This is a genomic window from Streptomyces sp. NPDC050418 (assembly GCF_044458745.1).
Classification (GTDB): Bacteria; Actinomycetota; Actinomycetes; order Streptomycetales; family Streptomycetaceae; genus Streptomyces.
In genome coordinates, this window is record NZ_JBITIG010000003.1 from 112,780 (window position 1) to 224,151 (window position 111,372).

Consider the following 111,372-nt stretch of genomic DNA (forward strand, 5'->3'; position numbering starts at 1 on the left):
CCGAGCGGACCCTCGAATCGCATCTGCGCTTCTCGGTGTTCACGTTCCGCGACATCGTGCACAAGCGGCTCGGCGGCCGTAACCCCTTCACCAACACCGGGGTCCGCTACGAGGGTTCACACGACGACAAGGCGCTCAACGCCGGGGTCGAGCGCTTCACCGCCGATCCGACGGCCGAGCGCGACCTCTCGTACGACAGCGATCTGACCGGCAAGGTCGAGATCCCGGTCCTGACGATGCACGCGATCGACGACCCGACGGCGTTCGTGGAGCACGAGTCGGCGTACCGGATGACGCTGGAGGAGGCCGACCGCGACCACCACCTCGTGCAGACGTTCACCCGCGAGAGCGAGCACAGCGGGCTGAGCACCTCGGAGTACGCCAACTCCATCGCCCAGCTGGCGAAGTGGGCCGGGACCGGCAAGCGGCCCTCGCCCCGGTCCATCGCCGCGACCTGCGAGGACTTCGACCGCACGTACGGCACGGGCTGCTTCTACGACCCGGGCTTCAGGCCCTCCTCGTACGCCTCCCGCGTCGAGGCGCGCCCCGGCGGCCGTGACTGGCCCGCGATGACGGCCGGGCAGGAGCGGCGCTGGAGCCGGATCGACGGCGTCGGCATCGCGCCGTAGGCCCCCGGGACCTCACCGCATGGGGCGATGCGGTGAGACGCAAAGAGGCCCCATCCCGCGAGTGCGCGGGATGGGGCCGTTTGCGACCGGGCAAGGGCGCAGCTCACTGCACGCAGAACTCGTTCCCCTCCGGATCCGCCATCGTCACCCATTCGCCCACGGGTTCCTTGATCCGGTAGAGGACGGTCGCGCCGAGCTTCTCCAGGCGCGCGACCTCGTCCTCGCGCCCGCCGTCGCCGCTGTGCACGTCGAGGTGCAGCCGGTTCTTGCAGGTCTTGCCCTCCGGTACGCGCTGGAACAGCAGCCGCCGTCCCAGGCCGGTGCCGCTGCGCTCCTCGTACGGGTCGTCGGGATGCCGTACGGCCGCGTAGTCGCGGAAGGCCGGGCGGCCGTTCCACTCCGGAGCCTCCTCGGGCCTGACGGCGCCCGCGGCGAGCAGCTGTCCGATCAGGGCGCTGTGGTCCTCCAGCTCGTAACCGAGCGCGGCGGCCCAGAAGTCGGCCTGCGCGCGGGGTTCCTCGGCGTCGATGACGAGCTTCCAGTGCAGTGGCTTTGTCATGGCACCAGGTGTACCCGCGATGTAGGACGGATCACGTCCTAGACGGCGGGTTCGGGTGAGGCCGCGGACGGTGCCCCCTGGGCCGGCGCCTTGGCCTGCGCGGCCGCGAGCCGTACCGCCTCCGCCCGGTTGCGCCGTGCGGTCCGCAGCGCGTCCCAGGTCAGCGTGACGAGGGCCAGCCAGACGAGCGCGAAGCCGGCCCAGCGCTCGGGCGGCATGGCCTCGTGGAAGTACCAGATGCCGAGCAGGAACTGGAAGACGGGCGCGAGGTACTGCAGCAGTCCGAGCGTGGACAGCGGCACGCGGATCGCGGCCGCCCCGAAGCAGACAAGGGGCAGCGCGGTGACGATGCCGGTCGCCGCGAGCAGCGCGGCATGCCCGCCGCCGTGCGCCCCGAACGCCGCCTCGCCGCGCGAGCCGAGCCACAGCAGATAGGCGAGCGCGGGCAGGAACTGCACGGCGGTCTCGGCGGCCAGCGATTCGAGCCCGCCGAGGTTGAGCTTCTTCTTGACCAGGCCGTACGTGGCGAAGGAGAAGGCCAGCGTCAGGGAGATCCAGGGCGGCTGCCCGTAGCCGACGGCGAGCACGAGGACGGCGGCGAAGCCGATGCCGACAGCGGTCCACTGGGCGGGCCGCAGTCGCTCCTTGAGCAGCAGCACGCCCATCGCGATGGTGACGAGCGGGTTGATGAAGTACCCGAGGGACGCCTCGACGACCTGGCCGGAATTCACCGCCCAGATATAGACGCCCCAGTTCACGGTGATCACGGCCGCGGCGACGGTGATCAGGGCGAGCTTGCGGGGGCTGCGGATCAGCTCGCCGGCCCAGGCCCAGCGGCGTACGAAGAGCAGTGCGATCAGCACGATCCCCAGGGACCACACCATCCGGTGCGCGAGGATCTCGACCGATCCGGCGGGCTTCAGAAGCGGCCAGAACAGCGGGACGAGCCCCCACATCCCGTACGCGGCAAAGCCGTATATCAGCCCGGCGCGTCCTTCACCCGACGGCTTCAAGGCCCCTCCTCGTATCGCACTGTGACCCTCCACGAAGGTAGCGGCACGAAGGCCCGGCTGTCATGTCCGTATCGCAATACGGTCATGACAGCCGGGCCGGGTGGAGAAGCGCAGGTCAGAGGGGGAGTGCCGCGGTGATCGCGTGCGTCATCGGGGTGGTCGGGCGGCCGATCAGACGGCTGAGGTCATCGCCGTGCCGGTCGAGCCGGCCGCGGCCCACGGCGGCGTCCACGTCGACGAGGATCTCGGCGAACTGCTGCGGCACCCCGGCGCCGGACAGGATCGCGAGGTGCTGCTCGGCCGGGACCTCGGCGTGCGCGATCTCCTTGCCGCTGAGCCGCGCGACCTCGGCCGCGTACTCGGCGTAGGTCCACGCGGTGTCGCCGTTCAGCTCGTACGCCTGGTTCTCGTGGCCCTCGCCGGTCAGGACGGCGACGGCGGCGGCGGCGAAGTCGGCGCGCGACGCGGAGGCGATCCGGCCGTCACCCGCGCTCGCGACGACGGCGCCGTGCTCCAGGACCGGGGCCAGGTTCCCGGTGAGGTTCTCGTGGTACCAGCCGTTGCGCAGGAACGTGTACGGCAGGCCCGAGTCGAGGATCGCCTGCTCGGTGACGAGGTGCTCGCCCGCAAGAAGGAAATCGGCCTTCGGTCCGCCGAGAATCGACGTGTACGCGAGGAGGCCCACGCCCGCGCTCTTCGCCGCGTCGATCACGGCCTGGTGCTGTGCCACGCGCTGCCCGACCTCGCTGCCGGAGATCAGCAGGACACGGTCGCCCGCTCCGAAGGCCCCGGCGAGGGTCTCGGGCCGCGAGTAGTCCGCGACCCGCAGCTCCACGCCGCGCTCGGCCAGGTCGGCGGCCTTGTCCTTGTCGCGTACGACGGCGGCGACCGACGAGGCCGGGATGCCCGCGTCGAGCAGCCCCGCGATGACGAGACGGCCGAGGTTGCCGGTGGCTCCGGTGATGACGAGGGTCATGGCGTGGTTCTCCGTTTTGTGTGCGGTGTCCGTGTTCGTGTGTTACTCGCTCACTTTAGGTGGGGTACTTACTTTCCGAAAGTACCCACTTTGAAGTAAGGTACTGGTATGAGCGAAACCGCCCTGCGACACCTGCCGCCCGAGCTGATGACGCCCGACGTCAATGCCGCGCAGTGCCCGTCGCGCCTGATCCTGGAGCACCTCACCAGCCGCTGGGGCGTGCTCGTCCTGGCCGCGCTGCTCGACCGCTCGTACCGGTTCAGCGAGCTGCGCCGGCTCATCAACGGCGTCAGCGAGAAGATGCTCGCCCAGACGCTGCAGACCCTGGAGCGCGACGGCTTCGTGCTGCGCGACGCCCAGCCCGTGATCCCGCCCCGCGTCGACTACTCGCTCACCGACTTCGGGCGCGAGGCCGCGCGCCAGGTGTGGGAGCTGGCGCGGTGGTCGGAGCGGAGCGTCGACAAGGTGCTGGCCGCGCGGGCCGCGTACGACGACGCGAAGAGCACCTGAACGCCGGAAACAGGCTCTGAGGCACGGGCGGGACGGCCCATCCGGACGTAAGATCTCCGCAACACTGGGGGAACGCACGTGCGTTGGGGGTCTGGTGGGGCATCGAATACGGGGTCGTACGGTCGCGTGGTGCGCGGCCGGACTGCTGCTCGCCGCCTGCAGCTCCGGCGGCGAACGGTCGGAGAGACCCCCCACGCCCATCCCGCCGTCCGTGACCCCGACGGACGCCGCACCCGCGCCCGAGCCGAGCGCCGGCTCCACCTTCACCCCCGACCCCGACCGGGTCCCGCGCAGCCGTGCCGCCGGTCTGCGCCTGGCGCGCACGGTCGCAGCGGCCCCGGAGATGTACGGTCCGGGCTTCGTCAAGCGCTCCCCGTACGAGAGTGATCCGGCGCAGTGGGCCGTGCTCGACCAGGAGTGCGTCTGGCAGCGCGAGCGGCTGCCGGAGGACGTCCTGGCCAGCATCACCACGTACGCCGAACTGCCCGCACGGAAGGGCAAGGGCCCTGTCCGCGTCAGCTCGGTCGTCACGGTGCACCGCGAGGCCGGCGGCGCCGACTGGGAGATGGCCCGCACCCTGGAGGAGGCGCTGCGCTGCCCCGAGCAGCAGCTGCGCGCCGGCGAGTGGATCACCGGGCTGTTCTCCGAGGGCATGGCGTACGGGCAGGGCACCAACTCGTACGCCGACGACGTGGTCACCGAGAACGGCAAGTACCGCACAGGCCGGACCGGCGGCCCGTACCCGTACAACTGGTCCCAGGCGCGCGTCGGTCCCGTGACCGTCGCCTCCGTGGTCAAGGGCGGCCGCGGCCACAGCGAGCAGGAGCTGGACCAGGCGGCCGAACTGGGCTTCAGCGCCATGGTCGTCCGCGCGCACAACGAGCTCGGAGGCGACAAGTGACCCGGCCGCAGAGCGACAGGGGGGACGCGCGGTGACCCGGGCCGTGGAGCCGCTGCTCCCCTCCGACCCGTCCACCCTGGCCGGCCACCGCCTCCTCGGCCGGCTCGGCGCGGGCGGCATGGGCGTGGTGTATCTCGGGCGTACGGAGGCGGGGGCGCTCGCGGCCGTCAAGGTGATCCAGACCGAGTACGCGCGCGAGGAGCAGTACCGGGCGCGCTTCCGGCGCGAGGCCGAGGCCGCGCGCCGGGTCGTCAGCCGCTGGTCGGTGCCGCTGACCGGCGCGGACGCGGAGGCCGAACAGCCGTGGCTGGCCACGGCGTTCGTGGCCGGCCCCTCGCTCGCCGAGGCCGTCACGGCCTGCGGGCCGCTGCCCGAGCGCAGTGTGCGGGCGCTCGGCGGCATGCTCGCCTCGGCACTCACCGCGGTGCACACGGCCGGACTCGTCCACCGGGACGTCAAGCCCGGCAACGTCCTGCTCACCGTGGACGGGCCGCGCCTGATCGACTTCGGGATCGCGCGCGCCACCGACGACACCGCTCTGACCGCGGCCGACGTGGTCGTCGGTACTCCCGGGTTCCTCGCGCCCGAGCAGGCGCAGGGCGGTGAACTCGGGCCGCCCGCGGATGTGTTCGCGCTCGGCTGTCTGCTCGCGTACGCGGCGACGGGCCGACCGCCGTTCGGTACGGGCACGCCTGATGCGCTGCTGTACCGCACCGTCCATGACGCGCCCGATCTCGACGGCGTGGACGAGGGGCTGCGCGCGCTCCTGTCCCGGCTGCTCGCGAAGGAACCCGCCGCGCGGCCGCGTCTCGACGCGCTCGTCGAGGACACCCCCGAGGACTGGCTGCCCGACGCCGTGGTGCGCCTGGTCGCCGAGCGGGCGGCGGAGCTGCTCGCGCTGCCCGGGGTGGAGAACACCGTGGTCGATGCGTCGGAACTGCCGACGCAGGACGCGCCCGACGGGATGAGCGCGCCCGACGGGACGGGTGCGTCCGACGGGACGGGTGCGTCCGGCGGGCCTGATGCGCCCGACGCACCCACAGCACCCCAGGAACCGGAGAAGCTCTTCAACCGGCGCAAGTTCCTCCTCCTCACGGGCGGCGGGGTGCTCGCGGCCGGCGGTGGCGTGGGCGCCTGGGCCGCCTTCGCGCGCGGCAGCGGCCCGCACGACCCTGTACCCGAGCACGACCGGTGGCACATCGGGCTGCAGGCGGCGCTCACCGGTGAGCACGGGGCGGTGGGCCGGGCCCAGGAGCAGGGCGCGCGGCTCGCGGTCGAGCAGTTCAACTCCCGTACGCCCGGCAGGAAAGCGCCCTTCAAGGTGGGCCTCGTCGTCCGCGACGACGGCGGCGTCCCGGGGCGCGCGGCGCAGGTGGCCAAGGACTTGGGCCGTGCCGCCGACGTCCTGGCCGTCATCGGTCCGACCACGGATGACGCGGCTCGGGCGGCCCTGAAGGTCTACAGCGAGAGCTATCTGGCCCAAGTGGCCGTGTCCCCGGGCGCCATGGACCTCGTCACCCCTTCCCTCGCCTCGCGCTCGCTGCTGCAGGCCCGGCCGCTCGACGCGCATGTGGCCAGTCCGTTCGCGTCGACAGCGGTGGCGGCGGGCGTCAGGACGCTCGGGCTGCTGCAGGACCGCACGGTCGGCGTGCTCGGCTGGGAGACCTCGGCGATCACGACGAGCTCGTTGCGCGGCACGAAGACCGCCGTGTACCCGCGCGTGGTCCCTGCCGGCACCCGGGAGTTCAAGCCGGTCGTCGCCGACATGCTGGACGCCGGCTGCGACGGGTTCGTCTTCGCGGGCGGTCCCGACGCGGCCGGAGCCTTCTCCCGCGAGCTGGCGGCCGCGGGCTTCGACGGGCTGCGCCTGGCGCCCCAGATCGTGCTCGATCCGCGGTTCCTGGTGCAGGCGGAGGACTCCGCCGAGGGCTGGCAGCTCATGGCGACCTTCCTGGATCCGGCGGCCGTCCCCGCGCTGAAGCCGTTCAGCGAGGCGTACAGCGAGCGCTACGGCCAGGAGCCGCCCTATCAGGCCGCCGAGGCGTACGACGCCGCGAACCTGATCATCGAGGGCTTCCTCGCGACCGGACGCAGGCGGCCCACCCGCGAGGCCCTCGCCCGCCGGCTGCGGAAGTCCACGTACAAGGGACTGACGAAGACCTACGGCTTCGACGCGAAGGTCGGCAGCTTCACGCAGTGGGGTGTGCACCGGTACGAGGTGAAGGGCGGGCGTTTCCGGTACGTGGAGGCGGTCGCGCGGCCAGGGGCGGCGTCGGAGTAATGGGTGTGCGGGAGGCGCGACGTGCGGGGGCGTGTCACCAGGCGCCGTGCCGCGAGCTGCCCGGCCACGGCGAGCCGGATCGCGATCCGGCCCACTACTGGGAGCCACTTTGGACCCCCTGAAACCGGGTGACCCCGCCGAGATCGGTGGCCATCGGCTGATCGCGAGGCTCGGCGCCGGTGGCATGGGTGTCGTCTACCTCGCGCGGTCCGCGCAGGGTTCGCCGGTCGCGCTCAAGGTGATCCGGGCCGAGTACGCGGCGGACCCCGGCTTCCGGGCCCGTTTCCGGCGCGAGGCCGAGGCCGCGACCCGTATCACCGGCCGCTGGACCGTGCCCGCGACCGCCGCCGACGCCGAGGCCCGCGCGCCCTGGCTGGCCACCGCGTTCATCCCCGCGCCCTCGCTCGCCGAGGCGGTCGCCGGCCACGGACCCCTGCCGCCGCGCACAGTCCGCATCCTGGGCGAGCGTCTCGCGGAAGCCCTCGCCGAGGTGCACGCCACGGGCCTGGTGCACCGCGACGTGAAACCCGCGAACGTCCTGCTCGCCGCCGACGGCCCCCGCCTCATCGACTTCGGTATCGCCCGCACCGCCGAGGCCACCGCCCTCACGGCCGCCGACTCGGTGATCGGCTCACCCGGCTATCTCTCGCCCGAGCAAGCACAGGCCCGCGCGGGTGCGATCGGCCCGCCCAGCGATGTCTTCGCCCTCGGCTGCGTCCTCGCGTACGCGGCGACCGGCCGGCGCCCGTTCGGCACCGGAACGGTCGCGGCCATCCTGTTCCGTACGGTGCACGAGGAGCCCGAACTCGACGCCGTACCCGCGCAGTTGACCGCTCTCGTACGGGACTGCCTGTCCAAGGACCCGGCCGCACGCCCCACCGCGGACGAGGTACGGACGCGCCTCGCGGGCGCCGCCGCGACCGGCGCCGACTGGCTGCCGCCCGCGCTGCCCCGGCTGATCGCCGAACGCTCGGCACGCGTCCTGGACCTCCCGGTCCCGGAGCCGACGGAGGCGGACACACCGGCAGTCACGCCCGCCACCACCCCGGGTCCCGCCACCCCGGCGGACCTGCGCCGCCGCCTCACCCGCCGCCGCCTCCTCACCCTCGGCTCGGCGGGTGCGGGCGTCGTGGCGGCCGGCGGGGGAGCGGCCTGGTGGGCGGTGGGACGCGGCGACGGCGGTACGGGCGGCGGCGGGGACGGGGCGCTGCCGCGGTTCGCGCTCGGGCTGCAGGTGGACCGCAGGAGCGCGGCGGGGCGGGGGATCGCGCGGGGCGTGGCGCTCGCGATCGACCGGCACAACGCCCGTACGGACCGCCCCTTCGGCCTCGCTCTGCGCACCGCGGCCGGTGAGCCGGACCGCGCGGGAGCCGAGGCCCGCCGACTCGTCGCCGAGGAGGACGTGGTGGCGGTGATCGGCCCGACCTCGGATCCGGCCGTGCGTGCCGTTGCGCCCACGTACAACAAGGCGGCCATGCCGCTGCTCCTGACGACACCGGTCGGCGGCGACCTGGACGCGTCCCTGATGCGCGGCCTCCTGAAGCTCAGCCCCGACCTCAACTCCCAGACCAGCGCGATGATCCGCTTCCTGTCCGCCGTCGAGCCCGTCACCCGGACCGCGGTGGTCGAGGACCGGGCGGGCGGCGAGGTGAGCTGGCGCCTCGCGGGCTCGCTGAAGGAGTTCCCGCCGTCCGGAGGGCGGACAACTGTCCACCAAGTGGCCGCCGACCGCAGCGACTTCGCGGCCGCGGTCCGCGCGGCGCTCGCCGCGGACGCCCAGGCCGTCGTCTACGCGGGAGTCTCGCCCGGCCGCGCCGCGCGGCTGGCGCGGGCCCTCGTGGAGGCGCGGTTCAAGGGCCCGCGCGTGGCGCCCGAGGCGGTCCTGACGGGTTTCGTGGCGGCTGCGGGCGAGGCGGCGGACGGCTGGACGTTCACCACGACCTTCGTCGACCCGGCCCGGCTCCCGCGCGCCGCGGACTTCGTGACCGCCTACCGCGAGCGCTACGCCACGGACCGCGTGGACCGCCATGCCGTGGAGGCGTACGACGCCGTGTGCTGCGTGGCCGCCGCGATGACCGCACTCGGGGCGGACCGCGTCGAACGCGGTGCGATAGCGGGCCTCGTGCGCTCCACCTCGTACAAGGGCCTGGCCAAGACCCTCGCGATCAGCGACGGCAGCCATGGCCTGGAGATCGCCAACGGGCTGTTCCTGTGGCGGATCGAGAAGGGCCGGGAGACGTTCCTCGGGCTGGCCGAGGACCTTTGAGACCGCCGGGGTCAGACCGGCTTGTACCCATGCGTAAGGGGCGCCCGCCGAAGCGAACGCCCCTTGCGTGACCGGCCGGCCGGGCTAGCCGACGACCGTCCAGGTGTCCTTGCCGGCGAGCAGCGCGCCGAGGTCGCCCTTGCCGTTCTGCTCGATGGCGTCGTCGAGCTGGTCGGACATCAACGTGTCGTAGACCGGGCGGTCCGTGGAGCGGAAGACGCCGATCGGGGTGTGGTGCAGGGTGTCCGGATCGGCAAGGCGCGAGAGTGCGAAGGCCGTGGTGGCGGACGCGGAGTGCGCGTCGTGCACCAGGATCTGCGACTGGTTCTCCTCGGTGACCTCGACGACCCTCAGGTCACCGGTCAGCGAGTCCCGTACGACACCCTTGGCGCTGTCGACACCGAAGCGGATCGGCTGTCCGTGCTCCAGGCGGATCACGGCTTCCTCGGCCTGCTGCTTGTCCTTCAGGACCTCGAAGGCGCCGTCGTTGAAGATATTGCAGTTCTGGTAGATCTCCACCAGCGCCGTGCCCGGGTGGGCGGCCGCCTGGCGCAGCACCTCGGTGAGGTGCTTGCGGTCCGAGTCGACGGTCCGCGCCACGAACGAGGCCTCGGCGCCGATCGCAAGGGACACCGGGTTGAAGGGCGCGTCCAGCGAACCCATCGGCGTCGACTTGGTGATCTTGCCGACCTCGGAGGTGGGGCTGTACTGGCCCTTGGTGAGCCCGTAGATCCGGTTGTTGAAGAGCAGGATCTTCAGGTTCACATTGCGGCGCAGCGCGTGCATGAGGTGGTTGCCGCCGATGGACAGCGCATCGCCGTCACCGGTGACCACCCACACGCTCAGGTCGCGGCGCGAGGTGGCGAGGCCGGTGGCGATGGCCGGGGCACGGCCGTGGATGGAGTGCATCCCGTACGTGTCCATGTAGTACGGGAAGCGCGAGCTGCAGCCGATACCGGAGACGAAGACGATGTTCTCCTTGGCCAGACCGAGCTCGGGCATGAAGCCCTGCACGGCGGCCAGGACCGCGTAGTCGCCGCAGCCGGGGCACCAGCGCACTTCCTGATCGGACTTGAAGTCCTTCATGGACTGCTTGGCCTCGGCCTTGGGCACGAGGGAAAGCGCCTCGATCGTGCCCGTGCCTTCCGTGATCGTCTCAGCCATCGATGGCCTCCTTGAGAGCCGTGGCGAGCTGCTCGGCCTTGAACGGCATGCCGTTGACCTGGTTGTAGCTCTGTGCGTCCACGAGGTACTTCGCACGCAGCAGGGTGGCGAGCTGGCCGAGGTTCATCTCGGGCACCACTACCTTGTCGTAACGCTTCAGGACCTCGCCGAGATTCCGCGGGAACGGGTTGAGGTGCCGCAGATGGGCCTGCGCCACGCTCTGTCCCGCGGTACGGAGCCGGCGGACGGCTGCCGTGATCGGGCCGTAGGTGGAACCCCAGCCGAGGACCAGGAGCCGCGCCTCACCGGTGGGGTCGTCGACTTCGAGGTCGGGGACCTTGATGCCGTCGATCTTGGCCTGGCGGGTGCGGACCATGAAGTCGTGGTTGGCCGGGTCGTAGGAGATGTTGCCCGTGCCGTCCTGCTTCTCGATGCCGCCGATGCGGTGCTCGAGTCCCGGCGTGCCCGGGATCGCCCACGGCCGGGCGAGAGTCTCGGGGTCGCGCTTGTAGGGCCAGAAGACCTCGGTGCCGTCGTCCAGGGTGTGGTTCGGGCCCTGGGCGAACTGGGTGCGCAGATCCGGGAGTTCGTCGACCTCGGGGATCCGCCACGGCTCGGAGCCGTTGGCGAGGTAGCCGTCGGACAGCAGGAACACCGGGGTGCGGTACTCCAGCGCGATCCGGGCCGCCTCGATCGCCGCGTCGAAGCAGTCGGCCGGGGTCTGCGGCGCGACGATCGGCACCGGCGCCTCACCGTTGCGGCCGTACATCGCCTGCAGCAGGTCGGCCTGCTCCGTCTTCGTCGGCAGACCCGTCGAGGGGCCGCCGCGCTGGATGTCCACGATCAGCAGCGGCAGTTCGAGCGACACCGCGAGACCGATGGTCTCCGACTTCAGCGCCACACCCGGGCCGGACGTGGTCGTCACCGCGAGGCTGCCGCCGAACGCCGCACCGAGCGCGGCACCGATCCCGGCGATCTCGTCCTCGGCCTGGAACGTGCGCACACCGAAGTTCTTGTGCTTGCTGAGTTCGTGCAGGATGTCGGAGGCGGGGGTGATCGGGTAGGAGCCCAGGTAGAGCGGCAGGTCCGCCTGCTTCGAGGCCGCCACCAGGCCGTACGACAGCGCGAGGTTGCCGGAGATGTTGCGGTACGTGCCCGTCGGGAACGCCTTCGCCGCCGGAAGCACCTCGTAGGAGACCGCGAAGTCCTCGGTGGTCTCACCGAAGTTCCAGCCCGCGCGGAACGCCGCCAGGTTCGCCTTCATGATCTCTGGCTTCTTGGCGAACTTCTGCTGCAGGAAGCTCTCCGTGCCCTCGGTGGGGCGGTGGTACATCCAGGAGAGCAGGCCCAGCGCGAACATGTTCTTCGACCGGCCCGCGTCCTTGCGCGAGAGGTCGAACTCCTTGAGCGCCTCGACCGTCAGCGTCGTCAGCGGCACCGGGTGGACGCTGTAGCCGTCCAGCGAGCCGTCCTCCAGCGGGGAGACGTCGTAGCCCACCTTCTGCATCGCCCGCTTGGTGAATTCATCCGTGTTCACGATGATCTCGGCGCCGCGCGGCACATCGGAGATGTTGGCCTTGAGCGCGGCCGGGTTCATCGCCACCAGAACGTTCGGCGCGTCGCCCGGCGTGAGGATGTCGTGGTCGGCGAAGTGCAGCTGGAAGCTGGAGACACCCGGGAGCGTGCCGGCAGGGGCGCGGATCTCGGCGGGGAAGTTCGGCAGCGTGGAGAGGTCGTTGCCGAACGATGCCGTCTCCGAGGTGAACCGGTCACCCGTCAGCTGCATACCGTCGCCCGAGTCGCCCGCGAACCGGATGATCACCCGGTCCAGACGGCGGACCTCTTTCTCCGCGGACGGTTTGCGCTGCTCACCGACAACGTCACCGACCACGGCAGTGTCGGTCTGCTGGGCTGGGCTACTGACCTGGCTGGTCACTGAACTGGACCTCCCTCGAGGCTGTGGCACGGGAAGCGACCGGCCGACCGGTCCTCCCAGGGCCACCCTACGTCGGTAAGGGTCGCCTTCCTCGGGGTGCTCAGATGGTGGACGGCAAAATGAGACGATCGGCTGCCCGGATTTGCCCCCATTTTGATCACCCCCCGGCCCTTTGCTGCCCTTTCCTGGGGACGCGCTGTGCTCGTCCTTTGGTTCTAGGTCCTCAGGTGCCGCGCGGGTTTTCGCCCCCGCGGCCCCCTCGGCTCGGCTCCCATATCTGACAGAGTGTCAGGTCGCTATGAATTGAGGTAGGTGAGGACCGCCAGAACGCGACGGTGATCCCCGTCACTAGGTGACAGACCGAGCTTCAGGAAGATGTTGCTGACGTGCTTCTCGACGGCACCGTCGGACACCACGAGCTGGCGCGCGATCGCCGAGTTCGTCCGGCCCTCGGCCATCAGACCGAGCACCTCGCGCTCGCGCGGCGTCAGCCCGGCCAGCACATCCTGCTTACGGCTGCGCCCCAGGAGCTGCGCGACCACCTCGGGGTCGAGCGCCGTACCGCCCTGTGCGACCCGCACCACCGCGTCCACGAACTCCCGGACCTCGGCGACCCGGTCCTTGAGCAGATAGCCGACCCCGCGGCTGGACCCCGCGATCAGCTCGGTCGCGTACTGCTCCTCCACATACTGCGAAAGGACCAGGACCCCGAGCTCCGGGTGCTTGCCCCGCAGCTTCACCGCCGCGCGCACCCCTTCGTCCGTGTGGGTCGGGGGCATCCGCACATCGGCGACGACCACATCCGGCAGGCTGCCCTGCGCGGCCAGCTCGTCGACGGTCTTCACCAGCGCTTCCCCGTCCCCCACACCGGCCACCACGTCATGCCCGCGGTCGGTCAGCAACCGGGTCAGGCCCTCCCGGAGCAGCACTGAATCCTCGGCGATAACCACCCGCACCCTGTCCTCCACGACCTGTCCGTCCCCCCGGGCTTACTGGTTTGGCTTCCAGCATCCCAGGGTTCCGCGCAACGTGAGGCCCCGTTGCGGGGGTCCGGGGCCGGAACGCAGCCGCGCGCCCCGGCCCACCCGGGGCCGGGGCGCCAGCGGCGTGACGGGTCATTCCCGCCAGGGCAGCTCCGCCGTCACCGACGTGGGCCCGCCCGCCGGCGAGTCCACCGCGAGCACCCCGTCGACCGCGCCGAGCCGCTCGGCGAGCCCGGAGAGGCCCGAGCCCCGGCCGAGCCCCGCACCGCCGACTCCGTCGTCCATGACCTGCAGCATCAGCCGGTTCTCCGAGCGCCACACATCGACCGTCGCGCGGTTGGCCCGCGCGTGCTTGCTGACGTTCTGCAGCAGCTCGGAGACCGTGTAGTACGCGATCCCTTCGATCGCCGCGGCCGGCCGGTACGGCAGATCCACCTCGACCTGCACCGGCACCGTGCACCGCGCGGCCAGCGAGGACAGCGCCGCGTCCAGGCCGCGGTCCGTGAGCACCGCCGGGTGGATCCCGCGGGCCAGATCCCGCAGCTCCTGCAGGGCCGTCTTCACCTCGCCGTGCGCCGAGTCCACCATCCGGGCCGCGGCCTCGGGGTCCTCGCGCAGCTTCTCCTTGGCCAGACCCAGGTCCATCGCCAGGTTCACCAGGCGGGCCTGCGCCCCGTCATGCAGATCGCGCTCGATCCGGCGCAGATCCGCCGCCGCGGTGTCCACGACCACGCCGCGGTCCGACTCCAGCTCCACGACCCGCGTGACCAGCGTCGACGGGCCGAGCAGCCCGAGCACCATCAGCCGGTCCACGCTGGTCAGCGCCCGCATCAGCCAGGGCGTCACCAGGACCACGAGCAGACCGATCAGACAGGTCACGCCGATCTCGAAGGGGCTGTCCAGATAGACCCGGTGCGTCTCGTCCCCGTACACCTGGATGCCGTCCTGCCCGGCGTACATCGGGAAGACCCACTGCCACAGCGGATACGTGAACAGCGACCACCCCGTCGTCCAGAACGTGACCGCCACGACGAACCCGAACGTCGCCCACGGGAAGTGCAGCAGCGCGTACAGCACATGCCGCCACGACGCCCCGCTCTTGAGCACCGCGCCCATCCACGAGAGGGCGCCCTGCTTCTTCTGCCGCAGCGGCTCCGGGCTCTCGACTTCGAGGCCGAGGAGCCCGCGGGCCCGCGCCCGCTCCACGGCGCCGAGCCCGCGCAGGCCGACGAGGCCGAGGGCGAGCACGGGGATGCCGATGAACGTGATGAGGAGGCCCGCGCCGAGCGACACCATCGTGACGGTGTACGTGAACGTCAGGATGGCCATGGGCAGGCTGGTCAGCAGATAGCCGAACTCGCGCCACGTCCGCGCCTCGACCGGCGCCCGCAGCACGGGGGGAAGCAGATGCCGGCGCCCGTGCTCCCGACGGTACGAGCCGCTGCCGTACGCACCGCTCCCGTAGCCCTCGCCGCGGGACGGGCTGTTCCCGTACCCCTCACGCTCGTCCGCGAACTGGGACCAGGTCCGCTGTCCGTATTCGGTAGCCATCGGTGTCGTCCGTTCTCCTCGTTGCGGCCCTCTGCGACGCTTCCCAGCCTCCCGCCGGGACCACCCTGGCCACCATGCGGCCCTTCTCCCTCTTCACCCGGGGGTTTTCCCCACCCCGCACGGGGGGTTGGGGATCCCCGGGGCGCCCGGGCCGGTGCAGCACGGTGCGCCCCGCCGCCATGCGGGGGCGCAGCCCAGTCCTCGTCCTTGCCCGCGTTTCCGCAGCTCAGGTGCGGTCGCGCCAGGGGATCTCGGCCGTGACCGTGGTCGGACCGCCCTCGGGGGACTCGACCACGAACAGTCCGTCCACCGCCCCCAGCCGCTCGGAGAGCCCCGCCATCCCCGTACCGCCGTCGAGCCGTGCGCCCCCGACGCCGTCGTCCGTGACCTGCAGCATCAGCCGGGTCTCGGAGCGCCAGACATCGACCGCCGCCGATCTTGCGGAGCTGTGCTTGCTGACGTTCTGCAGCAGCTCCGAGACCGTGAAGTACGCGATCCCCTCGATCGCCGGCGCCGGACGCTCGGCCAGATCCACGGCCACCTTCACGGGCACCGTGCACCGCGTGGCCACCGAGGACAGCGCCGCATCGAGACCGCGGTCCGTGAGCACCGCCGGGTGGATCCCGCGGGCCAGATCCCGCAGCTCCTGCAGCGCGAGCTTCACCTCGCCATGTGCCTCGTCGACCATCGACGCCGCCGCGTCCGGGTCCTCGAGCAGCTTCTCCTTGGCCAGACCGAGCCCCATCGCGAGGTTCACCAGGCGGGCCTGCGCCCCGTCGTGCAGATCGCGCTCGATCCGCCGCAGATCGGCCGCGGCCGTGTCGACCACGACCCCGCGGTCCGACTCCAGCTCGGCTATCCGGCGCTCCAACTCATCGGACGGGGACAGCAGTCCGCGCACCATCGCCCGGTCCGCGTTGGTCAGGAGACGCGCGATGAACGGCAGCACCGGCCACAGCACGAACAGCGAGACGAGGGTCACCGTGAAGGTGAACACACCCCACGGCAGACGTATGAAGTCGTAAAGGACCGTGCGCCAGCCGACCGGGTCCTTCAGCGCATTCCACACCCGCTCGATCATCCCGTCGCCCTGACGCGGCAGGGGGCTGGGCTCGTCGATCCGCAGGCCGAGGAGCCCGCGGGCCCGCGCCCGCTCCGCCCTGCCGAGCAGCCGGGCACCGGCCAGACCCAGCGCGAGCACCGGCAGACCGATCACGGTCAGGGAGAGCATGCCGCCGGTGAACAGCACCGTGACCACGTACACGAAACCGATCAGCGAGACCGGGAAGTTGATCAGGAGATGCGCGATCTCCTTCCAGGTGCGGCTGTCATAGGCGAAACGCGCAGGCGGCAGGCGCTCACCGCGCTGGGCTTCCTCGGCATGTGTGGTCATGTCGCCAAGCGTGCCGTCTCGGGCACGCCCACGCCATGAGGTCCGCCGCAAGGATCAACTGGGGAAAACCCCACCTCGCGGCCGACGGCCTGCTCACGCCCGCAGAGGCAACCCCTAGACTCCCGTGCGTACAGATCGTCGAACGGGGCGCAGACAGCCGCAGCGGGATGAGGGAGCGAGGTCCGGACGTGCCGGAACCAACAGGCAGTTCACCGCTTCGGTCACAGCTTCTCGCCGCGGACTATTTCGACAGCTACTCGGTGGTCGGGCTGCTCGCCGTCGTGGGCGTCCTTTTCGTGGCGGTCGCGTTCGGCGCGGGCAAGCTGCTGCGGCCCGTCGTACCGACGCAGGAGAAGTTCCTGACGTACGAGTGCGGTGTCGACCCCGTCGGAGAAGGCTGGGCCCACACGCAGGTCCGCTACTACGTCTACTCCTTCCTGTACGTGATCTTCGCCGTGGACTCGATCTTCCTGTTCCCCTGGGCCACGGTCTTCGCCGCAAGCGGATACGGCTGGGCGACGCTCGTGGAGATGTTCATCTTCCTGGGCTTCCTCACCATCGGCCTGCTGTACGCATGGAAGAAGGGCGTCCTCACATGGACGTGACACCCAGCCCGCAGCCGGTGGACCTCCCGGCACCGAAGCTCGGCCCGCTGGCCCGGCTCGCGCCGCAGCCCATGAAGGTGGTCCTCAACTGGGGCCGCCGCTACAGCCTGTGGGTCTTCAACTTCGGGCTCGCCTGCTGCGCGATCGAGTTCATCGCCGCGTCCATGGCGCGCCACGACTTCATCCGGCTCGGCGTGATCCCCTTCGCGCCGGGCCCGCGCCAGGCGGACCTGATGATCGTCTCCGGCACGGTGACGGACAAGATGGCACCCGCGGTCAAGCGGCTCTACGAGCAGATGCCCGAGCCCAAGTACGTGATCTCCTTCGGCGCCTGCTCCAACTGCGGCGGTCCGTACTGGGATTCGTACTCCGTGACCAAGGGCGTCGACCAGATCATCCCCGTCGACGTGTACGTGCCGGGCTGCCCGCCGCGTCCGGAGGCGCTGCTCCAGGGGATCCTGAAGCTGCAGGAGAAGATCGCGCGGGAGTCGCTGGGGGAGCGGTACGCACCGGCTTCCACGGCGGCGCTGCAGAGCGGTCTGGTGAAGCCGCCGGGTGCGGGTGCGGGCTCGGCTTCGGCTTCGGGGGAGGGCGAGCGGTGACCGGGTGGCTCCCTGGTGAGGTGTCCGACCTCTTCGGACCGGACGCGACGGCCGAGGAGGCGTACGACCTCCTGACGGTCGACGTCCCCGCCGCCTCCTGGACCGACGCCCTGACGGTCGCGCGCGACCGCCTCGGCTGCACGTACTTCGACTGGCTGAGCGCCGTGGACGAACCGGGCACGGGCTTCCGCGTCTGCGCCCATGTCGCGGCCCTGCACCCGTTGCGCCGCCTCCTCGTCCGTACGACGATCCCGCACGCCGCCGCACAGCTGGCCTCGGCCATCACGGTGTACGCGGGGGCGGGGTGGCACGAGCGCGAGACGCACGAGATGTTCGGCGTCGACTTCACCGGCCATCCCGGGCTCGACCCGCTGCTCCTGCCGGACGGCTTCGAGGGCCACCCGCTCCGCAAGGACTTCGTCCTCGCGGCACGCGTGGTGAAGGCGTGGCCGGGCGCGAAGGAGCCGGGGGAGTCGGAGCACGGCGGCCCGAAGCGCCGCCAGATGCTCCCGCCCGGCGTCCCGGATCCCAACGAATGGGGCCCGCTGAAGGGCCAGCTCCCGCCTGCGCCGGCCCGCCCGGCACGGGGGGCGGGGCGCGCGGCGGGCGCGCGGGCTGCGGGTGCCGGCGCGGCCGGTGCCGCGGGCGAGCGTCCCGCGCGGCGGGCACGCACCGCGAGCGAAGGCTCGGCGAGCCAGGCGGCTGCCCCGGAGGCCGCCGCCCCGGAGGCCGCCGCCCCGGCCACGGCACCCGGGACCCCGTCGGAGGGCGCGGCCCCGCGTCCCCGCCGCAACCGGACCGCCGGCGAAGGCTCGGCGAGCCAGGCCGCCGGTACGGCCACGCCTCGCCGCAACCGGACCGCGAGCGAAGGCTCGGCAAGCCAGGCGGAGAGCACCACGGCGGCACCTGCTCCGGCGGCGCCTGCCCCGGCGGCGCCTGCTCCGGCGGCACCTGCTCCGGAGGCTCCGACTCCGGCCGGCCAACCCGCGGACGCGGCCCGCCCCAGCACCTCCGACGCCCCGTGGCACCACGCCCGCCCGGCGTTCGCGGAGGGTGAGGCGACCGACGCCGAGACAAGCGGGTCGTCCGGGTCAGCCGGGACCGCTGGGTCAAGCGGGACCGCTGGGTCAGCCGGAACCGCTGGGTCAGCCGGAACCGCTGGGTCAGCCGGAACCGCTGGGTCAGCCGGAGCCGAGACAGCCGGGACAGCCGCCCCCGAGACCCCCGAGACGACAGGCGCCGAAACACCCGACGCCGAGTCAACGGACAGCGGCTCCACCGACGGCAGCCCCACGGACCGCGGCCCCACCGGCCCCAATCCCACGGACCCCGACCCCACCCCCACACGCCCTGACCCCACCCCCGAACCCCCAGCCGGAGGCGACCCCGCATGAACGACGTACTCGACGTCGCCCTGCGACTGCTCGTCGTCTTCGTCGTGTTCCTGACCTTCCCGCTGATCGTCGGCCAGACCGAGCACAAGGTCATGGCCCACATGCAGGGCCGGCTCGGACCGATGTACGCGGGCGGGTTCCACGGCTGGGCGCAGCTCATCGCCGACGGGGTCAAGTTCGCGCAGAAGGAGGACGTGGTCCCGGCCGAGGCCGACCGCCGTGTCTTCCAGCTCGCCCCCGCCGTCGCCCTCCTGCCCTACCTCCTCGTCCTGGTGGCGATCCCGGTCGGACCGGGCGAGGGAGCGGTCGGTCAGGTCGTCGACGCGGGCATCTTCTTCGTGCTCGCCGTGATGGGCGTCGGCGTCCTCGGCTCGCTGATGGCCGGCTGGGCCTCGGCCAACAAGTTCTCCCTCCTCGGCGGCCTGCGCACGGCGGCCCAGCTCCTCGCGTACGAGCTCCCGATGCTGCTCGCCGCCGCCTCCGTCGCCATGGCGGCCGGTACGGTCTCGCTGCCCGGGATCCTGAACGCCTTCGAGTGGTGGTGGCTGCCCTGGCAGATCGTCGGCGCCCTCGTCTTCTTCATCGCGGGCCTCGCCGAACTGCAGCGCCCGCCCTTCGACATGCCGGTCGCCGACTCGGAGATCATCTTCGGCGCGTACACCGAGTACACGGGCCTGCGCTTCGCTCTCTTCCTCCTCGCCGAGTACGCGGGCATCGTCGTCCTGTGCGCCCTGACCACCGTCCTCTTCCTCGGCGGCTGGCACGGCCCGTTCGGTGACGACGGCCTCGGCTGGCTGTGGACCCTCCTCAAGACCGCGATCCTCGCCTTCCTCGTGATCTGGCTCCGCGTGAGCTATCCGAGGCTGCGCGAGGACCAGCTGCAGAAGCTCGCCTGGACCCTCCTCGTCCCGCTCGCGCTCGCGCAGATCGCGCTCACCGGCATCGTGAAGGTGGCGATCAACCAGTGACAGCTTCTCTCCCGCCCTCCCGGCCCCGCATTCCCGGTTCCGGTCTGGCCAAGGGCCTCGCCGTCACCCTGCGCACGATGACGAAGAAGACCGTCACCGCGCAGTACCCCGAGGTGCAGCCCGAACTCCCGCCCCGTACGCGCGGCGTGATCGGCCTGTTCGAGGAGAACTGCACGGTCTGCATGCTGTGCGCCCGTGAGTGCCCCGACTGGTGCATCTACATCGACTCCCACAAGGAGACGGTCCCGCCCGCCGTCGAGGGCGGCCGCGAACGCAGCCGCAACGTCCTCGACCGCTTCGCCATCGACTTCTCGCTCTGCATGTACTGCGGTATCTGCATCGAGGTTTGTCCTTTCGACGCGCTCTTCTGGTCACCGGAGTTCGAGTACGCGGAGACGGACATCCACGAACTCACCCACGAACGCGACAAGCTCCGCGAGTGGATGTGGACCGTGCCCGCACCGCCCGCCCTCGACGAAGCCGCCGAGGAGCCCAAGGAGCTCGCCGCCGCCCGCAAGGCCGCCGAGAAGCTCGCCGCCGAACAGGCCGCGGCGGCTCAGCAGGCCACCGCGCAGCCGGGGGAGGACCAGGCATGACCTTCGCCGCCACCGCCCCCCAGGGCTTCCTCTCACCCACCGGCGTGGAGATCGCCTTCGTGCTCGTCGGCATCGCGACGCTCGGCGCGGCGATCATCACGGTCACCACCAAGCAACTGGTGCACGCCGCGCTGTGGCTGGTCGTCGCGCTCGGCGGGCTCGCCGTCGAGTACCTCCTGCTCACCGCCGAGTTCATCGCCTGGGTGCAGGTACTGATCTACGTCGGCTCCGTGGTCGTCCTCCTCCTGTTCGGGCTGATGCTCACGCGGGCCCCCATCGGCCGCTCACCGGACGCCGATTCGGGCAACCGCTGGGCCGCCCTCGCCGTCGCGCTCGCCTCCGCGGGCGCCCTGGTCTGGGTCGTCGTCGACGCCTTCCGTACGCAGTGGATCGACCTGGACGGCGCCGTCCAGGGCTCCACCGCGGTCACCGGCTCGATCCTGTTCCGCCACTGGGTGCTGCCGTTCGAGGCCCTGTCGGTCCTGCTGCTCGCGGCGCTGGTCGGCGCGATCGTCCTGTCCCGCAAGAACGGCGCGACCGAGGACGCGACAGCCGGGACCACCCCGGATCCGAAGCCCACCGCGACCCCGGACAAGGAGCAGAGCTGATGCACCTCGCCTACCCGGCCGTGCTCGCCGCCCTCCTCTTCTGTGTCGGCATCTACGGCGTCCTCGCCCGCCGCAACGCGATCCTGGTCCTGATGTCCGTCGAGCTGATGCTCAACGCCGTCAACCTCAACCTCGTCGCGTTCGACGTCTGGCTCCGCGACGAACTGCACGCGGGCCAGGCGCTCACCCTCTTCACGATCGCCATCGCCGCCGCCGAGATCGGCATCGGCCTCGCGATCGTCCTGATGGTGTACCGCAACCGCGGCACCTCCGACGTCGACCGCCTGCGCGACACCGCGGAGGGCCACGGCCCCGACGACACCCCCGCAGCAGCCGAAACGACAGCACCGGCACACAGGACAGAGGCCGCCGCGTGACGACCACGACCCTCGCCGTTCTCGTACCCCTTCTGCCGTTCCTCGGCGCCGTCGCCGGACTGCTCCTGGGCCGCAAGGCCCCCGGCTTCGTCCGCCCGCTCGCGGTCCTGCCCACGCTCACCGCGCTCGGCCTCGCCGTCGTCCTGGCCGTGCGCCACGGCGGCGACAGCCCGGTCGACGCGGCCACGCAGCTCACCCCGACCGGCTCGGTCCCGATCGAACTCGCCCTGCACCTGGACGGCTTCGCGGCCCTGACCGCGGTCCTCGTGGGCGTGGTCGCCTCGTGCGTGCAGATCTACTCGACGGCGTATCTGCGCGACGACCCGCGCTACCCCTCGTATGCCGCCCTTGTCTCGCTCTTCACCTCCGCGATGCTGCTCGTCGTCTACTCCGGCGACCTGATGGTGCTCCTGGTCGGCTGGGAGATCATGGGAATCTGCTCGTACTTCCTGGTCGGCCACTACTGGGAGACCCCCGAGGCGCGCGCCGCCTCCCTGAAGGCCTTCCTGGTCACCAAGCTCGGCGACGTCCCCTTCCTGATCGGTCTGTTCGCGCTCGCCGCGGACACCGGCTCGTTCCGGATCACGACGATCCTGCGCGAGGTCGCGAGCAACGGCCTCGACCACCCCACGCTGATCGCCCTGCTCCTGCTCGCCGGTGTGGCGGGCAAGTCCGCACAGTTCCCGCTGCACACGTGGCTGCCCGACGCGATGGCCGGCCCCACGCCGGTCTCCGCGCTGATCCACGCCGCGACGATGGTCGCCGCCGGTGTCTACTTCGTGGCCCGCCTCCTCCCGGTGTTCGCCGCCTCCGCGGCGGCGCTGATCGTGCTCGCCGTCATGGCCGCCGTGACCATGGCCGGCTCGGCCCTCGCCGCCCTCGCCCAGGACGACATCAAGCGCGTCCTCGCGTACTCGACGATCGGCCAGCTCGGCTACATGACCGGCGCGCTCGCCGTCGGCGACAGCGGTGCCGGCGCCTTCCACCTCCTGTCGCACGGCGCCTTCAAGGCGCTCCTGTTCCTCGCCGCGGGCGTGATCATCCACGCCGCGGGCACCAACTCCCTCGCCGCCATGTCCCGGATGGGCGGCCTGAAGGACCGCGTCCCCGACGCCTACTGGACGATGACCGTGGCGCTGCTCGCGCTCGCCGCGATCCCGCCCTTCAGCGGCTTCTTCTCCAAGGAGGCCGTCCTCGGCGCCGCCGAGCACACGGCCACAGGGCACAGCGAGTTCGCCCCCGCCACCGCGGGCTGGATCGTCCTCGTCGCCGGTCTTGTCACCGCCGTGCTCACCGCCGCCTACGCCACGCGTCTGTGGCTCCTCGCGTTCCGCGGCAGCGGCCCGGCGGCCCCCGACCACGGCAGGCAGCCGCTCGCCATGACCTCCGTCCTGTGGGTCCTCGCCATCCCCTCCCTCACCGCGGGCCTGACCTACGGCGTGCTCCCCGACTGGTTCGACTCCGCCGACCTCACCCCGACCCTCACCACCTCGGTCCTCGCCACGGGCCTGGCGCTGGTCGGCGGAGTGATCACCTACGGAGCCTGGCGCCACAGCACCGCGATGGCAGCGGCCCGCACCCCGCACACCGGGACCACCCCGCCCACAGAGACCGCCCCACCCCCGGCGCTCCCCTCCGCCGACCCCGGCCGTCTCCTCCTGGGCCCGCTGCACCACGCCGCGGCCACCGGCTTCCACCTGGACGCCGTCTACGCAGCCTTGTTCGTCCGCCCCGTCCGAGCCGCCGCCCGCCTCGTCCGCTTCCTCGACCGCGAGGTCGTCGACACGTACGTACGCGGCGCCGGGAGCTCGGCGAACCTGCTCGGCCTCCTGGTCCGCAAGGCCCAGACCGGCAACGTGCAGACCTACTTGAGCGCCCTGCTCGCCGGCTCGGTCGTCCTCGCCGTCGCCGCCGTCCTCGTCGCAGCGGGAGCCTGAGCCGTGATCGATATCAGCGAGTCCGTGATGCAGATCCTTCTGGCGGTGATCGTGGCCGGCCCGCTCCTCGGCGCCGCCGCGGCCCTGCTCCCCGCCCCGCCCGGCCTCAAGGGCACATCCCCCGACCAGGCCGTCCTCCGGCACGGTGTGACCGTGACCGGCGTCGTCCTGATCGCCGCCGTGGCCCTCGCCCTGGGCTTCGACCACGGCAACCCGGCCAGGATGCAGGCCACGACCGACATCAGCTGGATCCCGGCACTGGACGTGCGGATCCACCTCGGTGTCGACGGCATCTCGCTCCCCCTCGTCGTACTGACCGCGCTGCTGACCTTCCTCTGCGCGCTCTACAGCTACTTCAAGATGCCGACGGGCCCGTCCCCGAAGGCATTCGTCGCCCTCCTCCTGGTCCTGGAGTCGGGCACGCTCGCGACCTTCGCCGTCCTCGATCTGCTCCTGTTCTTCCTGGCGTTCGAGATGGTCCTCATCCCGATGTACTTCCTGATCGCGCGCTGGGGCGGCGCCCAACGCACGCAGGCCGCCTGGAAGTTCATCCTCTACACGCTGCTCGGCTCCGTCGTGATGCTGCTCGGGCTCCTGCTGATCGGGCTGAAGTCCGGCACCTTCGACATGCTCGCACTCGCCACTGACAACGGCCGCGAACTCACCACGTCCGTGCAGGTCACCGCCGCTCTGGCGATCGGGATCGGCCTCGCCGTGAAGACCCCGATGTGGCCCCTGCACAGCTGGCTCCCCGACGCCCACACGGCCGCACCGACCGTCGGCTCGGTCCTCCTGGCGGGCGTCCTGCTCAAGATGGGCACGTACGGGTTCGTCAGGATCCTGCTGCCCATCACCCCCGACGGCACCCGCGAACTCGCTCCCTATCTGGCCGCGTTCGCCGTCGTCGGCATCATCTACGGATCACTGGCCTGCCTCGCGCTCGCCAGGAAGGGCGCGAAGGGCGACCTCAAGCGCCTCATCGCGTATTCCTCCGTCGGCCACATGGGCTTCGTGCTCCTCGGTATCGCGAGCATGACCCCGACCGGTGTGAACGGCGCGCTGTTCGCCAACATCGCCCACGGCCTCATCACAGGCCTGCTGTTCTTCCTGGTCGGTGCCCTCAAGGACCGCACAGGAAGCACCGATCTGGACGCCCTCGCGGGCCGCACCGGCCAGGCCCTCTACGGCAAGGCCCCCCGCTTCGGCGCCCTGCTCGCCTTCGGCGCCGTCGCCTCCCTCGGACTCCCCGGACTCGCGGGATTCTGGGGCGAGATGCTGGCCCTGTTCGGCGCGTTCGACCCCGCCGAGGGCCTCAGCCGCCCCGCGTTCCTCACGTTCATGGCGATCGCCGCGTTCGGCACGCTCCTGACGGCCGCGTACATGCTCATCGTCGTACGCCGTATCTGCATGGGTGATCCGCAGGAGAAGCCGCAGCAGCTCGCGGACGTCCAGGGCTACGAGTTCGCCGCCTGGACCCCGCTCGTCGCCCTCACCGTTCTCGCCGGACTCTGGCCTGCGCTGCTCCTGAGCCTGAGCGACCCGGCCGTGCACAAGCTCCTCTCGGGAGGGAAGGCATGACCGTCGCCGCAAGCCTGGTCCAGACCGTCGACTGGACGGCCATCGCCCCGCCCACCATCGCCGCGGTCGTCGGCCTCGGTGTGCTGGTCGCGGACCTGTTCGTGTCCGAGCGGCGCAAGGCCGTCCTGGGCTGGATCTCCCTGGCCGGTCTGACCGCCGCCCTGCTCGCGCTCCTGCCGCTGCTCGGCGCCGACCGCGACACCTTCTGCCTCACCACCGACGCCGGCGCCTGCAGTTACACCGCGGACCGCTTCACCGTCGTCATCCAGTTCATGGTCCTGGCCGGGGCGCTGCTCACCGCACTGCTCTCGATCTCGCCGCTCAAGGACCGCGAACTCCCCGCGGGCGAGTACTGGTTCCTGCTGCTCTCCTCCGCGGCGGGCGCCGCCCTGCTCCCCGCCTCGCGCGACCTCGCCACGCTCGTCGTGGCCCTTGAGGTCGCCTCGCTCCCGGCGTTCGCGCTGGTGGGCCTGCGGCGCGGCGACCGCCGCTCGTCCGAGGCGGCGCTCAAGTTCTTCCTCTCCTCGGTCACCGCCACCGCCGTCACCCTCCTCGGCGTCAGCTTCGTGTACGCGGCGACCGGCACCCTGCACCTCACCGAGATCGCCACCGGACTCACGAGCGTCGACGGCGACCTGCAGACCCTGGCCCGTACCGGCGTCGCCCTCACCCTCGTCGGCTTCGCCTTCAAGACCGCCGCGGTCCCCTTCCACTTCTGGGTGCCGGACACCTACATCGGCGCGCCGCTTCCCGTCGCCGCGTATCTCTCGGTGGTCGGCAAGGCGGTCGGTTTCACCGGCCTCATCCTGGTCACGGTCGTCGCCTTCCCGTCGTACGCGGACGTCTGGGCGCCTGTCCTCGCGGTGCTCGCCGCGCTCACGATGACCGCGGGCAACGTCGCGGCCCTGCGCCAGCAGGCCGACCGCGCGTTCAGCGCCGTCCGGCTGCTCGCCTGGTCCTCGGTCGGCCAGGCGGGGTATCTCCTCGTCCCCATCGCCGCCGCCGGTTACGTGGACGACCCGGCCGACGCGATCGGCGCCACGGTCGCGTACGCCCTGATGTACGCCGCGGTGAACCTCGGCGCCTTCGCGGTGGCTGCCCTCGTCGCCCGCAGCGCGCCCGGGAACCGGCTCACCGACTACCGCGGCTTGTACGCCCGCCACCCGCTCGCGGCGCTGGCCCTCGGCTTCTTCCTGCTCTGCCTGGCGGGTCTGCCGCCGGGCATCATCGGCCTCTTCGCGAAGGTCACCGTGTTCCAGGTGGCGGTCGACGCGGGCCTCGGCTGGCTCGCCGTGATCATGGCCGTGAACGTCGTCATCGCGCTCTACTACTACCTGCGCTGGACCGCGGTCCTCTTCCGCGCCCCCGAGGGCGAGACCCCCGCACGCGCCGTCCCCCTGCCGCTGACGCTCGCCATCTCCGCGACCGCCCTCGTGGGCGTCGCCCTGTCCGGCGCCCCGCAGATGGTGCTCCGCTTCACGGAGACCGTGCTGTTCTGAGCGGGCGGACCGACGCCCGCGACGGGACCTGTCCCGGCCCGCCACACCGCCTGCCACAGCACCCGCCTTCACCCGTCCGGCCCAGCCCTCCCGGCCATGGCGCCGGGGAACTCAGCCCTCCCGCCTGGCGTTGACCAGGCAGGGAGGGTCCACTGGAAGTGGAAGCCAGTCAGCAGAGGGTTCCCTGCCGCACCACCAGGAGGGCGCAGCCGTGCACCGCCGTTTCAACGGTCTGAAGACCGCAGCCTTGCTCGGGGGCCTGTCCGCGCTCATCCTCGTCATCGGCAGCTTCTTCGGGCGTACGGGGCTGATCGTCGCGCTCTTCGTCGCCCTCGGCACGAATGCGTATGCCTACTGGAACAGCGACAAGCTCGCCCTGAAGGCGATGCGCGCCCGCCCGGTCAGCGAGTTCGAGGCGCCCCAGCTCTACCGGATGGTCCGCGAGCTCTCCACGCAGGCCCGCCAGCCGATGCCGCGCCTGTACATCTCGCCCACGGAGGCACCGAACGCGTTCGCGACGGGCCGCAATCCCCGTAACGCCGCGGTGTGTTGCACCGAGGGCATCCTGCGGATCCTCGACGAGCGCGAGCTGCGCGGCGTCATCGGCCATGAGCTCAGCCACGTCTACAACCGCGACATCCTGATCTCCTCGGTGGCCGGCGCCCTCGCCTCCGTGATCATGTTCCTGGTCAACTTCGCCTGGCTGATCCCCTCCGGCGGCTCCAACAACCGCGAGGGCCCGGGCATCTTCGGCATGCTCCTGATCATGCTGCTCGGCCCGATCGCCGCGTCCGTGATCCGCCTGGCCATCAGCCGCTCGCGCGAGTACGAGGCGGATGCGTCGGGCGCGCAGCTCACCGGTGACCCGCTCGCGCTCGCCGACGCGCTGCGCAAGCTGGAGGCCGGTACGAAGCAGCTGCCGCTGCCGCCCGAGCCCAAGATCGAGGCGGCCAGCCACATGATGATTGCGAACCCCTTCCGGCCGGGCCAGGGCATGTCCAAACTGTTCTCGACGCACCCGCCCATGGCCGAGCGCATCGCGCGCCTTGAGCAGATGGCCGGCCGGCAGCGGTGACGTCCGCGATCCGGGCCGCTTCATCAGGGTCGATTCAGGGTTGTCCCCTGGATCCAGCAGATGCCCGGTCGCGTCTTAGCACTCGACAATGACGCGTTGGACGCCGAGAACGAGGCAGGTTCGCCCGAAGTGAAGACAATCCTGAACATCATCTGGCTCGTCCTGGCCGGTTTCTGGCTGTTCCTGGGCTACTTGCTCGCGGGCGTGCTCCTCTGCATCACGATCATCGGGATCCCGTTCGGCGTGGCCGCGTTCCGGATCGGCGTCTATGCGCTGTGGCCCTTCGGCTACACCACGGTGGAGAAGCCCGGCGCGGGCGCCCCGTCCTGTGTGGGCAATGTGCTGTGGCTGGTCCTCGCCGGCTGGTGGCTGGCCATCGGCCACATCGTGACCGGTGTCCTGCAGTGCATCACGATCATCGGCATCCCGCTGGGCCTCGCCAACTTCAAGATGATCCCCGTCTCGCTGATGCCGTTCGGCCGCGACATCGTCCGCACGGACCAGGCGTTCGCTCAGGGCGGCCGCTGGTAGCGACTCGTTGCGCCGAGGGGTGCAACTTCGCGGTACGGCGGGGGTGTCACCCATTCCGTACGGGGCCGAATGACCGCCGTACGGCATACACCCCCGCACCCACCGCGATCACCACCGCACCCCACACCACCGACGCCCGCGGCAGCGTGCCCGCGAGCACGAGGCAGCCGGTGAGGCCCAGGGCGGGCAACGCGCGGGCCGCGGGACGGGAACTCAGAGTCCACGCCGAGGCGTTGGCGATGGCGTAGTAGAGCAGCACGCCGAAGGACGAGAACCCGATGGCGGCCCGCAGATCGGCCGTCGCGGCCAGCACGGCGACCACCGCACCCACCGCGGTCTCGGCCCGCTGCGGCACCTGGAACCGCGGGTGCACGGCGGCGAGCGCACCGGGCAGATGCCGGTCCCGCGCCATCGCGAGCGTCGTCCGCGACACCCCGAGGATCAGCGCGAGCAGCGCACCGAGCGCGGCGACGGCCGCCCCGGCCCGAACGACCGGGGCGAGCCAGGAGGACCCGGCGGCCCGCACCGCGTCCACGAGCGGCGCCGCCGACTCGGCGAGCGCCCCCGTGCCGAGCACGGACACGACGGCGAGCGCCACGGCCGCGTACACGACGAGCGTGATCCCGAGCGCCACGAGGATCGCGCGCGGAATGACCCGCTCCGGGTCCCGTACCTCCTCGCCGAGCGTCGCGATCCGCGCGTACCCGGCGAAGGCGAAGAACAGCAGCCCGGCCGCCTGCAGCACCCCCGTGAAGCCGTCCTCGCCGAACCCGCCGCCGAGCCGCCCGCCCTCCGCGCCATCCGATCCGGCGCACACCACGACCACAGCAGCCAGTACGGCGAGCGCGACCGCGACGATCACCCGGGCCGCCCACGCGGCCTTCTGCACGCCCAGGCAGTTGAGCACGGTCAGCCCGACCACGGCCGCCACCGCCACGGCATGCGCCTGCCCGGGCCACACATAGGCCCCCACGGTCATCGCCATCGCCGCGCAGGACGCGGTCTTGCCGACGACGAACGCCCAGCCGGCCAGATACCCCCAGAACTCCCCGAGCCGCTCCCGCCCGTACACGTACGTCCCGCCGGAGGCCGGGTACCGGGCGGCGAGCCGCGCGGAGGCGAGCGCGTTGCAGTACGCGATGACGGCGGCGATCCCGAGCCCGTACAGCAGACCCGGCCCGGCCGCACCGGCCGCGGGCCCGAGCGCGGCGAAGATCCCCGCCCCGATCATGGCCCCGAGCCCGATGGTGACCGCGTCGAACAGCCCGAGTGTCCGCCGCAGTTCCTGTGTCATACGCCGCACCCTAGCCACGCCCGCAACCGGGCCCCGACCCCGAATCGTCCCCCAGATAGGACCCCTGCGACCTGGCCGTCAGGCAAACGGCATCCGGCCGCATGGTGAACGACGCTCCAGGCACCCCACCGCCGTGGGCGCCGAGGGCGGCCCACGAAGGAAGGTCACTCCATGAGCATCATCAGCTGGCTCGTCCTCGGACTCCTCGCCGGGATCATCGCCAAGGTCCTGCTGCCCGGCCGCGACCCGGGCGGCCTGATCGGCACGACCGTCATCGGCATCGCGGGCGCCTTCATCGGAGGCTGGGCCTCGGCGCGCTACCTGGACCGCCCGATCGCCACGGACTTCTACGACACGGCCACCTGGATCTCGGCCATCGCCGGCTCCCTGGCGCTCCTCAGCGCGTACCGCATCCTGTTCGGCCACTCCCGCTCGCGGCGCTGACGGCCTGCTGAACGCGGCGGCAGTAGTCGCCCTGATCGGCAAGAATTGCTTTGGCCCTCGGCTTTCAGCACCGCAGCCTGCGGTACCCGTGAGGCGCCGTGCGGACACGAGCCGCCACACACAGTGGATGATGAATCCACTAACTGTTGGGCTCCCTGGGGGGAACTTGTGTCAAGCATCACCAGCATGCCGGACCGGCGTGCCCGAAGATCGACGACGGTCACCGTGGCCGCTGCTGTCGCACTCATCGCACTGGTCGGATGCGGTTCCAGCGCCGACGACGTGAAGGGCGGCAAGGCAGGCTCCCCGAAGCGGTCGGGAGCCGGCACGCCATCAGGTAGCGACGGGGCGCGGGGCGCCCGAGCCGCCAGACTCATCGACAAGGCTCTCGACGTGACGTTCGACCAGGATTACCTGAGCTCGACTCGGCGGATGAAGACCGAAGGGACCACAGTTCTGCGCAGTGCTGTGCGTGGGGACACAACTGAATGCGAGACACACGCCCGAAAAGGCACCGGATCCTTGGACTTCATTGTCACCGCGTCCGCGCTCTACACGCGAGGCAGCAAGGAGGCACTCATGCTGTCGGCAGAAGCCAAGGAAGATCCGGTACGCGTGGAGGTGATGGCGGATCGGTGGGTGAAACGCAACGCCTCCGTCTACGAGATCACGCGGGAGATGTGTGCGTCGAAGACCCGGCGGACTTGGCTGGAGAAGCGCATGCCCTCTCTGGACGAACTCGCCGAGGCAACCCCAACGCGGCAGCCGGGGGTGATGCAGGGGCAACCCACCACCAAGATCACATATAAGCGTGATGGGGGACCGCTGGAGTTCCACATCGCTGCCGAGGGCACTCCGTTTCTCCTGAGGGTCACGTACCCGGCCAAGGACCTCGATGAGTCGTTCAGTGGCTTCGGTAAGCCCTTCCGCGTGACAGCCCCCAGCGGGGCGGTCACGGATTACCAGATCGCGGAAGAGGTCCTTGCGGCCCAGTGACCCCGAGTCGCACGGAGACCAAACACATGTAGACGGAGCAGCGCCTAGGGTGGTCGCCGATTCTGCTCCGGGGTCGTGTGCGCCTCGACTGGCTCGGCATCGCTCATGGGCTCGTCGCAGTCGTCGAATCGCTGCGCTGCTCGCCACCCGGTACGGCGCCGGGGCGGCCGTCTACGGCCTTGTGACGGCGGCTGTGGGGGTCGGGGCGCTATTGGGCAACCCGCACGCCAGTAGTCGCCGTTCGGACAGTTGGCTGGCCGTGTACTGCGGGGCATGGGCGATGCAGGGCGTTGCGACGGTGTGCCTCTGGCCTGATGAGAAGGACACAACGAGGGCTGCCGTCGAGTCAGTCCTCGGCGACGTGCCCCCGTTGCGCCCTACTACGTCTGCTTGGCAACGTCCGTGCAGGTCAGGCCGGTTGGTTACCGGTAGTTCACGAACTGCAGGGCGAAGTCGAAGTCCTGCCCCTTGAGCAGCGCCTGAACGGCCTGCAGGTCATCACGGCTCTTCGAGCTGACCCGCAGCTCGTCCCCCTGGACCTGGGCCTTCACGCCCTTGGGGCCCTCGTCGCGGATGATCTTCGCGACCTTCTTGGCGTTGTCCTGCGTGATCCCCTCCTGGATGGAGGCGAAGATCTTGTACTCCTTGCCGGACAGCTGCGGCTCACCGGCGTCCAGCGCCTTCAGCGAGATACCGCGCTTGACCAGCTTGGACTGGAAGACGTCGAGGATGGCGGTGACGCGGTCCTCGGAGTTCGCCTGCATCAGGATCTTCTCGCCGGACCAGTCGATGGAGGCACCGACGTTCTTGAAGTCGTAGCGCTGCGAGATCTCCTTGGCGGCCTGGTTGAGGGCGTTGTCGACCTCCTGCCGCTCGACCTTCGAGACGATGTCGAAACTGGAGTCGGCCATGTCCTGTGGCTCCTTGCGTCGGATGCGTACGTCTGGCGGATACGCGGCTTACGAATATGCGCAAAGCCTAGCCACCCGGCCCGCTCCCGGGCACAGATCAATCAGGTGGCGGACCACCCCCGGTCATCAGGTATCGTTTACGTCGTTGCCCCGGAGCACCGCGCAAGCGGCCCGCCCCGAGTCAGCATCCCCGGCGGTGTGCCCGAGCGGCCAAAGGGAGCAGACTGTAAATCTGCCGGCTTCGCCTTCCCAGGTTCGAATCCTGGCGCCGCCACATGAAGGTAAACCCCCTCCGAACTGCGGAAACGCAGGGCGGAGGGGGTTTCTTCGTATTCGGGGGATCCGGGGCTTTCGTGCTGAGGATGTCCTCCACCGCCTCGGGGGCGGAGCCGTCGGCTGGCGTGGACCCCATCAGGACTAGGGCGGCGCGCTCCTGCGGTGACAGGAGCGCGCTCATCTCGGCGAGCGCGTCGCGCACTTCGGTCGGATCGGCGACGGGCGGTGCCACGGGCTCGGACGGTTCGACGAGCAGCGGGGCCGGGCGGCGAGCCTGGTCGAGATACGCGTTCGTCGCGATCCGGACGAGCCAGGCCAGCGGCCGTTCGATCGGCTGATGCGATCAGGAACTCGCGACGCGCGGCCTGGGCCGCAGCCAGGACGGGCTGGGGCAGCGATACGGGCGCGGAAGGGGGCGGGGTGAGCCCGGTCACGCGCCCTCGGCATCCGAGAAGGGCTGGACGCCGACGAAGATCAACGGCAGCGTGGGGGACGTCCGTTACGTCGAGCAAATCTCCGTGGAGGAGCCGATGTCCTATCCCGAGCCCCGCTACCTAGGTGAGAAGGGCGAGGTCAACGCCGTTTTCCGGGGGGCCGATGCGGAACCCGAGCTGGTCGGCGCGGGCGGCAACCGTACGCACTACCTCGCCACGCATGCCTCGACCGGCGGCGAATTCGGTCTGTACAAGGTCGACTTGGGGCCCAAGGCGCCAGGACCGAAGACGCACTTCCACCGCTCCATCTCGGAATCGTTCTTCGTGCTGTCCGGTGAGGTGGGCCTGTACGACGGCGACCGCTGGGTCACCGCGAAGGCGGGCGATTTCCTGTACGTGCCCGTCGGCGGACTGCATGCGTTCCGCAACGACTCGGACGACGTGTCCACGATGCTGATGCTCTTCTCGCCGGGCGCGCCCCGCGAGGCGTACTTCGAGCAGGTGGCCGAGATGGCGCAGCGCGGCGGTGAGGAGTTCCAGCGGTTCCTCGTCGACCACGACAGCTTCTTCGTGCCGGAGGCCGATCAGGCCGGGTGAGCCAAGCCGGGTGAGCCAAGAGGTGGGGCCGGTCCAACGCACCGGCCCCACCCGCCCGTCGGCTCGTTCCGCTAGTTCCCCGCCACGTCCTTCACCGCCACCGCCACCGGCGTGGACCCCCCGATCAGCTCCAGTGTCAGCCCGGCAGTCGCCGAGGAGTCGACGAGTTCCGCGAGGACCGCCGCCACGTCCTCCCGCGTGATGTCGCCCCGTCCGGTGGACACTTCGAGGCGGACCAGGCCCGTGCCGGGGTCGTCGGTCAGGCGGCCGGGGCGCAGGATCGTCCAGTCCAGGCCGTCGCGGTTGCGGACGTAGTCGTCCGCCTCGCCCTTCGCCCGCAGATACGCGTCGAAGACCCCGTCGCCCTCGTGCGCGGGATCCGCGTTCATCGCGGAGACGACGATGTGCCGCCGTACTCCGGCCCGCTCGGCCGCCGACGCGAACAGGACGGCCGCGGCCCTGTCCACCGTGTCCTTGCGCCCCGCACCCGAGCCCGGGCCCGCACCGGCGGCGAAGACCGCCACGTCCGCACCCTGCAGATGCGCCGCGACCTCCTCGACGCCGGCCGACTCCAGATCGCACAGGACGGGTTCGGCGCCGACGGCGCGCAGGTCGTCGCCCTGCGCGGGATTGCGGATGATCCCGGCGACCTCGTACCCGCCCTGCGTATCGAGCAGCTTCGAGAGCTTGAGCGCGATCTGACCGTGTCCCCCAGCGATGACAATGCGCATGCTTCGACCGTACGCCGAGCGGCCCGGACATGCCGCTCAGACGAGCCCGCCCGGCGGGCCGGCCGCGGAATGTTCACCGTAAGGGCGGCGGAATGTTCCCGGCCGCCACCCCGGCTCCGTAAGGCACCTTCATGAGGTAAGACCAACTCGGAGTTCAGACGGCGGAGTTCAGGCGGCGGAGTTCAGGCGGCGGAGTTCAAGATACGGAGTTCAGGACTTCTCGCCGCCCGTGACGCGCCCCTGCCGCGGCAGATCGAGCGCGACAGCGACCGCCGAGTCGCAGTACTCGCGCACGGCGCTCGTCCGTGCCACGACCCGCCCCCGGTGCACCACGATCCGGCTGTACGCGAGGGAGAGCGCGCCCGCGAGCTGCTCGCCGCGGACCGCGAGCAGTTCGGCGGGGAAACCGGCCTCCACGCGTACCTCGGGCAGCGCCATCGCCGCCCGCGCCTCCCCGCAGACCATGTCGTACGCCTGCGCCGGGTCGAGCCCGTGCTGGGAGGCCAGCAGATACGCGGCCTCCAGCGGGTCGCCGCGGCCCACCGGGTTCGCGGGGTCCCGCAGCGCGCCGCTGCCCGCCGCGACCCGGACGCCCGCGGCCCGCAGCAGCCGCACCGGAGCCGTCGTACTGCCACGGCGCCCGAGCCCGCCGCAGTCGCCCTGGGGCAGGCACACGACGCGGACGCCGGCCGCCGCGAGCGCCTCGGCGCAGCGCACGGCCACCTCGCGCGGCACCCGCCCGAGCCCGCCGAGCGGCCCGATGCCGACCCCGGGCCGCAGCCCGCCCGCCATCGCCGCGAGGCGGGCGAGACGGGCCGGGTCGAGGCCGTCGGTGTGCAGGTCGACGGGGCAGCCGTGCTCGGCGGCGACCTCAAGGACCGCCTCCACATAGCCCGTTGGATCGGGATCCAGGTCCGGGCAGCCGCCCACCACCGAGGCGCCCATCTTCACCGCGTCGCGCAGCATCGCGAGCCCGTCCGCGCCGGCGACGCCGGTGAGCAGCCGCGGCACCGCGACCGTCGACAGCTCGGTGAGCCCGCGCAGCGAGCGGCGCGCCTGCAGCACCGCCTCCAGCGGCCCGAGCCCCTGCACGTCACCGATCCGTACGTGCGAGCGCAGCGCCGTCGCTCCGTGCCCGAGCTGCAGCAACGCGGCCTCGGTGGCGCGTCGTTGGACGTCCGCCGGGTCGTACGAGACGGGCCCGTCGCCGTCGGCGGCGAGCGCCGTGTCGCCGTGGGCGTGCGGCTCGGCCGGTGCCGGGAGCAGTAGATAGCCGCTGAGGTCCACGCGCGCGGCGTGCGCGATCAGGGAACCGGCGGTGCCGACCGCCTCGATCCGCCCGCGCCCCAGGCGTACGTCCACGGTCCGACCGTCGGTGAGGCGCGCCCCGCTGAGCAGCAGTGAGGCCGTCTCCTCGGCTGCGCCGTCACGGTGCGGCGGGTGGCGCTGGCTGTCCGGCATCACGCTCCAGATCGATCAAGATCACGCAGAGAGTTCCGAGCCTAGGGCGCACGGAGGCCCGCTTCGAGGAGGAGCGCAATAGTCGTACCGGTGTGGTGCGCGGGGCTGCTGAGGGCCCGGGGGAGTGCTCCGGGCCAGGCCCGCCATAAGGATTTGGGCGATCGGCGACCGAGCGTGTAATGTCTTCATCGCTCGCCCCAATAGCTCAGTCGGTAGAGCGTCTCCATGGTAAGGAGAAGGTCTGCGGTTCGATTCCGCATTGGGGCTCTGGTGCAACACCATGCAAGTGGTGCATGCATCACAGCGGTGTAGCTCAGTCGGTAGAGCAAGCGGCTCATAATCGCTGTGTCACCGGTTCAAGTCCGGTCACCGCTACTGACAGTAGCCGATTGTGGGGTCGGTCCTCCGGTCGGCTACTCTTCTATGCGTTAATGCTTTAAATCCATCCGTTCATCAAGGAGCACTCACGTGGCTGCCACCGATGTCCGCCCGAAGATCACGCTGGCCTGCGTGGAGTGCAAGGAGCGGAACTACATCACCAAGAAGAACCGGCGTAACAACCCGGACCGTCTTGAGATGAAGAAGCACTGCCCGCGTTGCAACGCGCACACCGCGCACCGCGAGACGCGATAACAAGGCTCGTTCGCGAGGCCGTCCCCATTCACTTGGGGGCGGCCTCGCGTCGTTTCCGCCGGAAGTACCCGGCAGTACGCCCCGTCTTTCGACGTCCCATCTTTTGCAGGAGGTGCCGAGCCATGGCGCTCGACCAGTCCTTCGTCGGGCGGACCTACCCGGCCACCGACCCGTACGAGGTCGGCCGGGAGAAGATCCGCGAGTTCGCCGAGGCGGTGGGTGATGCCAACCCCGTCTACCGCGACCCCGAGGCCGCCAAGGCGTACGGGCACAGCGATGTGATCGCGCCGCCGACCTTCGTGTTCGCCATCACGTTCAAGGCGGCGGGCCAGGTCGTCGAGGACCCGCAGCTCGGTCTGGACTACAGCCGCGTCGTGCACGGCGACCAGAAGTTCGCGTACACGCGTCCCGTGCGCGCGGGCGACCGCCTCAGCGTCACCTCGACGATCGAGGCGATCAAGTCGATGGCGGGCAACGACATCCTGGACATCCGCGGCGAGGTGCACGACGAGGCCGGCGAGCACGTCGTGACCGCGTGGACCAAGCTCGTCGCACGCGCGGCGGCGGACGGAGAGTGACGATGAGCGCGAAGATCTCCTATGCGGACGTCGAGGTCGGTACCGAACTGCCGGCGCAGACCTTCCCCGTGACGCGCGCCACGCTCGTGCAGTACGCGGGCGCCTCCGGCGACTTCAACCCGATCCACTGGAACGAGAAGTTCGCGGTCGAGGTCGGGCTTCCCGATGTCATCGCGCACGGCATGTTCACGATGGCCGAGGCGATCCGGGTCGTCACCGACTGGACCGGTGACCCGGCCGCTGTCGTCGAGTACGGCGTGCGCTTCACCAAGCCCGTCGTCGTGCCGAACGACGGCAAGGGCGCCGAGATCGAGGTCAGCGGCAAGGTCGCGGCCCTGCTCGACGACAACCGGGTGCGGGTGGACCTTGTCGCGATGAGCGCCGGGCAGAAGGTGCTCGGGATGTCGCGGGCCGTTGTTCAGCTCGGCTGACCTGCGGATACGTAGAGGGCGCTCCTAGTTTTGGGGGCGCCCTTTGCTGTACGCGCCCACGTACGGCTTGACGAAGTTAGTAATTGGCCACTAACTTAAATCACATGGTCAGGATGAGTGCGGAAGAGCGGCGCGAGAGCGTCATCCGGGCGGCGGTCACGGAGTTCTCGCGGGGTGGCTACCACGGCACCTCGACCGAGGCGATCGCCAAGCGGGTCGGTGTCTCGCAGCCGTATCTCTTCCGGCTCTTCCCGGGCAAGCAGGCGATCTTCCTCGAGGCCGCCCGCCGCTGCTGCCGGGACGTCACCGAGGTCTTCCGGCGTGCGTCCGAGGGGCTGCGGGGCGAGGAGGCGACGAGGGCGATGGGGGAGGCGTACCAGGCGCTCATCGCGGACGACCCCGAGAAGCTGTTCATGCAGATGCAGATGTACGTGGCTGTCGCGGCCGCCGAGGCGGCGGGCGACCGCGAGTTCGGTGAGGCCCTGCGGGCCGAGTGGATGGAGATGTACGACGTCGCGCATCTGGCGATGGGGGCGGATGTCGGTGAGACGACCCAGTTCCTCGCGTTCGGGATGCTCATCAACGTCCTTGTCTCGATGGGTTTTCAGCCCGAGCACCGGGTGTGGGCCGGGTTCTACGAAGAGGCCCAGCCGAAGTAGGGCGCAAGTGACGGAAGGGTGCGCACCTTTGTACCCGCAGAAGTTAGTCAGCAATAACTAATCTACGGATCCCAGGGGAAGCAATGTCACGGGAAACAGACACCAAGACAGCCACCACAGGGCGCGCAGGCATGATCTGGGCCCTCGTCATCACCAGCGTCGCCGGCTTCATGGCGGCCCTCGACAACCTCGTCGTCACGACCGCACTGCCCGCGATCCGCGAGGACTTCGGCGGTGCACTGCACGACCTGGAGTGGACGGTCAGCGCGTACACCCTGACCTTCGCGGTCCTCCTGATGTTCGGCTCCGCACTGGGCGACCGATTCGGCCGGCGCAAGCTGTTCATCGTCGGGCTGAGCATCTTCACCGTCGCCTCCGCCGGGGCCGCGCTCGCTCCCGGCATCGACTCCCTGATCGCGGCCCGCGCGGTCCAGGGCGTGGGCGCCGCGATCATGATGCCGCTCACCCTGACCCTGCTCACTGCCGCCGTCCCCGCCGCCAAGCGCGGCATGGTCTACGGCATCTGGGGCGCGGTCAACGGACTCGCCGTCGCCAGCGGCCCGCTCATCGGCGGCACCCTGACCGAGCACATCTCCTGGCAGTGGATCTTCTGGCTGAACGTTCCGCTGGGCCTCGCCGTCCTGCCGCTCGCCCGCCTGCGCCTCAAGGAGTCGTACGGCACCGGCGCCCCGCTCGACATCCGCGGCACCGTCCTCGCCAGCGCCGGTCTCTTCGGCATCGTCTACGCCCTGATCCGCGGCAACATCGACGGCTGGACCAGCGCCCAGGTGCTCGCCGGCCTCATCGGCGGCGGACTGCTGCTCGCCGCCTTCGTACGCCACGGCATCCGCGCCGAGAACCCGATGCTCCCCATGCGCCTGTTCCGCAACCGCGCCTTCGCCGGGATCAACGCGGCCAGCCTGCTGATGTTCCTCGGGATGTTCGGCTCGATCTTCCTGCTCAGCCAGTTCCTGCAGAACGTGCTCGGCTACACGCCCACCGAGGCCGGCCTGCGGATGCTGCCGTGGACCGGTATGCCGATGATCGTCGCGCCCATCGCCGGCGTCCTGTCCGACCGGATCGGCGGCCGCCCGGTCGTCGCCGCCGGTCTCGGACTGCAGGCCGTCGGCCTCGCCTGGTTCGCCATGATCCTCAGCCCCGACGTCTCGTACGCGGCCCAGCTCCCGGCTCTGATGATCAGCGGTGTCGGCATGGCGCTGTTCTTCGCGCCCGCCGCGAACCTGGTGATGTCCAGCGTCCGCCCCGCCGAACAGGGCATCGCCTCCGGCGCCAACAACGCGCTGCGCGAGGTGGGCGGCGCGCTCGGTATCGCGATCCTCGCGGCCGTCTTCTCGGCACAGGGCGGTTACGACACCGGCCCGACCTTCGTGGACGGACTGCAGCCCGCGCTGTGGGCGGGCGCCGCAGCCGTGGCCCTCGCAGCCCTCGCGGCGCTGGCGATTCCGCGCCGGAGCAAGTCGGCCGAGCATGTGTCCTCGGTCGGCGGGGAGACCCGCGAACTTGTCGACGCGTGACACAGCACTCATGAAGTACGCGGGTACGGTCCGGGAGCTGTCCGCCCCGGACCGTACCCTTGAGCGCGTGCAGGAACTCCATGAAGCCCCGCTCGCCCCGCTGACCACCTTCCGCCTCGGCGGCCCGGCCGCCCGGCTGATCACCGCGACCACCGACGCCGAGGTGGTCGAAGCCGTGCGCGAAGCCGATGCCTCAGGCACGCCGCTTCTCGTCATCGGCGGCGGCTCGAACCTGATCATCGGCGACAAGGGCTTTTCCGGTACGGCCTTGCGGATCGCCACGACCGGATTCGAACTCGACGGTACGAAGCTGGAGTTGGCCGCCGGCGAGGTCTGGACCGACGCCGTGGCCCGCACGGTCGAGGCCGGACTCGCGGGCGTCGAATGCCTGGCCGGCATCCCCGGCTCGGCGGGCGCCACCCCGATCCAGAATGTGGGGGCGTACGGGCAGGAGGTCTCCAGCACGATCACCGAAGTCGTCGCGTACGACCGCGTGGCCGGCGAGACGGTGACGCTCAGCAACGCCGAGTGCGCCTTCTCGTACCGCCACAGCCGCTTCAAGTCCGACCCGGACCGCTATGTCGTGCTGCGCGTCCGCTTCGAGCTGGAGGACGCGGACGGCCTGAGCGCGCCCATCAAGTACCCGGAGACCGCACGCTCGCTCGGCGTCGAGGCCGGTGACCGTGTCCCGCTGGAGCAGGCCCGCGAGACGGTGCTCAAGCTGCGCGCCGGCAAGGGCATGGTGCTCGACCCGGAGGACCACGACACGTGGTCGGCGGGCTCGTTCTTCACCAACCCGATCCTGACGGCCGGGGAGTACGAGGCCTTCGTCAAGCGCGTCCATGAGCGCCTCGGCGCGGACGTGGCCCCGCCCGCCTTCCCCGCGGGGGAGGGCCGTACGAAGACCTCCGCCGCCTGGCTGATCGACAAGGCGGGCTTCACGAAGGGGTACGGCACGGGCCCGGCGCGTATCTCCACCAAGCACACCCTGGCGCTGACGAACCGGGGTGCGGCCACCACGGAGGATCTGCTCGCCCTGGCGCGCGAGGTCGTGGCGGGCGTGCGCGAGGCCTTCGGGGTCACGCTGGTCAATGAGCCGGTGATGGTCGGTACCGGCCTCTGAGCTGGGAAATCATGATTGACCACGGGGGCTGCCGCCCCTGATAGTGAGCCGTCGAACGGCTACATCAGGGGTGGGGACCACAGATGCAGGACAACGACGGGCAGTCCGTGCTGCCCGCATTCGAGCGTGCGCAGATGCTGCTGCGGGCCGGGGAGCTGGGGGCCGCCCGCCGCGAGGCGCAGGCCGCACTCGACGCGTACGGGCCGGATGCCGGGCTCTACCTGGTGCTCGGCCGGGCGCACGCCGCCGAGGACGAGGACGATCACGACCGGCACGCCGAGCGCGCCTACCGCACCGGCCTCGACGCCTTCCCCGACCACCTCGACCTGCTCGCCGCCTACGCCGAGTTCGGCCGGGCCGGCGATGCCATGGAGGAGCCGGGGCGGGTCGCCCGCGGCAAGGCGGCCGCGGACCGCGTGCGGGAGCTGGCCCCCGGCTCACCCCAGGCACGCGAGCTCGACGGGCCCGCGCGCACCGGCACCGCGCGGCGGCCCGGGGCCGCGGCCGTCCAGCGCCACGACGCCCGGATGGCCCTGGCCGAAGGCGTGGACGCCCGCACCGCCGCCGGCCAGGCCGCGCAGGCGGCCGACGCCTGGCCGTACGACCGCCGCCTCGCCGTACGCGCCGAGACGCTGGCCGCGCTGGCCCGGCCGGGCGCGGTGCTCGCGCGGGCCCGGGTGCGGGCGCCGTACCTGTATGCGGCGGCCGTGGCGGTCCTCGGCAGCGCGCTCGCCCTCGGCGTACCGGCCCTGGACCTGCCCACGCCCACGACCTTCGCCGCCGCGGCGGCCCTGCTGCCCGGCCTGCAGGAACGGCGGCTGCTGCGCCGAGCCCGCGCCCGGGCCGCGGCCCGCCTGCCCGTCGACTACCGCGAACCGGCACCGGGCGCGCCCGAGATCCCGCCGGCCACGGGGCGGGAGATGGTGGTCGCGGTCCTCTCCGCGGTGGTGGCGCTCGGGGCGCTGGCCGGGTCGCTCGGGTGGAGTGCGGCGAAGGCGGCGGAGTATCCGCGTTACGAGGCTTCGGTGCCGGAGTCGTACAGGGGGATGCCCTTGCGTGACGACGGTACGGCGGCCGCCATCCTGGACTTCCAGCTGGACGAAGCGTCCCTGCCGTCGGGAGTCCGACCCTTCTCCGGGATCTACGAGGACCAGGAGACCGGCAGCAGACTTGTCCTCATCGGGGTGACCGGGGATCTGCACGACGAAGATCCGGACAGGTTCTTCGAGGGGATGTTCGAGGGTTTCGACCGCCCCGGCTCCGAGCGGACGGACCAGTGGAGTGCCGACCCCGGTGAGCTCGGGGGCCGTATGGAGTGCGTGACGGCCGAGATGGCGGCCGGCGGCTCCACGACGTGCATGTGGCTCGACAAGGGCAGCATGGGCACGGTCATGACCGGTGCGTATCCCGACGGCGACCACAGCACCCTGCCCCGCATCGCGCGCGACCTCCGCGAAGCAACCCTCCGCCCCACCGACCCGGGCGCCGCCTGACGACCGCTCCCTTGCGATCAGGCGCGCGATGCGTCCAGCACGACGCGTCCCGCACGATGAGTTCCGCGCGCCGATACGGTCAGCCCTGCATGACGACCCCCTTGCGCACCCTCCTCCAGCGCCACGTCGACGAAGGCACCCTGCCCGGTGCCGTGGCGCTGATCGCCCGCGGGGACCGGATCCAGGTCGAGGCGGTCGGGGCCGCGACCCTCGGTTCCGGTCCGGCGATGGCCCGCGACACGCTCTTCCGTATCGCCTCGATCACCAAGCCCGTCATGGCCGCGGCCGTCCTCATGCTGATCGAGGACGGCCGGATCGGACTGGACGACCCCGTCGCGCGCTGGCTCCCCGAGCTGGAGAAACCGCAGGTCGTCCGCACCCCGGACGCACCGCTCGCCGACACCGTGCCGGCGGTGCGGCCCATCACGGTGCGCATGCTGCTCGACTTCACGGCCGGCTACGGCTTCTCCTCGGACTTCACCCACCCCGCGACCGGCCCGCTCTTCGGCGCACTGCGCCAGGGCCCGCCGCGGCCGCAGGAAGTTGCCGCCCTCGATGCGTGGATGGCGGCCCTCGCGCGGATTCCGCTGCTGCACCAGCCGGGGGAGACCTGGCTCTACAACACCTGCTCGGAGCTGCAGGGCGTCCTCGTCGAACGGGTCACAGGAGGCCCGCTCGACGCCTTCCTGGCCGAGCGGATCTTCGAGCCCCTCGGCATGAAGGACACCGGATTCTGCGTGCCCGCAGCGGACTTGGGCCGCTTCGCCTCGTACTACCGCACCGGCACCGAAGGCTTCGAGCTGGTGGACGCGCCGGACGGACAGTGGAGCACGCGGCCCGCCTTCCTCTCCGGCGCGGGCGGCCTCGTCTCGACCGTCGACGACTGGCACGCCTTCGCCCGTCTGCTGCTCGCGGACGGCGTCACCGACGACGGCCGGCGGCTCCTGAGCGGCGCGTCGGTGCGCGCGATGCGCACCGACCAGCTCACCGCGGCCCAGCGCGTGGGCAGCGACCTGTTCCTGGAGGGCCAGAGCTGGGGCTACGGCGGGGCGATCGACCTGGACGCGTCCCGGCAGGGGAGCCTCCCCGGGCGGTACGGCTGGGTCGGCGGCACGGGGACCTGTGCCCACCTCACCCCGGCCACGGGCCGGGTCGGCATTCTGCTGACCCAGGTCGAAGTGGGCGGGCCGACGCCGGCGACCCTCCTGCACGAGTTCTGGGAGCTGACGAACGAGACCTTCGCGACGGACGAGGGCTGAGGGCTGAACCAGCACCCTGCCCCGCGGGCCTAGTACGCGACCCCGACCCCCTGCTTCACCGTCGCCGGATCATCCACCATCGCGAGCATCGCGTGGGCGACGTCCGCCCGGCCGATGAAGCGCGCGCTGCGCGGATTGCCGCCGATCTCGCGGCGGTACGTGCCCGTCACCGGCTTGTCCTGCAGCCGCGGCGGCCGGACCGAGGTCCAGTCGGTCGCGCTGCGTGCCAGCTCGTCCTCCATCACGCGCAGATCGTCGTAGACCGCCTTGAGCACCCGGCCGACGATCCCGAGCATCAGCCGGTCCGCCACCGGTTCGCGCCGTGCGGGCTCGGGGGCCAGCGGTGCGGCGCTGACCACGAGCAGCCGTCGTACGCCCTCGGCCTCCATCGCGCGCAATACGGGGCGGGTCAGCCGTGCCGCGATGCCCGACTTCGCGTCCTGCATGCCGCGCGCGCCGAGCCCGGAGAGCACCGCGTCCCGTCCGGCGACCGCGGCCCGCAGCGCCTCCGGGTCGGACAGATCCGCGCGGAACACCTCCAGCCGCTCGCCCTGTACGGACAGCCGCGCGGGATCGCGTACGACAGCGGTGACCTGGTGTCCCGCGGCCAGCGCCTGGCGGACGATCTCCTGCCCGATCCCGCCGGTCGCGCCGAAAACAGTGATCTTCATGGCCTACCCCTCCTCGGGTGGGTGAGTATTCACTCACCCCTAGAGTGGGTAAGTACTCACTCACCCGTCAAGTCCGACGTCACGTCCGAACGGAGCCCCTGTGCAGAAACCGGCCAGAGCCCGCATCCTCGACGCCGCCCACGCGCTGATGCTCAGCGTCGGCCTGGCCCGCGCCACGACGAAGGCGATCGCGAAGGAGGCAGGCTGCTCGGAGGCCGCGCTCTACAAGCACTTCACGAGCAAGGAGGACCTGTTCGTCACCGTCCTCAAGGAGCGCCTGCCCCGCCTCACCCCGCTCCTGCAGGAGCTCTCCGCGGACCCCACGGAGCGCACGCTCGAGGAGAACCTCGTCCGGATCGCGTACGAAGCGGCCCTGTTCTACGAGCAGAGCTTCCCGATCGCGGCCTCGCTCTATGCCGAGACCCAGCTCAAGAACCGCCACGAGGCGACCATGCGCGAGATGGGCACGGGCCCGCACATGCCGATCGTCGGTGTCGACGGCTATCTGCGCGCGGAACAGGCCGCCGGCCGGATCCGCCCCGACGCGGACACCCACGCGGCCGCGTCCCTGCTGCTCGGCGCCTGCGCCCAGCGCGCGTTCGCGTACGACGCGGCGGGCCCGTTCCCGCCCCCGCCGGCCGAGGACTTCGCCCGCGCGCTCGTGCGCACGCTGCTGGCCGGAATCAGCTAGCCAGCCACGCGTCCACGTCGGCGAGCATCTTCTGCCGTACGTCCTCGGGCGCGGCCGAGGCCCGCACCGACTGCCGTGCCAGCTCGGCCAGTTCGGCATCGGTGAAGCCGTGGAACTCGCGCGCCAGCTCGTACTGCGCCGCGAGCCGCGAGCCGAAGAGCAACGGGTCGTCGGCGCCGAGCGCCATCGGCACCCCCGCCTCGAACAGCGTCCTGAGCGGCACGTCCTCGGGCTTCTCGTACACCCCGAGCGCGACATTCGACGACGGGCAGACCTCGCAGGTCACACCCCGGTCCGCGAGCCGCTTCAGAAGCCGCGGGTCCTCGGCGGCCCGCACCCCGTGCCCGATCCGCGCGGCATGCAGATCGTCCAGGCAGTCCCGTACGGACGCGGGCCCGGTCAGCTCACCACCGTGCGGCGCGGCGAGCAGCCCGCCCTCGCGCGCGATCGCGAAGGCCCGGTCGAAGTCCCGCGCCATGCCCCGGCGTTCGTCGTTGGAGAGCCCGAACCCGACGATGCCACGGTCCGCGTACCGCACCGCGAGCCGCGCCAGCGTGCGGGCATCGAGCGGGTGCTTCATCCGGTTCGCGGCGACGAGCACGCGCATCCCGAGCCCGGTCTCGCGCGAGGCGGTCTCCACCGCGTCGAGGATGACCTCAAGGGCGGGGATCAGACCACCGAGCCGAGGGGCGTACGAGGTCGGATCGACCTGGATCTCCAGCCACCCCGACCCGTCCGCGAGATCCTCCTGCGCGGCCTCGCGCACCAGCCGCTGGATGTCCTCGGGGTCCCGCAGACACGACCGCGCCATGTCGTACAGGCGCTGGAAGCGGAACCAGCCGCGCTCGTCGGTGGCCCGCAGTTTCGGTGGCTCGCCGCCGGTCAGCGCCTCGGGGAGATGCACCCCGTGCTTGTCGGCCAGTTCGAGCAGCGTCGTGGGCCGCATCGACCCGGTGAAGTGCAGATGCAGATGGGCCTTCGGCAACAGTCGTACGTCCCGTACACGCTCCATCCCAAGATCCTGCCGTACGTACCCCGCGTCCCGGTAGCCGCTTTCTCCCAACGAGTAATTGCCCGAACGCACGAACGGGCCCCCGGCCGAAGCCGGAGGCCCGCTCGAACCGGAAGAAGTCAGCGCGCCTCGGCGAGCAGCTTCTGGATCCGCGAGACACCCTCGACCAGGTCCTCGTCACCCAGGGCGTACGACAACCGCAGGTAGCCCGGCGTGCCGAAGGCCTCGCCCGGGACCACGGCGACCTCGACCTCGTCGAGGATCAGCGCGGCGAGCTCGACGGAGGTCTCCGGGCGCTTGCCGCGGATCTCCTTGCCGAGCAGGCCCTTCACCGAGGGGTACGCGTAGAAGGCGCCCTCGGGCGTCGGGCACAGGACACCGTCGATCTCGTTGAGCATCCGGACGATGGTCTGGCGGCGGCGGTCGAACGCGGTGCGCATCTCGTGCACGGCCGACAGATCACCGGACACGGCGGCGATGGCGGCGGCCTGCGAGACGTTCGCGACGTTGGACGTGGCGTGCGACTGCAGGTTGGACGCGGCCTTGATGACGTCCTTGGGGCCGATGACCCAGCCCACGCGCCAGCCCGTCATCGCATACGTCTTGGCGACACCGTTGACGATGATGCACTTGTCGCGCAGCTCGGGCACGACCACCGGCAGGGACACGAACTCGGCGTCCCCGTACACGAGGTGCTCGTAGATCTCGTCGGTCAGGACCCACAGGCCCTTCGACGCGGCCCAGCGGCCGATCTCCTCGACCTGCTCGCGCGTGTAGACGGCGCCGGTCGGGTTGGAGGGGGAGACGAAGAGCAGCACCTTGGTGTTCTCGGTGACGGCCGCTTCGAGCTGCTCGACCGAGACCCGGTAGCCGGTCGTCTCGTCCGCGGTCACGAACACCGGGACACCGCCCGCGAGCTGGATCGACTCGGGGTACGTCGTCCAGTACGGGGTGGGCACGATGACCTCGTCGCCCGGGTCGAGGATCGTGGCGAAGGCCTCGTAGATGGCCTGCTTGCCACCGTTGGTGACGAGGACGTTGGCCGCCTCGACCTCGTAGCCCGAGTCGCGCAGCGTCTTCGCGGCGATGGCGGCCTTGAGCTCCGGCAGACCCCCCGCCGGCGTGTACCGGTGGAACTTCGGGTTCTTGCAGGCCTCGGCGGCGGCCTCGACGATGTAGTCCGGGGTCGGGAAGTCCGGCTCGCCCGCGCCGAAGCCGATCACCGGCCGGCCGGCGGCCTTGAGGGCCTTGGCCTTGGCGTCGACGGCGAGGGTCGCGGACTCGGAGATCGCTCCGATCCGGCGGGAGATACGGCGTTCGGTGGGAGAGGTTGCAGCGCTCATGCGCCCCATCGTTCCAGACCCGCGGAGCCCCGAGCACATGAGTTCCGAAGAGCGGACAGCGGCCTGGACACCGTGCCCGCGCAGCCGTCCGACTGCCTGCGAACAGGTATCTGTTCGACGGCAGGGCCCGGACCACGTACACTCATCCCTCGTTGGCCTTCACCGGCCGCTCCCACATCACGCACCGCGTGTTCCCGTTGGGATGCGGTACGTTGGGGGAAATCAAAGGGTCGTAGCTCAATTGGTAGAGCACCGGTCTCCAAAACCGGCGGTTGGGGGTTCAAGTCCCTCCGGCCCTGCTACACACTCCATCGCCAGGATGTGTGCGCATGTACGTACTGCAAAGCACCGCCGTGCGGCTCTCCCGGGCGCGGCACGGCCACGACCCGGAATCAGGTGAAAACGAGTGACGGACGCCGTGGGCTCCATCGACACGCCTGATGCCCCGGACGAGGCGGCCGAGTCCAAGAAGAAGGCCCGCAAGGGCGGCAAGCGCGGCAAGAAGGGCCCTCTGGGCCGGCTCGCGCTCTTCTACCGCCAGATCGTCGCGGAACTCCGCAAGGTGGTCTGGCCGACTCGCAGCCAGCTGACGACATACACCACAGTGGTGATTGTCTTCGTTGTCATCATGATCGGCTTGGTGACCGTGATTGACTATGGCTTCTCCGAAGCCGTCAAGTACATCTTCGGTTAGAAGCCCAGCGACAAGGACGCCGTTATCCCCGGCGTCCCTTTCGCGCGTTCCACCCCCATATGTAGCCAGGAAGAAGCAGCCACAGTGTCTGACCCGAACCTGAACGACGCCAGCGAGTCGATCGAGTCCGTAGAGGACCAGCTCGACATCGTCGAGGCGGCGGACTCCGTGGACCCGGACCAGGCCGAGGCTGCCGACGCCGCCGCGGGCGAGGCTGCCGAAGAGGCCGCCGTGCACATCGAGGACGAGGCCGCCGAGGACGAGCTCGACGAGGCCGTCGCCGAGACGGAGGCCGACGAGGCCGCCGCCGAGGAGGACGAGGCCGAGGCCGAGGAGTCCGAGCCGGTCGACCCGATCGCCGCCCTGCGCGACGAGCTCCGCACCCTCCCCGGCGAGTGGTACGTCATCCACACGTACGCCGGTTACGAGAACCGCGTGAAGACCAACCTCGAGCAGCGCGCCGTCTCGCTGAACGTCGAGGACTTCATCTTCCAGGCCGAGGTGCCGCAGGAAGAGGTCGCGCAGATCAAGAACGGCGAGCGCAAGACGATCAAGCAGAACAAGCTGCCTGGTTACGTGCTCGTCCGCATGGACCTCACGAACGAGTCCTGGGGCGTCGTCCGCAACACCCCGGGTGTCACCGGCTTCGTGGGCAACGCCTACGACCCGTACCCGCTGACCCTGGACGAGATCGTCAAGATGCTCGCCCCGGAGGCCGAGGAGAAGGCCGCCCGCGAGGCCGCCGAGGCCGAGGGCAAGCCGGCTCCCGCCCGCAAGGTCGAGGTCCAGGTCCTCGACTTCGAGGTCGGCGACTCGGTCACCGTCACCGACGGCCCGTTCGCGACGCTGCAGGCGACCATCAACGAGATCAACGCCGACTCGAAGAAGGTCAAGGGCCTCGTCGAGATCTTCGGCCGCGAGACCCCGGTCGAGCTCAGCTTCGACCAGATCCAGAAGAACTAGCCGGAAACGGCAGCTACTGGGCACACCGCTTCCGAACAGGTCAGATGGGCTCGCAAAAGCCCGTCTGACCTGCTCGGTTTTTAGCCGCGCATGGATACCCGTTATCGTTGTGCGGTATGCCTCCATCCGGATGATCGGATGCGGGCAGTTCACTCTCACTAGGACCCGGAGAGAGCAATGCCTCCCAAGAAGAAGAAGGTCACGGGGCTGATCAAGCTCCAGATCCAGGCCGGTGCCGCCAACCCGGCTCCGCCGGTCGGCCCCGCGCTGGGTCAGCACGGCGTCAACATCATGGAGTTCTGCAAGGCCTACAACGCTGCGACCGAGTCGCAGCGTGGCTGGGTGATCCCGGTGGAGATCACGGTCTACGAGGACCGTTCCTTCACCTTCATCACCAAGACTCCGCCGGCCGCCAAGATGATCCTCAAGGCCGCGGGCATCGAGAAGGGCTCCGGCGAGCCGCACAAGACCAAGGTCGCCAAGATCACCCTGGCGCAGGTCCGCGAGATCGCCGAGACCAAGATGGCCGACCTCAACGCGAACGACCTGGACGCCGCGTCCAAGATCATCGCGGGTACCGCCCGTTCCATGGGCGTCACGGTCGAGGGCTGATCACACCCCCCGTAAGACCTTTCAAGTGGTAGGGCCGCGCTGGCCCGCACCACGACTCCAAACCTGAACCTCAGGAGCAGATGTGAAGCGCAGCAAGACTCTCCGCGCTGCGGACGCCAAGATCGACCGGGACAAGCTCTACGCCCCGCTCGAGGCCGTCCGTCTCGCCAAGGAGACCTCCGCGACGAAGTTCGACGGCACCGTCGAGGTCGCCTTCCGCCTGGGTGTCGACCCGCGCAAGGCCGACCAGATGGTCCGCGGCACCGTTAACCTCCCGCACGGCACCGGCAAGACCGCCCGGGTCCTGGTCTTCGCGACCGGTGACCGTGCTGCGGCTGCGGAAGCCGCCGGCGCCGACATCGTCGGCTCCGACGAGCTCATCGACGAGATCTCGAAGGGCAACCGCCTCAACGAGTTCGACGCCGTCGTCGCCACCCCGGACCTCATGGGCAAGGTCGGCCGCCTCGGCCGCGTCCTCGGCCCGCGTGGTCTCATGCCCAACCCGAAGACCGGCACCGTGACGCCCGACGTCGCCAAGGCGGTCAACGAGATCAAGGGCGGCAAGATCGAGTTCCGCGTCGACAAGCACTCGAACCTGCACTTCATCATCGGCAAGGTGTCCTTCGACGACACCAAGCTGGTGGAGAACTACGCGGCGGCCCTGGAGGAGATCCTCCGTCTGAAGCCGTCCGCCGCCAAGGGCCGCTACATCAAGAAGGCCGGCATCACCACCACAATGGGCCCCGGTATCCCGGTCGACCCGAACCGCACCCGCAACCTCCTCGTCGAGGAGGACCCGGCCGCGGTCTGAGCCTCGCGCTCATAGCTGGTCATTGCCCGGCACCGGCAGCTCTTCGGAGCTGTCGGTGCCGGGTTTTTGCGTTTCTGGCTGTCACACGTCTCGGATACGTTGACGGTCAACACACAGGCATCAGTGGGGGGTTCCACCGTGAGCACGTACAAGCGCATCGGGCTGGCCGTCGTCTCGGCTGCCGCGCTGGTCGCCGTGGCCGGCTGTCAGGGCTCCGAGACGGGCGGCAAGGCCGCCGACAAGGCGGCGCCCAGGGTCAAGTCGCGGGCGAGCGCGATCGAGGCCCTGACGGTCGCGTACGAGAAGACGGCCGAGGCGAAGTCCGCCAAGGTCGAGATGACCATGTCGATGCCGGCCGGCCTGGACGGCGGCGGTGACATGAAGATGTCCGGCGTCATGGGCTGGGACCCGGCCGTGATGGACATGACGATGACGGGCTCCGCGCTCACCGCGGGCGACCCGGACGCCCCGGACCAGATCCGCATGGTCATGCAGGACGACGTCATGTACATGGACATGGGCGAGAAGGCGCCGGCCGAGATGGACGGCAAGCGCTGGATGAAGATGGACTTCGGCGCCATCGCCGACAAGATGGCCGAGGAGGGTGCCGACCCGCAGATGCAGAAGGCGCTCACGGGCGGCATGGACAACATGAACCAGGACCCGGCCCAGCAGATGGCCCTGCTCCTGGAGTCGCCCAGCCTCAAGCACCTCGGCAGCGAGACCGTGGCCGGCCAGAAGACGGACCACTACAAGGGCAAGCTCACGGTCAAGGAGATGCTCGAGGCCAACAAGTCCTTCGACTTCCTCGAGGGCGAGGACCGCGACGAGCTCCTGAAGAACGTCGAGAAGTCCGGCATCGAGGGCTACGACACCGAGGTCTGGGTCAACAAGGACGGCTACCCGGTCAAGATGGACGTCGGCATGGAGACCCCGCAGGGCACCGTCGAGATCAACCAGACGTTCTCGGACTACGGCGCGAAGGCCGCCGTCGAGGTCCCGTCCGACTCCGAGACCTTCGACATGCTGAAGATGCTCGAGGAGCTGGAGCAGGCCGGCGGCATGGAGGGCTGACAGCCCCCTGAATCCGCGGTCGGGCCGGGCGCATCGTAGGTGCTCCCGGCCCGATTTGCTCGACAAGCATCCGTTCGCGTACTCTTCCGGAGAAGCCAAAGACCGCTGGTCGTTGTCGTGTGCCCCTCGTGGGAACACGACGGCCGAAGGATCCGCCAACTGCGGACGACCTGCGCAGGTGACTGTGGAAGTGTTCCCGGCTCGTTCGAAAGAACGGTATCCGGTAGAGCCCATGCCCCGTGCGCCTGCGCCGGGGCGTTTTTCATTGTGCAGCCTTCTCCACGTGCCTGATTCAGGCGGTCCGGCGACGTGCGGCTGATCGAGAGGTCAGTCGAAGTTTCATCACCCCGGAAGGAGGCCGAGGCACATGGCGACGACCGAGAAGGTCACAGCTGTCGAGGAGATCACGCGCGATCTGCGCAACTCCAACGCCGCTGTTGTCACCTCGTACACCGGACTCAGCGTGGCGCAGCTCAAGCAGCTGCGCCGTTCTCTCGGCGAGAACGCTCAGTACCGAGTGGTGAAGAACACGCTGACCAAGATCGCGGCCCAGGAGGCCGGGATCTCTGCGCTGGACGAGCACCTCAAGGGCTCGACGGCCGTTGCCTTCGTTACCGGTGATCCGGTCGAGGCGGCGAAGGGTCTTCGTGACTTCGCCAAGGACAACCCCGCTCTCGTCATCAAGGGCGGTGTCCTTGATGGCAAGGCGCTGTCCGCCGACGAGATCAAGAAGCTTGCGGACCTCGAGTCCCGCGAGGTTCTGCTCGCCAAGCTGGCGGGCGCCATGAAGGGCAAGCAGACCCAGGCTGCTCAGGTCTTCCAGGCGCTCCCGTCGAAGTTCGTCCGCACCGCGGAGGCGCTTCGTGCCAAGCAGGCCGAGCAGGGCGGTGCCGAGTAATTCGGCTCGCGTCATGACCGTCGCCCCGTAGGGGCACCGGTCGCAGCGGGCCCGAAAGTACGCCCGCCACTCATGTAACTCCGGCACCAGCCGAATTAGTGGAAGGACGCCATCATGGCGAAGCTGTCCCAGGACGACCTGCTCGCGCAGTTCGAAGAGATGACCCTCATCGAGCTCTCCGAGTTCGTGAAGGCCTTCGAGGAGAAGTTCGACGTCACCGCCGCCGCGGCCGTCGCCGTTGCCGGCCCCGCCGCCGGTGCCCCGGCCGCCGAGGCCGCTGCCGAGCAGGACGAGTTCGACGTCATCCTCACCGGCGCCGGCGACAAGAAGATCCAGGTCATCAAGGTCGTGCGTGAGCTGACCTCGCTGGGTCTGAAGGAGGCCAAGGACCTCGTCGACGGCACCCCGAAGCCGGTCGTCGAGAAGGTCGCCAAGGACGTCGCGGAGAAGGCTGCCGAGTCCCTCAAGGCCGCCGGCGCCTCCGTCGAGGTCAAGTGACTCGACTGAGTCGGCAGACTCTTTCGCGTAGTTGAGCCCTCTGGGCTGTAACGCGCACACACTGAAGGGCGATCACCCATATGGGTGGTCGCCCTTCGGCGTTCCTGTGACGGCTGCCTTGCGCCGACGGTGCGGCCGAGTATGGTGATCTTCGTTGTGCTCTCCCAGGCCCCCCAAGGCTCCCGGGTGACGATCTCCACGGGACAGGGGGCCTTGACGAACCGCACGCAGCGCGCAATTCTCAGGACGCGTCGTCACATCGATCCGGATCCGAGGCATGGATCGAAGACGAACTGGGCAGTGTGGATATGCGTCCACCGGCGAGGGGTCTGCCGGGGACGTCACAACAGCAGCATGACGAGGTGTTCGTGGGTCGGTCGAAAACCCGCACTGGACATCAGTGGGCCTAGTGGCTACACTGACCCTTTGCGCTGCCTGTTAGCTGCCTCCTGCCCGTCACCAGGGGCATACCCACGCTTGAGCATCGTCGGCCGACCTTCCCTGACCTGGGGTTTTCTGTCGACGCGTTCAGTTTGGGACCGGTACGCGCGTAGTGAGTCCGAGCCCTCGGAAGGACCCCCTCTTGGCCGCCTCGCGCACTGCCTCGACCGCGATTACGAACAACGGCGCAAGCACCGCCCCGCTGCGCATCTCCTTTGCAAAGATCAAGGAGCCCCTCGAGGTTCCGAACCTGCTCGCGCTGCAAACCGAGAGCTTTGACTGGCTGCTCGGCAACACCGCTTGGCAGAGTCGGGTCGAGGCCGCTCTGGAATCAGGTCAGGACGTCCCCACCAAGTCCGGTCTGGAGGAGATCTTCGAGGAGATCTCCCCGATCGAGGACTTCTCCGGGTCGATGTCGCTGACCTTCCGCGACCACCGCTTCGAGCCTCCGAAGAACTCGATCGACGAGTGCAAGGAGCGCGACTTCACGTACGCGGCCCCGCTCTTCGTCACCGCCGAGTTCACCAACAACGAGACCGGCGAGATCAAGTCCCAGACGGTCTTCATGGGCGACTTCCCGCTCATGACGAACAAGGGCACCTTCGTGATCAACGGCACCGAGCGTGTCGTTGTCTCGCAGCTGGTCCGCTCGCCCGGTGTCTACTTCGACTCGTCGATCGACAAGACGTCCGACAAGGACATCTTCTCGGCCAAGATCATCCCGTCCCGGGGTGCCTGGCTCGAGATGGAGATCGACAAGCGCGACATGGTCGGTGTCCGCATCGACCGCAAGCGCAAGCAGTCCGTCACCGTTCTGCTCAAGGCTCTCGGTTGGACGACCGAGCAGATCCTCGAGGAGTTCGGCCAGTACGAGTCCATGCGCGCCACCCTGGAGAAGGACCACACCCAGGGTCAGGACGACGCGCTGCTCGACATCTACCGCAAGCTGCGCCCGGGCGAGCCCCCGACGCGTGAGGCCGCGCAGACGCTGCTCGAGAACCTCTACTTCAACCCGAAGCGCTACGACCTCGCGAAGGTCGGCCGCTACAAGGTGAACAAGAAGCTCGGTGCCGAGGAGCCCCTCGACGCCGGCGTTCTCACCACCGACGACGTCATCGCGACCATCAAGTACCTGGTCAAGCTGCACGCCGGTGAGACCGAGACCGTCGGTGCCTCGGGCCGCGAGATCGTCGTCGAGACCGACGACATCGACCACTTCGGCAACCGTCGTATCCGTAACGTCGGCGAGCTCATCCAGAACCAGGTCCGTACGGGCCTGGCGCGTATGGAGCGCGTCGTGCGTGAGCGCATGACGACCCAGGACGTCGAGGCGATCACCCCGCAGACCCTGATCAACATCCGCCCTGTGGTGGCGTCGATCAAGGAGTTCTTCGGTACGTCGCAGCTGTCGCAGTTCATGGACCAGAACAACCCGCTGTCGGGGCTGACGCACAAGCGTCGTCTGAACGCCCTCGGCCCGGGTGGTCTGTCCCGTGAGCGGGCCGGCTTCGAGGTCCGTGACGTGCACCCCTCGCACTACGGCCGCATGTGCCCGATCGAGACGCCCGAAGGCCCGAACATCGGTCTGATCGGTTCGCTCGCCTCGTACGGCCGGATCAACCCCTTCGGTTTCATCGAGACGCCTTACCGCAAGGTCGTCGACGGTGTCGTCACCGACGAGGTCGACTACCTGACCGCCGATGAGGAAGACCGTTTCGTCATCGCGCAGGCCAACGCGCCGCTGAACGACGACTTCCAGTTCGTCGAGAACCGCGTCCTGGTCCGCCGTCGTGGCGGCGAGGTCGACTACGTCCCCGGTGACGACGTCGACTACATGGACGTCTCGCCGCGCCAGATGGTGTCGGTCGCGACCGCGATGATCCCGTTCCTCGAGCACGACGACGCCAACCGCGCGCTCATGGGCGCGAACATGATGCGTCAGGCCGTGCCGCTCATCAAGGCCGAGGCGCCGCTGGTCGGTACGGGCATGGAGTACCGCTGTGCCGTCGACGCCGGTGACGTCATCAAGGCCGAGAAGGACGGTGTCGTCCAGGAGGTTTCCGCCGACTACGTGACGGTGACCAACGACGACGGCACCTACACCACGTACCGCGTCGCCAAGTTCTCGCGCTCCAACCAGGGCACCTCGGTCAACCAGAAGGTTGTCGTGGACGAGGGCGCCCGCGTGATCGAGGGCCAGGTCCTGGCCGACGGTCCCGCGACCGAGAACGGCGAGATGGCGCTCGGCAAGAACCTGCTGGTCGCGTTCATGCCGTGGGAGGGTCACAACTACGAGGACGCGATCATCCTGTCGCAGCGCCTCGTGCAGGACGACGTCCTCTCCTCGATCCACATCGAGGAGCACGAGGTCGACGCCCGTGACACCAAGCTCGGCCCGGAGGAGATCACCCGGGACATCCCGAACGTCTCCGAGGAGGTCCTCTCGGACCTCGACGAGCGCGGCATCATCCGGATCGGTGCCGAGGTCGTCGCCGGCGACATCCTCGTCGGCAAGGTCACGCCCAAGGGTGAGACCGAGCTGACCCCGGAGGAGCGTCTGCTCCGCGCGATCTTCGGTGAGAAGGCGCGCGAGGTCCGTGACACCTCCCTGAAGGTGCCGCACGGCGAGACCGGCAAGGTCATCGGCGTCCGCGTCTTCGACCGTGAGGAGGGCGACGAGCTGCCGCCGGGCGTGAACCAGCTGGTTCGTGTCTACGTGGCGCAGAAGCGCAAGATCACGGACGGTGACAAGCTCGCCGGCCGTCACGGCAACAAGGGTGTCATCTCCAAGATCAACCCGATCGAGGACATGCCGTTCCTCGAGGACGGCACCCCGGTCGACATCATCCTCAACCCGCTGGGTGTCCCGTCCCGAATGAACCCGGGTCAGGTCCTGGAGATCCACCTCGGCTGGCTCGCCAGCCGCGGCTGGGACGTCTCCGGCCTCGCGGACGAGTGGGCGCAGCGCCTGCAGGCCATCGAGGCCGACCAGGTGACCCCCGGCACCAACGTCGCCACCCCGGTGTTCGACGGTGCGCGTGAGGACGAGCTCGCCGGCCTCTTCGAGCACACCCTGCCCAACCGCGACGGTGACCGTCTGGTCCTGCCGTCCGGCAAGGCGCGGCTGTTCGACGGCCGCTCGGGCGAGCCGTTCCCCGACCCGATCTCGGTCGGCTACATGTACATCCTGAAGCTGCACCACCTGGTCGACGACAAGCTCCACGCCCGTTCGACCGGTCCGTACTCGATGATCACCCAGCAGCCGCTCGGTGGTAAGGCGCAGTTCGGTGGTCAGCGCTTCGGTGAGATGGAGGTGTGGGCGCTTGAGGCTTATGGCGCCGCGTACGCGCTCCAGGAGCTCCTGACGATCAAGTCCGATGACGTCACCGGCCGTGTGAAGGTCTACGAGGCCATCGTCAAGGGCGAGAACATCCCCGAGCCGGGCATTCCCGAGTCCTTCAAGGTGCTCATCAAGGAAATGCAGTCGCTCTGCCTCAACGTGGAGGTGCTGTCCTCGGACGGTATGTCCATCGAGATGCGCGACACGGACGAGGACGTCTTCCGCGCTGCGGAAGAGCTCGGTATCGACCTGTCCCGGCGCGAGCCGAGCAGCGTCGAAGAGGTCTGACGGGTTCCCCGCCACCCGGCCCACCCGGCCGGGTGGCGGGACCCCGGACCCCGTACAGACCATTGAATCGCGCCTATATCTCGCTATCGCGAGGTGGCACAACCCTGAGAGGGATTGACGCATAGTGCTCGACGTCAACTTCTTCGACGAGCTCCGGATCGGCCTGGCCACCGCTGACGACATCCGTCAGTGGAGCCACGGTGAGGTCAAGAAGCCCGAGACCATCAACTACCGCACGCTCAAGCCCGAAAAGGACGGACTCTTCTGCGAGAAGATCTTCGGTCCGACCCGGGACTGGGAGTGCTACTGCGGCAAGTACAAGCGCGTCCGCTTCAAGGGCATCATCTGTGAGCGCTGTGGCGTCGAGGTCACGCGCGCCAAGGTGCGCCGTGAGCGGATGGGCCACATCGAGCTTGCCGCTCCCGTCACGCACATCTGGTACTTCAAGGGCGTCCCGTCGCGCCTGGGTTACCTGCTCGACCTCGCGCCGAAGGACCTGGAAAAGGTCATCTACTTCGCCGCGTACATGATCACGTTCGTGGACGAGGAGCGTCGTACCCGCGACCTGCCGTCCCTGGAGGCCCACGTCTCCGTCGAGCGTCAGCAGATCGAGCAGCGCCGTGACGCGGACCTCGAGGCCCGCGCCAAGAAGCTCGAGACCGACCTGGCCGAGCTCGAGGCCGAGGGTGCCAAGGCCGACGTGCGCCGCAAGGTGCGCGAAGGTGCCGAGCGCGAGATGAAGCAGCTGCGTGACCGTGCGCAGCGCGAGATCGACCGTCTCGACGAGGTGTGGAACCGCTTCAAGAACCTCAAGGTCCAGGACCTCGAGGGCGACGAGCTGCTCTACCGCGAGCTGCGTGACCGCTTCGGCACGTACTTCGACGGCTCGATGGGTGCCGCTGCTCTGCAGAAGCGCCTGGAGACCTTCGACCTCGATGAGGAGGCCGAGCGCCTCCGCGAGATCATCCGTACCGGCAAGGGCCAGAAGAAGACCCGTGCGCTCAAGCGCCTCAAGGTCGTCTCCGCGTTCCTCACCACGAACAACAGCCCCAAGGGCATGGTCCTGGACTGCGTCCCGGTCATCCCGCCGGACCTGCGTCCGATGGTGCAGCTGGACGGTGGCCGCTTCGCGACCTCCGACCTGAACGACCTGTACCGCCGTGTGATCAACCGCAACAACCGTCTGAAGCGACTCCTCGACCTCGGTGCGCCCGAGATCATCGTGAACAACGAGAAGCGCATGCTTCAGGAGGCCGTGGACGCGCTGTTCGACAACGGCCGTCGTGGCCGTCCGGTCACCGGTCCGGGTAACCGCCCGCTCAAGTCCCTCAGCGACATGCTGAAGGGCAAGCAGGGTCGTTTCCGTCAGAACCTTCTCGGTAAGCGTGTGGACTACTCCGCGCGTTCCGTGATCGTCGTCGGTCCGCAGCTGAAGCTGCACCAGTGCGGTCTGCCCAAGGCCATGGCGCTGGAGCTCTTCAAGCCGTTCGTGATGAAGCGTCTGGTCGACCTGAACCACGCGCAGAACATCAAGAGCGCCAAGCGCATGGTGGAGCGCGGCCGCACGGTCGTGTACGACGTCCTCGAAGAGGTCATCGCCGAGCACCCGGTTCTCCTGAACCGTGCTCCCACCCTGCACCGCCTCGGCATCCAGGCCTTCGAGCCGCAGCTGGTCGAGGGCAAGGCCATCCAGATCCACCCGCTCGTCTGCACCGCGTTCAACGCGGACTTCGACGGTGACCAGATGGCCGTGCACCTGCCGCTCTCCGCGGAGGCGCAGGCCGAGGCCCGCATCCTGATGCTGTCCTCGAACAACATCCTCAAGCCCGCCGACGGCCGTCCGGTGACGATGCCGACGCAGGACATGGTCCTGGGTCTGTTCTTCCTCACCACCAGCGGCGAGATGCGCGACACCAAGGGCGAGGGCCGTTCCTTCACCTCCGTCGCCGAGGCCACCATGGCCTTCGACGCCGGCGAGCTCGCGCTGCAGTCGAGCGTCGACATCCGCTTCCCGGTGGGCACCATCCCGCCGCGTGGCTGGGTGCCGCCGGTCGCCGAGGAAGGCGAGCCGGAGTACCAGCCCGGTGACAGCTTCCGTCTGAAGACCACGCTCGGCCGTGCGCTCTTCAACGAGCTGCTGCCCGAGGACTACCCCTTCGTCGACTACGAGGTCGGCAAGAAGCAGCTCGGCGAGATCGTCAACGACCTCGCGGAGCGCTACCCCAAGGTCATCGTGGCGGCGACGCTCGACAACCTGAAGGCGGCGGGCTTCTACTGGGGTACCCGTTCGGGTGTCACCGTGGCCATCTCCGACGTCGTCGTGCCCGAGGCCAAGAAGGCCATCGTCGCGGGTTACGAGGCGCAGGACGAGAAGGTCCAGAAGCAGTACGAGCGCGGTCTGATCACCAAGCAGGAGCGCACGCAGGAGCTCATCACCATCTGGACCAAGGCGACCAACGAGGTTGCCGAGGCGATGAATGAGAACTTCCCCAAGACGAACCCCATCTTCATGATGGTTGACTCGGGTGCCCGAGGAAACATGATGCAGATGCGTCAGATCGCCGGTATGCGTGGTCTGGTGTCGAACGCCAAGAACGAGACGATTCCGCGTCCCATCAAGGCGTCCTTCCGTGAGGGCCTCTCCGTACTCGAGTACTTCATCTCGACGCACGGTGCCCGTAAGGGTCTGGCGGACACCGCCCTGCGTACCGCCGACTCGGGTTACCTGACCCGTCGTCTGGTGGACGTCTCGCAGGACGTGATCATCCGCGAGGAGGACTGTGGCACCGACCGCGGTCTGAAGCTGCGGATCGCCGAAAAGGGCGCCGACGGCGTGCTGCGCAAGACCGAGGACGTCGAGACCTCCGTCTACGCCCGCATGCTCGCCGAGGACGTCGTCATCGACGGCAAGGTCATCGCGCCGGCCAACGTCGACCTCGGTGACGTGCTCATCGACGCCCTGGTCGCCCACGGTGTCGAGGAGGTCAAGACCCGCTCGGTCCTGACCTGTGAGTCCGCGGTCGGCACCTGTGCCTTCTGCTACGGCCGTTCGCTCGCCACCGGCAAGCTGGTCGACATCGGTGAGGCGGTCGGCATCATCGCCGCCCAGTCCATCGGTGAGCCCGGTACCCAGCTGACGATGCGTACCTTCCACACCGGTGGTGTGGCCGGTGACGACATCACCCAGGGTCTGCCCCGTGTCGTCGAGCTCTTCGAGGCTCGTACGCCGAAGGGTGTCGCCCCGATCTCCGAGGCCGCGGGCCGTGTCCGCATCGAGGAGACCGAGAAGACCAAGAAGCTCGTCGTCACCCCGGACGACGGCAGCGACGAGACGGCGTTCCCGATCTCGAAGCGTGCCCGTCTGCTCGTGGGCGAGGGCGACCACGTCGAGGTCGGCCAGAAGCTGACCGTGGGTGCCACCAACCCGCACGACGTGCTGCGCATCCTCGGCCAGCGTGCGGTGCAGGTGCACCTGGTCGGCGAGGTCCAGAAGGTCTACAACTCGCAGGGTGTGTCGATCCACGACAAGCACATCGAGATCATCATCCGGCAGATGCTGCGCCGTGTGACGATCATCGAGTCCGGCGACGCGGAGCTGCTGCCGGGCGAGCTCGTCGAGCGCTCGAAGTTCGAGACCGAGAACCGTCGTGTGGTCACCGAGGGCGGTCACCCCGCCTCCGGCCGTCCGCAGCTGATGGGTATCACCAAGGCCTCGCTGGCGACGGAATCCTGGCTGTCGGCCGCCTCCTTCCAGGAGACGACCCGAGTCCTGACGGACGCGGCGATCAACGCCAAGTCCGACAGCCTCGTCGGCCTCAAGGAGAACGTCATCATCGGTAAGCTCATCCCGGCCGGTACGGGCCTCGCCCGCTACCGCAACATCCGGGTGGAGCCGACCGAGGAGGCCAAGGCCGCGATGTACTCGGCCGTCGGCTACGACGACATCGACTACTCGCCGTTCGGCACCGGGTCCGGCCAGGCTGTTCCGCTGGAGGACTACGACTACGGGCCGTACAACCAGTAGGACGTCGGTCCACGTCTGAACTGAAGGGCGCCCACTCCGCTTCGGCGGGGTGGGCGCCCTTTGGCGTTGAGGTACGTCGGTGCGTGAATGTGGTGTCCGACACACCCCTTTGCTGCTGCTACTTCTTGATCGCTTCCCTGGGGGCGGTCAGGGGCCACAAAGAGGGCTTTTACGGATGCCTTGGATGTCCATTTGCCGCCAACCCGGCATTTCAGATCCGGGCATTCGGTGAATACCAGGAGAGTTGTGCAGCCCAACATTAAAATTTCGCGCGAAACGTCGATTTGCTTGCGGGACAGGATATCGGCCGTTAACATTCCGCCTTTCGCTTTGGCTGCGTGAGTTGTGGGCCTAATGTGAACGCCGCTGACGGGCGAGTCCGGCGGGGGGTGTGAGAACACGGCGCCGGGTCTCGGGACCCGAGCTCCTGTTTTCATCACCAGCTGGGGGGACTAGCTGTGTCCACACTCTCCATCGTCATTCCCGCGTTGAACGAGGCCGAGAATCTGCCGCATGTGTTCGCGACGATTCCCGTCGACGAACTCACCGTGCTGGGCTGGGGGGTTGAGATCGTCATCGCCGACAACGGCTCGACCGACGGCACCGCGGCCATCGCCGAGTCCTACGGCGCGCGCGTCGTGCACCAGCCGCTGCGCGGCTACGGCAACGCGTACAAGGCCGGCATCTCCGCGGCCCGCGGCGATGTCATCGCCACCGGCGATGCCGACTGCACCTATCCCTTCGACGATCTGCCGAGGCTGCTCGGCATCGTCGAGGAGCACCGGATCGAGTTCCTCAACACGAACCGGCTCGGCCGCGAGAACCGTACGGCCATGAAGCCCTCGCACACGGTCGCCAACCACGCGCTCAGCCTGCTCAGCCGCAAGCTCTTCAAGAGCGAGATGCGGGACTCGCAGAGCGGGATGTGGGTCTTCCGCCGCTACATCTGGGAGAGCCTCAAGGTCACCTCCGACGGCATGGGCTTCTCGCAGGAGATCAAGAACGCCGCCGTACGCGAGGGCTTCCGCTGCCTCGAAGTGCCCATCGAGTACCGGCCGCGCGGAGGCGAGGTCAAGCTGAACGCGTTCTCCGACGGTGTGTCCAATCTCGCCCAGCTCTTCCGTCACCGGCTCAAGGACAATGCACTGCGGACGCAGACCCGTGCGCAGTGGCGCGAGCGCTCCACCAGACCCGTTCCGCCCCCGCTGATGCCCCGACAGCGGACGGCGGGATCGCAGGCGATGCACGAGAGCCCGCAACCGGCCACGGAGACGGGAAGTCTCTAGAGAGCAGGGCGGGTTGCCCTGGAACGAAGGACACGATGCGCACCGACACAGCACGCACACGGCGACGCGGCAGAGGCGGCCGGACCGGCCGCCGGGGTCGTCCGGCGGTCTGGCCTGTCGTGTTCGCGCTCGTGCTGGCGGCCGGCGGTTTTGCCGCGTGGTCGAGTCCGACGGTCCGTGAGGAGCTCGCCAACTCCTTCACGCGTCAGGACAAGCCGCTCGTGGAGCTCTACTTCATCGAACTCCCGTCGAGCAGCGGCGGGAAGCTGCGGGCGCAGGTCGCCGTCACCCCGCACGGCGACGTGCCCCCGGCCGGCCCGTCCTCGCGCGAGCGGGCAGCGGGTGCGCCCAAGGCGGCACCCGGCACCTTCGTCCTGAAGACGGAGGCCGGCCGCGGCGGCAAGACCCTGGCCACCGGATGGGTCACGGTGCGCGCCGCCGACGGGCGGCCGGGCGTCGTCGACGTCGCCGTGCCGGAGGCGAAGAACGCCGACACGCTGCGCGTCACCGTGACGGGCAGGTCCGAGTACATAGTCGGCCGACTGGAGTCCGACGGGTGAGCGTGCAGAAGGAGCCGGCGCACATGGGCCGCAGAGTCATCCAGGTCACCCCCTACTATCCGCCGGCGCTCGGCGGTCTGGAGCGGGTGGTCTCGCATCTGTCGCGTGAACTCGCACAGCGGCACGAGGTGCACGTGGTGACCACCGGTCTGCGGACCTCGGGTCTGCCCCGGCACAGCACCGAGGACGGCGTCCAGGTGCACCGGCTGCCCGCGCTCGAGGTGGCCAACACCGCGATATCGGCGGCGCTTCCGGTGCAGCTGGCCAAGGCCCGGCCCGGCGATCTCGTCCATCTGCACATCGCGCACGCCCTCGTCCCCGAACTCGTCTCCGCCGTCGCCGCCCTGCGGAAGGTGCCGTACATCGCGCACTTCCATCTCGACGTGGACGCCAGTGGCCCGCTCGGCCGGCTGCTGCCCTGGTACAAGCAGCACTTCCTCGGCCGGGTGCTGCGCCGCGCTGCGGCGGTGATCGCGCTGACGCCGGAGATGGCGGACTTCCTGGCAGAGCGGTACGAAGTGCCGCGCGAGCGGCTGCACATCGTGCCCAACGGGGTGTCCGACACCTACTTCATGCCGCCCCGACCCGCGCCGGAACATCCCCTGCGCCTGCTTTTCGTGGGACGGCTCTCCGTCCAGAAGAACGTGGCACGGCTTCTCGACTCCATGCCTCTGGTGCAGCGGGACGTGCGGCTGCGTCTTGTCGGTGATGGGGATCTGCGGGGCGAGCTCGAGGCCCAGGCGAACCGGCTCGGGCTGCGGAACGTGGAGTTCGCAGGGTCGCTGCACGGGGACGATCTGGTGAAGGCCTACGCGGACAGCGACGCCTTCGTGCTGCCGTCCGACAAGGAAGGCATGCCGCTCGTGCTCCTTGAGGCGATGGCGGCGGGCCTTCCGGTGATCGCCACCGATGTGCCGGGGAACCGCGAGCTCGTGACCGGCACCGGTCTGCTCGCCGCGCCCGAACCGGCCGCGCTGGCACGGCAGATCGATGTGCTCGCGGGCGACGGGGAGCTGTGGCGCGACCTGGCCGCGCGCAGCGCGCGGGTGGCAGCCGAGCTGAGCTGGGGCCGGGTCGCGGAGCGCGTCGAGCGCGTCTACGACGAGGTCCTGCCGTGACGTATCCGCAGAGTCGGGGCGGCCCTCCGGGGCCACCGCCCCATCAGGGCGCGCCGCCCGGGTACGGCCGTCGTCCCGGGGCGTATGACGGCGGGCAGCACGCCGGTCCCGGCCACGCGTACAGCGGCGGTCCGTACGACGGGGATCCTGGTCCGTACGGCGGTGGCCCGGGTCCGTACGGCGGTGGTCCGCGCTCCGGCCCGAATGGCGACGCATACCGCGACGACTATCGCGACGACCTGTACCGGGGCGACCCGTATCGCGAGGACTCGTACCGCGAGGACGCGTACCGAGACGACGCGTACCGCAGCGACCCGCATGACGACGGCCGGCGCCACGGCGACCGACACGACCCCGATGCCCCCGGCCCGCGCTCCCGTCCCTCCCGCCGTCGCGACGAGCACCGCGGCCCGGGCGGGCGTGGCCTGCCCGGGCTCGGGGTGCTGCTGGCCGCCGGGTGCTGCGCCGCGGCGGTCCTGCTTCCCGGCGTACCGTCCCTGGCCCGGCTGCTCGCGGGGCTGTACGTGCTCTTCGGCGCACCGCTCCAGCTGTGGCGGCCGCTCGCCCGTCGGATCGTTCCGACCGGCAGCGCGGGCACGCTGGTCGCGGTGGGCCTCGTCGTGCTGCAGGACATGCTGGTGGCGCTCGCCGTGAACACGGTGCTGCCCCTGGCGGGCAACGACAGGCCGCTGACCACAGGCCCGCTCACGGCGGCGAGCCTCGTCGCTCTCGCCGCGCTGTGGTTCTTCCGGTGGAAGTACGCCCCCGGGCACAGCGCGGGCGTGTTCGCCAGGGCGTCGGACCTGTGGCGGCTCGCCCGTGCGACGCCGGGCCTCGGTGTCGTGACGGTCGCGGGCGGTGTCACCGTCATCTGCTCGATCGCCGGGGCGATCCGGCTCAACAACGGGTATGGCGGCGCGGTCAGTGTCGTGGCCAGCGTCCTCGGCGGCGCCCTGCTGTTGCTGCTGTCGATGAAGCGGCGCAAGTACCATCTGAGCGCGCTCGAGACCGGGCTCTACCTGGCGACGCTCGGCCTGCTGCTGCTCGCGTCGCTGCGCGGCTGGTTCATCACCGGGCACGACGTCCAGACCGAGTACCTCTTCTTCCGGATCGCGCTGGGCGGCGAGTACTGGGACGTCTCCACGTACAGCCACGCGTACAACGCCTGTCTGAGCATCACGCTGCTTCCTGTCAGCATCCGCCAGCTCACCGGCATCGACGACATCTACATCTTCAAGGCGATCATCCCGGCGCTGTTCGCCCTGACGCCCGTCATGCTGTTCCGCTCGGTGCGCAACGTGTCACGGCGTTCGGTCGCCCTGCTCGCGGCCGTCTTCTTCGTGGCCTTCCCGACCTTCCTGACCGACATGGTCTACCTGGGCCGGCAGGCCATCGCCTTCGTGCTGCTCGGCGGCGCGATCGTGGCACTCACCGACAGCCGCGGCCCGCGCCGGGCCCGCAGGGTGCTCTTCACGGTGCTCCTGATCGGTGTGATCCTGGCGCACTACTCGACGGGTTACGTGGTCATCGGGACCCTGGCCCTCGCGGTCTTCTACGACAAGGTGTGGCGTCTGCTGTCGCGCCGCAGCCGGCTGCGGCAGCGCAAGCGGCGGCGCGAGGACCGGATGCTGTCCTTCATCCAGTGGTGGATGGTGCTCGTGCCCGCGGTGGCCGCCCTGGTGTGGGCGGGGCCGGTCACGCACACCGGCGGCCAGCTGCATCTGACCGTGGGCCAGGCGGTCTCGGACCTCCTCGCGCCCTCGGAGAAGAAGTCCGGCTCCTCCGACACCGGTTACAGCCTGTTCGGCGGCAAGCAGCTCTCGGCACAGGAGCGGCTCGAGGAGTACGTGAAGCAGGCGGAGGCCGACTCCACGAAGCAGCGGGGGCATCTGCTGCTCACGGAGAAGGAGCTCGACGGCATCGACTGGACCGCCGTGTCCACCGCGGACATGCCGCTCACGGCACCCGGCCAGATCCTCGATGTGTTCGGTGTGCCGGTGCACTCCGTCAATGCGGCGGTGCGCGCCGCCAGCGCGTACTTCTTCCAGCTGATGACCGTGCTCGGGGTCTGGGTGGTGCTCAAGGCGCGCCGCTCGGCCTTCCGTGCCGTGCGCGACCAGACGACGATGGCGCTGGCCGCGCTGAGCGCCGTCGCGCTGTTCACCGTCGTGCCACAGCTCTCGGTCGACTACGGCGTGCTGCGCGCCTTCCAGCAAGGTCTGTTCTTCTGCGCGCCGTTCCTGGCCGCGGGCACGCTCTGGACCCTGCGCCGGGCCGGACCCCGCAAGGAGGGGCTCAGCGCGGTGCTCACGTTCTGCCTGCTCCTGAACCTCATCGGCGTGATGCCGAAGGCACTCGGCGGCTACCCGGCCCAGATCCAGCTGTCCAACGCCGGTGACTACTACGACATCTACTACACGCAGGCCCCCGAGGTGCAGGCCGCGCTGTGGCTCGACGCCTGGAAGCGGGCGAGCAAGGACACGACGCCGGTGCAGATGGACGAGTTCTCGTACACGCGCCTCAAGCCGCACATGGAATCCGGTGCGTCGTTCGTCAGTACGCCGGTGTGGCTGGAGAAGGACGCCTATCTGGTGCTCGGTACGACCCCGACCCGCACCGGACGGATGACGATCTTCTACCGGGGCGACCGCATCACGTACGAGTTCCCGCGGGAGCTGATCGAGAAGAAGAAGGACCTGGTGTACAACAACGGCGGTTCGGTGGTGCTGAGATGACCGGTTCGGTGCGGCGTGTGCTCTTCGTCAGCCACTTCTATCCGCCCCACATGGGCGGCATCGAGCGCGTGGTGCAGGCCGAGGCCGTACGGCTGGCCCGGCTCGGCCTGGACGTCACCGTGGTGACCTCCGGCGAGCGCAGCTCCGAGACCGTCGAGGACGGGGTACGGGTCGTCCGTGTGCGGGCATGGAACGGGTTCGAGTCCCGCCTCGGCGTGCCGTTCCCGCTGTTCGGCCCGGGCCTGATGCGCACGATGAAGGTCTGGGCACGCCGGTCGGACGTCGTGCACCTCCACGACACCTTCTACCTGACCTCGTGGGCCGGTGCCTTCGCCGCCCGCCGGGCCCGTCGCCCCTGGCTCGTCACCCAGCATGTCGAGCTGGTCGACCACCCGTCGAAGCTCGTCACGGCGGTCCAGCGGGCCGTGTACCGGCTGGCGGGCGCGCGCATCTGGCGCGGTGCCCGCACCGTGTTCACCCTCAACGACCGTGTCGCCGGCTTCGTGCGCGGCCATGGCGTCGCGGCGGAGCGGATGCGGCATCTGCCGAACGGGGTCGACACGGAGCTGTACCGGCCGCGCCAGGACGATCTCGAACAGCGCGGGATACGCGCCGAGTTCGGGCTCCCGGCCGACCGTCCGCTCGCGCTGTTCGCCGGCCGGCTCGTACCGAAGAAGGGGTACGACATCGCGCTCGCGGCGCGTGCGCTGACCGACGGCTTCGACCTGGTCCTCGCCGGTGGCGGCGACGCCTCGGCCGCGACGGGGGGCGAAGGGGTGCACTACGTCGGCGCCCTGCCGCCCGAGCGGCTCGCCCGCCTCTACCGTGCCTGCGACATGTTCGTCCTGCCGTCCGTGGCGGAGGGCTTCCCGCTGTCGGTGCAGGAGGCGATGGCCTCCGGTCTGCCGGTGGTGACGACACCCGACCCCGGCTACGCGCCGTACGGCCTCGACACGGAACGGTTCGTGTTCGCCGAGCGCACCCCGCAGCAGGTCGCGGCCGCGCTCTCCCGGCTGGCGGCCGATCCGACGCTGCGCACGGAGATGGCGAAGTACTCGGCGCAGTACGCGCAGTCCGCGTTCTCGTGGGACACGCATGCGCAGAGCCTGATCGAGCAGTACGAGGAAGCGGCGGAGCCCGTACGAAGGTGAGTGAGGGGAGGGGCAGCGCGCGCCGCCCCTCCCCTCAGGTCACAGCGAGCGGAACAGCTCGTTGTAGCGCTCCGTCAGCAGCTCCCAGTCGTACTTCTCGACCACGCGGCGGCGCGCGGCCACCGCCATCCGGTCCGCGCGCTCGTCCTCCGTGAGCAGGCTGCGCAGCGCCGCGGCGAGCGCCTCCGGGTCCCGGGGCGGCACGATGAGCCCCGTCTCGCCGTCGGCCACCGTGTGCGGCAGTCCGCCGACGGCGGTGCCCACGGCCGGGGTGCCGCAGGCCTGCGCCTCCGCGAGGGCCGTGCCGAAGCACTCCGAGTCGCTCACGGACGACAGCACGCCCGCACGGGCCTGGCGTACGGCGTCCACGAGCTCCTCGCCGCGCAGGGGGCCCGTGGAGACGACCCGGTCGGCGACGCCGAGCTCGGCGGCGAGCTTCAGGAGCCGGTCCACGTCGTCACCGCCGCCGATCAGCTTGAGCCGCGCCTCGGGCAGGTCCCCGAGCAGCGCGAACGCGCGGATCAGCTGGTCGACGCCCTTCCAGCGTGAGGTGCTGTCCATCCGGCCCACATAGACGACGACTTGGGGCCGCTCGGAAGGCGGGGGACCGGGGGTCCAGCGCCGGATGTCGACGCCGGGCGGGATCTCCACGGCCCTCGGACGGCCGTAGGCCAGGGACCCGGGCGCCACGGGCACCGGCACAGTGGTCCGGTTCATCAGCCGCGGCAGGACGAAGCGCTCGTAGAAGCCGATGATGCGGTTCGCCAGACCGTTGCCCGCGTCCTGCTTGTGCATGGTGCCCGCGTGGTACGTGAGGACCGTCGGCCGCCCTTTCGCCGAGAACACCGCGATGTCCGCGAGGCCGGGCACCGGCGTGTGGGCGTTGACCACGTCGACGCGCTCGCGGCGCAGCCACCGGCGGACCTGGAGGACCCAGAGCGGGTTGAGCGGGGTGTTGGACAGCTTCAGCCAGGCGCCGAGGCGTACGACCGTCACCCCGTTCTCCTGCGACACGGTGGTGCCGCGGCCGTCGGGGTTGGTGGTCAGGACGACGGCCCGCAGGTCCGGTGCGGCCGCGACGGCCTCGGCGATCCGGGCCGCGTAGTTCTCCACGCCGCCGATCTTCGGCGGGTAGTACGAGGAGACCACGGCGACCGTGCGCCGTGTCCGCGGCGGGACGGTGGTGTCGTCGGCGTTCACCGGCTGATGACCTCTCTGTGGGTGTGATGCGGGACGTCGGGGGTCTGCCGCCGGCGTCGGCCCAGGAGCAGGGCGCAGAGGCCGACCAGGCCGGACGCGAGGTTGCCCAGGCCCCAGGCCCAGCCGATCCAGACCAGTCCGTCGGAGGCCCAGAGCAGGGCCAGGGTGACGGTGACGGTGGCGAAGATGGCGTTGTTGACGATGAGCTGGCGCAGCTGGCGCGTCACCTTCAGGGCGTAGTTGGCCCACGCGTTGAGTGCCACGGCGAGCGAACTGACAGCGAAGGCGGTCAGGAGCGACGCGGCGGCGTCGGCGTAACCGCCGCCGAACAGCCGCAGCACGAACCCGCTGCCCAGCGCGACCACCGTGGCCGCCGCCGTCTGGGCGGCAGCGATGATCACCGCGGTGCGGCGCAGCAACATGGGCAGTTGGGCCGGGTCGTGCGAGCCCTCGGCGAAGAGCGCCTCGCCCACGGAGAAGGCGATGGCGTGCAGGAGTGCGGCGATCTGGAACGCCACGTAGAAGTAGCCGGTCGACTCGGCGCCGAGGTGGTGCAGCACGATCAGCGGCAGCACCAGCTGCGGCAGCAGATCGAGCAGTCCGGAGGCGTAGCTGCCGAGGGAGTAGTGGAACTGCTCGCGCAGCCGCGTACCCCCGAAGCGCAGCTCGAAGCGGAAGCCGAGCCTGCGCCGCAGCAGGATGAGCGCGCACAGCACGGCGGCGGCGAATCCCGCTCCGGTCGAGCCGACGATCCCGAAGACCCCGAGTCCGGTCAGGGCGGCGGGCATGGCCAGCTTCGCCACCCCCTGGGCCAACCCGTCGGACAGCACGTTGAGTTCAGGGGTACGGGCGCCGGTGAAGACCGACTTCGCCAGCTGGTTGAGGGCGGCGAGCGAGCACAGCGCGGCGAAGACCGCGACGGCCATCGGGTTCTCGCGGATGAACAGCAGCTTCTCGCCGTACCAGGGCAGTCCCGCCACATACCCGAGCCCGAGCAGTGCCCCTGCCGCCGCGACCGCGCCCAGCGCCATCGTCAGCTGGGCGTTGCGGTCGTCCGCGGCCGCGGGGAAGCGGATGAGGGTGTTGTTCAGCCCGAACTGGCTCAGATACGAGATCAGGCTCAGCGCGGAGATCAGTGTGGTCGCGATACCGACCTGGGTCGGGCTGTAGAAGCGGGCGACGACCACCCAGAAGAGAAACCCGAGAAGGGCGGTGCTGGCCGTCGAGGCCAGCACGAAAAACGAATTGCGGTACACGGCGGGCCGCGGGCGCCTATGTCTGGCCACGCCCGGCCTGTCCGTGGCGGAGCACGAAGCTCACGTTCCCCCCACATGTGTCCGGCGTCGCGGCACCGGCCGGGCCGGTGCCGCGATGGTGTTGTTGATCCGCGGGCCGGACTGTCTCCCCACAGTCCGGCCGGCGGTCGTCAGTGCTCGGCGCGGTAGTCCGCCACGGCGTCACGATAGGCGTCGAACGCGGGCTTGCGCTTTCCGCCGTACTCGATGAGCCCGTAGTAGTGGTGCCGCCCTGCGTTCTTCTCCTCGGGCTCTGTGTCGCGGTGCGAGTACCAGAACACCTTGGTGACCGCGGTCAGTTCGTCCGCCGCCTTGACCACGTCGGCCGCGATACGCGCCTGATGGGCGTACGTGGCGTGGCTGGTGTCCTTGCCGGGGTTCTCGTTGTCCGCCGCGGCGCCGTTGCCGTGCGTGGGCGCCCCGGTCTCCGTGAGCCAGATCTCCAGATCGCTCAGATCGTGCCGGGCGAGCACCGAAGTCAGGCTCTGCCGCGCGCCCTTGATCTTCTCGTACGTGCTGCGGCCGGTCTTCGTGCTCGGCAGCTGCACGCGGGCGAACGGATGGAAGCTGATGCCGTCCACGTATTTCCCGGCACCCTCCTCCAGGACGTGGTCGAGGAACTCGACGGGCGCCTCACGGCCTTCGCTCGTACCGGAGTTGGCGAGACCGCACATCAGGACGAAGGCTTCCGGGTCGGCGGCGCGGATGGCCGCGGATGCCTTGGCCAGCAGATCGGTGTACCTTTTCGGGTCCGCACCGGTCTGCCAGAAGTTCTTGATGTTCGCCTCGTTCCAGACCTGCCAGGCGTGCACGCCCATCGCCGCGTAGCGGGTGACGGCCTCGGAGGCGAACTGCGCGAAGCGCTCGTTGTCCGCCGGCGGGCAGGTGGCGTTCTTGACACCGCACGAGGGGTCCCCGGCCCACTGCGGGCTGTAACCGAGCGTGGCGAGCACCTTCAGGTCGCGCTCCTGCGCACCCTTGGCGATGCGGTCGAAGCGCTCCCAGAGGTACTGGTCAGGGCCGTCCGGCTGGATGTTCGTCCAGGAAAGATCCGCACGAATCCAGCCGACCCCCAGATCGGCGGCGTCGTCGAGGGCCTGGGCGAGATCGACGTCGGACATCCACGGCAGGGTGTCGCTGTAGGCAAGGCCGAAATCGAGCGGCTTCTTGCGTTTCCCGTCGGCCAGTGCGGCCGATGACGGCAATTCGTACGGCTTGTCCGACGAGGCGGGGGACCCTTTGCTGGAATCCGTGGCGCATCCGCTGCCCAAGGCGACAAATACGGGAACGGTCCACAGGGCCTTCAACAGCGGACGGCGGGATATGACGGGCGGTTCCATACCGGCCCCATCGCCGCGCTGGTGGGCTTTCGGCATGGGGGCACCTTAGCCGATAGTTATCCTCTGGCCAGGGGATATACCGCGTATACCGGACCGGATTCGCTGCCGCGGGTAGCCGCGGCCTGCTCTGGGGTAGAGCTGATGTTTTGACCGAACTGAGGACGCTCGGTACGCTCAGACCTTGTGCCTGGGGTGTGCCCTGGCGCTCGTGCGTGCCTTCAACACCGCCGAGTGCCGATGCGGCCACCGCAATCTGCGCCTCTCTCCGCCTTGCAGCGGGAGTCTGCAGCGAGCGACACACCCGACCGCGTGGGTCGGCGAAGTTCCAGGTTAGCTTTATGACGGCACACAGAAACCGGAGAAGTAGTGCCTACGATCCAGCAGCTGGTCCGTAAGGGCCGGCAGGACAAGGTCGAGAAGAACAAGACGCCCGCACTCGAGGGTTCGCCCCAGCGCCGCGGCGTCTGCACGCGTGTCTTCACCACCACCCCGAAGAAGCCGAACTCGGCGCTGCGGAAGGTCGCGCGTGTTCGCCTGACCTCCGGCATCGAGGTCACCGCTTACATCCCGGGTGAGGGCCACAACCTGCAGGAGCACTCCATCGTGCTCGTGCGCGGTGGCCGTGTGAAGGACCTGCCGGGTGTTCGCTACAAGATCATCCGCGGTTCCCTGGACACGCAGGGCGTCAAGAACCGTAAGCAGGCTCGTTCCCGCTACGGCGCCAAGAAGGAGAAGTAAGAATGCCTCGTAAGGGCCCCGCCCCGAAGCGCCCGGTCATCATCGACCCGGTCTACGGTTCTCCTCTGGTGACCTCCCTCATCAACAAGGTTCTGCTGAACGGCAAGCGCTCCACCGCCGAGCGCATCGTTTACGGCGCCATGGAGGGTCTGCGTGAGAAGACCGGTAACGACCCGGTCATCACGCTGAAGCGTGCGCTCGAGAACATCAAGCCGACCCTCGAGGTCAAGTCCCGCCGTGTCGGTGGCGCGACCTACCAGGTCCCGATCGAGGTCAAGCCGGGCCGTGCGAACACGCTCGCCCTGCGCTGGCTCGTCGGTTACTCCCGCGCCCGTCGCGAGAAGACCATGACCGAGCGTCTCCTCAACGAGCTCCTCGACGCCTCCAACGGCCTCGGTGCCGCTGTGAAGAAGCGCGAGGACACGCACAAGATGGCCGAGTCCAACAAGGCCTTCGCGCACTACCGCTGGTAGTCGCAACCCACATCGAGACCGAGAGAAGACTGAGCCGATATGGCTACCACTTCGCTTGACCTGGCCAAGGTGCGCAACATCGGCATCATGGCCCACATCGACGCGGGCAAGACGACCACCACCGAGCGGATCCTGTTCTACACCGGTGTCTCGTACAAGATCGGTGAGGTCCACGACGGCGCCGCCACGATGGACTGGATGGAGCAGGAGCAGGAGCGTGGCATCACGATCACGTCTGCTGCCACGACCTGCCACTGGCCGCTCGAGGACGTCGACCACACGATCAACATCATCGACACCCCGGGTCACGTCGACTTCACCGTCGAGGTGGAGCGTTCCCTGCGTGTGCTCGACGGTGCTGTCACCGTGTTCGACGGCGTCGCCGGCGTAGAGCCCCAGTCCGAGACCGTTTGGCGTCAGGCGGACCGCTACGGCGTGCCGCGTATCTGCTTCGTCAACAAGCTCGACCGCACTGGTGCCGAGTTCCACCGCTGCGTCGACATGATCGTGGACCGCCTCGGCGCCACCCCGATCGTCATGCAGCTCCCCATCGGTGCCGAGGCCGACTTCCAGGGTGTCGTCGACCTCGTCACGATGAAGGCGTACGTCTGGTCGGCCGAGGCCGCCAAGGGCGAGGCCTACGACACCGTCGAGATCCCGGCCACGCACACCGAGGCCGCCGACGAGTGGCGCGGCAAGCTCCTCGAGACCGTCGCCGAGAACGACGAAGAGATCATGGAGCTGTACCTCGAGGGCCAGGAGCCCTCGGTGGAGCAGCTGTACGCCGCGATCCGTCGTATCACCATCGCGTCGGGCAAGGGTGGCGACACCACCGTCACCCCCGTGTTCTGCGGTACCGCGTTCAAGAACAAGGGCGTCCAGCCCCTGCTCGACGCGGTCGTGCGGTACCTGCCTTCGCCCCTGGACGTCGAGGCCATCGAGGGCCACGACGTCAAGGACCCCGAGGTCGTCGTGAAGCGCAAGCCGAACGACGAGGAGCCGCTCGCGGCCCTCGCGTTCAAGATCGCTTCCGACCCGCACCTCGGCAAGCTCACCTTCATCCGGGTCTACTCGGGTCGCCTGAACGCCGGCACCGCGGTGCTGAACTCCGTGAAGGGCAAGAAGGAGCGCATCGGCAAGATCTACCGTATGCACGCGAACAAGCGTGAGGAGATCGAGTCGGTGGGCGCCGGTGACATCGTCGCCGTCATGGGCCTGAAGCAGACCACCACCGGTGAGACGCTGTGTGACGACAAGAACCCGGTCATCCTGGAGTCCATGGACTTCCCGGCGCCGGTCATTCAGGTCGCCATCGAGCCCAAGTCCAAGGGTGACCAGGAGAAGCTGGGTGTCGCCATCCAGCGTCTCGCGGAGGAGGACCCCTCCTTCCAGGTTCACTCGGACGAGGAGACCGGACAGACCATCATCGGTGGTATGGGCGAGCTTCACCTCGACGTCCTCGTCGACCGTATGCGTCGCGAGTTCAAGGTCGAGGCGAACGTCGGCAAGCCGCAGGTCGCGTACCGCGAGACGATCCGCAAGGCCGTCGAGCGCGTGGACTACACCCACAAGAAGCAGACCGGTGGTACCGGTCAGTTCGCCAAGGTGCAGATCGCGATCGAGCCCATCGAGGGCGGCGACAGCTACGAGTTCGTGAACAAGGTCACCGGTGGCCGTATCCCGCGGGAGTACATCCCCTCGGTGGACGCCGGTGCGCAGGAGGCCATGCAGTTCGGCATCCTGGCCGGCTACGAGATGACGGGCGTTCGCGTCATTCTTCTCGACGGTGCCTTCCACGAGGTCGACTCCTCCGAGCTCGCCTTCAAGATCGCCGGTTCGCAGGCGTTCAAGGAGGCCGCTCGCAAGGCCAGCCCCGTGCTGCTCGAGCCGATGATGTCCGTCGAGGTCACCACGCCCGAGGACTACATGGGTGAAGTCATCGGTGACATCAACTCCCGCCGTGGCCAGATCCAGGCCATGGAGGAGCGCAGCGGCGCCCGCGTCGTGAAGGGCCTCGTGCCGCTTTCGGAGATGTTCGGCTACGTCGGAGACCTCCGCAGCAAGACCTCGGGTCGCGCAAGCTACTCGATGCAGTTCGACTCCTACGCCGAGGTTCCCCGGAACGTCGCCGAGGAGATCATCGCGAAGGCCAAGGGCGAATAAACCACTCGGTTTCACGCTTTAGGCTTGACACCATCCGCCGGGGGTTCACCCCGACCCAGGGGCGAACCCCGGTGGCTGGCATCCCAGCAAAGATCACCTGGCGCCGATGAGTAAGGCGTACCAGAACCACTCCACAGGAGGACCCAGTGGCGAAGGCGAAGTTCGAGCGGACTAAGCCGCACGTCAACATCGGCACCATCGGTCACATTGACCACGGTAAGACGACCCTCACGGCCGCCATTACCAAGGTGCTGCACGACGCGTACCCGGACCTGAACGAGGCCTCGGCCTTCGACCAGATCGACAAGGCTCCTGAGGAGCGCCAGCGCGGTATCACGATCTCGATCGCGCACGTCGAGTACCAGACCGAGGCGCGTCACTACGCCCACGTCGACTGCCCCGGTCACGCGGACTACATCAAGAACATGATCACGGGTGCCGCGCAGATGGACGGCGCCATCCTCGTGGTCGCCGCCACCGACGGCCCGATGCCGCAGACCAAGGAGCACGTGCTCCTGGCCCGCCAGGTCGGCGTTCCGTACATCGTCGTCGCCCTGAACAAGGCCGACATGGTGGACGACGAGGAGATCCTGGAGCTCGTCGAGCTCGAGGTCCGTGAGCTCCTCTCCGAGTACGAGTTCCCGGGCGACGACCTGCCGGTCGTCAAGGTCTCGGCGCTCAAGGCCCTCGAGGGCGACGCCGAGTGGGGCAAGACCGTCCTCGACCTGATGAAGGCCGTCGACGAGAACATCCCGCAGCCCGAGCGTGACGTCGACAAGCCGTTCCTGATGCCGATCGAGGACGTCTTCACGATCACCGGTCGTGGCACCGTCGTCACCGGTCGTATCGAGCGTGGTGTCCTCAAGGTCAACGAGACCGTTGACATCGTGGGCATCAAGCAGGAGAAGACCACCACCACGGTCACCGGCATCGAGATGTTCCGCAAGCTGCTCGACGAGGGCCAGGCCGGTGAGAACGTCGGTCTGCTCCTCCGTGGCATCAAGCGCGAGGACGTCGAGCGCGGCCAGGTCATCATCAAGCCCGGTTCGGTCACGCCGCACACCGAGTTCGAGGCCCAGGCCTACATCCTGTCGAAGGACGAGGGTGGCCGTCACACCCCGTTCTTCAACAACTACCGCCCGCAGTTCTACTTCCGTACCACGGACGTGACCGGCGTCGTGACCCTCCCCGAGGGCACCGAGATGGTCATGCCGGGCGACAACACTGAGATGACCGTTGAGCTCATCCAGCCCGTCGCCATGGAAGAGGGCCTGAAGTTCGCCATCCGTGAGGGTGGCCGGACCGTGGGCGCCGGCCAGGTCACCAAGATCAACAAGTAATTGTTGACTCGCGGTACCTGAGCTTCCAGCTCAAGCCGAAGCCCCCGTACACCTTCCGGTGTACGGGGGCTTCGGTCGTTTCTGTCTACTGCCGCTGCCACAGGGCGGGAGTGTTCGGCGGCTCCCAGCCCGTCTGGGCCTGGTGGCCCTGGAGGCAGCGGTAGGTCGCGCCGCCGTACGTCACCGTGGCGCCCGCCTGGTAGACGGTGCCGGCCGCCCAGGTGCCGCCGGGCTCACCGGGTTCGCCGGGCTCGCCCGGGTCGGTGGTGGTCTTCAGGGTGAGGCCGTAGTTCTGCAGCAACGGATTGATCGGCTGGAAGAACGTCGTGCCGCCGCTGGAGCAGTTGCCCGAGCCGCCCGACGTGACGCCCTGTGCCTGGCTGCCGGAGATGTACGAGCCGCCGGAGTCTCCGGGCTCGGCGCACACCGACGTGCGGGTCACGCCCGAGATGGTCCCCTCGGGGTACGTGACGCTGGTGTTGTGCTGCTGGATGGTGCCGCAGTGCCACCCCGTGGTGGAGCCGGAGCGGCAGACCGACGCGCCCACCGGTGCCTGCGTGGACCCGGTGACCTGTACGTTCTGGCCGCCCGCGCCCTTCACGTACGGGGTCGCGGTCCACTGCGAGTTGACCGCCACCCATGCCATGTCCCGGCCGGGGAAGACCGAGCCCTGGAACGTGCCCTGTTCGACCCGGTTGTAGCCGGTGGTCCGGTCGCCCGCCCGGCCGCAGTGGCCCGCGGTGGCGAAGCCCTGCTGGGTGCCGCGCGTGACCGGGAAGCCGATCGAGCAGCGCCCGCTGTTGTTGATGTAGTACGCGTCGCCGCCCTTGAGTTCGTACAGGGCGCGCGGCCGCTCGGTGGTCTTCACGACCCGCGCGAGCGAGGCGTCGATGCCCGCGGCGTCCAGGAGCGCGTGGGCGGCGGCGGGGCGTATCGCCTCGACGACCAGCTGGTTCGTGGCGACATCCACGTATCGGACGGGTGCGTCGGAGGTGTCCCGGCGCTCGGCCGCCCGGTCGAGCCGGGCCTTGGCGCGGTCCAGGTCGGACAGGGAGTGACGTACGACGGAGGCTTTGGCGCCCTGTGCCTCGATGGCGCGTACGTCGGCGGTGTCCGTGGTCGCCACGGTCAGCGTGCCGGACTCGGCGCCGCCGAGCCACGCGCCCGCGAAGTCGCCGCCGAGCGCGAGGCGCAGCCGGCCCGCGGTGGCCGCCGCCTCGGCCTCGTTGGCGAGACGGCGCTCGGCCTGCTGCGCGCTCAGGCCCAGGTCGCGCTGCATGGCGCGGAGCAGGGCGGGTGGTGCGTCGGCCGTACGCAGTGTCTGTGCGGCGGACGGCGGGGCTGCCGGTGCGGGGGATGCGGCCGTCGTGGCGCTCGCGGAATTGCCGAGCCCGGCCGTGATCAGGGCGGCCGCTGCGGCGAGTGCGGCACCCGCGGCTCTGGCGCGGGTGGGTCGCTGGAGCATGGGGGTTCTCCTCGGCTTCGTCTCGTGCGACAGATGGCTGTGCGACCGAAACCGTAGGAAGGGAGCGGTGGTGCGGATAAGACCTCAGTCGGCCCTCTCCATGGCGTTATGGGGGAGGGCTCAGGAAACGGGATGCTTCGCGAGCCACTCCGTATAGCTGCTGCTGCGCGCCGCCACCGCCGCGTGCGCCATGCGTGCCTGCGCGAGTACGGTGCGCGCGAGGTCCGCGTCCTGGGAGACCGGGTGCCAGCCGAGGAGGTGGCGCCAGGCCAGGGGAGTGCCGCGCAGCGGACGGCTGACGATGCCGGGGGTCGGCGGGAACGTGGCCCGGCACAGGCCGACCGCCCGGCCCACCTGCACCAGGTGGACGAGCGAGCTGACATCCGTCTCGTAGAGCCGGTGCGGTGTGAAGCCGGCGGCGGCGCAGCAGGCCGTGAAGCAGTCGCCGAAGCAGCCGTCGCCGGGCACACAGGCCCAGTCCTCGGCGGCGAGGTCCACCAGCTCGATCTCCGCGCGCGCGGCCAGCGGGTGCCCCTCGGGCATCATCACGAACACCGGGTCCATGGCGATCTCGTGCCACGCGAGGCGGTCGGCCGCGGGCGGCGCGGCCGAGCCGCAGGTCCCGGCCAGGGCGAAGTCGAGGCGGCCCTCGCCGAGCAGCTCGGCGAGCCCGCGCTCGGACCAGGAGGCCCGGGTCTCCACCCGGACCTCGGGCAGCGCGCCCGTGAGCCGGTCGAGGAGGGCGCCGAGCAGCGGACCGTGCGTGCCGCCGAGGCGGATCGTGGTGGACGCGCCCGTGCAGCGGGCGAAGCGCACCGCCTCCTCCTGGAGCTCGGTCACCGCGGGCAGCACGATCCGGGTGCGTTCGAGCACCAGCTCGCCGAGGGCGGTGGCCCGCACACCGGACCGTCCGCGCTCGAACAGGGCACCGCCCAGCGCCCGCTCGATCCGCTTGAGCTGTGCGCTGAGGGCCGGCTGGGCCACCCCGAGCACCGTCGCCGCTTTGGTGAGACTCCCGGCCTCGGCGATGGCCCGGACCGTCCTGAGATGACGCAACTCCAGCTCCATGAGGGGAGCTTGGGGGCGGGAGGGGGAGGGGGCAAGGGGCTGGTGCAGACCAATGCAGGCCAAGCTCGGCGTGGGGTGGCCGGAAGCGGCCGGGGGACACGCGCAGGGCCCACGCCCGGCGGTGATGGCCGGACGTGGGCCCCTCGCACCCGTACGTCGTGAGAGTCAGGCGCTAGACGAAGCGCTGGGCCGCGGACCCGTCACAAGGACGGAGCGCCACGGCCTTGCCCGCTGTGGGCTGGGTCAGGCAGAGGCCGGTTGCCGTGGCCGGGCGGAGGGTGCCGTCCGACGGGCGGGTCCACTTCTGGTTGTCGCCGCCGTGGCAGTCCCACAGGATCGCGGCGGTCGGTGCCTTGATGTCGCGGGAGTCGAGACAGCGGTCATGGGAGAGCCCGACATGGACCGACTTCTGCTCGGGGTCGTACCACCAGCTCTGGTTGCGGCCGCCGTGGCAGTCCCAGCCCACGACGGCTGTGTAGTTCCGTGACGATCCGCCGGCAGTGTCCAGGCACTGGCCGGTGGCCGCGTTCTTCACCGGCTTGAACTTGTCGTCCCAGGCACCGGCGTACAGCTTCGGACGGTTGGTGGAGGCGGGATCGGCGCAAGAGGCCTCCCGCAGACCGGAGTTGTAGAACTGGCTGAAGCACGAGGCGAAGGCTCCGTGGCCCGCCGCGTTGGGGTGGTAGCTCTGCCGGACCGAGTTCTCGTCCGGCGGGAACGAGCCGTCGTAGAAGAAGCCGCGCGCCCAGGTGCTGTCCATGCACACCTCGTGCCCGTGGAACAGCCGGGAGGCGTCGAGGTAGTCGGCGCCGGACTGCTGCGCGGCACTGCGGATGCCGCGCTCGAAGGCGGGCACGGCGACGTTGCGGCCCCAGGCCGCGTCCGAGTCGTACCCGAGACAGCCGCCGGGCAGCTTCCCGGGGAAGTTCGGGTTGTCCTGCATGTCGGGGCTGATGGGGGAGGGGTAGCTCATCAGGACGAGCTTGTACGAGCCGTCGGTGTAGCCCGCGTCGCGCATGACCTTCTTGACGTCGCCGACGGTGGCGGAGACCTTCGGCACCATGCCGTCCACGCGGCCCTGCCAGCCCGGTGCGTACTTCGGCTCGCAGGTGCCCTGCGACAGCACCCAGCGCGTCACGCAGTCCGTCATCACCGGCCCGAACTGGATGTCGTCGTTGGCGCCGACGACCATGACCACCATCTTGAGCCGGGTGTTACGGGCCTTGATCGCGAGGTTGTCGGACTGGACCAGCTCGTCGGCGTACTGCTTCGACCCGCCGATCTTCACGTTGGGAGTCGACGCACCCGAGCACGAGACGTTGCTGGAGAGCTCCGCGAGTCCGGTCCGGTGGATCGCGGCCTGGGTGGAGCGGTGGCACCAGTTCGACGGTCCGTTGGTACCCGGCTCGTACGAGCCGGCGCCCTCGCCGGAGATCTCGGAGTCGCCGAGCGAGATCACATTGGTCTTCCGCTCGGCCATGGGCCGTTCTTCGGGGCTGCCGTAGAGCTTGGTGGCCTCGGCCGCGCGGATCTTCTCCAGTTCGGCGGGGAGCGGGGTGGATGCCGCCGCACTGGGGCTGTCGTCGGCGCCCATGGGGGCCGCGCTCGCGGTGGGCAGAGCGAGTGCCGACAACGACAGGGCTAAGGCAGCTGCGGTGGCGCAGGTTCTCAGCCGTGACCTGATATGTGGCATGAGATGCCTCCCGGGTAGGTGTTACCCCGGGTATTTAGCGGTCGCAGGGCGGCGTGGGAAGACTCGAAGATGACAAAGTCTCAACTTCTGCGAGGGTGAGAGGCGCACGTCGGCGTCCTGAATGTGACGATCGCCACGAAATCCGCGGGGCGGGCCACCATGAAGGGGCTCAGAGGTGCCGCGGCTGGTTTGACACCCGGCGTCACAGGGGTACTCTCATCCGCCCGATTGGCGCCCTGACGGGCCCGTATGGCAGACTATCGGGGTTGCTCGGTTGAGTGCCGATGCTGCGCGCCTCCCGCCGGGAGGACCGGAAGCGAGTCCCACAGTACTCGTCGCCTTAACTGCCCTCGGGCAGCACTGGGGCGGACGTACGGGAATCTTCCGGGAAGTGCAGTGCGGTGGCTCGGCCAGGCGCCCGGTGGGTGTTCCTTCCCCCATCTCGCGGCCCTTGGGCCGCAACCCCTAGCAGGGAAATCCTTCGGGAGATCTGTGTCAGTGAGGTTGCGACACGCCCGACCGCGGGGGTCGGAGAAGGAGTCAACAGAACCCCTGGGTTCCAGAGCGTTTACTAGACAAAGGACTACTGAGTAGCCATGGCGGGACAGAAGATCCGCATCCGGCTCAAGGCCTACGACCACGAGGTCATCGACTCCTCGGCGAAGAAGATCGTCGAGACGGTGACCCGTACTGGTGCGTCGGTCGCGGGCCCGGTGCCGCTCCCCACCGAGAAGAACGTGTACTGCGTCATCAAGTCGCCGCACAAGTACAAGGACTCTCGCGAGCACTTCGAGATGCGCACGCACAAGCGCCTCATCGACATCCTCGACCCGACCCCCAAGACCGTTGACTCTCTGATGCGACTCGACCTTCCGGCCGGTGTCGACATCGAGATCAAGCTCTAAGGGCCCGGTGATCGAGAATGGCTAAGCAGATCAAGGGCATCCTGGGCGAGAAGCTCGGCATGACGCAGGTCTGGGACGAGAACAACCGCATCGTCCCCGTGACCGTCGTCAAGGCCGGCCCCTGCGTCGTGACCCAGGTCCGTACGAATGACTCCGACGGCTACGAGTCGGTCCAGATCGCCTTCGGCGAGATCGACCCGCGCAAGGTGAACAAGCCCCTCAAGGGCCACTTCGCCAAGGCCGACGTGACCCCCCGCCGCCACCTCGTCGAGATCCGTACCACTGACGCCAGTGAGTACACCCTCGGCCAGGAGCTCACCGCTGAGACCTTCGAGTCCGGCGTGAAGGTCGACGTGACCGGCAAGAGCAAGGGCAAGGGCTTCGCCGGTGTCATGAAGCGCCACAACTTCAAGGGTGGCAAGGCTTCCCACGGTGCCAAGCGCATCCACCGCAAGCCCGGTTCCATCGGTGGCTGTGCCACCCCCGGCCGTGTCTTCAAGGGCATGCGCATGGCGGGTCGCATGGGCAACGAGCGGGTCACCACCCAGAACCTGACCGTCCACGCCGTTGACGCCGAGAAGGGTCTGCTGCTCATCAAGGGCGCCGTCCCCGGCCCCAACGGTGGCCTCGTCCTGGTCCGCACCGCGGCCAAGGGGGTTTGAGGAACCGATGAGCACCATTGACATCCTTTCGCCGGCAGGCGACAAGGCCGGGACCGTTGAGCTCCCCTCGGAGATCTTCGACGTCGAGAAGATCAGCATTCCGCTGATCCACCAGGTCGTTGTCGCGCAGCTGGCCGCTGCCCGCCAGGGCACGCACAAGGTCAAGACCCGCGGCGAAGTCCGTGGCGGTGGCCGCAAGCCGTACCGCCAGAAGGGCACCGGCCGCGCCCGTCAGGGTTCGACCCGTGCGCCGCAGTTCGCCGGCGGTGGCGTCGTCCACGGCCCCGTGCCGCGTGACTACTCGCAGCGGACCCCGAAGAAGATGAAGGCCGCGGCCCTGCGCCACGCCCTCACCGACCGGGCCCGCAACAACCGCATCCACGTCGTGTCCGGCGTGGTTGAGGGCGACATCAGCACCAAGGCCGCCAAGACCCTCCTGGGCAAGGTCAGCGAGCGCAAGAACGTGCTCCTGGTCATCACCCGCGAGGACGAGGTCGCGCTGCTGTCCGCTCGCAACCTGCCCCAGGTCCACATCCTGGAGCCGGGCCAGCTGAACACGTACGACGTGCTCGTTTCGGACGACGTGGTCTTCACCAAGGCCGCCTTCGACTCCTTCGTCGCCGGCCCCAAGGCTGACACCGAAGGGAGCGAGGGCTGATGTCTGAAGCCACCGTTACCAGCAAGACCTTCTCGGACCCGCGCGACATCCTCGTCAAGCCGGTCGTCTCGGAGAAGAGCTACGCGCTGCTCGACGAGAACAAGTACACGTTCATCGTCGCGCCCGGCTCCAACAAGACCCAGATCAAGCAGGCCGTGGAAGCGGTCTTCGGCGTCAAGGTCACCGGGGTCAACACGATCAACCGTCAGGGCAAGCGGAAGCGTACGCGCACCGGTTTCGGCAAGCGTGCCGACACCAAGCGCGCCATCGTGACCCTCGCTGAGGGCGACCGTATCGACATCTTCGGCCAGGCCTCCTAACGGAGCGCCCTGGTCCGAATATCGGACGAGGACTGAGAAATGGGAATCCGCAAGTACAAGCCGACTACGCCGGGCCGTCGTGGCTCCAGCGTCGCCGACTTCGTCGAGATCACGCGGTCCACGCCGGAGAAGTCGCTGGTCCGCCCCCTGCACAGCAAGGGCGGCCGTAACAACACCGGTCGTGTGACCGTCCGCCACCAGGGTGGTGGCCACAAGCGCGCCTACCGCGTGATCGACTTCCGTCGTCACGACAAGGACGGCGTGCCGGCGAAGGTCGCGCACATCGAGTACGACCCCAACCGCACCGCGCGTATCGCGCTGCTGCACTACGCCGACGGCGAGAAGCGCTACATCATCGCGCCGCGCGGCCTGCAGCAGGGTGACCGGGTTGAGAACGGCCCGACGGCCGACATCAAGCCGGGCAACAACCTCGCGCTGCGCAACATCCCCGTGGGTACGACGATCCACGCCATCGAGCTCCGTCCCGGTGGCGGCGCCAAGTTCGCCCGCTCCGCGGGTGCCTCGGTGCAGCTCCTGGCGAAGGAGGGCACGATGGCCCACCTTCGTATGCCCTCCGGTGAGATCCGCCTGGTCGACGCGCGCTGCCGCGCCACCGTCGGCGAGGTCGGCAACGCCGAGCAGAGCAACATCAACTGGGGTAAGGCCGGCCGTATGCGCTGGAAGGGCGTCCGCCCGACCGTGCGTGGTGTCGTGATGAACCCGGTTGACCACCCCCACGGTGGTGGTGAGGGCAAGACTTCCGGTGGTCGCCACCCGGTCAGCCCCTGGGGTCAGAAGGAAGGCCGTACTCGTTCGCCCAAGAAGGCGTCGAACAAGTACATCGTCCGCCGCCGCAAGACGAACAAGAAGCGCTAAGGACGGGTTGAGATGCCTCGTAGCCTGAAGAAGGGGCCCTTCGTCGACGACCACCTGATCAAGAAGGTGGACGCCCAGAACGAAGCCGGCACCAAGAACGTCATCAAGACCTGGTCCCGTCGCTCCATGATCGTGCCGGCCATGCTCGGCCACACGCTTGCGGTGCACAACGGCAAGACCCACATCCCGGTGTTCGTCACCGAGTCGATGGTCGGCCACAAGCTCGGCGAGTTCTCGCCGACGCGCACCTTCCGGGGTCACGTCAAGGACGACCGGAAGTCGAAGCGCCGCTAACAGCGGATCGCATTCAGACACGTAAGAAACTGAAGGGACAACCATGGAAGCCAGGGCCCAGGCGCGGTACATCCGCGTCACGCCCATGAAGGCCCGCCGCGTGGTGGACCTCATCCGTGGCATGGACGCCACGGAGGCCCAGGCCGTCCTGCGATTCGCTCCGCAGGCAGCCTCGGTTCCCGTTGGCAAGGTGCTCGACAGCGCCATCGCCAACGCCGCGCACAATTACGACCACAGTGACGCCTCTTCGCTGTTCATCAGCGAGGCGTTCGTGGATGAGGGCCCGACCCTGAAGCGGTTCCGTCCGCGTGCTCAGGGCCGTGCCTACCGGATCCGCAAGCGGACCAGCCACATCACCGTGGTCGTCAGCAGCAAGGAAGGAACCCGGTAATGGGCCAGAAGGTAAACCCGCACGGGTTCCGGCTCGGTGTCACGACCGACTTCAAGTCGCGTTGGTACGCCGACAAGCTGTACAAGGACTACGTCAAGGAAGACGTCGCCATCCGTCGGATGATGACGTCCGGCATGGAGCGCGCCGGCATCTCGAAGGTTGAGATCGAGCGCACCCGTGACCGTGTCCGCGTGGACATCCACACCGCCCGCCCGGGCATCGTCATCGGCCGCCGTGGCGCCGAGGCCGACCGCATCCGCGGTGACCTCGAGAAGCTCACGGGCAAGCAGGTCCAGCTGAACATCCTCGAGGTCAAGAACCCCGAGACCGATGCCCAGCTGGTTGCCCAGGCCGTTGCCGAGCAGCTGTCCTCCCGCGTCTCCTTCCGTCGGGCCATGCGCAAGAGCATGCAGTCCGCCATGAAGGCCGGCGCCAAGGGCATCAAGATCCAGTGTGGCGGCCGTCTCGGCGGCGCCGAGATGAGCCGTTCGGAGTTCTACCGCGAGGGTCGTGTGCCGCTGCACACGCTCCGCGCGAACGTGGACTACGGCTTCTTCGAGGCCAAGACGACCTTCGGTCGCATTGGCGTCAAGGTCTGGATCTACAAGGGCGACGTCAAGAACATCGCCGAGGTCCGCGCCGAGAACGCTGCCGCCCGTGCGGGTAACCGCCCGGCCCGCGGTGGCAACGACCGCCCGGCCCGCGGTGGCCGTGGTGGCGAGCGTGGCGGCCGCGGCCGCAAGCCCGCACAGCAGACGGCTCCGGCCGCCGAGGCCCCCAAGGCCGAGGCTGCCGCTGCTCCGGCTGCTGAGAGCACCGGAACGGAGGCCTGACCACCATGCTGATCCCCCGTCGGGTCAAGCACCGCAAGCAGCACCACCCCAAGCGCTCGGGTATGAGCAAGGGTGGCACGCAGGTTGCGTTCGGTGAGTACGGCATCCAGGCGCTCACGCCGGCGTACGTCACCAACCGTCAGATCGAGGCCGCGCGTATCGCGATGACCCGCCACATCAAGCGTGGCGGCAAGGTCTGGATCAACATCTACCCGGACCGCCCCCTCACCAAGAAGCCTGCCGAGACCCGCATGGGTTCCGGTAAGGGTTCGCCGGAGTGGTGGGTCGCCAACGTCAAGCCCGGACGCGTCATGTTCGAGCTGTCGTACCCCAACGAGAAGATCGCGCGTGAGGCGCTGACTCGTGCGGCTCACAAGCTGCCGATGAAGTGCAAGATCGTTAAGCGCGAGGCAGGTGAAGCGTGATGTCGACCGGTACCAAGGCGTCCGAGCTCCGCGAGCTGGGCAACGAAGAGCTTGTCGGCAAGCTTCGCGAGGCCAAGGAAGAGCTGTTCAACCTCCGCTTCCAGGCGGCCACGGGCCAGCTCGAAAACCACGGCCGGCTCAAGGCCGTCCGTAAGGACATCGCGCGGATCTACACCCTGATGCGCGAGCGCGAGCTGGGCATCGAGACGGTGGAGAACGCCTGATGAGTGAGAACAACGTGACCGAGCAGACCGAGGCGCGCGGCTTCCGCAAGACCCGTGAGGGTCTCGTCGTCAGCGACAAGATGGACAAGACCGTCGTCGTCGCCGTCGAGGACCGCGTCAAGCACGCGCTGTACGGCAAGGTCATCCGCCGTACGAACAAGCTCAAGGCGCACGACGAGCAGAACGCTGCCGGCGTCGGCGACCGTGTCCTCCTCATGGAGACGCGTCCGCTGTCGGCGACCAAGCGCTGGCGCGTCGTCGAGATCCTCGAGAAGGCCAAGTAATCCTCTGAGGGGTTTCCCTCAGGGCTAGTTCCGCCAGGCTCGGCAGGGGCCGACTTCGTCTCCGTACGAAGGAAGCCCCTGCCGGGAACCGGCAGACACACAGGAGATAGACGTGATCCAGCAGGAGTCGCGACTCAAGGTCGCCGACAACACCGGTGCGAAGGAAATCCTTTGCATCCGTGTTCTCGGTGGCTCGGGTCGCCGCTACGCGGGCATCGGCGATGTCATCGTCGCCACCGTCAAGGACGCGATCCCCGGCGGCAATGTGAAGAAGGGTGACGTCATCAAGGCGGTCATCGTTCGCACCGTCAAGGAGCGCCGCCGTCCGGACGGCTCGTACATCCGCTTCGACGAGAACGCCGCCGTCATTCTGAAGAACGACGGCGACCCTCGCGGCACCCGTATCTTCGGCCCGGTGGGCCGTGAGCTGCGCGAGAAGAAGTTCATGAAGATCATCTCGCTCGCGCCGGAGGTGCTGTAAGCATGAAGATCAAGAAGGGCGACCTGGTACAGGTCATCACCGGTAAGGACAAGGGCAAGCAGGGCAAGGTCATCGCGGCCTACCCCCGCGAGGACCGCGTCCTGGTCGAGGGTGTCAACCGGGTCAAGAAGCACACGAAGGCCGGGCCGACCGCCAGCGGTTCGCAGGCCGGCGGCATCATCACCACCGAGGCGCCGATCCACGTCTCCAACGTCCAGCTGGTCGTTGAGAAGGACGGCAACAAGGTTGTGACCCGTGTCGGTTACCGCTTCGACGATGAGGGCAACAAGGTTCGCGTTGCCAAGCGGACGGGTGAGGACATCTGATGGCTACCACCACGACTCCGCGTCTCAAGACGAAGTACCGCGAGGAGATCAAGGGCAAGCTGCTTGAGGAGTTCTCGTACGAGAACGTCATGCAGGTTCCCGGCCTCGTCAAGATCGTGGTCAACATGGGTGTCGGCGACGCCGCCCGTGACTCGAAGCTCATGGACGGTGCCGTCCGTGACCTGACCACGATCACCGGTCAGAAGCCGGCCGTCACCAAGGCCCGCAAGTCCATCGCGCAGTTCAAGCTGCGTGAGGGTCAGCCGATCGGTGCCCACGTCACGCTTCGTGGCGACCGCATGTGGGAGTTCCTGGACCGCACCCTGTCGCTCGCGCTGCCGCGCATCCGCGACTTCCGTGGTCTGTCCCCCAAGCAGTTCGACGGCCGTGGCAACTACACCTTCGGTCTCACCGAGCAGGTCATGTTCCACGAGATCGACCAGGACAAGATCGACCGTACCCGGGGTATGGACATCACCGTGGTGACCACGGCGACCAACGACGATGAGGGCCGTGCCCTTCTGCGTCACCTCGGCTTCCCGTTCAAGGAGGCGTGAGCGAGATGGCGAAGAAGGCTCTTATTGCCAAGGCTGCTCGTAAGCCCAAGTTCGGTGTGCGTGGCTACACCCGCTGCCAGCGCTGCGGCCGCCCGCACTCCGTGTACCGCAAGTTCGGCCTCTGCCGCGTGTGCCTTCGTGAGATGGCTCACCGTGGCGAGCTGCCGGGCGTGACCAAGAGCTCCTGGTAGTCCCGGTTTTTCGGGATTACCGGAGGCTCTCGGTAAGTAATTAGGTCGGCAGGGCCCTCCTCCGCATGCCGTAGGCTTGTGGGGTTGGGCGTCTGCCGCCCTGAAACGACTTACTACGCCGTAGGTCCCCGCGCCGCACCCGTCCCGCCCCTGTGTGGGGAGAGGGATGGCGCATACAGGAAACCCCGGCGAGAGAGGCCGAAGGCCAATTCATGACCATGACTGATCCGATCGCGGACATGCTGACTCGTCTGCGTAACGCGAACTCGGCGTACCACGACACCGTGGCGATGCCGCACAGCAAGATCAAGTCCCACATCGCGGAGATCCTCCAGCAGGAGGGCTACATCACCGGCTGGAAGACCGAGGACGCCGAGGTCGGCAAGAACCTCGTTCTCGAGCTGAAGTTCGGCCCGAACCGTGAGCGCTCCATCGCGGGCATCAAGCGGATCTCCAAGCCCGGTCTCCGGGTTTACGCGAAGTCCACCAACCTGCCCAAGGTCCTCGGTGGCCTCGGCGTGGCGATCATCTCCACGTCGCACGGTCTTCTGACCGACAAGCAGGCCGGCAAGAAGGGCGTAGGCGGAGAAGTTCTCGCCTACGTCTGGTAACGGAAGGGAACGGAGGAAACAGCTATGTCGCGTATTGGCAAGCTCCCCATCACGGTTCCCGCCGGCGTGGACGTCACCATCGACGGCCAGACGGTCACGGTCAAGGGTTCCAAGGGATCCCTGACCCACGTCGTCGCGGCCCCGATCGCGATCGCTAAGGGCGAGGACGGCGTTCTGAACGTCACCCGTCCGAACGACGAGCGTCAGAACAAGGCCCTGCACGGCCTGTCCCGCACGCTGGTGGCGAACATGATCACCGGCGTGACCACGGGTTACGTGAAGAAGCTCGAGATCAGCGGTGTCGGTTACCGCGTCCTGGCGAAGGGCTCCAACCTGGAGTTCTCGCTCGGCTACAGCCACCCGATCCTGATCGAGGCGCCCGAGGGCATCTCCTTCAAGGTCGAGTCGCCGACGAAGTTCTCGGTCGAGGGCATCGACAAGCAGAAGGTCGGCGAGGTTGCGGCCAACATCCGCAAGCTGCGCAAGCCCGACCCGTACAAGGCCAAGGGCGTCAAGTACGAGGGCGAAGTCATTCGCCGCAAGGTCGGAAAGGCGGGTAAGTAAGCCATGGCATACGGCACGAAGATTGCTAAGGGCGACGCTTACAAGCGTGCTGCCATCAAGCGCCGTCACATCCGTATCCGTAAGCACATCTCGGGTACGGCTGAGCGTCCGCGCCTGGTCGTGACGCGTTCGAACCGCCACATCGTGGCCCAGGTCATCGACGACATCAAGGGTCACACCCTGGCGTCGGCGTCGACCCTGGACACGACGATCCGCGGCGGCGAGGCCGACAAGTCCTCGCAGGCCAAGCAGGTCGGTGCCCTCGTTGCCGAGCGCGCCAAGGCCGCCGGTGTCGAGGCTGTCGTGTTCGACCGTGGTGGTAACCAGTACGCCGGGCGCATCGCCGCCCTGGCGGACGCCGCCCGCGAAGCCGGACTCAAGTTCTGAGTTCCCGTCGCGCAGCGATTCACGTTGCTGCGTAGCTAGCGGAAAAAGAGAGAGGTAATTCCAATGGCTGGACCCCAGCGCCGCAGTGGCGGTGCCGGTGGCGGCGAGCGGCGGGACCGGAAGGGTCGCGACGGTGGCGCTGCTGCCGCCGAGAAGACCGCTTACGTTGAGCGCGTTGTCGCGATCAACCGCGTCGCCAAGGTTGTGAAGGGTGGTCGTCGCTTCAGCTTCACCGCGCTGGTCGTGGTGGGCGACGGTGACGGCACCGTGGGTGTCGGTTACGGCAAGGCCAAGGAGGTGCCGGCCGCCATCGCCAAGGGTGTGGAGGAGGCCAAGAAGCACTTCTTCAAGGTCCCCCGTATCCAGGGCACCATCCCGCACCCCATCCAGGGTGAGAAGGCTGCCGGCGTCGTGCTGCTCAAGCCCGCGTCCCCGGGTACCGGTGTTATCGCCGGTGGTCCGGTGCGTGCCGTGCTCGAGTGCGCCGGTATCCACGACATCCTGTCGAAGTCGCTCGGCTCCGACAACGCGATCAACATCGTGCACGCCACCGTGGCGGCCCTCAAGGGCCTGCAGCGTCCCGAGGAAGTCGCGGCTCGCCGTGGCCTGCCCCTCGAGGACGTCGCCCCCGCGGCTCTGCTGCGTGCGCGTGCCGGGGCTGGTGCGTAATGGCACAGCTCAAGATCACGCAGGTCAAGTCGTACATCGGCAGCAAGCAGAACCACCGCGACACCCTGCGCTCCCTTGGTCTCAAGGGCATCAACACGCAGGTCGTCAAGGAGGACCGCCCCGAGTTCCGCGGCATGGTGCACACCGTCCGCCACCTCGTGACGGTTGAGGAGGTCTGATCATGGCGGAGAACAACCCGCTCAAGATCCACAACCTCCGTCCTGCCCCGGGCGCCAAGACCGCCAAGACCCGTGTGGGTCGTGGTGAGGCGTCGAAGGGTAAGACGGCAGGTCGCGGTACCAAGGGTACGAAGGCCCGTTACCAGGTTCCGGAGCGCTTCGAGGGTGGCCAGATGCCCCTCCACATGCGTCTTCCGAAGCTGAAGGGCTTCAAGAACCCGTTCAAGACCGAGTTCCAGGTTGTCAACCTGGACAAGCTGGCTTCGCTCTACCCCGAGGGTGGAGAGGTCACGGTCGAGGACCTGGTCGCCAAGGGCGCCGTGCGCAAGAACAGCCTCGTCAAGGTCCTGGGCCAGGGCGAGATCTCCGTGGCGCTGCAGGTGACGGTCGACGCCGTCTCCGGCTCCGCCAAGGAGAAGATCGCCGCCGCGGGCGGCACCGTCACCGAGCTCGTCTGAGCTTGTTGACTTGAACGATCCCAACCGGGGATGCCCACAAATAGGGCATCCCCGGTTGGTCGTTCCTAGGGGGGCATGGTCGCCGGTAAGGTGGCGTGCGTTAATGCTTCCGCGCGGTCTGTATCAGTGCTGGGGAACCGCGCGGCTCTTGCCTCAGTTGTACTTTTCGTATTCGTCGAACCTCAAGACCGTCACCTCTGACGCACGCGCGCGGGGGTCGCAGGAGGCACCGTGCTCACCGCGTTCGCCCGGGCGTTCAAGACGCCCGACCTGCGCAAGAAGCTGCTCTTCACGCTCGGCATCATCGTTGTCTACCGGCTCGGTGCACACATCCCGATTCCCGGTGTGTCGTACGAGAACGTGCAGATCTGTCTCGACCAGGCCAATCAGAACAGCGGCCTGTTCGGTCTGGTCAACATGTTCAGTGGCGGTGCGCTGCTGCAGATCACGATCTTCGCGCTCGGCATCATGCCGTACATCACGGCGAGCATCATCCTGCAGCTGCTGACCGTGGTGATCCCGCGGCTGGAGGCCCTCAAGAAGGAGGGCCAGGCAGGCACCGCGAAGATCACGCAGTACACGCGTTATCTGACGGTCGCGCTGGCCGTGCTCCAGGGCACCGGCCTCGTCGCCACCGCGCGCAGCGGTGCGCTGTTCAGTCAGTGCGCCGTGGGCACCCAGATCGTTCCGGACCAGTCCATCTTCGTGACCATCACCATGGTGCTGACCATGACCGCCGGCACCGCCGTCGTCATGTGGCTCGGTGAGCTCATCACGGACCGTGGCATCGGCAACGGCATGTCCATCCTGATGTTCATCTCCATCGCCGCCGGCTTCGTCGGCGCGCTGTGGGCCATCAAGGAGCAGGGCAAGCTGGCCGACGGCTGGATCGAGTTCGCCATCGTCATCGCGGTCGGCCTGGCCATGGTGGGCCTTGTCGTCTTCGTCGAGCAGGCGCAGCGCAGGATCCCCGTGCAGTACGCGAAGCGCATGATCGGGCGCCGTTCCTACGGCGGTACGTCGACGTACATCCCGCTGAAGGTCAACCAGGCGGGCATCATCCCTGTGATCTTTGCCTCGTCGCTGCTCTACATTCCGGCTCTCGTCGCGCAGTTCAGCGGTTCGGATTCCGGGTGGGCGCGGTGGATCGAAGCGCACTTCGTCAAGGGTGACCACCCGTATTACATCGCCACGTACTTCGTTCTGATCGTGTTCTTCGCCTTCTTCTACGTGGCCATCTCGTTCAACCCCGAAGAAGTCGCCGACAACATGAAGAAGTATGGTGGCTTCATCCCGGGCATCCGGGCAGGCCGCCCCACTGCCGAGTACCTGAGCTACGTGCTCAACCGCATCACTTGGCCGGGGTCGCTGTATCTGGGCCTGATCGCTCTGGTGCCGACGATGGCGTTGGCACCTCTCGGTGCAAACCAGAACTTCCCGTTCGGCGGGACGAGCATCCTGATCATCGTGGGTGTGGGTCTGGAGACCGTGAAGCAGATCGAGAGCCAGCTTCAGCAGCGTAATTACGAAGGGTTCCTCCGCTGATGCGTATCGTCCTCGTCGGACCGCCCGGTGCGGGCAAGGGAACGCAGGCCGCGTTCCTTGCCGAGAACCTGTCGATCCCCCACATCTCCACGGGCGACCTGTTCCGGGCCAACATCAGCCAGGGCACCGAGCTCGGTCTCAAGGCCAAGTCCTTCATGGACGCCGGCAACCTCGTCCCCGACGAGGTCACCATCGGCATGGCCAAGGACCGGATGGCACAGCCGGACGCCGTGAACGGCTTCCTGCTCGACGGCTTCCCGCGCAACGTCTCACAGGCCGAGGCCCTGGACGACGCGCTGAAGCTGGACGGCCAGCAGCTCGACGCGGTGCTCGACCTGGAGGTCCCCGAGGACGAGATCGTCAAGCGGATCGCCGGGCGGCGCACCTGCCGCAACAACTCGGCACACGTCTTCCACGTCGAGTACAAGAAGCCGAAGACCGAGGGCGTCTGCGACGTCTGCGGCGGCGAGCTGTACCAGCGCGGGGACGACACCGAGGAGACGGTCCGCCGCCGCCTCGAGGTCTACCACAGCGAGACCGAGCCGATCATCGACCACTACCGGGCCCAGGGCCTGGTTGTGACGATCTCGGCGCTCGGCGAGGTGTCCGAGGTGACGGAGCGCGCGATGGCCGCCCTGCGCAAGGACGACGCCGCCTGAGGCGAATGAGCGTGAGCTACGGCCGCGGTGCCCTTGAGGGGCGCCGCGGCCGTAGTGTTGTGTCAGTACCTGTTCTTAACGGAGATACGGAGCGTCACCGGCCATGGTGGAGATCAAGACCCCCGAGCAGCTCGCCAAGATGCGCGAGGCCGGACTGGTCGTCGCCGCGATCCACAAGGCCACCCGCGAGGCGGCCGTGCCGGGCGCGACGACGAAGGACCTCGACGAGGTCGCGCGCAAGGTGCTCGACGAGCACGGCGCGAAGTCCAACTTCCTGGGATACGGCGGCTTCCCCGCCACGATCTGCACCTCGAAGAACGAGGTCGTGGTCCATGGCATCCCGAGTGACGAGGTCGTCCTCGAGGACGGCGACATGATCTCGATCGACTGCGGCGCGATCATCGACGGCTGGCACGGCGACGCCGCGTACACCGCGTTCGTGGGTTCCGGTCACGCGCCTGAGCTGATCGAGCTCTCGCGGGTGACCGAGGAGTCGATGTGGGCCGGCATCGCGGCCATGAAGCAGGGCAACCGCCTGGTCGACGTCTCCAAGGCGATCGAGTCGTACATCCGCCGCCAGCCGCGTCCGGCCACCGGCAAGTACGGGATCATCGAGGACTACGGCGGCCACGGCATCGGCACCCAGATGCACATGGAGCCGCACCTCCTGAACTACGTCGAGCGCCGCCGCGGCCGCGGCCCGAAGCTCGTCCCCGGCTTCTGCCTCGCGATCGAGCCGATGGTCTCGCTGGGTACGGCGCGCACGGAGGTCCTGGAGGACGACTGGACCGTCATCACGACGGACGGCACGTGGTCCTCGCACTGGGAGCACTCGGTTGCGGTGACCGAGGCCGGTCCTCTGGTGCTGACGGCGCCTGATGGCGGTAAGGCCAAGCTGGCTGAGATGGGGATCCAGGCTGCGCCGGATCCGTTGGGCTGAGGGTCGGGCGGCCTGGTCATCCGGCTTGGCCGCGGCCGGCGGACGGAGTCCGGCGCAGCCGCTCGAAGCATGTGAGGCGCCCCTGGCGCCGAGCCCGCGAGAGCGGCGTCAAAAATTGGTCGGCGGCAAGGCCAAGCTGGCTGAGATGGGGATCACAGCCGCGCCCGATCCGCTGGGCTGATGCGGGCCGATCCGCCGGGCCGGTGCCGGTTCGTGGCGGCGTGCATAACGATCGTCCCGTCGGGGCACACTTTCCGGATTCGTCTTTCCGGGGGCTCTGACGTAGACTGACTCGTCGGCTCTCGTGCACCCGCATGCCTGCGATCTGCAGGCGGTGGTAGCGAGGCCGATCAAGGTAGTCGATTCGAAGGGCTAAGCGTGGCCAAGAAGCAAGGTGCCATCGAGATCGAGGGCACTGTCGTCGAGTCTCTTCCGAACGCCATGTTCAAGGTCGAGCTCCAGAACGGCCACCAGGTCCTGGCACACATCAGCGGCAAGATGCGTATGCACTACATCCGCATCCTCCCTGACGACCGGGTCGTGGTGGAGCTGTCTCCGTACGACCTGACGCGTGGCCGGATCGTCTACCGGTACAAGTAGATCTTGCCTGTGCCCCGCATTCCCGCGGGGTGGTGGCACTGACCCGGAGAACCTCATCACATGAAGGTCAAGCCGAGCGTCAAGAAGATCTGCGACAAGTGCAGGGTGATTCGCCGTCACGGCCGAGTCATGATCATCTGCGACAACCCGCGCCACAAGCAGCGCCAGGGCTGACGCAGGTCTGCATCCGCAGATCTTTGAGCGACGCAAGCTAAGCAGCTCGTACATACGCAAGACCCGTCCCTCTTCAGTAATGGAGGGCGACACCCCCGGTCGGAGGCCGGGGACCCAGTTCGTACCAACTCTTCGTCCGCGAAGAGGACGGCGGCTGGGAGTGGTCTTGGGGAAGACCTCCGAAAGACAACTGGAGCCATTGAATGGCACGCGTTTCCGGTGTTGACATCCCGCGCGACAAGCGTGTGGAAGTCGCCCTTACCTACGTTTTTGGTATCGGCCGCACCCAGTCCCAGAAGGCGCTGGCCGAGACCGGCGTCAACCCGAACACCCGCGTTCGTGACCTCTCCGAGGAGGAGCTGGTCAAGATCCGCGAGTACGTGGACGCCAACCTTCAGACCGAGGGTGACCTCCGCCGCGAGATCCAGGGCGACATTCGCCGCAAGATCGAGATCGGCTGCTACCAGGGCATTCGTCACCGTCGTGGCCTGCCCGTCCACGGTCAGCGCACGAGCACGAACGCCCGTACCCGCAAGGGCCCGCGTCGCGCCATCGCCGGCAAGAAGAAGCCGGGCAAGAAGTAGTCCGCAGCGGACAACGCTTCATCAGCGGTCTTCGCTGTAGGACCGACCACCTCCCCGTAGGAGTAACAGATGCCCCCCAAGGGTCGTCAGGGCGCTGCCAAGAAGGTGCGCCGCAAGGAAAAGAAGAACGTCGCCCACGGGCACGCTCACATCAAGAGCACGTTCAACAACACGATCGTGTCCATCACGGACCCGACCGGCAACGTGATCTCGTGGGCCTCCGCCGGCCACGTCGGCTTCAAGGGCTCGCGTAAGTCCACGCCGTTCGCCGCGCAGATGGCCGCCGAGTCGGCTGCCCGTCGCGCGCAGGAGCACGGCATGCGCAAGGTCGACGTGTTCGTCAAGGGTCCCGGCTCCGGCCGTGAGACCGCGATCCGCTCCCTCCAGGCCACCGGCCTCGAGGTCGGCTCGATCCAGGACGTCACGCCCACCCCGCACAACGGCTGCCGTCCGCCCAAGCGTCGTCGCGTCTGACGCACGGCTGCTTGGCCAGAGGATTTCGGGCGGTACGGCGCTTCGGTGCCGTATCGCCCGTACCCTTGCAATACCCCGTGTCGTAAGGCGCGGGTATCCGTCGGGCATCAAATAGTGGGTGTCCACGACTGAAGGATTCACTTCATGCTGATCGCTCAGCGTCCCTCGCTGACCGAAGAGGTCGTCGACGAGTTCCGCTCCCGGTTCGTGATCGAGCCCCTGGAGCCGGGCTTCGGCTACACCCTCGGCAACTCCCTGCGTCGTACGCTCCTCTCCTCGATCCCGGGTGCGGCGGTCACGTCCATCCGTATCGACGGTGTCCTGCACGAGTTCACCACCGTGCCGGGCGTCAAGGAGGACGTCACCGACCTCATCCTGAACATCAAGCAGCTGGTCGTCTCCTCGGAGCACGACGAGCCGGTCGTGATGTACCTGCGCAAGCAGGGTCCCGGCCTGGTCACCGCTGCTGACATCGCCCCGCCGGCCGGTGTCGAGGTGCACAACCCCGACCTGGTGCTCGCCACGCTGAACGGCAAGGGCAAGCTGGAGATGGAGCTGACCGTCGAGCGCGGTCGCGGCTACGTCTCCGCCGTGCAGAACAAGCAGGTGGGCCAGGAGATCGGCCGTATTCCGGTCGACTCCATCTACTCGCCGGTCCTCAAGGTCACCTACAAGGTCGAGGCGACCCGAGTCGAGCAGCGCACCGACTTCGACAAGCTGATCGTCGACGTCGAGACCAAGCAGGCCATGCGTCCCCGTGACGCCATGGCGTCGGCCGGCAAGACGCTGGTCGAGCTGTTCGGTCTGGCGCGTGAGCTCAACATCGACGCCGAGGGCATCGACATGGGCCCGTCCCCCACGGACGCCGCCCTTGCCGCCGACCTGGCGCTGCCGATCGAGGAGCTCGAGCTCACCGTTCGTTCGTACAACTGCCTCAAGCGTGAGGGCATCCACTCCGTGGGTGAGCTCGTGGCGCGCTCCGAGGCTGACCTCCTGGACATCCGCAACTTCGGTGCGAAGTCCATCGACGAGGTCAAGGCGAAGCTGGCCGGCATGGGCCTGGCCCTCAAGGACAGCCCGCCCGGATTCGACCCGACCGCTGCCGCCGACGCCTTCGGCGCCGACGACGACGCGGACGCGGGTTTCGTGGAGACCGAGCAGTACTGATCGGGCCCACCTCCGGGGGCGTTCGCGCCCCCGGATCTCCGACGGACAACCGTCCGCTCGGATACTGACCCCGGTACCTGATACGGCCGGGGCAGCACACAAGGAGAAACACCATGCCGAAGCCCGCCAAGGGTGCCCGTCTGGGCGGCAGCGCTGCGCACGAGCGTCACATGCTGGCGAACCTCGCCAAGTCGCTGTTCGAGCACGGCCGTATCACGACGACCGAGGCCAAGGCCCGCCGCCTGCGCCCCGTCGCCGAGCGCCTGATCACCAAGGCGAAGAAGGGCGACATCCACAACCGTCGCCAGGTGCTGCAGACGATCACCGACAAGGGCATCGTCCACACCCTCTTCACCGAGATCGCTCCGCGCTACACCGAGCGTCCGGGTGGCTACACCCGTATCACCAAGATCGGCAACCGTCGTGGTGACAACGCTCCCATGGCCGTGATCGAGCTGGTCGAGGGCGAGATCGCCAAGAAGGCGACCGTCGACGAGGCCGAGGCCGCCACCAAGCGTGCGGTCAAGGAAGACGCCCTGAAGAAGGACGAGGTCGTCGAGGACGCCAAGCCCGTCGAGGCCGAGTCCAAGGACGCCTGAGCTTCCTGAGCTCCGAGCTCCGATCCTGTGAGCTCACGGACGAGCCCGCTTTCCCCCGTGGAGAGCGGGCTCGTCCTGCTTATGGGTGAGGTGCGTCGTGATCAGCCGGGGATGCGGGACGGGCAGTTCTTCATCCACTCGCCGTAGTGCTTGACGGCGCTGGTCCGGTTGGCCTTGCGCGCGTCGTCGAGGAGCCTGCGGATGTCGTCCTGGATCCGTACGCCGGTCCGCTTGCCGACGACTCCGTCGGACTTGAGGCCGCGCCTGCCCTGGTAGTGCATGACGCCCTTGGCCGTGGCATTGCCGAAGTCACCGTCGACGGTGATCCCCTTGCCGGGCAGGAACGGGTTGATGCCCCACTGCACGCACTTCACCTGGTAACCCTTGGCACCTTTGGCGATGTCCTTCGGGGCGCCGGCCTGGACCTGGATCTCGTCGGCGGCGCCGGGCGGTGCGAACGGCTCGGGCACATAGGCTGCGGAGGCCTTGCGCTTCGGCTTGCCACCGCCTCCGGAGCCGTCGGAGTCCTCGCAAGCGGTGAGCGAGACGGCGAGAATGCCGGTGGCGAGGGCTGCGGCGCCTCGCTTGGTCCACTGGTGCATGGTCCCCCCATGACTGGTTGTTCCGACGTCGGCAGAGACATCACGGACCCCGCCCGGGGTTGCGGTGGACACGTCATAGGTAGTCGATCAGTGCATGACGGCTGCGCAACGAAAGGCATATGCGGCACGTGAGCGACGAGGTGGAGTCCGGTTTCGTACGGGTACGGCTTGATCTGTCGTACGACGGCAGGGAGTTCTCCGGCTGGGCGAAGCAGCCGCGGCAGGGGACACGGACCGTGCAGGGCGAGATCGAGGACGCGCTGCGGACCGTGACACGGTCGGCACAGACGTACCAGCTGACAGTCGCCGGGCGGACCGATGCCGGGGTGCACGCGCGCGGACAGGTGGCGCATGTCGACCTGCCGGTGGAGCTGTGGGCCGAGCACCAGGAGAAGCTGCTGCGCCGGCTGGCCGGCCGGCTGCCGCACGACGTGCGGATCTGGAAGGTGGCCGAGGCGCCGGGCGGGTTCAACGCACGCTTCTCGGCGATCTGGCGGCGCTACGCGTACCGCGTGACGGACAACCCCGGCGGCGTCGACCCGCTGCTGCGCGGTCATGTGCTGTGGCACGACTGGCCGTTGGACGTCGACGCGATGAACGAGGCCGCCGCCCAGCTGCTCGGCGAGCATGACTTCGCCGCGTACTGCAAGAAGCGCGAAGGCGCCACGACCATCCGCACGCTGCAGGAGCTGAGCCTCGTGCGCGGCGGCGACGGCATCATCACGGCGACCGTGAAGGCCGATGCCTTCTGCCACAACATGGTGCGCTCGCTGATCGGCGCGCTGCTGTTCGTGGGCGACGGGCACCGCGGCCCCGGCTGGCCCGCGAAGGTGCTTGCGGCGGGTGTACGGGACTCGGCGGTGCATGTCGTACGGCCGCACGGGCTGACGCTGGAGGAAGTCGGCTATCCGGCCGACGAGTTGCTGGCCGCGCGCAACAAGGAGGCGCGGAACAAGCGGTCGCTGCCGGGGGCGGGCTGCTGCTGAAGGCCCCCGGCCGCGGTCGTCTCAGGGGTTCTGCACCGCCGCCGAGGCCTGTGCCTCGCCCCGCTGGTGGATCCGCTGGAAGGCCAGGCCCGCGATGGCGTCGCCGGCGGTGAAGACCTTCTTGTCCTTCGTCGTGACGTCCTTGCCGCTGGTGAAGCCGCCGACTGTGAAGTAGGCGTAGCGGCCGTAGGAGTTGGTGGTCGAGCGGCAGATCGTGGTGTTGCAGAAGGCCGCTACGCCCTTGCCCGAGAGGGACTTGACGGTGCCCTTCTTGTAGGCGTCCTTGACCTTCGTGGCCTGCTTCTCGGTGTCGAAGACCGCGACGCCGACCGTGACCGCGACACCGTCCTTCTCGTACGTGGCGCGCAGGACCCGGGTGCAGTCGTTGCCTTCGAGGAGGGCGCCGAGCGGGCCGTTGGTGACGGAGCCGCAGTCCTTCGTCTCGGAGGTCGCGCCCTTCTTGTAGGTCGCGCCGCCCTTGGTGAAGTCCTTGCCCGGGAAGAGACCGGCCGCGCTGAGCGGTGCCTTGTCCTTGTCCGCGCTGGAGATGTAGTCCTTCGGGTCCGGCGGCGGGGGCGGCTTCGTCTCGGCGAAGGTGGGCTGCTGCGAGGCCGTCGAGGCGGTGTCGCTCGCGGCGGGCGCCTTGCCGTCGTCCGGGGTGCCGTCGTCACTGCCCGTGCTGACCACGGCGATGGCCACGACCGCGGCCACGGCGACCGTGGCCAGCGCACCGCCGCCGACCATCAGGAGCCGGCGGCGCTTCGCGCGTGACTCCGAGGCCTCCGCGAGCGCGGCCCAGTCGGGCGTCGCCCCCGGTGCGGGCGGCATGCCCGGCTGTGTGACCCAGTCCGACTGCGGCTGCTGCTGACCACCGGAACCCCACTGGGGTCCCCCCTGCCCAAAGCTCATGGGCCGCATCTTAGGCCGTAACGGTGAGGGCGGGTGCGGGCGTTATGAGCGGGTGGGCAGCGCGTTATGCGCGGGTGATGTGGGGTCTCCCGCCTAGGTTGATTTGTATGGAATCAGGCGCATTTGAGGTCGGGCGTACGCGAGGCAGGCGAGGCGCGGCGGTACTGCAGTGGCTTGCGGTGCCCGCCTCGCGCACGCTGTGGTGCGTCCTCGTCGTGGTGCTCTGCGCCGGGGTCGTCCGCGTGGGGCTGCAGAACGACGACGGCGGGATGGACAACGCCATCGTCATCGACGCCGCCCGGACCTGGCTCGCCGGCGGCTCCCCGTACGACGACCCGCACTTCCTCTATCTGCCGAGCGCCGTGCTCGCCGCCGTCCCCGAGGTGCTGCTCCCCACCTGGCTGCTGCGTTTCGCCGCTCCCGCGTTCGTCACCGCCGCGCTGACCGCGGGCTGGGTCTGCGCGCTGCGGCTGTACGGGGTGGGGCTGCGCAGCCGGTACGCGGTGGGCGGGCTGCTCGCGCTCGCGCTGGGCTTCGCGCCCTTCGCGCATCTGCTGGTCCTCGCGAACTGGACGGTGATCGCGGCCGCCGTCCTGCCCGCGGCCCTGCTGCTCGCGCACCGCGGGCGCTGGACGGCGGCCGGGGCCGCGATCGGGGCGGCCATCGCGTTCAAGCCGCTGCTCGTGCCCGTCCTGCTGCTCTTCGTCTTCGCGCGGCGGTGGCGGGCGCTCGGGGCCGCGGTCCTGGTCCCGGCGGCGGCCTCGGGGCTCGCGGCGCTCGCGATGCCCGACCCGGCCGGGTTCTTCACGCGCACGCTGCCCTTTCTCCTCCGGGGTGACGACAGTTTCGTACGCCTCTACGAGGCATCTCCCGCGGCCGTCCTGCCGCGGCTCGGGGTGCCGCAGGGCGCGGCCTCGCTGCTCGCGCTCGCGTGCGCGGCGGGCGGGGTGTGGTGCGCGTGGCGGCGCTGGGGGAGAGGGGACGCCGGGAGCGCCGCGCGGCTCGGGGAGTGTGCGGCGATGGTGATGCTCGCCGCATTTCTCGTCTCGCGTCCCTCGTACGACCACTACCTCCTGGTCGTCGTACCGCTGCTGCTCGCGGGGGCCGGGCAGGAGGGGGCGCCGGGGCGGACGGCCTGGTTCTGGGTGGCTCTGGTGCCGCAGGTGCCGGGGTTCGCGTGGCCATGGCTGCAGCCCGGGACACGGCGGGCGTTCAAGGACGCTTTCACCCTCTGTGTCCTCGCGGTGACGGTGGGAAGGTGCTGTCTGCGGCGGGGGCGAGTGCATCTGCCGCGGGCACGTACCCTTGATGCGGCAGCACCTTCGGGTGAGCGCGCGTTTTGACCCGAACGGGTCGGCGCGGGTATTCTGCCAGTTCGTTATGCGTATCGGCTTGGTCGTTCTCACGCGATGGGCCCCTACGTAAGTTCCCTGGAGCAGTTACCAGTGGCTCGCATACGGGCATCGCCCGGCGACTGTGAGCCCCAGCTGCATGATCGCTTCAGCGGATCCGTGTGTCTGGACTCCCATCCACTGAAGAAGCGAAGGCTACGAAGTGCGTACGTACAGCCCCAAGCCCGGCGATATCACTCGCCAGTGGCACGTGATCGACGCCCAGGACATCGTCCTCGGCCGTCTCGCGAGCACCGCCGCCAGCATCCTGCGCGGCAAGCACAAGCCGATCTATGCGCCGCACGTTGACACCGGTGACTTCGTCATCATCATCAACGCCGACAAGGTGCACCTGTCCGGCAACAAGAAGACCCAGAAGATGGCGTACCGCCACTCCGGTTACCCGGGTGGTCTGCGCTCCGTCCGCTACGACGAGCTTCTGGAGAAGAACCCTGAGAAGGCCATCGAGAAGGCCGTCAAGGGCATGCTCCCCAAGAACACCCTGGGCCGTCAGATGCTCTCGAAGCTGAAGGTCTACTCGGGCGAGAACCACCCCCACGCTGCGCAGCAGCCGGTTCCGTTCGAGATCACCCAGGTCGCGCAGTAGTTCCGGCCACCCCCTAAGACGTAAAGAAATCTGAGGAGCATCGTGGCCGAGACCACCGCCGAGCAGCCGATCGAAGACATCGAGGCTGAGGCGCCCGAGCAGTACACCACCGAGTCCGAGGCGCCCGTCGAGGGCGAGTACACCTCCGAGTCGAACGCCGCGCGCTTCGGCGACCCGCAGCCGGCCGCCGGCCTGGGTCGTCGCAAGAACGCCATCGCCCGCGTCCGGATCGTCCCGGGCACCGGAAAGTGGAAGGTCAACGGGCGCACGCTCGAGGACTACTTCCCGAACAAGGTCCACCAGCAGGAAGTCAACGAGCCCTTCAAGGTGCTCGAGCTCGAGGGCCGCTACGACGTCATCGCCCGCATCTCGGGTGGCGGCGTCTCGGGTCAGGCCGGCGCCCTGCGCCTCGGCGTGGCCCGCGCCCTGAACGAGGCCGACGTGGACAACAACCGCGGCGCCCTCAAGAAGGCCGGTTACCTCCGTCGCGACGACCGTGCGGTCGAGCGCAAGAAGGCCGGTCTCAAGAAGGCCCGCAAGGCTCCGCAGTACAGCAAGCGTTAATCTCGCTGGCTGCACTGCCTGGCAGATCTGTCTGTCATCCCGTTCGCCCCGGCGGCACGCGAGTGCTGCCGGGGCGTTCGTTTTATCAAGGCCCATGGGCGTATAACGACATAAACGTTCAGATGTAAGCAGCGGAGGACATCAAGTGGGACGACTCTTCGGCACCGATGGCGTGCGCGGCGTCGCCAACGCGGATCTGACGGCCGAGCTGGCGCTCGGACTCTCCGTCGCGGCGGCCCATGTCCTGGGGGAGGCGGGCTCGTTCGAGGGGCACCGCCCGATCGCGGTCGTCGGCCGGGACCCGCGGGCCTCGGGTGAGTTCCTCGAAGCGGCGGTCGTGGCCGGTCTGGCGAGCGCGGGCGTGGACGTCCTGCGCGTCGGTGTGCTGCCGACCCCCGCGGTCGCGTATCTCACCGGTGCGCTGGGCGCCGACCTCGGCGTGATGCTCTCCGCCAGCCACAACGCGATGCCCGACAACGGCATCAAGTTCTTCGCGCGCGGCGGCCACAAGCTGGCCGACGACCTGGAGGACCGGATCGAGACGGTCTACGAGCAGCACCGCACCGGCGACCCCTGGGACCGGCCGACCGGTTCCGGTGTGGGCCGGATCAAGTCGTACGACGAGGGCTTCGACCAGTACGTCGCCCATCTGATCGGTGTGCTGCCGAACCGGCTCGACGGTCTGAAGATCGTCCTCGACGAGGCGCACGGCGCGGCCGCCCGGGTCTCGCCCGAGGCCTTCGCGCGGGCCGGCGCCGAGATCGTCACCATCGGGGCCGAGCCCAACGGGCTCAACATCAACGAGGGCTGCGGCTCGACCCACTTGGAGCTGCTCCGGGCCGCGGTCGTCGAGCACGGCGCCGCGCTCGGCATCGCGCACGACGGCGACGCGGACCGCTGTCTCGCGGTGGACCACGAAGGCCAGGAGATCGACGGCGACCAGATCCTCGCCGTCCTCGCGCTCGCGATGCGCGAGCGCGGGCAGCTGCGCGAGAACACCGTGGTCGCGACCGTCATGTCCAACCTCGGCTTCAAGCTGGCCATGGAGCGCGAAGGCGTCGAGCTGATCCAGACCGCGGTCGGCGACCGTTACGTCCTGGAGTCGATGAAGGAGCACGGATTCGCCCTCGGCGGCGAGCAGTCCGGCCATGTCATCGTGCTCGACCACGCGACGACCGGCGACGGCACGCTGACCGGCCTGATGCTCGCGGCGCGCGTCGCGCAGACCGGCCGTACGCTCAAGGACCTCGCGGGCGTCATGGAGCGGCTGCCGCAGATCCTGATCAACGTGCCGGATGTCGACAAGTCCCGCGTCACCACCTCCGCCGAGCTGGCGTCCGCGGTCTCCGACGCCGAGCGCGAACTGGGCGCCACCGGGCGGGTGCTGCTGCGTCCCTCGGGCACCGAGCCGCTCGTGCGCGTGATGGTCGAGGCCGCCGACATCGACCAGGCGCGGTCGGTGGCGGGGCGGCTCGCCGATGCGGTGAAGTCCGCGCTGGGATAAGCGCGTTCGGGTTCTTCGGCTGCGGGCCGGTCGTCCTTCGGGGCGGCCGGCCCGTCGCGTTCAGCGCCGACGGGCCCAGAAGAACTTCTGGGTGAGCAGGGTGAGGACGCCGGCGACGACGATGCCGCCGAGGTTGGCCAGCAACTGCCCGGTGGAACCGGCGGCCTGGCTGTAGTCCGTGTAGCTGAGGGCGACCGCGGCGTTGGCGGCCGCGGGGACGGTCGTCACGGAGATCGCGACGCCGATCAGGGCACCCGACTTGGCCGAGGTGAGGGAGAGGGTGCCCGCGATCCCGGCCAGGAGGGCGACGACGAAGGACATCCAGTCCGGGTTGTAGATGAACGCGGTGTTCGGACGCTTGGCCTCCAGCATGTCGAAGGTGAAGAGGCCGAGCGCGTCGAGGACCCAGCTGAACCCTGCCGTGAGGACCATGGCGGCGGCGAATCCCGCCAGAAGGGCGTACAGCGACCGCCAGGCGAGCTGCGGCGCCCGCTGCACCACCGCCGTGGAGATTCCGGCCAGCGGACCGAACTCGGGTCCGACGGCCATGGCGCCGACGATCAGGATGGCGTTGTCGAGCATGACACCGCAGGCCGCGAGCATCGTGGCGACGGCGAGGAACGCCACGTACGTGACGGAGAGCGTCGACTCCTCGTGCGTCGCCTCCGTCAGGTGCTCCCAGAGCACCGCGTCCGCACCCTCGCCCGGCGCCTCCGCCTCGGCCTTGTCGGCGCGCTTGGAGAGCGACAGGTCGATGTTCTCGACGGCGATCGAGCCGGTCTCGTCGATCCCCAACGCCCGCAGACCGCTCAGCAGTTCGTCACCGGCCTCGCGCGCCACGTCGCACAGGACGACGTCACCCTGCGGGTTGCGCGCGGCGCCGGTCAGCACCGCGAGGTGCGTGGTCCCCACCGTCTTCTCGATCAGCTGGACCACGTCGTCCGTACGGTCGGACGGGGTGATCAGGCGCAGGTGCAGCATGGCGGCACCCTAGCGTGGGGCCTCCCCGGCGCCGATCAGAGCTTGCGCAGCCGGAGCCGCTGCACCTTGTGGTCAGGCCCCTTGCGCAGGACGAGCGTCGCGCGGGCGCGCGTCGGGGCCACGTTCTGCGTGAGGTTCGGCAGGTTGATGGTCTGCCACATCCGGCGCGCGTACGCCATCGCCTCGTCCTCCGGGACCAGGGTGTGGCGGTGGAAGTACGAGTCGGGGTTCTGGAAGGCCGTCTCGCGGAGCTTGCGGAAACGGCTGAGGTACCAGCGCTCGATGTCGTCGGGCTTGGCGTCCACGTACACGCTGAAGTCGAAGTAGTCCGCGAGGCCGACGCGGGTGCGGCCGTCCTTGCCGGGCAGCGCGGGCTGCAGGACGTTGAGGCCCTCGACGATCAGGATGTCGGGGCGGCGCACGGTGAGGCGTTCGCCGGGGACGATGTCGTACTTCAGGTGCGAGTAGACGGGTGCGGTCACCTCGTCCTTGCCCGCCTTGATGTCCGCGACGAAGCGGGTGAGCGCGCGGCGGTCGTACGACTCGGGGAAGCCCTTGCGCGACAGCAGACCGCGGGCCTCCATCTCCTTCATCGGCCACAGGAAGCCGTCGGTGGTGACGAGTTCGACCCGCGGGTGCTCGGGCCAGCGGGCGAGCAGCGCCTGCAGGAGGCGCGCGACCGTGGACTTGCCGACGGCGACGGAGCCCGCGACCCCTATGACGAAGGGCGTCCCGGTCTGCGTCCCGTGCCCGTCGCCCGCGTCGCCGAGGAAGGTGTTGAGGGCGCCGCGCAGGGTGTCGGTGGCGCCCACGTACAGATTGAGGAGACGGGACAGCGGCAGATAGACGTCGCGTACCTCGTCGAGGTCGATGACGTCGCCGAGCCCGCGCAGCCGCTCGACCTCCGCGGCCGTCAGCGGCAGCGGGGTCTTCTCGCGCAGCGCGCTCCACTCCGGCCTGGTGAGGTCCACGTACGGGGTGGGTTCGGTGCGGCGATGGGTGCCCGGCAACGACGACGTGATCACACGGTCATTGTTGCGGCTTCATGAACGGTGTGTGGCGTGGCGTGTGTCACGTGGGTGCACCCGGACAGGCCCCAGGAGTTCCGGCTGCTCAGCCGCCGCCCGCGATACGGTCCCGTGCCTCGCGCACCAGGCTGAGGTACTCGACCTCTTCGCAGCGCGGCTTGCTGCCCATCTCGTACAGGTCGAGCGCGTCGTCGAGGTCCTCGCCCAGGTCCTCGTCGGGCAGCTCCAGGGCGAGTTCGCTGCGGACCAGGCCGGCGTACTCGCTGTCGGCGAGAGCGGCGGCCATGGCGGTGGCGGCGGATCTTCTGCGGACGAAAACACGTTTGTGGATCAGCACCATGCCCCCCAGCACAGATCCGGGGGCCGCGGCTCGGGCTCCGGTTCCGGGGAACGTAGTCCCTGGACGGGCCCCGGTCCAGACCTGTGCGCACCCAACCTCCGGCGTGGATGTGCGTGTGCCGCGCGGCCCGTAGGCTGCGGCCATGCGCGCAGCACAGCCGGGACGGGCCGGATGATCATCGGGGTCGGGATCGACGTGGCCGAGGTCGAGCGCTTCCGTGCCTCCCTGGAGCGCACGCCGTCGCTGGCCCAGCGGCTGTTCCTGGAGAGCGAGTTGTATCTGCCGAGCGGCGAGCGGCGCGGCTTCGCCTCCCTCGCCGCGCGCTTCGCGGCCAAGGAGGCCCTCGCGAAGGCGCTCGGTGCGCCCGCGGGCCTGCACTGGACCGACGCCGAGGTGTACGTCGAGGACAGCGGGCAGCCGCGGCTGCGCGTCACCGGCACGGTGGAGCGGCGGGCGCGGGAGCTCGGGGTGCGCGGCTGGCATGTGTCCTTGAGCCACGACGCGGGCATCGCGTCCGCCGTGGTCATCGCGGAGGGATGAGGCAACAGGTGCGTACCGCTCACCGTGTCGAGACCGTGCGCGCCGCCGAGCGCGCGCTGATGGCCGAACTGCCCGAGGGCGCCCTGATGCAACGGGCCGCGGCGGGACTCGCGGCCGCCTGCGCCGATCTGCTCGGCCGGGTCTACGGCTCCCGGGTCGTGCTGCTCGTGGGCAGCGGGGACAACGGGGGCGACGCGCTGTACGCGGGGGCGCGGCTCGCGCGGCGCGGCGCCGGGGTCACCGCGGTGCTGCTCGCGCCGTCGCGTACGCATCCGGGCGGGCTCGCCGCGCTGCGTGCGGCGGGCGCGCGGACCGTCGCGGTGCAGGAGGCCGGACCGGTGATCGCGCGGGCCGACCTCGTCATGGACGGGATCGTGGGCATCGGCGGCAAGGGCGGACTGCGGCCCGAGGCGGCCTCCCTCGCCGCTCTCGTACGGGAGTCGCGCGCGGTGGTCGTCGCCGTGGACCTGCCGAGCGGGGTCGAGGCGGACACGGGCGAGGTCCTCGGGGACGCGGTGCGGGCCGATGCGACGGTGACCTTCGGGACGTACAAGCCGGGCCTCCTGATCGACCCGGCGCGGTCGTACGCGGGGGCGGTGCGGCTTGTCGACATCGGGCTCCCGCTGCTGCCGGCCGCGGAGACCGAAGCGCTGCAGTACGCGGACGTGGCGGCGCGGCTGCCCTCGCCGGGGGCGCTGAGCGACAAGTACCGGCGGGGTGTGGTCGGGGTCGCGGCCGGATCCGCGACGTACCCGGGGGCCGCGGTGCTCGCCGTCGCCGGGGCGCTGCGGGGCGGGGCCGGGGCGGTCCGCTACGTCGGGCACGCGAGGGACGCGGTCCTCGCCCGCTTCCCCGAGACGCTGGTGCACGCGGGGCCGCCGTCCGCCGCGGGCCGGGTGCAGGCGTGGGTCGTCGGGCCCGGCATCGGGGACGACGCGGCGACCGTGGCCGACGTCCTCGCGCAGGACGTGCCGGTCCTCCTCGACGCGGACGGCCTGCGGCTCGCGGACCGCGCCCTGCTGCGGGCCCGCACGGCACCGACCGTGCTGACCCCGCACGCGGGGGAGGCCGCGGCGCTCCTCGGTGTCCCGCGCGCGACGGTCGAGGCGGAACGCCTCACCTCGGTACGTGAACTGGCGGCGTCGTGCGCGGCGACGGTCCTCCTCAAGGGCTCGACGACCCTCGTCGCGCCCGCGTCGGGCGGGCCCGTCCGGGTCAACCCGACAGGTACCTCCTGGCTGGCCACGGCCGGCAGCGGCGATGTCCTGGCCGGGCTCACGGGGGCCCTGCTCGCCTCGGGCCTCTCCGCCCTGGACGCGGCGTCGACGGGGGCGTACCTCCACGGGCTCGCGGGGCGGGCCGCGGCGTGCGGGGGGCCGGTGACGGCTTCGGAGGTGGCGGAAGCGCTGGCGGCGGTTTGGCGGGACGTGTGCGGGTGAGGGTGGGGGGCGGGCGCGGGTGAGGGTGGGTTGCCATGCGCGGGTCCGTAGCGCCTGCGGCGGGCTGAAAGGCGGGGCTGATTGGCTCTGAGACACTGGGGCGCGATGACTGAGACAGCTGGGCGCGTCCGCGCCGAGATCGATCTGGGCGCCCTGCGGGCCAATGTGCGGGCGCTGCGGGCCCGTGCGCCCCGCTCCGCGTTCATGGCCGTGGTGAAGGCGGACGCGTACGGGCACGGGATGGTGCCCTGCGCGCGGGCGGCCCTGCAGGCCGGTGCGACCTGGCTGGGCACCGCGACGCCCGAGGAGGCGCTCGCGTTGCGGGCCGCCGGGATCGGCGTCGACGACGCCCGTGTCATGTGCTGGCTGTGGACGCCGGGCGGCCCCTGGCGCGCGGCGATCGAGGCGGAGATCGACCTCGGGATCAGCGGCATGTGGGCCCTGCGCGAGCTGACCGCCGCGGCTCGCGCCGCCGGACGGACGGCCCGGGTGCAGCTGAAGATCGACACCGGGCTCGGGCGCAACGGCTGCATGCCCGCCGACTGGCCCGAGCTGGTCGAGGCCGCGCTGAAGGCGGAGGCCGAGGGCACGGTCAAGGTCACCGGCATCTGGTCGCACTACGCGTGCGCGGACGAGCCGGGTCACCCGTCGATCGCCCTGCAGTCCGCCGAGTTCGCCGACGCCGTGCGCCACGCCGAGCAGGCCGGGCTCACCCCCGAGGTCCGGCACATCGCCAATTCCCCGGGCACTCTGACCCTGCCCGCCTCGCACTACGACCTCGTCCGTCCCGGCATCGCGATGTACGGCCTCTCGCCGAGCCCCGAGCTCGGCACCCCCGCCGACTTCGGGCTGCGCCCCGTGATGACGCTCACGGCGCGGCTCGCGCTGGTCAAGCGCGTGCCGGCCGGTCTCGGCGTCAGTTACGGCCACCACTACGTCACGCCCGGGCCCACCACGCTCGGCCTCGTCCCCGTCGGCTACGGCGACGGCCTGCCCCGGCACGCCTCCGGAACCGGCCCGGTCCTGGTCGCGGGCAAGGTGCGCAGCGCCGCCGGGCGGATCGCCATGGACCAGTTCGTGGTCGATCTGACGGGCGACGAGCCCGCCGTCGGCAGCGAGGCCGTGCTGTTCGGACCGGGTGAGCGGGGCGAGCCGACCGCCGAGGACTGGGCGCGCGCGGCGGGCACCATCGGATACGAGATCGTCACCCGCATCGGAACACGCGTTCCCCGCGTCTATGTGAATGAGTGACGGTCGACAGGACGCCGCACCCATGACAGGTGCCTGACCCCGTACCCGTACAAGAGCCAAGGCAGGAGCGGCACGTGAGTGACACAGGCACCCAGATCGCCCGGGCCGCCGACGCGGCGGCGGGCGGCGGCTGGCGCAAGGCCGGGATCGCCGGCGCCGCGATAGGCGTGATCGCCGCGGGCGCCGCCGCCGGTGTCGCGGTCGAGCGGCTCACCGTCGGGCGCGGCATGCGCAAGAAGGCCCGGCTCGCGCTCGACTCGGCCGGACCCTACGGCTCGCTGCGCGGCCTGCCCGGCAAGGCGCTCGCCGAGGACGGCACCGCGCTCTACTACGAGATCGACGAGGTCGAGCCGGACAGCGCGAAAGGCCGCCGCGGCCGCCGCCTCTTCGGCCGCAAGGCGCCCGCGCCCGTCACCGTGGTCTTCTCGCACGGGTACTGCCTCAGCCAGGACTCCTGGCACTTCCAGCGCGCGGCCCTGCGCGGCGTCGTGCGCACCGTCTACTGGGACCAGCGCAGCCACGGCCGCTCCGAGCGCGGCAAGGCGCAGGCCGAGCACGAGGAACCGGTCACCATCGACCAGCTCGGCCGCGATCTCAAGGCCGTCATCGACGCGGCCGCGCCCGAGGGCCCGCTGGTCCTGGTCGGCCACTCCATGGGCGGCATGACCGTGATGGCCTTCGCCGACCAGTTCCCCGAGCTGGTCCGCGAGCGCGTCGTGGGTGTCGCGTTCGTCGGTACGTCGTCGGGGCGGCTCGGCGAGGTCAACTACGGGCTGCCGGTCGCGGGCATGAACGCCGTACGCCGCGTCCTGCCCGGCGTACTCAAGGCGCTCGGCTCGCGCGTCGAGCTGGTCGAGCGGGCCCGTGGCGCCACGGCCGACCTGTTCGCGGGCATCATCAAGCGCTACTCGTTCGCGTCCCGCGAGGTGGACCCGGCGGTCGCGCGCTTCGCCGAACGGCTCATCGAGTCGACGCCCATCGACGTCGTCGCGGAGTTCTATCCCGCCTTCGGCGAGCACGACAAGACCGCGGCGCTGCGGCACTTCGCGGAGCTGCCGGTCCTGGTGCTGGCGGGCGACAAGGACCTCGTCACACCCAGCGAGCACAGCGAGGCCATCGCCGACGAGCTGCCGGACGCCGAGCTGGTGATCGTGCCGGAGGCCGGGCATCTGGTGATGCTGGAGCACCCGGAGCTGGTCATGGACCGCCTGGCCGACCTCCTGGCGCGTGCGGGTGTGTCCGCCCCGGCCGCTAACGTGGTCGTTCATGGAAGCAGTGCACAACCCGGCACCTAGTGTCCGATTCACCGTCAACTCGCCCGCGGAGATGGGGGAGTTGGGGCTGCGGCTCGCCAAGATCCTGCGCGCGGGCGACCTCGTCATGCTCAACGGCGAGCTGGGCGCCGGCAAGACGACCCTGACCCGCGGCCTCGGCGAGGGCCTCGGGGTGCGCGGTGCCGTCACCTCGCCGACCTTCGTCATCGCCCGCGTCCACCCCTCGCTCGGCGACGGACCGCCGCTGGTCCACGTGGACGCGTACCGGCTCGGCGGCGGGCTCGACGAGATGGAGGACCTCGACCTCGACGTCTCGCTGCCCGAGTCCGTGATCGTCGTGGAGTGGGGCGAGGGCAAGGTCGAGGAGCTCACCGACGACCGGCTGCACGTGGTGATCCACCGCGAGGAGGGCGACGCCGCGTCCGACGTACGGACCGTGACCCTCACCGGCCTCGGCGCGCGCTGGACGGGCGTGGACCTGGCGGCACTCGCGGCCTGACGTGCGGCGGACCTGTTCCGACAGGGTGTCGGCAAGCTGTTGCGCCGGCCGCCGTCGGCATGGTCACATGGAGGCAGAGACCTGGTTAGGGAAACCTAACCCCAGCCCGCTCGGGAGGCCCCCATGTCCGCCGAGGACCGTGCGACACCCCGGCCCCAGCCGACCCAGCCGACGATGAGCGCCCTGCTCGCGTCCTGCGCCGCGGCCGCGGCGGTCTCCACGCCGCCGTGGCATCCCCGGCGCGCACGGTCCGCGCAGGCCCCCGCGCAACGAGAAGCGGCGCCGCACCGCGACGCCGCCTGAACCTCTCGTACCGCAGCCGCCCGCCGGACGGCCCGCCTGTCGCAGCCGCCCGCCGGGCGCCGCGTACCGCTGCCGTCTACTCGACGACGACCACTGCCGTGCCGACCGTCGCGAACTCCCACATCGCGCGCCCGTCGGCCCGCGACTCGCGGATGCCGCCGGTCTTCTTCGACGTGTCGGGGGCGGGCGTCGAGCCGTCCTGGGCGGCGCTGAACCCGATCGTCACGCCGTCGTTCGACGCGAAGCGCACGACGTGCTCGATCGGCACCCCGTCCGAGCCGGTGATCGAACCGGAGCGCGTCGACACCGCGTACTCGCCGGGCAGCGGATCGACGGTGCTCGGCG

The 111,372-nt window shown here is 69.4% G+C and carries 115 protein-coding genes and 4 tRNA genes (2 of these 119 cut by a window edge); 92 read left to right on the forward strand and 27 right to left on the reverse strand.

What is annotated here, in order from left to right; all coding sequences use genetic code 11:
• Positions 1-629 carry the end of an alpha/beta hydrolase family protein gene (locus ACIBI4_RS07880; RefSeq protein ID WP_399202775.1) on the forward strand. 829 nt of this gene lie to the left of the window's left edge, so 629 of the gene's 1,458 nt are visible here — the last part of the coding sequence; the start codon falls outside the window, past its left edge; the stop codon is at positions 627-629.
• A gap of 103 nt (positions 630-732) precedes the next feature.
• Here ACIBI4_RS07880 and ACIBI4_RS07885 read toward each other — a convergent pair whose 3' ends face one another.
• The 3 genes from ACIBI4_RS07885 to ACIBI4_RS07895 form a co-directional block, all read right to left on the reverse strand.
• Positions 733-1,188, reverse strand: coding sequence for a VOC family protein (locus ACIBI4_RS07885; RefSeq protein ID WP_399202776.1), 456 nt, complete (start codon positions 1,186-1,188; stop codon positions 733-735).
• Between the two features lie 38 nt (positions 1,189-1,226).
• On the reverse strand, positions 1,227-2,144 hold the full coding sequence (gene rarD, locus ACIBI4_RS07890; RefSeq protein ID WP_399203224.1) for an EamA family transporter RarD: 918 nt from the start codon (positions 2,142-2,144) through the stop codon (positions 1,227-1,229).
• Between the two features lie 172 nt (positions 2,145-2,316).
• The gene (locus ACIBI4_RS07895; RefSeq protein WP_399202777.1) at positions 2,317-3,177 is read right to left on the reverse strand and encodes an SDR family oxidoreductase; all 861 of its coding nucleotides are present in this window, start codon (positions 3,175-3,177) and stop codon (positions 2,317-2,319) included.
• Positions 3,178-3,285: 108 nt separating this feature from the next.
• On the opposite strand from ACIBI4_RS07895, the gene ACIBI4_RS07900 reads away from it, so the two are divergent.
• The 4 genes from ACIBI4_RS07900 (at position 3,286) to ACIBI4_RS07915 (ending at position 9,135) form a co-directional block, all read left to right on the forward strand.
• Positions 3,286-3,687, forward strand: a complete 402-nt coding sequence (locus ACIBI4_RS07900; RefSeq protein ID WP_399202778.1) for a winged helix-turn-helix transcriptional regulator — start codon at positions 3,286-3,288, stop codon at positions 3,685-3,687.
• A 211-nt stretch (positions 3,688-3,898) separates the two neighbouring features.
• On the forward strand, positions 3,899-4,588 hold the full coding sequence (locus tag ACIBI4_RS07905) for a hypothetical protein (RefSeq protein ID WP_399202779.1): 690 nt from the start codon (positions 3,899-3,901) through the stop codon (positions 4,586-4,588).
• Between the two features lie 43 nt (positions 4,589-4,631).
• Positions 4,632-6,869, forward strand: coding sequence for an ABC transporter substrate-binding protein (locus ACIBI4_RS07910; protein WP_399203225.1), 2,238 nt, complete (start codon positions 4,632-4,634; stop codon positions 6,867-6,869).
• A 109-nt stretch (positions 6,870-6,978) separates the two neighbouring features.
• Positions 6,979-9,135 (forward strand): bifunctional serine/threonine-protein kinase/ABC transporter substrate-binding protein, encoded by a 2,157-nt coding sequence (locus ACIBI4_RS07915; protein WP_399202780.1) that lies wholly within the window; start codon positions 6,979-6,981, stop codon positions 9,133-9,135.
• Between the two features lie 84 nt (positions 9,136-9,219).
• On the opposite strand, the gene ACIBI4_RS07920 is transcribed toward ACIBI4_RS07915, so the two are convergent.
• The 5 genes from ACIBI4_RS07920 to ACIBI4_RS07940 all read right to left on the reverse strand — a co-directional run bounded on the left by ACIBI4_RS07920 (position 9,220) and on the right by ACIBI4_RS07940 (position 16,162).
• A complete protein-coding gene (locus tag ACIBI4_RS07920; protein ID WP_399202781.1) occupies positions 9,220-10,299 on the reverse strand; it encodes a 2-oxoacid:ferredoxin oxidoreductase subunit beta in 1,080 nt (359 codons plus the stop codon).
• A complete protein-coding gene (locus ACIBI4_RS07925; RefSeq protein WP_399202782.1) occupies positions 10,292-12,235 on the reverse strand; it encodes a 2-oxoacid:acceptor oxidoreductase subunit alpha in 1,944 nt (647 codons plus the stop codon). Before ACIBI4_RS07925 ends, ACIBI4_RS07920 begins: the two co-directional genes overlap by 8 nt.
• 296 nt (positions 12,236-12,531) lie before the next feature.
• On the reverse strand, positions 12,532-13,191 hold the full coding sequence (locus ACIBI4_RS07930) for a LuxR C-terminal-related transcriptional regulator (RefSeq protein WP_399203226.1): 660 nt from the start codon (positions 13,189-13,191) through the stop codon (positions 12,532-12,534).
• 159 nt (positions 13,192-13,350) lie between these two features.
• A complete protein-coding gene (locus ACIBI4_RS07935) occupies positions 13,351-14,769 on the reverse strand; it encodes a sensor histidine kinase (protein ID WP_399202783.1) in 1,419 nt (472 codons plus the stop codon).
• Between the two features lie 226 nt (positions 14,770-14,995).
• On the reverse strand, positions 14,996-16,162 hold the full coding sequence (locus tag ACIBI4_RS07940) for a sensor histidine kinase (RefSeq protein ID WP_399202784.1): 1,167 nt from the start codon (positions 16,160-16,162) through the stop codon (positions 14,996-14,998).
• Positions 16,163-16,329: 167 nt separating this feature from the next.
• On the opposite strand from ACIBI4_RS07940, the gene ACIBI4_RS07945 reads away from it, so the two are divergent.
• The 12 genes from ACIBI4_RS07945 (at position 16,330) to ACIBI4_RS08000 (ending at position 27,932) form a co-directional block, all read left to right on the forward strand.
• The gene (locus ACIBI4_RS07945) at positions 16,330-16,767 is read left to right on the forward strand and encodes an NADH-quinone oxidoreductase subunit A (RefSeq protein WP_399202785.1); all 438 of its coding nucleotides are present in this window, start codon (positions 16,330-16,332) and stop codon (positions 16,765-16,767) included.
• On the forward strand, positions 16,758-17,369 hold the full coding sequence (locus ACIBI4_RS07950; RefSeq protein WP_399202786.1) for an NADH-quinone oxidoreductase subunit B: 612 nt from the start codon (positions 16,758-16,760) through the stop codon (positions 17,367-17,369). Before ACIBI4_RS07945 ends, ACIBI4_RS07950 begins: the two co-directional genes overlap by 10 nt.
• Positions 17,366-18,763, forward strand: coding sequence for an NADH-quinone oxidoreductase subunit C (locus ACIBI4_RS07955; RefSeq protein ID WP_399202787.1), 1,398 nt, complete (start codon positions 17,366-17,368; stop codon positions 18,761-18,763). Before ACIBI4_RS07950 ends, ACIBI4_RS07955 begins: the two co-directional genes overlap by 4 nt.
• Positions 18,760-19,731, forward strand: coding sequence for an NADH-quinone oxidoreductase subunit H (locus ACIBI4_RS07960; RefSeq protein WP_399202788.1), 972 nt, complete (start codon positions 18,760-18,762; stop codon positions 19,729-19,731). The genes ACIBI4_RS07955 and ACIBI4_RS07960 overlap by 4 nt, the downstream gene beginning before the upstream one ends.
• Before the next feature lie 77 nt (positions 19,732-19,808).
• Positions 19,809-20,327: a NuoI/complex I 23 kDa subunit family protein gene (locus ACIBI4_RS07965; RefSeq protein WP_399203227.1), complete on the forward strand. Its 519-nt coding sequence runs from the start codon at positions 19,809-19,811 to the stop codon at positions 20,325-20,327.
• Complete coding sequence (locus ACIBI4_RS07970) at positions 20,324-20,935, forward strand: NADH-quinone oxidoreductase subunit J (protein WP_399202789.1); 612 nt, start codon at positions 20,324-20,326, stop codon at positions 20,933-20,935. Before ACIBI4_RS07965 ends, ACIBI4_RS07970 begins: the two co-directional genes overlap by 4 nt.
• Positions 20,935-21,312, forward strand: coding sequence for an NADH-quinone oxidoreductase subunit NuoK (gene nuoK / locus ACIBI4_RS07975; protein WP_399202790.1), 378 nt, complete (start codon positions 20,935-20,937; stop codon positions 21,310-21,312). Before ACIBI4_RS07970 ends, nuoK begins: the two co-directional genes overlap by 1 nt.
• The gene (locus ACIBI4_RS07980) at positions 21,309-23,249 is read left to right on the forward strand and encodes an NADH-quinone oxidoreductase subunit L (RefSeq protein ID WP_399202791.1); all 1,941 of its coding nucleotides are present in this window, start codon (positions 21,309-21,311) and stop codon (positions 23,247-23,249) included. The genes nuoK and ACIBI4_RS07980 overlap by 4 nt, the downstream gene beginning before the upstream one ends.
• Before the next feature lie 3 nt (positions 23,250-23,252).
• Positions 23,253-24,827, forward strand: a complete 1,575-nt coding sequence (locus ACIBI4_RS07985) for a NuoM family protein (protein WP_399202792.1) — start codon at positions 23,253-23,255, stop codon at positions 24,825-24,827.
• A complete protein-coding gene (locus ACIBI4_RS07990; protein ID WP_399202794.1) occupies positions 24,824-26,326 on the forward strand; it encodes an NADH-quinone oxidoreductase subunit N in 1,503 nt (500 codons plus the stop codon). Before ACIBI4_RS07985 ends, ACIBI4_RS07990 begins: the two co-directional genes overlap by 4 nt.
• 211 nt (positions 26,327-26,537) lie before the next feature.
• Positions 26,538-27,401, forward strand: a complete 864-nt coding sequence (gene htpX, locus ACIBI4_RS07995) for a zinc metalloprotease HtpX (RefSeq protein WP_399202795.1) — start codon at positions 26,538-26,540, stop codon at positions 27,399-27,401.
• Between the two features lie 129 nt (positions 27,402-27,530).
• The gene (locus ACIBI4_RS08000) at positions 27,531-27,932 is read left to right on the forward strand and encodes a YccF domain-containing protein (RefSeq protein WP_399202796.1); all 402 of its coding nucleotides are present in this window, start codon (positions 27,531-27,533) and stop codon (positions 27,930-27,932) included.
• Between the two features lie 46 nt (positions 27,933-27,978).
• Here ACIBI4_RS08000 and ACIBI4_RS08005 read toward each other — a convergent pair whose 3' ends face one another.
• A complete protein-coding gene (locus tag ACIBI4_RS08005) occupies positions 27,979-29,226 on the reverse strand; it encodes an APC family permease (RefSeq protein ID WP_399202797.1) in 1,248 nt (415 codons plus the stop codon).
• A gap of 171 nt (positions 29,227-29,397) precedes the next feature.
• Here ACIBI4_RS08005 and ACIBI4_RS08010 point away from each other — a divergent pair, with 171 nt between their 5' ends.
• Together ACIBI4_RS08010 and ACIBI4_RS08015 are read left to right on the forward strand one after the other, a co-directional pair.
• On the forward strand, positions 29,398-29,670 hold the full coding sequence (locus ACIBI4_RS08010; RefSeq protein ID WP_399202798.1) for a GlsB/YeaQ/YmgE family stress response membrane protein: 273 nt from the start codon (positions 29,398-29,400) through the stop codon (positions 29,668-29,670).
• Between the two features lie 186 nt (positions 29,671-29,856).
• Positions 29,857-30,666, forward strand: a complete 810-nt coding sequence (locus ACIBI4_RS08015) for a hypothetical protein (RefSeq protein WP_399202799.1) — start codon at positions 29,857-29,859, stop codon at positions 30,664-30,666.
• Between the two features lie 422 nt (positions 30,667-31,088).
• Here the strand turns inward: ACIBI4_RS08015 and ACIBI4_RS08020 are convergent, their stop codons facing one another.
• Positions 31,089-31,577 (reverse strand): YajQ family cyclic di-GMP-binding protein, encoded by a 489-nt coding sequence (locus ACIBI4_RS08020; protein WP_399202800.1) that lies wholly within the window; start codon positions 31,575-31,577, stop codon positions 31,089-31,091.
• 192 nt (positions 31,578-31,769) lie between these two features.
• On the opposite strand from ACIBI4_RS08020, the gene ACIBI4_RS08025 reads away from it, so the two are divergent.
• Both ACIBI4_RS08025 and ACIBI4_RS08030 read left to right on the forward strand, forming a co-directional pair.
• Positions 31,770-31,851 (forward strand) — tRNA-Tyr (locus ACIBI4_RS08025).
• A 532-nt stretch (positions 31,852-32,383) separates the two neighbouring features.
• Positions 32,384-32,884: a cupin domain-containing protein gene (locus ACIBI4_RS08030; protein ID WP_399202802.1), complete on the forward strand. Its 501-nt coding sequence runs from the start codon at positions 32,384-32,386 to the stop codon at positions 32,882-32,884.
• Between the two features lie 71 nt (positions 32,885-32,955).
• Here the strand turns inward: ACIBI4_RS08030 and ACIBI4_RS08035 are convergent, their stop codons facing one another.
• Both ACIBI4_RS08035 and ACIBI4_RS08040 read right to left on the reverse strand, forming a co-directional pair.
• Positions 32,956-33,615 carry an SDR family oxidoreductase gene (locus ACIBI4_RS08035; RefSeq protein ID WP_399202804.1) on the reverse strand — a complete coding sequence of 220 codons (660 nt, stop codon included), beginning with the start codon at positions 33,613-33,615 and terminating at the stop codon, positions 32,956-32,958.
• A gap of 210 nt (positions 33,616-33,825) precedes the next feature.
• Positions 33,826-35,076, reverse strand: coding sequence for an amidohydrolase family protein (locus ACIBI4_RS08040; RefSeq protein WP_399202806.1), 1,251 nt, complete (start codon positions 35,074-35,076; stop codon positions 33,826-33,828).
• Between the two features lie 194 nt (positions 35,077-35,270).
• On the opposite strand from ACIBI4_RS08040, the gene ACIBI4_RS08045 reads away from it, so the two are divergent.
• From ACIBI4_RS08045 to ACIBI4_RS08090, 10 genes are all read left to right on the forward strand, one after another.
• Positions 35,271-35,343: transfer RNA gene (locus ACIBI4_RS08045), tRNA-Thr, on the forward strand.
• 35 nt (positions 35,344-35,378) lie between these two features.
• Positions 35,379-35,451 (forward strand) — tRNA-Met (locus ACIBI4_RS08050).
• Between the two features lie 93 nt (positions 35,452-35,544).
• Positions 35,545-35,709: a 50S ribosomal protein L33 gene (gene rpmG, locus ACIBI4_RS08055; RefSeq protein ID WP_003948671.1), complete on the forward strand. Its 165-nt coding sequence runs from the start codon at positions 35,545-35,547 to the stop codon at positions 35,707-35,709.
• A 122-nt stretch (positions 35,710-35,831) separates the two neighbouring features.
• A complete protein-coding gene (locus ACIBI4_RS08060) occupies positions 35,832-36,287 on the forward strand; it encodes a MaoC family dehydratase N-terminal domain-containing protein (protein ID WP_399202807.1) in 456 nt (151 codons plus the stop codon).
• 2 nt (positions 36,288-36,289) lie between these two features.
• On the forward strand, positions 36,290-36,718 hold the full coding sequence (locus tag ACIBI4_RS08065; RefSeq protein ID WP_399202808.1) for a MaoC family dehydratase: 429 nt from the start codon (positions 36,290-36,292) through the stop codon (positions 36,716-36,718).
• Positions 36,719-36,822: 104 nt separating this feature from the next.
• Positions 36,823-37,377, forward strand: a complete 555-nt coding sequence (locus tag ACIBI4_RS08070) for a TetR/AcrR family transcriptional regulator (RefSeq protein ID WP_399202809.1) — start codon at positions 36,823-36,825, stop codon at positions 37,375-37,377.
• 131 nt (positions 37,378-37,508) lie between these two features.
• Positions 37,509-38,912 (forward strand): DHA2 family efflux MFS transporter permease subunit, encoded by a 1,404-nt coding sequence (locus ACIBI4_RS08075; RefSeq protein WP_399202810.1) that lies wholly within the window; start codon positions 37,509-37,511, stop codon positions 38,910-38,912.
• Between the two features lie 67 nt (positions 38,913-38,979).
• Complete coding sequence (locus tag ACIBI4_RS08080; protein ID WP_399202811.1) at positions 38,980-40,035, forward strand: UDP-N-acetylmuramate dehydrogenase; 1,056 nt, start codon at positions 38,980-38,982, stop codon at positions 40,033-40,035.
• Between the two features lie 83 nt (positions 40,036-40,118).
• Positions 40,119-41,528, forward strand: coding sequence for a tetratricopeptide repeat protein (locus tag ACIBI4_RS08085; RefSeq protein ID WP_399202812.1), 1,410 nt, complete (start codon positions 40,119-40,121; stop codon positions 41,526-41,528).
• An 89-nt stretch (positions 41,529-41,617) separates the two neighbouring features.
• Positions 41,618-42,787 carry a serine hydrolase domain-containing protein gene (locus ACIBI4_RS08090; RefSeq protein WP_399202813.1) on the forward strand — a complete coding sequence of 390 codons (1,170 nt, stop codon included), beginning with the start codon at positions 41,618-41,620 and terminating at the stop codon, positions 42,785-42,787.
• Positions 42,788-42,816: 29 nt separating this feature from the next.
• Here ACIBI4_RS08090 and ACIBI4_RS08095 read toward each other — a convergent pair whose 3' ends face one another.
• A complete protein-coding gene (locus ACIBI4_RS08095; RefSeq protein ID WP_399202815.1) occupies positions 42,817-43,458 on the reverse strand; it encodes an NAD(P)-dependent oxidoreductase in 642 nt (213 codons plus the stop codon).
• A gap of 100 nt (positions 43,459-43,558) precedes the next feature.
• Between ACIBI4_RS08095 and ACIBI4_RS08100 the strand changes: the two genes are divergently transcribed.
• Positions 43,559-44,149 carry a TetR/AcrR family transcriptional regulator gene (locus tag ACIBI4_RS08100; RefSeq protein WP_399202816.1) on the forward strand — a complete coding sequence of 197 codons (591 nt, stop codon included), beginning with the start codon at positions 43,559-43,561 and terminating at the stop codon, positions 44,147-44,149.
• Here the strand turns inward: ACIBI4_RS08100 and ACIBI4_RS08105 are convergent.
• Together ACIBI4_RS08105 and ACIBI4_RS08110 are read right to left on the reverse strand one after the other, a co-directional pair.
• On the reverse strand, positions 44,142-45,161 hold the full coding sequence (locus ACIBI4_RS08105) for an adenosine deaminase (protein ID WP_399202817.1): 1,020 nt from the start codon (positions 45,159-45,161) through the stop codon (positions 44,142-44,144). The genes ACIBI4_RS08100 and ACIBI4_RS08105 overlap by 8 nt on opposite strands.
• Positions 45,162-45,280: 119 nt before the next feature.
• Positions 45,281-46,504 carry a pyridoxal phosphate-dependent aminotransferase gene (locus ACIBI4_RS08110; RefSeq protein WP_399202818.1) on the reverse strand — a complete coding sequence of 408 codons (1,224 nt, stop codon included), beginning with the start codon at positions 46,502-46,504 and terminating at the stop codon, positions 45,281-45,283.
• Between the two features lie 226 nt (positions 46,505-46,730).
• On the opposite strand from ACIBI4_RS08110, the gene ACIBI4_RS08115 reads away from it, so the two are divergent.
• The 15 genes from ACIBI4_RS08115 to ACIBI4_RS08185 all read left to right on the forward strand — a co-directional run bounded on the left by ACIBI4_RS08115 (position 46,731) and on the right by ACIBI4_RS08185 (position 66,997).
• Positions 46,731-46,803, forward strand: a tRNA-Trp gene (locus ACIBI4_RS08115).
• A gap of 107 nt (positions 46,804-46,910) precedes the next feature.
• Entirely contained in the window at positions 46,911-47,198 is a 288-nt protein-coding gene (gene secE, locus ACIBI4_RS08120) for a preprotein translocase subunit SecE (protein WP_399202819.1), read from the forward strand.
• 84 nt (positions 47,199-47,282) lie between these two features.
• Positions 47,283-48,161, forward strand: a complete 879-nt coding sequence (gene nusG / locus ACIBI4_RS08125; protein WP_399202820.1) for a transcription termination/antitermination protein NusG — start codon at positions 47,283-47,285, stop codon at positions 48,159-48,161.
• A gap of 177 nt (positions 48,162-48,338) precedes the next feature.
• Positions 48,339-48,773 carry a 50S ribosomal protein L11 gene (gene rplK, locus ACIBI4_RS08130; RefSeq protein WP_165331764.1) on the forward strand — a complete coding sequence of 145 codons (435 nt, stop codon included), beginning with the start codon at positions 48,339-48,341 and terminating at the stop codon, positions 48,771-48,773.
• Positions 48,774-48,855: 82 nt separating this feature from the next.
• Positions 48,856-49,584 carry a 50S ribosomal protein L1 gene (rplA, locus tag ACIBI4_RS08135; RefSeq protein WP_399202821.1) on the forward strand — a complete coding sequence of 243 codons (729 nt, stop codon included), beginning with the start codon at positions 48,856-48,858 and terminating at the stop codon, positions 49,582-49,584.
• Positions 49,585-49,722: 138 nt separating this feature from the next.
• Positions 49,723-50,658 (forward strand): hypothetical protein, encoded by a 936-nt coding sequence (locus ACIBI4_RS08140; protein ID WP_399202822.1) that lies wholly within the window; start codon positions 49,723-49,725, stop codon positions 50,656-50,658.
• Between the two features lie 367 nt (positions 50,659-51,025).
• Complete coding sequence (gene rplJ, locus ACIBI4_RS08145) at positions 51,026-51,556, forward strand: 50S ribosomal protein L10 (RefSeq protein WP_399202823.1); 531 nt, start codon at positions 51,026-51,028, stop codon at positions 51,554-51,556.
• A 114-nt stretch (positions 51,557-51,670) separates the two neighbouring features.
• Complete coding sequence (gene rplL, locus ACIBI4_RS08150; protein WP_399202824.1) at positions 51,671-52,054, forward strand: 50S ribosomal protein L7/L12; 384 nt, start codon at positions 51,671-51,673, stop codon at positions 52,052-52,054.
• Positions 52,055-52,637: 583 nt separating this feature from the next.
• On the forward strand, positions 52,638-56,123 hold the full coding sequence (gene rpoB, locus ACIBI4_RS08155) for a DNA-directed RNA polymerase subunit beta (RefSeq protein WP_399202825.1): 3,486 nt from the start codon (positions 52,638-52,640) through the stop codon (positions 56,121-56,123).
• 124 nt (positions 56,124-56,247) lie between these two features.
• Complete coding sequence (locus tag ACIBI4_RS08160; RefSeq protein WP_399202826.1) at positions 56,248-60,147, forward strand: DNA-directed RNA polymerase subunit beta'; 3,900 nt, start codon at positions 56,248-56,250, stop codon at positions 60,145-60,147.
• 458 nt (positions 60,148-60,605) lie between these two features.
• Positions 60,606-61,433, forward strand: a complete 828-nt coding sequence (locus ACIBI4_RS08165) for a glycosyltransferase family 2 protein (protein WP_399202827.1) — start codon at positions 60,606-60,608, stop codon at positions 61,431-61,433.
• A 119-nt stretch (positions 61,434-61,552) separates the two neighbouring features.
• On the forward strand, positions 61,553-61,993 hold the full coding sequence (locus ACIBI4_RS08170) for a hypothetical protein (RefSeq protein ID WP_399202828.1): 441 nt from the start codon (positions 61,553-61,555) through the stop codon (positions 61,991-61,993).
• Positions 61,994-62,016: 23 nt separating this feature from the next.
• Complete coding sequence (locus ACIBI4_RS08175) at positions 62,017-63,111, forward strand: glycosyltransferase family 4 protein (RefSeq protein WP_399202829.1); 1,095 nt, start codon at positions 62,017-62,019, stop codon at positions 63,109-63,111.
• A complete protein-coding gene (locus tag ACIBI4_RS08180; protein ID WP_399202830.1) occupies positions 63,108-65,846 on the forward strand; it encodes a hypothetical protein in 2,739 nt (912 codons plus the stop codon). Before ACIBI4_RS08175 ends, ACIBI4_RS08180 begins: the two co-directional genes overlap by 4 nt.
• On the forward strand, positions 65,843-66,997 hold the full coding sequence (locus ACIBI4_RS08185) for a glycosyltransferase family 4 protein (RefSeq protein ID WP_399202831.1): 1,155 nt from the start codon (positions 65,843-65,845) through the stop codon (positions 66,995-66,997). The genes ACIBI4_RS08180 and ACIBI4_RS08185 overlap by 4 nt, the downstream gene beginning before the upstream one ends.
• Positions 66,998-67,036: 39 nt before the next feature.
• On the opposite strand, the gene ACIBI4_RS08190 is transcribed toward ACIBI4_RS08185, so the two are convergent.
• The 3 genes from ACIBI4_RS08190 to ACIBI4_RS08200 form a co-directional block, all read right to left on the reverse strand.
• Positions 67,037-68,197, reverse strand: a complete 1,161-nt coding sequence (locus ACIBI4_RS08190) for a glycosyltransferase family 4 protein (protein WP_399202832.1) — start codon at positions 68,195-68,197, stop codon at positions 67,037-67,039.
• On the reverse strand, positions 68,194-69,483 hold the full coding sequence (locus tag ACIBI4_RS08195; protein WP_399202833.1) for a lipopolysaccharide biosynthesis protein: 1,290 nt from the start codon (positions 69,481-69,483) through the stop codon (positions 68,194-68,196). Before ACIBI4_RS08195 ends, ACIBI4_RS08190 begins: the two co-directional genes overlap by 4 nt.
• Positions 69,484-69,623: 140 nt before the next feature.
• The gene (locus ACIBI4_RS08200; RefSeq protein ID WP_399202834.1) at positions 69,624-70,868 is read right to left on the reverse strand and encodes a cellulase family glycosylhydrolase; all 1,245 of its coding nucleotides are present in this window, start codon (positions 70,866-70,868) and stop codon (positions 69,624-69,626) included.
• Between the two features lie 330 nt (positions 70,869-71,198).
• Between ACIBI4_RS08200 and rpsL the strand changes: the two genes are divergently transcribed.
• The 4 genes from rpsL to tuf all read left to right on the forward strand — a co-directional run bounded on the left by rpsL (position 71,199) and on the right by tuf (position 75,546).
• Entirely contained in the window at positions 71,199-71,570 is a 372-nt protein-coding gene (rpsL, locus tag ACIBI4_RS08205; RefSeq protein ID WP_003948652.1) for a 30S ribosomal protein S12, read from the forward strand.
• A 2-nt stretch (positions 71,571-71,572) separates the two neighbouring features.
• A complete protein-coding gene (gene rpsG / locus ACIBI4_RS08210) occupies positions 71,573-72,043 on the forward strand; it encodes a 30S ribosomal protein S7 (protein WP_003974303.1) in 471 nt (156 codons plus the stop codon).
• A 39-nt stretch (positions 72,044-72,082) separates the two neighbouring features.
• Positions 72,083-74,206, forward strand: coding sequence for an elongation factor G (gene fusA / locus ACIBI4_RS08215; RefSeq protein WP_399202835.1), 2,124 nt, complete (start codon positions 72,083-72,085; stop codon positions 74,204-74,206).
• 146 nt (positions 74,207-74,352) lie between these two features.
• Positions 74,353-75,546 carry an elongation factor Tu gene (gene tuf / locus ACIBI4_RS08220; protein ID WP_399202837.1) on the forward strand — a complete coding sequence of 398 codons (1,194 nt, stop codon included), beginning with the start codon at positions 74,353-74,355 and terminating at the stop codon, positions 75,544-75,546.
• A gap of 85 nt (positions 75,547-75,631) precedes the next feature.
• Here tuf and ACIBI4_RS08225 read toward each other — a convergent pair whose 3' ends face one another.
• From ACIBI4_RS08225 to ACIBI4_RS08235, 3 genes are all read right to left on the reverse strand, one after another.
• Positions 75,632-77,011: a carbohydrate-binding protein gene (locus ACIBI4_RS08225; protein WP_399202838.1), complete on the reverse strand. Its 1,380-nt coding sequence runs from the start codon at positions 77,009-77,011 to the stop codon at positions 75,632-75,634.
• A gap of 120 nt (positions 77,012-77,131) precedes the next feature.
• Positions 77,132-78,079 carry a LysR substrate-binding domain-containing protein gene (locus tag ACIBI4_RS08230; RefSeq protein ID WP_399202839.1) on the reverse strand — a complete coding sequence of 316 codons (948 nt, stop codon included), beginning with the start codon at positions 78,077-78,079 and terminating at the stop codon, positions 77,132-77,134.
• Between the two features lie 172 nt (positions 78,080-78,251).
• On the reverse strand, positions 78,252-79,772 hold the full coding sequence (locus tag ACIBI4_RS08235; protein ID WP_399202840.1) for a ricin-type beta-trefoil lectin domain protein: 1,521 nt from the start codon (positions 79,770-79,772) through the stop codon (positions 78,252-78,254).
• A 596-nt stretch (positions 79,773-80,368) separates the two neighbouring features.
• Here ACIBI4_RS08235 and rpsJ point away from each other — a divergent pair.
• The 30 genes from rpsJ to rplQ all read left to right on the forward strand — a co-directional run bounded on the left by rpsJ (position 80,369) and on the right by rplQ (position 96,809).
• Positions 80,369-80,677 (forward strand): 30S ribosomal protein S10, encoded by a 309-nt coding sequence (gene rpsJ, locus ACIBI4_RS08240; RefSeq protein ID WP_003948644.1) that lies wholly within the window; start codon positions 80,369-80,371, stop codon positions 80,675-80,677.
• Between the two features lie 17 nt (positions 80,678-80,694).
• Positions 80,695-81,339 (forward strand): 50S ribosomal protein L3, encoded by a 645-nt coding sequence (gene rplC, locus ACIBI4_RS08245; protein WP_399202841.1) that lies wholly within the window; start codon positions 80,695-80,697, stop codon positions 81,337-81,339.
• Positions 81,340-81,346: 7 nt separating this feature from the next.
• On the forward strand, positions 81,347-81,997 hold the full coding sequence (gene rplD / locus ACIBI4_RS08250; protein WP_399202842.1) for a 50S ribosomal protein L4: 651 nt from the start codon (positions 81,347-81,349) through the stop codon (positions 81,995-81,997).
• Positions 81,997-82,317, forward strand: a complete 321-nt coding sequence (gene rplW / locus ACIBI4_RS08255) for a 50S ribosomal protein L23 (RefSeq protein ID WP_187819709.1) — start codon at positions 81,997-81,999, stop codon at positions 82,315-82,317. Before rplD ends, rplW begins: the two co-directional genes overlap by 1 nt.
• A 39-nt stretch (positions 82,318-82,356) precedes the next feature.
• On the forward strand, positions 82,357-83,193 hold the full coding sequence (gene rplB / locus ACIBI4_RS08260; RefSeq protein WP_093613750.1) for a 50S ribosomal protein L2: 837 nt from the start codon (positions 82,357-82,359) through the stop codon (positions 83,191-83,193).
• Positions 83,194-83,205: 12 nt separating this feature from the next.
• Positions 83,206-83,487 carry a 30S ribosomal protein S19 gene (gene rpsS, locus ACIBI4_RS08265; RefSeq protein ID WP_003992359.1) on the forward strand — a complete coding sequence of 94 codons (282 nt, stop codon included), beginning with the start codon at positions 83,206-83,208 and terminating at the stop codon, positions 83,485-83,487.
• A 43-nt stretch (positions 83,488-83,530) separates the two neighbouring features.
• On the forward strand, positions 83,531-83,878 hold the full coding sequence (gene rplV / locus ACIBI4_RS08270) for a 50S ribosomal protein L22 (RefSeq protein ID WP_135332555.1): 348 nt from the start codon (positions 83,531-83,533) through the stop codon (positions 83,876-83,878).
• Positions 83,878-84,711 (forward strand): 30S ribosomal protein S3, encoded by an 834-nt coding sequence (gene rpsC / locus ACIBI4_RS08275; RefSeq protein WP_399202843.1) that lies wholly within the window; start codon positions 83,878-83,880, stop codon positions 84,709-84,711. The genes rplV and rpsC overlap by 1 nt, the downstream gene beginning before the upstream one ends.
• A gap of 5 nt (positions 84,712-84,716) precedes the next feature.
• Positions 84,717-85,136 carry a 50S ribosomal protein L16 gene (rplP, locus tag ACIBI4_RS08280; protein WP_059424836.1) on the forward strand — a complete coding sequence of 140 codons (420 nt, stop codon included), beginning with the start codon at positions 84,717-84,719 and terminating at the stop codon, positions 85,134-85,136.
• Positions 85,136-85,360, forward strand: coding sequence for a 50S ribosomal protein L29 (gene rpmC, locus ACIBI4_RS08285; RefSeq protein WP_052580777.1), 225 nt, complete (start codon positions 85,136-85,138; stop codon positions 85,358-85,360). The genes rplP and rpmC overlap by 1 nt, the downstream gene beginning before the upstream one ends.
• Positions 85,360-85,644, forward strand: coding sequence for a 30S ribosomal protein S17 (rpsQ, locus tag ACIBI4_RS08290; RefSeq protein WP_399202844.1), 285 nt, complete (start codon positions 85,360-85,362; stop codon positions 85,642-85,644). Before rpmC ends, rpsQ begins: the two co-directional genes overlap by 1 nt.
• Before the next feature lie 112 nt (positions 85,645-85,756).
• On the forward strand, positions 85,757-86,125 hold the full coding sequence (gene rplN, locus ACIBI4_RS08295; RefSeq protein WP_119286207.1) for a 50S ribosomal protein L14: 369 nt from the start codon (positions 85,757-85,759) through the stop codon (positions 86,123-86,125).
• A gap of 2 nt (positions 86,126-86,127) precedes the next feature.
• A complete protein-coding gene (gene rplX / locus ACIBI4_RS08300) occupies positions 86,128-86,451 on the forward strand; it encodes a 50S ribosomal protein L24 (protein WP_352256319.1) in 324 nt (107 codons plus the stop codon).
• The gene (gene rplE / locus ACIBI4_RS08305) at positions 86,451-87,008 is read left to right on the forward strand and encodes a 50S ribosomal protein L5 (protein ID WP_399202845.1); all 558 of its coding nucleotides are present in this window, start codon (positions 86,451-86,453) and stop codon (positions 87,006-87,008) included. Before rplX ends, rplE begins: the two co-directional genes overlap by 1 nt.
• Positions 87,009-87,013: 5 nt before the next feature.
• A complete protein-coding gene (locus ACIBI4_RS08310) occupies positions 87,014-87,199 on the forward strand; it encodes a type Z 30S ribosomal protein S14 (RefSeq protein ID WP_003948630.1) in 186 nt (61 codons plus the stop codon).
• A 212-nt stretch (positions 87,200-87,411) separates the two neighbouring features.
• On the forward strand, positions 87,412-87,810 hold the full coding sequence (rpsH, locus tag ACIBI4_RS08315) for a 30S ribosomal protein S8 (RefSeq protein WP_399202846.1): 399 nt from the start codon (positions 87,412-87,414) through the stop codon (positions 87,808-87,810).
• Between the two features lie 24 nt (positions 87,811-87,834).
• Positions 87,835-88,374 (forward strand): 50S ribosomal protein L6, encoded by a 540-nt coding sequence (rplF, locus tag ACIBI4_RS08320; RefSeq protein ID WP_399202847.1) that lies wholly within the window; start codon positions 87,835-87,837, stop codon positions 88,372-88,374.
• A gap of 3 nt (positions 88,375-88,377) precedes the next feature.
• On the forward strand, positions 88,378-88,761 hold the full coding sequence (gene rplR / locus ACIBI4_RS08325; RefSeq protein WP_399202848.1) for a 50S ribosomal protein L18: 384 nt from the start codon (positions 88,378-88,380) through the stop codon (positions 88,759-88,761).
• Positions 88,762-88,824: 63 nt separating this feature from the next.
• On the forward strand, positions 88,825-89,430 hold the full coding sequence (gene rpsE / locus ACIBI4_RS08330) for a 30S ribosomal protein S5 (RefSeq protein ID WP_052580769.1): 606 nt from the start codon (positions 88,825-88,827) through the stop codon (positions 89,428-89,430).
• Positions 89,430-89,609 carry a 50S ribosomal protein L30 gene (gene rpmD / locus ACIBI4_RS08335; protein ID WP_052580766.1) on the forward strand — a complete coding sequence of 60 codons (180 nt, stop codon included), beginning with the start codon at positions 89,430-89,432 and terminating at the stop codon, positions 89,607-89,609. The genes rpsE and rpmD overlap by 1 nt, the downstream gene beginning before the upstream one ends.
• A gap of 2 nt (positions 89,610-89,611) precedes the next feature.
• Positions 89,612-90,067, forward strand: coding sequence for a 50S ribosomal protein L15 (gene rplO, locus ACIBI4_RS08340; RefSeq protein WP_093613768.1), 456 nt, complete (start codon positions 89,612-89,614; stop codon positions 90,065-90,067).
• Between the two features lie 231 nt (positions 90,068-90,298).
• Positions 90,299-91,612 (forward strand): preprotein translocase subunit SecY, encoded by a 1,314-nt coding sequence (gene secY / locus ACIBI4_RS08345; protein ID WP_399202849.1) that lies wholly within the window; start codon positions 90,299-90,301, stop codon positions 91,610-91,612.
• Positions 91,612-92,271: an adenylate kinase gene (locus tag ACIBI4_RS08350; protein ID WP_399202850.1), complete on the forward strand. Its 660-nt coding sequence runs from the start codon at positions 91,612-91,614 to the stop codon at positions 92,269-92,271. The genes secY and ACIBI4_RS08350 overlap by 1 nt, the downstream gene beginning before the upstream one ends.
• A 103-nt stretch (positions 92,272-92,374) precedes the next feature.
• Positions 92,375-93,211, forward strand: coding sequence for a type I methionyl aminopeptidase (map, locus tag ACIBI4_RS08355; protein ID WP_399202851.1), 837 nt, complete (start codon positions 92,375-92,377; stop codon positions 93,209-93,211).
• 378 nt (positions 93,212-93,589) lie between these two features.
• Positions 93,590-93,811 (forward strand): translation initiation factor IF-1, encoded by a 222-nt coding sequence (infA, locus tag ACIBI4_RS08360; RefSeq protein ID WP_003948620.1) that lies wholly within the window; start codon positions 93,590-93,592, stop codon positions 93,809-93,811.
• Positions 93,812-93,871: 60 nt separating this feature from the next.
• On the forward strand, positions 93,872-93,985 hold the full coding sequence (rpmJ, locus tag ACIBI4_RS08365; RefSeq protein ID WP_003948619.1) for a 50S ribosomal protein L36: 114 nt from the start codon (positions 93,872-93,874) through the stop codon (positions 93,983-93,985).
• Between the two features lie 203 nt (positions 93,986-94,188).
• Positions 94,189-94,569: a 30S ribosomal protein S13 gene (gene rpsM, locus ACIBI4_RS08370; protein WP_165332368.1), complete on the forward strand. Its 381-nt coding sequence runs from the start codon at positions 94,189-94,191 to the stop codon at positions 94,567-94,569.
• A gap of 69 nt (positions 94,570-94,638) precedes the next feature.
• Positions 94,639-95,043 carry a 30S ribosomal protein S11 gene (rpsK, locus tag ACIBI4_RS08375; RefSeq protein ID WP_003948617.1) on the forward strand — a complete coding sequence of 135 codons (405 nt, stop codon included), beginning with the start codon at positions 94,639-94,641 and terminating at the stop codon, positions 95,041-95,043.
• A gap of 144 nt (positions 95,044-95,187) precedes the next feature.
• Entirely contained in the window at positions 95,188-96,210 is a 1,023-nt protein-coding gene (locus tag ACIBI4_RS08380; RefSeq protein WP_003966937.1) for a DNA-directed RNA polymerase subunit alpha, read from the forward strand.
• Positions 96,211-96,323: 113 nt separating this feature from the next.
• Positions 96,324-96,809, forward strand: a complete 486-nt coding sequence (gene rplQ / locus ACIBI4_RS08385) for a 50S ribosomal protein L17 (protein WP_399202852.1) — start codon at positions 96,324-96,326, stop codon at positions 96,807-96,809.
• Between the two features lie 101 nt (positions 96,810-96,910).
• Here rplQ and ACIBI4_RS08390 read toward each other — a convergent pair whose 3' ends face one another.
• Positions 96,911-97,411 (reverse strand): peptidoglycan-binding protein, encoded by a 501-nt coding sequence (locus tag ACIBI4_RS08390; protein WP_399202853.1) that lies wholly within the window; start codon positions 97,409-97,411, stop codon positions 96,911-96,913.
• A 128-nt stretch (positions 97,412-97,539) separates the two neighbouring features.
• Between ACIBI4_RS08390 and truA the strand changes: the two genes are divergently transcribed.
• Complete coding sequence (truA, locus tag ACIBI4_RS08395) at positions 97,540-98,397, forward strand: tRNA pseudouridine(38-40) synthase TruA (RefSeq protein WP_399202855.1); 858 nt, start codon at positions 97,540-97,542, stop codon at positions 98,395-98,397.
• Between the two features lie 21 nt (positions 98,398-98,418).
• Here truA and ACIBI4_RS08400 read toward each other — a convergent pair whose 3' ends face one another.
• Positions 98,419-99,306, reverse strand: a complete 888-nt coding sequence (locus ACIBI4_RS08400; RefSeq protein ID WP_399202856.1) for a hypothetical protein — start codon at positions 99,304-99,306, stop codon at positions 98,419-98,421.
• Positions 99,307-99,413: 107 nt separating this feature from the next.
• On the opposite strand from ACIBI4_RS08400, the gene ACIBI4_RS08405 reads away from it, so the two are divergent.
• From ACIBI4_RS08405 to glmM, 4 genes are all read left to right on the forward strand, one after another.
• Positions 99,414-100,649, forward strand: a complete 1,236-nt coding sequence (locus ACIBI4_RS08405; protein ID WP_399202857.1) for a glycosyltransferase 87 family protein — start codon at positions 99,414-99,416, stop codon at positions 100,647-100,649.
• Between the two features lie 211 nt (positions 100,650-100,860).
• Positions 100,861-101,304 (forward strand): 50S ribosomal protein L13, encoded by a 444-nt coding sequence (gene rplM, locus ACIBI4_RS08410; protein WP_399202859.1) that lies wholly within the window; start codon positions 100,861-100,863, stop codon positions 101,302-101,304.
• A gap of 42 nt (positions 101,305-101,346) precedes the next feature.
• On the forward strand, positions 101,347-101,868 hold the full coding sequence (gene rpsI / locus ACIBI4_RS08415; protein WP_165332377.1) for a 30S ribosomal protein S9: 522 nt from the start codon (positions 101,347-101,349) through the stop codon (positions 101,866-101,868).
• A 145-nt stretch (positions 101,869-102,013) separates the two neighbouring features.
• Entirely contained in the window at positions 102,014-103,372 is a 1,359-nt protein-coding gene (glmM, locus tag ACIBI4_RS08420; protein ID WP_399202860.1) for a phosphoglucosamine mutase, read from the forward strand.
• A 60-nt stretch (positions 103,373-103,432) separates the two neighbouring features.
• Here the strand turns inward: glmM and ACIBI4_RS08425 are convergent, their stop codons facing one another.
• The 3 genes from ACIBI4_RS08425 to ACIBI4_RS08435 form a co-directional block, all read right to left on the reverse strand.
• Entirely contained in the window at positions 103,433-104,353 is a 921-nt protein-coding gene (locus ACIBI4_RS08425) for a DUF389 domain-containing protein (protein ID WP_399202861.1), read from the reverse strand.
• A 35-nt stretch (positions 104,354-104,388) separates the two neighbouring features.
• Positions 104,389-105,378 (reverse strand): type I pantothenate kinase, encoded by a 990-nt coding sequence (gene coaA / locus ACIBI4_RS08430; RefSeq protein WP_399202862.1) that lies wholly within the window; start codon positions 105,376-105,378, stop codon positions 104,389-104,391.
• Between the two features lie 88 nt (positions 105,379-105,466).
• Entirely contained in the window at positions 105,467-105,721 is a 255-nt protein-coding gene (locus ACIBI4_RS08435; protein ID WP_399202863.1) for a hypothetical protein, read from the reverse strand.
• A gap of 171 nt (positions 105,722-105,892) precedes the next feature.
• On the opposite strand from ACIBI4_RS08435, the gene ACIBI4_RS08440 reads away from it, so the two are divergent.
• The 6 genes from ACIBI4_RS08440 (at position 105,893) to ACIBI4_RS08465 (ending at position 111,027) form a co-directional block, all read left to right on the forward strand.
• On the forward strand, positions 105,893-106,261 hold the full coding sequence (locus tag ACIBI4_RS08440; RefSeq protein ID WP_399202864.1) for a holo-ACP synthase: 369 nt from the start codon (positions 105,893-105,895) through the stop codon (positions 106,259-106,261).
• 8 nt (positions 106,262-106,269) lie between these two features.
• A complete protein-coding gene (locus ACIBI4_RS08445; protein ID WP_399202865.1) occupies positions 106,270-107,700 on the forward strand; it encodes an NAD(P)H-hydrate dehydratase in 1,431 nt (476 codons plus the stop codon).
• A 105-nt stretch (positions 107,701-107,805) separates the two neighbouring features.
• Positions 107,806-108,951 (forward strand): alanine racemase, encoded by a 1,146-nt coding sequence (alr, locus tag ACIBI4_RS08450; RefSeq protein ID WP_399202866.1) that lies wholly within the window; start codon positions 107,806-107,808, stop codon positions 108,949-108,951.
• Positions 108,952-109,025: 74 nt separating this feature from the next.
• Positions 109,026-110,246 carry an alpha/beta fold hydrolase gene (locus ACIBI4_RS08455; protein WP_399202867.1) on the forward strand — a complete coding sequence of 407 codons (1,221 nt, stop codon included), beginning with the start codon at positions 109,026-109,028 and terminating at the stop codon, positions 110,244-110,246.
• The gene (tsaE, locus tag ACIBI4_RS08460) at positions 110,218-110,724 is read left to right on the forward strand and encodes a tRNA (adenosine(37)-N6)-threonylcarbamoyltransferase complex ATPase subunit type 1 TsaE (RefSeq protein WP_399202868.1); all 507 of its coding nucleotides are present in this window, start codon (positions 110,218-110,220) and stop codon (positions 110,722-110,724) included. Before ACIBI4_RS08455 ends, tsaE begins: the two co-directional genes overlap by 29 nt.
• Before the next feature lie 123 nt (positions 110,725-110,847).
• Positions 110,848-111,027: a hypothetical protein gene (locus ACIBI4_RS08465; protein ID WP_399202869.1), complete on the forward strand. Its 180-nt coding sequence runs from the start codon at positions 110,848-110,850 to the stop codon at positions 111,025-111,027.
• Positions 111,028-111,103: 76 nt separating this feature from the next.
• Here the strand turns inward: ACIBI4_RS08465 and ACIBI4_RS08470 are convergent, their stop codons facing one another.
• Positions 111,104-111,372 carry the final stretch of a hypothetical protein gene (locus tag ACIBI4_RS08470; RefSeq protein WP_399202870.1) on the reverse strand. It continues 280 nt past the right edge of the window, so the window shows 269 of its 549 coding nt (coding positions 281-549); its start codon lies beyond the right edge, outside the window — the gene reads right to left on this strand; the stop codon is at positions 111,104-111,106.

Coding starts and splice junctions, on each gene's coding strand:
- ACIBI4_RS07885 (WP_399202776.1), bottom strand. CDS start 1,188: ATGACAAAGCCACTGCACTGGAAGCTCGTCATCGACGCCGAGGAACCC.
- rarD (WP_399203224.1), bottom strand. CDS start 2,144: ATGTGGGGGCTCGTCCCGCTGTTCTGGCCGCTTCTGAAGCCCGCCGGA.
- ACIBI4_RS07895 (WP_399202777.1), bottom strand. CDS start 3,177: ATGACCCTCGTCATCACCGGAGCCACCGGCAACCTCGGCCGTCTCGTC.
- ACIBI4_RS07900 (WP_399202778.1), top strand. CDS start 3,286: ATGAGCGAAACCGCCCTGCGACACCTGCCGCCCGAGCTGATGACGCCC.
- ACIBI4_RS07920 (WP_399202781.1), bottom strand. CDS start 10,299: ATGGCTGAGACGATCACGGAAGGCACGGGCACGATCGAGGCGCTTTCC.
- ACIBI4_RS07935 (WP_399202783.1), bottom strand. CDS start 14,769: ATGGCTACCGAATACGGACAGCGGACCTGGTCCCAGTTCGCGGACGAG.
- ACIBI4_RS07940 (WP_399202784.1), bottom strand. CDS start 16,162: ATGACCACACATGCCGAGGAAGCCCAGCGCGGTGAGCGCCTGCCGCCT.
- ACIBI4_RS07945 (WP_399202785.1), top strand. CDS start 16,330: ATGAGGGAGCGAGGTCCGGACGTGCCGGAACCAACAGGCAGTTCACCG.
- ACIBI4_RS07950 (WP_399202786.1), top strand. CDS start 16,758: ATGGACGTGACACCCAGCCCGCAGCCGGTGGACCTCCCGGCACCGAAG.
- ACIBI4_RS07960 (WP_399202788.1), top strand. CDS start 18,760: ATGAACGACGTACTCGACGTCGCCCTGCGACTGCTCGTCGTCTTCGTC.
- ACIBI4_RS07965 (WP_399203227.1), top strand. CDS start 19,809: ATGACGAAGAAGACCGTCACCGCGCAGTACCCCGAGGTGCAGCCCGAA.
- ACIBI4_RS07970 (WP_399202789.1), top strand. CDS start 20,324: ATGACCTTCGCCGCCACCGCCCCCCAGGGCTTCCTCTCACCCACCGGC.
- nuoK (WP_399202790.1), top strand. CDS start 20,935: ATGCACCTCGCCTACCCGGCCGTGCTCGCCGCCCTCCTCTTCTGTGTC.
- ACIBI4_RS07990 (WP_399202794.1), top strand. CDS start 24,824: ATGACCGTCGCCGCAAGCCTGGTCCAGACCGTCGACTGGACGGCCATC.
- ACIBI4_RS08005 (WP_399202797.1), bottom strand. CDS start 29,226: ATGACACAGGAACTGCGGCGGACACTCGGGCTGTTCGACGCGGTCACC.
- ACIBI4_RS08010 (WP_399202798.1), top strand. CDS start 29,398: ATGAGCATCATCAGCTGGCTCGTCCTCGGACTCCTCGCCGGGATCATC.
- ACIBI4_RS08015 (WP_399202799.1), top strand. CDS start 29,857: ATGCCGGACCGGCGTGCCCGAAGATCGACGACGGTCACCGTGGCCGCT.
- ACIBI4_RS08020 (WP_399202800.1), bottom strand. CDS start 31,577: ATGGCCGACTCCAGTTTCGACATCGTCTCGAAGGTCGAGCGGCAGGAG.
- ACIBI4_RS08030 (WP_399202802.1), top strand. CDS start 32,384: ATGTCCTATCCCGAGCCCCGCTACCTAGGTGAGAAGGGCGAGGTCAAC.
- ACIBI4_RS08035 (WP_399202804.1), bottom strand. CDS start 33,615: ATGCGCATTGTCATCGCTGGGGGACACGGTCAGATCGCGCTCAAGCTC.
- ACIBI4_RS08040 (WP_399202806.1), bottom strand. CDS start 35,076: ATGCCGGACAGCCAGCGCCACCCGCCGCACCGTGACGGCGCAGCCGAG.
- ACIBI4_RS08060 (WP_399202807.1), top strand. CDS start 35,832: ATGGCGCTCGACCAGTCCTTCGTCGGGCGGACCTACCCGGCCACCGAC.
- ACIBI4_RS08065 (WP_399202808.1), top strand. CDS start 36,290: ATGAGCGCGAAGATCTCCTATGCGGACGTCGAGGTCGGTACCGAACTG.
- ACIBI4_RS08070 (WP_399202809.1), top strand. CDS start 36,823: ATGGTCAGGATGAGTGCGGAAGAGCGGCGCGAGAGCGTCATCCGGGCG.
- ACIBI4_RS08075 (WP_399202810.1), top strand. CDS start 37,509: ATGATCTGGGCCCTCGTCATCACCAGCGTCGCCGGCTTCATGGCGGCC.
- ACIBI4_RS08085 (WP_399202812.1), top strand. CDS start 40,119: ATGCAGGACAACGACGGGCAGTCCGTGCTGCCCGCATTCGAGCGTGCG.
- ACIBI4_RS08090 (WP_399202813.1), top strand. CDS start 41,618: ATGACGACCCCCTTGCGCACCCTCCTCCAGCGCCACGTCGACGAAGGC.
- ACIBI4_RS08095 (WP_399202815.1), bottom strand. CDS start 43,458: ATGAAGATCACTGTTTTCGGCGCGACCGGCGGGATCGGGCAGGAGATC.
- ACIBI4_RS08105 (WP_399202817.1), bottom strand. CDS start 45,161: ATGGAGCGTGTACGGGACGTACGACTGTTGCCGAAGGCCCATCTGCAT.
- ACIBI4_RS08110 (WP_399202818.1), bottom strand. CDS start 46,504: ATGAGCGCTGCAACCTCTCCCACCGAACGCCGTATCTCCCGCCGGATC.
- rplK (WP_165331764.1), top strand. CDS start 48,339: ATGCCTCCCAAGAAGAAGAAGGTCACGGGGCTGATCAAGCTCCAGATC.
- rplJ (WP_399202823.1), top strand. CDS start 51,026: ATGGCGACGACCGAGAAGGTCACAGCTGTCGAGGAGATCACGCGCGAT.
- rplL (WP_399202824.1), top strand. CDS start 51,671: ATGGCGAAGCTGTCCCAGGACGACCTGCTCGCGCAGTTCGAAGAGATG.
- ACIBI4_RS08175 (WP_399202829.1), top strand. CDS start 62,017: ATGGGCCGCAGAGTCATCCAGGTCACCCCCTACTATCCGCCGGCGCTC.
- ACIBI4_RS08185 (WP_399202831.1), top strand. CDS start 65,843: ATGACCGGTTCGGTGCGGCGTGTGCTCTTCGTCAGCCACTTCTATCCG.
- ACIBI4_RS08200 (WP_399202834.1), bottom strand. CDS start 70,868: ATGCCGAAAGCCCACCAGCGCGGCGATGGGGCCGGTATGGAACCGCCC.
- rpsG (WP_003974303.1), top strand. CDS start 71,573: ATGCCTCGTAAGGGCCCCGCCCCGAAGCGCCCGGTCATCATCGACCCG.
- fusA (WP_399202835.1), top strand. CDS start 72,083: ATGGCTACCACTTCGCTTGACCTGGCCAAGGTGCGCAACATCGGCATC.
- ACIBI4_RS08225 (WP_399202838.1), bottom strand. CDS start 77,011: ATGCTCCAGCGACCCACCCGCGCCAGAGCCGCGGGTGCCGCACTCGCC.
- ACIBI4_RS08230 (WP_399202839.1), bottom strand. CDS start 78,079: ATGGAGCTGGAGTTGCGTCATCTCAGGACGGTCCGGGCCATCGCCGAG.
- ACIBI4_RS08235 (WP_399202840.1), bottom strand. CDS start 79,772: ATGCCACATATCAGGTCACGGCTGAGAACCTGCGCCACCGCAGCTGCC.
- rpsJ (WP_003948644.1), top strand. CDS start 80,369: ATGGCGGGACAGAAGATCCGCATCCGGCTCAAGGCCTACGACCACGAG.
- rplC (WP_399202841.1), top strand. CDS start 80,695: ATGGCTAAGCAGATCAAGGGCATCCTGGGCGAGAAGCTCGGCATGACG.
- rplD (WP_399202842.1), top strand. CDS start 81,347: ATGAGCACCATTGACATCCTTTCGCCGGCAGGCGACAAGGCCGGGACC.
- rplW (WP_187819709.1), top strand. CDS start 81,997: ATGTCTGAAGCCACCGTTACCAGCAAGACCTTCTCGGACCCGCGCGAC.
- rplB (WP_093613750.1), top strand. CDS start 82,357: ATGGGAATCCGCAAGTACAAGCCGACTACGCCGGGCCGTCGTGGCTCC.
- rpsS (WP_003992359.1), top strand. CDS start 83,206: ATGCCTCGTAGCCTGAAGAAGGGGCCCTTCGTCGACGACCACCTGATC.
- rplV (WP_135332555.1), top strand. CDS start 83,531: ATGGAAGCCAGGGCCCAGGCGCGGTACATCCGCGTCACGCCCATGAAG.
- rpsC (WP_399202843.1), top strand. CDS start 83,878: ATGGGCCAGAAGGTAAACCCGCACGGGTTCCGGCTCGGTGTCACGACC.
- rplP (WP_059424836.1), top strand. CDS start 84,717: ATGCTGATCCCCCGTCGGGTCAAGCACCGCAAGCAGCACCACCCCAAG.
- rpmC (WP_052580777.1), top strand. CDS start 85,136: ATGTCGACCGGTACCAAGGCGTCCGAGCTCCGCGAGCTGGGCAACGAA.
- rpsQ (WP_399202844.1), top strand. CDS start 85,360: ATGAGTGAGAACAACGTGACCGAGCAGACCGAGGCGCGCGGCTTCCGC.
- rplX (WP_352256319.1), top strand. CDS start 86,128: ATGAAGATCAAGAAGGGCGACCTGGTACAGGTCATCACCGGTAAGGAC.
- rplE (WP_399202845.1), top strand. CDS start 86,451: ATGGCTACCACCACGACTCCGCGTCTCAAGACGAAGTACCGCGAGGAG.
- ACIBI4_RS08310 (WP_003948630.1), top strand. CDS start 87,014: ATGGCGAAGAAGGCTCTTATTGCCAAGGCTGCTCGTAAGCCCAAGTTC.
- rpsH (WP_399202846.1), top strand. CDS start 87,412: ATGACCATGACTGATCCGATCGCGGACATGCTGACTCGTCTGCGTAAC.
- rplF (WP_399202847.1), top strand. CDS start 87,835: ATGTCGCGTATTGGCAAGCTCCCCATCACGGTTCCCGCCGGCGTGGAC.
- rplR (WP_399202848.1), top strand. CDS start 88,378: ATGGCATACGGCACGAAGATTGCTAAGGGCGACGCTTACAAGCGTGCT.
- rpsE (WP_052580769.1), top strand. CDS start 88,825: ATGGCTGGACCCCAGCGCCGCAGTGGCGGTGCCGGTGGCGGCGAGCGG.
- rpmD (WP_052580766.1), top strand. CDS start 89,430: ATGGCACAGCTCAAGATCACGCAGGTCAAGTCGTACATCGGCAGCAAG.
- rplO (WP_093613768.1), top strand. CDS start 89,612: ATGGCGGAGAACAACCCGCTCAAGATCCACAACCTCCGTCCTGCCCCG.
- ACIBI4_RS08350 (WP_399202850.1), top strand. CDS start 91,612: ATGCGTATCGTCCTCGTCGGACCGCCCGGTGCGGGCAAGGGAACGCAG.
- map (WP_399202851.1), top strand. CDS start 92,375: ATGGTGGAGATCAAGACCCCCGAGCAGCTCGCCAAGATGCGCGAGGCC.
- rpmJ (WP_003948619.1), top strand. CDS start 93,872: ATGAAGGTCAAGCCGAGCGTCAAGAAGATCTGCGACAAGTGCAGGGTG.
- rpsM (WP_165332368.1), top strand. CDS start 94,189: ATGGCACGCGTTTCCGGTGTTGACATCCCGCGCGACAAGCGTGTGGAA.
- rpsK (WP_003948617.1), top strand. CDS start 94,639: ATGCCCCCCAAGGGTCGTCAGGGCGCTGCCAAGAAGGTGCGCCGCAAG.
- ACIBI4_RS08380 (WP_003966937.1), top strand. CDS start 95,188: ATGCTGATCGCTCAGCGTCCCTCGCTGACCGAAGAGGTCGTCGACGAG.
- rplQ (WP_399202852.1), top strand. CDS start 96,324: ATGCCGAAGCCCGCCAAGGGTGCCCGTCTGGGCGGCAGCGCTGCGCAC.
- ACIBI4_RS08390 (WP_399202853.1), bottom strand. CDS start 97,411: ATGCACCAGTGGACCAAGCGAGGCGCCGCAGCCCTCGCCACCGGCATT.
- ACIBI4_RS08400 (WP_399202856.1), bottom strand. CDS start 99,306: ATGAGCTTTGGGCAGGGGGGACCCCAGTGGGGTTCCGGTGGTCAGCAG.
- ACIBI4_RS08405 (WP_399202857.1), top strand. CDS start 99,414: ATGGAATCAGGCGCATTTGAGGTCGGGCGTACGCGAGGCAGGCGAGGC.
- ACIBI4_RS08425 (WP_399202861.1), bottom strand. CDS start 104,353: ATGCTGCACCTGCGCCTGATCACCCCGTCCGACCGTACGGACGACGTG.
- ACIBI4_RS08435 (WP_399202863.1), bottom strand. CDS start 105,721: ATGGTGCTGATCCACAAACGTGTTTTCGTCCGCAGAAGATCCGCCGCC.
- ACIBI4_RS08440 (WP_399202864.1), top strand. CDS start 105,893: ATGATCATCGGGGTCGGGATCGACGTGGCCGAGGTCGAGCGCTTCCGT.
- alr (WP_399202866.1), top strand. CDS start 107,806: ATGACTGAGACAGCTGGGCGCGTCCGCGCCGAGATCGATCTGGGCGCC.
- tsaE (WP_399202868.1), top strand. CDS start 110,218: ATGGAAGCAGTGCACAACCCGGCACCTAGTGTCCGATTCACCGTCAAC.
- ACIBI4_RS08465 (WP_399202869.1), top strand. CDS start 110,848: ATGTCCGCCGAGGACCGTGCGACACCCCGGCCCCAGCCGACCCAGCCG.